This window comes from Xanthomonas sp. NCPPB 1754, from assembly GCF_041475725.2.
Taxonomy (GTDB): Bacteria; Pseudomonadota; Gammaproteobacteria; order Xanthomonadales; family Xanthomonadaceae; genus Xanthomonas; species Xanthomonas euvesicatoria.
This window is the reverse complement of sequence record NZ_CM192982.1, coordinates 4,196,013-4,307,006: the sequence shown is the minus strand read 5'-3', so window position 1 is coordinate 4,307,006 and position 110,994 is coordinate 4,196,013. Positions and strand designations below refer to the sequence as shown.

Sequence of the window (110,994 nt, the reverse complement as noted above, 5' to 3'; positions counted from 1 at the left end):
CAACAACCAGAACGCCAACCGGGGTATCGACGACCCGACGCCACCCAATGGCGTCAAGGCGCCGGGCAAGAACGAGGATTTGCTGCAGGACGGGCCTGCGCAGGACAGCGAAATCGATGACGACGACAGCATCGAGGACGAACTGGATGAGGACGAAGAGGACGAAGAGGACACCTGAGGTTGCTTCTGCGGGACGCACGCGATTGCGGCGACCCCCGACGGCGCACGACAGGCCCCGATGCTGTCGACGGCGCGAGGTGCCATGGCCGCCGCTGCAGTGGCGGCCGGTGCGCCTCTTTCAAGGCAGGCGCCAGCGACACGGCGGACCCGGCCTGCCGAGAATGCAAGGAGTGTGGATGTCCGTCATCGACCGCCGGCGTGCAGCGTCAACACAAGCCGGCTCGCCACACATTGCGTGCGGTCCTAAACTCCAGGGCCTTTCGATCGCGTTGATACCGCCATGGACACCCTGCCGCCGTTACCTTCCATCGCACTGGGCGAGTACCGTCATTTCAAAGGCGGCCGCTATGAGGTGCTCGGTGTGGTGCGCAGCAGCGAAACCCTGGAGCCGCTGGTGCTGTATCGGCCACTGGAGCGCGATATCGGGTTGTGGGTGCGCCCGTATGCGATGTTCGTCGAGCAGGTCGAGGTGGACGGTGTCGCCCGCGCTCGCTTCGAACGCGTGGAGTGAGCGCCGCACGCACTGCCGCGATGCGGCAACCGTACGCCTGGCCTTGAGCGCGCGATGACTGCCGCGACCACGCCCCTCACGACGCCCGACGGCCGTTACCTCATCGTGCGAGAGCGCCTGTGGCGCACCAGCAACCCGCACCTGAGCGAAGAGGTGCGTGCCGCGTTGGTCAGTGCACTCATGGAGGCGCGACGCGCGGTCAAGGCCGCCAAGCGCGACGACGATGCACAACGCCTGTTGGCCGCGCGCGGTGCGGTCGATGCAGCCAAGGGCGCCTTGGGTGAACGCGGCGCGGTGTGGTGGACCGATGGTGCCAAGGATTTCAACCGGCATCTGGTCAAGAACACCCCGTACGCTGCGTGGTTTGCGGCAAGCGGCCCCGCGCCCCGGCCTGCAAGCGTCGACACGCCTGCAGGTCTCGATTGACAACGACGCCTGTGTCGCTACGACGAATGCCCTGACCGCGGCGTCGCATTCCACCGGCATGGTCTCGTTCAACCGGGCAAAAACCCTTTGGCGCGCAGTGCTGGCTCGAAACGGCGTATGCCGACATCCACCAATTGATGCAGCACGAACGGGTCGTGCGCCACAACCCGATCCAATGCCGACGCATCGGTGTGGTGGGCTAGCACGATGCCGCCAAGACCATCGGCCGATGGGCCGGCCGCGAGGAACAGCCCAGTGTCGATGTGCTCCCGCAACCACTGCTTGTGGGCGTCCAGATGTGCGGCCAGTGCCGGCGGGGCGACGCGATAGGTGAGGGTGATGAGATGCAACATGGCTCAGGCCTCCACGCGCGCGCGCGCGACCCCGCGCCCGACACTGCGCACGACATCGGCAATGGAGGCCTGCGCACTGATCAATGCGGCCGCGGCCGGCTCCGGACCACGCGACTGATTTTCCGCGCGCACGAAGTGCACCTCGCGCACGCCCAGAAAGCCGAACGTTGCGGTCAGATACGCCTCCTGAAAATCCAGTGAGGCCATCGGCCCTTGCGTGTACATGCCCCCGCGCGAGGACGCCACGATCAGCTGCTTGCCGCCGGCCAGGCCTTCGGGTCCGTTAGCGGTATAACGAAACGTACGGCCGGGCTGGGCGATGCGATCGATCCAGGCCTTGAGTTGGGTCGGCACCGAAAAGTTGTACATCGGCGCGCCGATCACCACGATGTCGCTGGCGAGGAATTCGTCCACCAGTTGCTCGGACAATGCATGTTCGGCCACCAATGCCGCGTCGCTGGCTGGTTGCGGCAGCGGGCGGAAGCCGGCAGCAATCGCGCCGGAAAGGTGCGCGATGGGAACCGCGGCAAGGTCGCGATAGGTGGCGTGTAGATCGTCAATCGCTGCGTGCAGGTCCTGCACCACCTGGGCGGTGAGCTGGCGGGAGACCGACGTGTCGGTCAGGATGCTGGAATCGAGATGGAGCAAGCGCATGGTGGGCTCGTGTGCTGTGGTCGGTGGCGGCACTCTACGAAGCGCCCTCGGGCGCAGGTAGGCCGCTGGCGGATGACAAACTGTCCTGCCTGGCAGGACAATGACGGCCTCCTTGCGTGGGGTTGGATTCAGATGGAAGACCTCAACGACTTCGCGCTGCTGGTGGCAGTGGTCGACCACGGCAGCTTCTCGGCGGCCGGTCGCGCGTTGGGGTTTCCCCGCTCCAAGGTCAGTCGGCGGGTGGCAGATCTGGAGCAACGCCTGGGCGTGCGGCTGTTGCAGCGTTCAACCCGTGCGGTCAGCCTCACCGAGGTCGGTGCCGAGTTCTATACGCACTGCAAATCCATCACCCGCTCGGCGCAATGGGCGCTGGATGTGGCCGAGCGCGCCACGCAGCATCCCTCCGGCCGGATCCGCGTGAGCTGCCCGACCGGTGTGGCGCATCTGTTTCTGGCCGAGCTCTTGCCGCGGTTTTTGTTGGCGCATCCGGATGTGCAGGTCGATCTGGAGCTGACCAGTCGACGGGTGGAACTGATTGCCGAAGGCATCGACGTGGCGATACGGGTGCGTTCGAGCCTGGACGATTCCGGCTTGATCCTGCGCTCGTTCGGCGTCAGCCGGCAGGCGTTGGTGGCAAGCCCCGGGTTCGTGCACGCGCATGGGCCGTTCGCCTCTGCCGCGGCACTGCATGAGGTACTGGGAATGGGCCCGCGTGGCGTCAATGGCGAGCCGCCCCGGTGGCGGCTCACCAGCCCGCAAGGCACCAGCGAACTGGTGGACTACCGTTCGCGCCTGTTCACCGAGGATGTCGAGCTGCTGCACCACGCGGCGCTGGCCGGCATGGGCGTGGCGCAGTTGCCGCTGGCCCTGTGCAGGGGCAGCATCGCCCGCGGCGAACTGGTGGTGCTATTGGGCGACCACACGTTGCCGGTGCATCAACTACACGCCGTGTATCCCTCGCGTCGCGGACTGGCGCCGGGCGTGCGCGCCTTGATCGAGTTCCTGGTCGACGTCCTGCCTGCGGTGCTGGAGAGCGCCGAACACGAGGTATCAGGCTAAGCGCAGCGGACAAAACGACTGCGCAGCGCCAGGCGGGCGCGGCCGCTGCCGGGCATCGGCATATACCACGCGTACACGGCGGTTCTGAGCGCGCCGTCCGCACCCGCCGGACGACTGCTCGCTACGTTTTGTTAGCCGACCTGAGCGCATGCAAGGGCCGCCGCGACACGCCAGGTTCGTGTTGGTGCTCACCGCGATGACGTACCGATGGTACGCGCGGCACGTGCGATGAACTCGGCCACCTTGGCGGGCTGCGCAACCAGCGAAAGATGGCTGGATGCGATGGTGGTACTGGTGGCACCGATCTGCTTGGCGATGGCGCGCTGCACATCCGGACGCAACGCATTGTCGTTGTCGGTGATCAGGTACCACGTCGGTTTGCGATGCCACGCGGCCTGCGAAACCGCGTCGCCGAACGCGGCAGCGGTCATCGGCTGCTGGACGGCGGCAAGCTGCCGGACCTTGGCCAGCGGCACATCGGCGGCCATCACGTGCTGGTAGGTCGCCGCGTCGTCGAGCCAGACCAGGCCCTGCGCATCCGGCTGCAAACCTTCCATCGGCGCTTTCAGGCGTGCCAGCAGCGTGCCGACCGACTCGCCGGTATCGGGTACCAGGGCCGACAGATAGACGATGCCCTTGACGTTGTCGGCGTTGCCCGATTCGGTCACCACCGCGCCGCCCCAGGAGTGCCCGACCAGCAGCACGTCGCCAGGTTGTCGCTCCAGCACGCGGCGGGTCGCAGCGACGTCGTCGGCCAGCGAGGTGAGCGGATTCTGCACTGCAGTGACGTGATAGCCCTGGCGCTGTAACGCCTCGATCACGCCAGACCAGCTGGAGCCATCGGCAAATGCGCCATGCACCAGCACGATGGTAGGCAGGCTCTGCACTGGTGCGGCGGTTGTCGGGCTGGCAGCGAAGATCGACAGGGCGCTCAGCAAGGCGAGGCCGGCGTTGGCAGACAAGGGGGATGGCATGAGCGTGATCGCAAGAGGGGAGCGAGAGTGCGATCAAGCATATGTCGGCCGTTGGCCGTCAAAACAGCGCAGACCTCGCCAATAAATGTGGCAGCGCTGACACACCTGACACATGGCTGGCGCCCGCGGGACCGCAGTCCATTCCACCGGCACGCCGGCTCTGCGATGGAGATGTCGAGCCGCGCGCAGGCTGTCACGCAGGCGGCGCGGCGCCACGCAGCCAGTGCCCGCCGCGCCGTGACCCAACCCGGCACAGGCCGGGCTGGGCGACATGCCGTGGATGCAGCGCGACTCAACCCAGATCGCAATTGCTCGGCTGCGGCCAGGTGGTGGACGGCAGCATGGCTTTGACAGCCGCTGGTGCGCTGATGCCGATGGTGCTGGCGCCGTAGAGGTCTTCGAGTTCGTCGATGCTGACGATATAGCTGTCCAACGCACCCAGGTTGGCGCTATTGGGAATCAGCCAGCTGATGGCGCGCGAACCGCCGCCCGGGTTGGCGGTGATGATGGTCTTCCAGAAGAAATCCGGCGTGCGGATGCCGTGGCTGCTGAGGAAGTAATCGTTGCTGGTGTCGCTGTAGATCACGCCGCCGTAAACCTGCACGCTGGCGATATCGCGATAGCACTCGGCCACGTTCTCTGCCTGTACCCAGATGCCCTGATTGAAGCTGGCCACCTGCGGCACGATGTTGCTCATGAGGTTGGCGCGGCGGATGTAGGTCGCGTTGTAGTCCATGTGGTTGGAGGTCACCAGATGGCCGCGGTCATAGCCGGAACGCACGCTGGCATACGAGGCCGTGGAGGTCTGGCCGGCACAGCCGCTGGGCAATTCGGTATCCAGATTGAAGCTGGACGGGCGTGCAGCCGAGCCTGTGTCGGCCTGCAGCACGTATTCGTAGCGCAGTGCGGCGCGGTTGGTGCAGTCGTACGTCAGCGTATAGCCGCCCTTGTTGAGGGTCACCACCTGCGCCTGTGCGGCGGCGCTGAAGGTGGTGAGAAGCAGAACGACGAAAAAGGTCTTCAAGCGCATGGAAGTCAATCTCCTTGAAATCATCGGACGCACGAAGCCGCCGCCGCGATGCGTCAGCACATCGACGTTGGACAACGCGCCAGGGAAACAGAGGGCTCGCGGCATGGCGAGCGCTACAGCTATCGCATACGAATGTTGCTTGTTGGTGACTTGGACCCGAGCAGCGTGCGGTCGCCCAGATCTTGTTTCGGCGTGTAGCCAGACGCTTGGCATTCGGTCTGGAGGCGATGCCGTTGATGAGGCTGATGCTCTCGGCGATCTTCTTCGCTGATGTTTGGAGATCTGACAGGGGTGCGATGGGCACGTTGCGCGGCGTGGACACAGGCAACGCCACGCGCTGGCGAGCCAGGCGTGGCCGATCGAATGCGAGACGCGCGCCTGCGCGCGCTGGTTGAGTTACGCAGGCGCAGATCTGCTGCAGATGGGATGGCGCGATGACTACCGCGCAGGCAATGGGAGGTGTTATGCAGCCTTCGCCGGCAGCTTGACCACCACCTTGATCTCAAACTGGAAGCCGGCCAGCCAGGTCACGCCGACCGCGGTGACGGTGGGGTAGGGGGCCGGGCCCCAGTAGCTGACCCACTTGTCCCACATTGCCTCGAACACCACCTCGGGGTTGACCATGAACAAGGTGACGTCGACCACATCCTGCGAAGTGCAGCCGGCCGCGGCAAGGACGGCATCCAGGTTGACGAAGGCGCGGGCAATTTCCGCGTCCAGCTCGGGCTCGGGCGAGCCGTCCTCGCGGCTGCCGACCTGGCCGGCGACAAACAGCAGGTCATCGGCGCGTACCGCCGGCGAGTAATGGTGGCGCTCGTACAGGGCGTGGCGCCCCTGCGGGAAAACGACGTCGCGTGTGGCCATGTGGCTCTCCATCGAAGTGCATCAGAACGAAGGCACACGTTAGGCGGGTCTGCAGTTGCGATAAATCGGCAGCATCGACCAACACTGTTTGTAGAATCCAAACAATCTTGGCCGCGGGAGCAGTGGTGGATCGATTCGATGCAATGCAGGCGTTTGCGCGCGTGGTCGAGACCGGCAGTTTCACCAAGGCGGCCGAACACTTGGACATGAGCCGCGCCAGCGTGACCCAGCTGGTGCAGCAACTGGAAGCGCGCCTGCGGGTGAAGCTGCTCAATCGCACCACGCGCCGGGTGCAGGTCACTGCCGATGGCGCGGCCTATTACGAGCGCGTGCTGCGCCTGCTGGCAGACCTGGACGATGCCGAAACCAGCCTGTCGGTTGCAGCCAGCTTGCCACGCGGGCGCCTGCGCGTGGACGTGCCCAGCCCATTGGCGCGGCTGATCCTGATGCCGGCGTTGCCGGCATTCCATGCGCGTTATCCGGAGATCCAGCTGGACATGGGCGTGAGCGACCGCCGGGTGGATCTGATCGGCGAAAACGTCGATTGCGTGATACGCGGCGGCACCATCACCGACCAGTCGCTGATCGCGCGTCACGTGGGCGACCTGCAGGCCGGCGTGTACGCAGCGCCCGATTACCTGCAGCGGCTGGGCACCCCGACGCATCCAACCGAGCTGGAAAATACACGGCATCGTTGCGTCGGCTTCATGCGCTGGGGCAGCAGCACAACCGTGCCGTATGTGATGCAACGCGGCGACGAGGCGGTGCGCGTGCATGGCCGCCACGTGGTGGCCGCCGACGATGGCAATGCCTATCTGGCCGCCGGCCTGGCCGGCATGGGTGTGCTGTGGCTGCCGGTGTACATGGCCAACGCGCATGTCGCCAGCGGCGAACTGGTGCCGATCTTTCAGGACTGGCAGCTGGAAGCGATGCCGCTGTCGATCGCCTTCCCACCCAACCGCCATGTCAGCGCCAAGCTGCGTGTGTTCATCGATTGGGTGATTGCGCTGATGGCCGAGCATGCGCCAGTGATGGCGCCCGCACCGCGGTGAGCGCCACAGGGATGCGCGGCGCTATTGCCTCACTTCGCGCCGCACCGGATACCGCCAGCCGCTGATCGCTGCATAGGGCGAACGTGCATAGACCCACTGCAGGCGCGCATCGCCATCGGCGCGGAACGCCGCATCGTTGGCCAGTTTTTGCTCGAACGCGCTACGTAACGCGGCATCGCTGCGCAACACGCGTTCGCTGAATTCAACCAGCTCGGTGGCATACAGCCCGCTGTCGGGGCTGCCGGCATGGCGGAAACGTCCGCTGGCCAGCAGCGAATCGCTGCTGCGCGGTTCCAGCAAGGCGGCGGCCAACATGCGCATCGGTTGATCGGCCGGCACGCGGACGCTGCCGGCGGGAAAGACTTCTTCGACGTCGTGGGTGTGCGGAACCTGATCGCCGCCGGTCTTGCTGATGCGTATCTGCTGCACCGCGCGCCGGGCCGGCTGTTGCAGACGGTCGTAGCCGATGCCATGCGCATCGAGCAAGGCGAGCACATCGTCGTTGCCGGGCGGAATCCACCACGCCACCGGGTACTGCACCGCCTGCGTCTGCCGGTAGCCGATCACCGGCATCGTCCAGGTTTCGTCGCGGCCTTCCCAGCGCAATTCCGGCCGGCCGGACACCGGCGACAGGGCGCGGGTGTAGGTCACGCCCTTGAACGGAATATGGTCGATCGGCTGCGGCAGGCGTTCCCACGCCACCATCAATTCCTGCGGGCGCGCCGCGCGATCGGCACGCTTGGCGGCATCGATGGCGTGTGCATCGCGGCCGACCACGCGCAGGGCTTCTTCCAGCAGCACGTAATCGCCGAGCACGCGTTGCCGGTATGACTTCAGGCGGTGGTTTTCCACCAGCACGGTGGGGATGCCGGCGAAGTCGCCATAGCCGGTGGAATAACGCGGGCCTTCGGGCGAATAGCGCAAGCCCGAGCGCGGCGCGTCTTCGTCGATCAGGCTGGGGTAGATCGCAGGTTCATGACCCTGGCGGCGCAGTGCGGCGTCGACGGCTGGCGTGAAGCGCTGCTGCAGCCAACCGGCCGTGGCGCGCGAGCGCGCGTAGGTGCCCCAGCCGGCGAAGGTGAAGGTGATGTCGTACTGATGATCGAGCCCACCGCTGACATGCAGGTCGATATACAAGGCGGGGTCGAGCGTGTGCAGCAGCCTGACGATCGCGCGCGTCTCCGGCGCTTCTAGGTTGAGATAGTCGCGATTGAGGTTGATGCCGCGCGTGGTGGTATTCCAGCCCATCTGCTGCGGGCCGCGCAATGCGGCGCCGATGAGCGGGCCGCGTTGTTCGTGCCCATCGCTGTTGAGGATGGGCACGAATACGAAATCGACCTCGTCCAGCAGATCGTCCTTGCCGCGTTGTGCAATATCGCGCAGCAGCATCAGGCCGGCGTCCTTGCCATCGATCTCGCCGCCATGGATGCCGGCCTGTGCCAGCACGACCGGTTTGCCGGGCTTGCCCTTGCGCGCGCGTACCAGCAGCAGATCGCGTCCTTCGCCGGTCTTGCCGAACACCTCCAGCGACAGCAGCGGCGAAGCAGCAACCAGCCGTTGCAGCCACGCACGCGTTTGCGCGTAGCTGGGCGTGCTGACAAAGTCGCTACGCTCGGCCGGCGTCATCCACGGATCGTCCGGTGCCACGATCAATGCTTCGCTGGCACCGTGCCATGCGCGGACCGGCGGCAACGGGGCGCTGGTATCGATGGTCTGCGCGTTGAGCTGTGCGGCAGCGAACAATGCGATGGCCAGCCCGTTGGCGAGGCGTCGGGTGCTGCGCGCGGTGTTGCAGGCCTTGGCGTCAGCGGGAGCGTGGCGGTCGAAGTCATGGAAAGCATCGGGCGAATGACAGCTGCGCGTTTCGAAGGTCATTGGGGTGTGAGGGTCTCGAGTGGTGGGCGACGGTGTCTGCTTGTGCGAGTCAGCCGTGTCGGCGCAGGCGCCTGGCTGGACGTTCGCGCCGCAAGGCGCTGACCGCAGGCGCGATGCGCGGCGCGGCGGTTATTAGTGCCGGCCGGGCTCCTGCCCGCGACGGCGGGCGGATTGGCGGTGCAAGCAATGTGATAACGTATCATTTCCTGATACGTCTGTGTCCACGCCCTTCAATTCTTCAATGACCCACGCGATTTCAATCTCCAACCTGCACGTGGCCTACCGTGGCCGCGCGGTGCTGCAGGGGCTGAACCTCGGCGTCGCGCCCGGCAGCGTCTACGCCTTGCTGGGCGGCAATGGCGCCGGCAAGTCGTCCACGCTGTCCACGTTGCTGGGCTTCGTCAAACCCGTCTCCGGCAGCCTGCGCGTGGACGCCGTGGACCCGGTCGCCGACCCCGGCAAGGCGCGCGCGCGCTTGGCCTATCTGCCGGAAAACGTGGCGCTCTACGAGCATCTGAGCGCATTGGAAAATGCCGACTATCTGCTTGCCCTGGCCGGCCAGCGCCGCAGCCAGGCCGCCATTGGCGAGGCATTTGCGGCCGCTGGCCTGCAGCGCGATGCCTGGGCGCAACGGCTGGCAGGGTTCTCCAAGGGCATGCGGCAGAAGGTGGCCATTGCCGTGGCCACATTGCGCGAGGTGCCGGTGCTGCTGCTGGACGAGCCCACCTCCGGGCTGGATCCGCGCGCCATCGCCGACTTCAATCGCCTGGTCGGCAGCGTGCGCGAACGCGGCGCCGCGGTGCTGATGGTCACCCACGATCTGCTCGGTGCGGTGGATGTGGCCGACCGCAGCGGGTTTCTGGAAAACGGCCGGATTGCCGAAGAGATCGGTGCCGGCGACAGCGGCTTCGACGTGCGCACCCTGCATGCGCGTTTCGCGCGCCCGCAGGATCGCGCTGCGTGAGGCTGCACGTATGAGTCCGGTGTTGCTGGTCGCACGCGAAGAACTGCGCTATATGGCGCGCAACCGGTCCGCTGCCATCGGTGTGGTGCTGCTGATGTTGCTCACCCTGGTGGCGGCGTTGACCGCTGCGCACCACCAGCGCGAAGTGGCCGATTTCCGCACGCGGCAGCAACAGGCAGCGCAGCAGGCGTTCCAAGCGCAGCCGGACCGGCATCCGCACCGCGTGGTGCACTACGGCCATTTCATCTATCGCCCGTTGCCGGCACTGGCTGCATTCGATTCCGGCGTGGATGCGTTCACCGGCAACAGCATGTTTCTGGAAGGGCACCGCCAGAACACTGCCAATTTCGGCGATGTGCGTCAGAGCTCGTTGCTGGTGCGTTTCGGTCAGCTCACGCCCGCCTTCGTGCTGCAGGTGCTGGCGCCGCTGATGTTGGTCTTCCTGGGCTATGGCGCAGTGGCGCGCGAGCAGGAAACCGGCACCTTGCGCGCGCTGTTGTTGCAGGGCGCCACGCGCCGGCAGTTGCTTGGCGGCAAGTATCTGGCGCTGGCGGCGGTGGCCGGCGCCTGCCTGCTGCCGGCCTTGATCGGCCTGGCACCGATCGCGTTGTTGCCAGGGCAAGCGCCGCTGGTTGCGCTGCTGGTGCTGGCCTATGGCGCGTATCTGTTGGTGTGGTGTGCGCTGGTGCTGGCGGTGTCGATGCGGTGCCGGCGCGGCCGCGATGCGCTATTGGTGTCGCTGGCGGTATGGGTGTGGCTGGCCCTGCTGGTACCGCGCGTGGCGCCGGACGCGGCCAATGCCGCGTACCGCCTGCCGACGCGGTTGGAAACCGATGTGGCGATCCAGCGCGACCTGCGCACGCTCGGCGACAGCCACAATCCGGACGACCCGCACTTTGCGCAATTCAAGCAGCAGACGCTGGCCCATTACGGCGTGCAGCGCGTGGAAGACCTGCCGGTGAACTACAAGGGCTTGCTGGCACTGGAAGGCGAGCGGCTGAGCGCAAGCCTGTTCGAGCGGTATGCGGGCCGCGATGCATCCATCCAGCAGCAACAGAACCTGCTGGTGCGTGCGTTTTCCTTGCTCAGCCCGACGGTGGCGCTGCGCGAGGTGTCGATGACGCTGGCAGAAACCGACCTGCGCGCGCATCTGCGGTTCCTGGCCCAGGCAGAGCACTACCGCTACACGCTGGTGCAGCAGCTCAACCAACTGCAGGCAGACGCGGTCAGCATGGCCGACGACACCGCCCAGGATGCAGGCGCCGATCGGCGCAAGCGGATTTCGTCCGAGCACTGGCATGAGATTCCGGTGTTTGCGTTCCAGCCGGCGCCGGCGACCGAGGTGATCGGCACGGCAGGTGCGGCGTTCGGCCTGATCGGGGCCTGGCTGCTTGCTGCGCTGTGCATGCTGGCGGCAGCCGGGCGAGGTGTGGGAGTGGCGCGCTGATGGTGCTGTGGAAATACGAACTGCTGTTGCTGCTACGCGCACGTGCGGCGCTCGCCGGATTGCTGTTGCTTGCGCTGCTCACCGTGTGCAGCCTGCTGTCCGGGCAACATGTGATGGCGACGCAGCGCGACAACATCGCCAGGATTGCAGCGCTGCAGCGCGAAGACAGCGCGGCGGTAGAAGACTATGTGGCGCGTTCCAACGATGCCGGCAGCGCGGCCTATTACAGCTTCCACCCCACCTGGGACCTGCCATCGCCGCTGGCGTTTGCGGCGGTCGGCATGCGCGATGTCTCGCCGTATATCTTGCGCGTGCGCGCGCTGGGGCTGGAAGCGCAGATCCATGACGGGGACAGCTACAACCCCGAGCTCGCATTGGCTGGCCGCTTCGACTACGCGTTCGTGCTGGTGTTCCTGCTGCCGCTGTTCGTGATCGCGCTGCTGTTCGATCTGCGTTCGGGCGAGCGTGAAGCGGGGCGTGCACGCATGCTTGCCGCACTGCCCGGTGCGGGCGCTGCGCTGCTGGTACGGCGCGTGGTGGTGCGCGCAGCGGCGGTGTTTGTGTGCCTGAGCGTGCCGTTCGTCATGTTCGCTACGTTCAATGCGGTGCCGTGGTTGCAGCAACTGGCGGTGCTGGCACTGGGCGGTGCGTACCTGTTGTTCTGGGTGCTGCTGTCGGTGCTGGTCGGGCGCCTCCAGTGGCGGCCTGCCGCGCATGCCACGGCGTTGGCTACCTGCTGGGTTGTGCTGGCGTTGGTGGCGCCGGCGCTGGCGCACGTGGCAATCAATCAGGCAGTGCCGGTCAACCAGGGTACCGAGATTGCGCGGTTGCAGCGCGAGGCGGTCAACCACGCCTGGGACATTCCGCGCCAGGACACCATGCAGGCGTTCTACGCGCGCAATCGGCAATGGGCCGACTCGGCGCCGCTGACCACGGCGTTCCACTATAAGTGGTACTTCGCATTTCATGAAAATGGCGACCAGCAGGTGGCGCCGCAGGTGGCAGCGTATCGCCAGGGGCTGCAGCGTCGCCAAGCGTTGGCGCAACGCGTGGCCAGCGTGCTGCCCCCGGTTGCGCTGCAGGCGGCGCTGACGCGCCTGGCCGACACCGATCTGCAGGCACAGCTGGCCTATCAGGATCGCATTCGCGCTTATCACCGGGCGCTGCGCACGTTCTACTACGGCTATCTGTTCCGCGACCGGCCGTTCACGCGCGACGATTTCGGGCGAGCGCCACGCTTCGAAACAACGGCCGGCCCTGCTTCATAGCGGTATCTGCGTTTCACCTTTCCTTGCGTCTTTTACTTGCGCCCCGGATGCACTGCGCCGGGGCGCTTCAGGAGTTCTGCCCGATGCCCGTGTTCTCGCGCCACCGCACGCTGCACGCGCTGCCCCTGCTCAGCCTGCTGGCCTGCACCTGCGGCACTGCCTGCGCGCAGGCTGCGCAGTCGCAGGCGCGCGACCTGGATGTGGTGCAGGTGCGCAGCCAATACACGCCGTACCGCGCGCTGAGCATTACCGGTGCCACCAAGACCGATGCGCCGCTGCGTGATCTGCCGATCAGTGCACGGGTACTCGACCGGACCTTGCTCGAAGATGCAGGCGTCACCGATCTGGCTGGCGCACTGGAACTGGCCAGCGGCATCACCAAGGCCAACAACCTGGGCGGCCTATGGGATAGCTATTCGATGCGCGGCTTCACCGGCGATCCGAATTTCAGTTCGGATTACATGGTCAACGGCTTCAATGCCAGCCGCGGTTACAACGGTCTGCGCGATGCGGCCAATACACAGAGCATCGAGGTGATCAAGGGGCCGGCGTCGGCGTTGTACGGGCGCGGCGAGCCGGGCGGGGCCGTCAACATCGTCACCAAAAAGCCGCTGTTTCAGCCGCAGCACAGCGTGGATGTATCGGCAGGCCGCTTCGACAGCTATCGCGCGGCCATCGATAGCACCGGCCCGCTGAGCGAGAACGTGGCGTACCGTTTGAATGTGATGCACAAGGATCAACACAGCTTTCGCGATACCGTCGACAGCGACGGCACCTTGCTGGCGCCATCGCTGTTGTGGATGCCGACGCCCGATACGACAGTGTCGTATGAGCTGGAAGCGGTGCGGCTCCACACGCCCTTCGATCGTGGCGTGACGGCCATCGGTGGCGATGCCAACCGGCTGCCGGCCTCGCGCTTTCTGGGCGAGCCGCGCGATGGCGATATCGACCTGCATTCCACCGGGCACCAGCTGTTCGTGGTGCACGGCCTGGATCAGACCTGGTCGGTGCAGGGTGGGGCGACTTACCGCGACAGTGGCATGCGCGGATTTTCCACCGAGCCCTGGACGCTGCAGGCCGACCAGCGCAGCTTGCGCCGCGAACGCCGCTACCGCGACTACCAGGGCCGCGATATCGCAGCGCGTGCAGAAGTGCTTGGCAGTCTTCAGGCCGGCAGGGTCACGCACAATGTGTTGTTCGGCATCGATGGCAATCGCTTCGACGACAGCCGCTTTCAGCAGCGCGCCCGTTCCGCGGCCACGCCCTACAGCATCGATGTGCTGGCGCCGCGTTATGGCCTGGCACAGCCAGGACGGCTGTCCACCATCACCGATACCGACGAACGCCAGCAGGTGTGGGGTGTGTACGCGCAGGACCAGATCGACCTGGGCGCGCGCTGGAAGGCCTTGCTTGGCCTGCGCTACGACCACTATCGGCAAGGCCTGGACAACCACTTGCGCGGCACCACGCAGCGGTCATCCGACGGCGTGGCGAGCCCGCGTGCAGGCATGACCTTCCATGTCGACGATGCGCTGTCGCTGTACGCCAGTGCGGCGGCGGGTTTTCGCCCCAACAGCGGTGTGGGCGCCAACGGGCAAAGCTTTGCACCTGAGAAAAGCCGCTCGCTGGAGACCGGCTTGAAATACGTGCAGCCCGGCGATGGCCTGGAAGCCACCGTGGCCGCATTCCGCAGCGACAAGAAAAACGTGTTGAGCCTGGACCCGGCCGACACCAGTTTTTCGCTGCCGGTGGGCCAGATGCGCAGCCAGGGCGTGGAGCTGGATCTGCTGGGCAGGTTGAGCCCGCACCTGGCCGCGTCGGTGGGCCTGGCCTATACCGATTCGCAGGTGACGCGCAGCAGTGCTGCTGCCGCCAGTACGGGGCTGGCTGAAGGCCGGCGGTTTCCGAATGTGCCGCGTTTGAGCGGTAACGCGTTCCTGAACTACGAGCAGCCGCTGACCGGCAAACGAAGCGCGGCGCTGGGTGTGGGCGTCTTGCACACCGGCGAGCGGCTGGGCTCGGTGGATAGCAACACCGATTTCGTGTTGCCGGCTTATACCGTGTGGCGAGCGGTTGGCCATTACGATCTGAGCCAGAGGCTACGCCTGTATGCCAAGGTGGAAAACCTCACCGACCGCCGTTACGCGGCGTTTTCGTACAGCGAGCAATGGGTGTATCCCGGTGCGCCGCGGAGCTGGACGGTGGGTGCGCAGTTGCGGTTTTGAGCGATGCTCCACGACAGCCGAAGCGGCGATCGGCGCATGCGCCAGCGTGGTGGATGTCAGCGTTACCGACGGCCGCCACGTTCCAGTTGAATACGCTTCGCGCTCGGGCGTGACTGCAGTGAGTGACTGCAACGCGCCGGCGAGTGCTTGCTGGACATCGTTGTGCGCTTGCATGCAGCTGCCGCTGCCGCGTGAGCAAGTGCAGCGCGGTTCGCAGCCAGAGGCGTGCAGTGACCTCATGCTCACGGCGGGTGACCTGCCACACGCTGCATCTCCGAGATCGGAGCCTGCGTCAGTCGGCCCGACGTAGATCCGGACCGATCGAGGATCTAACTGCGTCGCTTCGACGGACTCTTGCTGCGTTTCTTGCCCGGCGTCGCCGGCGCAGCCTCCTCGTTGGCCAACGCGCCGCCGGTGTGCAGCTGCTCCAGCCACGACAACGCATCCACATAGCCGAGAAAGTGCTGCAGATAGCCCGGCGAGCGCTCGCGCATCAGCGTGATGCAGCGATGCACCAGCACGCTGGAATTGAGCGGGCCGGCATCCTTGGGCGCATCCTGCAGCGACTGCCGCACCTGGCTGGCGGTGCGCACGGTGGTCCAGGTGCGACGAAAGTCGTCCAGCGCCGGCAGCTCCGGAAACAGCATGGCATCTGCGCTGGCAGTCTTGCGGCTGTCCACTTCCATCAGCGCCGCATGCCCGGCCATCTGCGCGGTGAGCGCACCCAATGCGCTGGGCTGCGGCGACGCCGGCGTCGGGGAAGGCACTGCACGGTTCCCGGCACGGCGACGCGCTGTCTGCTGCAGCGCTGTCGCATAGCCATCGACCATCGCGCCAAGCTTGTGGTCCAGCACCTCACGCACCGCATCGGCCTGCGCATCGGCACGCGCTGCCAACGCTTCCATCAGATGGAAGCGCACCGGATCCAACCGATCGGCGCCCTGGCTGCGCCAGCGCTCCAGTTGCGCGCGTGCGGGCAGTGCCGGCTTGCTCATCGCGGTGCAGCGGTTGCTGCGGGCGGCGCCGATGCGCTTGCGCGCGACGACGGGCGCGCGATCGGCGCGATCTCCACGCGGCGGTTCTTCGCGCGGCGGGCTTCGTCGGCGTTGGAATCCACCGGTTGCTGCGAGCCGAATGCGGCGGCGAACACCGATGACGCCGGCACGCCTTCGGCGATCAAGGCACGGGTCACCGTGAGTGCGCGTTGTGCGGACAGTTCCCAGTTGTCGGCGTAGCGGCGATTGCCGCCCAGCACCGGGCGGTCGTCGGTAAATCCGCTGACCATCAGGATCTCGTCGCGCGCGCGCAGGTAGTGCGTCAATGGCGTGGCCAGCGACTTCAACACCTCGCGTCCTTCCGGCTGCAGTTCGTCGGAGTTGAACGCAAACAGCACATTGCCGCGAATGCCGATACGGCCATCGACCAGGGTCACGCGGCCGGCAGCCAACGGTGCGGCCAGTGCCTGTTCCAGCGTCTGCCGACGTTGCGCTTCGGCCTGGCGTTGTTTGACCTCCGCGTCCAGGCGGCTGGACAGTTGCAACTGCACGCCGATCACGCCGACCAGGATCAGCACGAACGCGCCCAGCAACACCGACATCAGGTCGCCGAATGCCGCCCAGATGGGCGTGCCCAGCTCGCCGTCGCTTTCGATCTCGTCGCTCATGCCGTTTCTGCTTGGCCGGGTTCGCCACGCCCGCGATCGAGCTGGCGCAGTTCTTCGATGATCTGCTTCTGCGAGAGCATGCTGAGGTCGACCACTTCGCGCGCCTGTGCCACGTAGTAAGCAAGTTGGTCGTCGCTGCGTGCCAGCGAGGCATCGAGTGCCGTGGCAACGTGCTGCAGGCGCTCATTGAGCTCGCTGGTGGCGCCGCTGAACAACTGCACCGCCATGCCGAACGCTTCGCCCAGGCTGGCCACTTCCACTGCGCTGCCGCTGACATGCGCGGCCACTGCGCCCAGCTTGCCGGTTTCGCTGCCGATCTGTTCGGTGAGCTGGCTGCCCACGCGCTGCAGCAGGTCGGCCGAGGTGGTCACCAAGGCATCCACCGCTTCGCGTTGTTCGGTGGAGGCGTGATTGACTGCGTTGAGCAAGGTGTCCAGGGTGGCAAGCAGCTTGCTGCGTTCTTCCAGCATGGCGGTGTCGCGCACCATGCTCTCGGACAGCGACTGGCGCAGCTCGGCCACGACATCGGCCGCGGCCTTGGGCGCTTCGGAGGCGATCTGCATCAGGCGCGACACTTCGCTGATCGTCGCGCTGGCCTGCGCCTGCGCCTGCGTGGACAGCTCGCTGGCGGTGCTGGCCAGGGTGTCGCAAATGGCCTGCTGTTGCCGGGCGACGCGTTCGCCGGTCTGTTCCCATTGTGCGGTCAGGGCCGTGCTCATCGCGCCGAAGCGCTCGCTCCACAGCGCCAGGCGCTGGGTGTCGCGCGCTTCCAGTGCCGCCTGCAGGTCGGTGTGCGATTGCTGCAAGGTGCCGACCAGGGCCGCCGCATGCGCCTCGAAACTGGCGGTGGCGGCGGCAAGTGCGCTGTGGTGCTGGCTGGACAATGTGGCGCTGGCGTTTTGCTGCTGAGCCAGTGCATCGCGCCACGCATTGGCAGCGTCGGTGCTGGATTGCTGCATGCGTTGCGAGACCGCATCCACCAACGCGGCGGAGCGTGTCTCGAAGGTGCTGGCAAATTGCGTGAGCGTGTTCTGCAACTCCTGGGTGAGCGTGTGATTGGCGCGCTGCTGCTCGGCCACCGCAGCCGTCCAGGTGACCGCTGCCGTGGCGGTGCTGGCTTCGAAGCCGCTGCTCAACCCGTCCAGCTGCTGCTGCACGGCCTGCTGCACGCCTTCGTGCAGGGCACTGGTCTGCTGCGTCAGTTGTTCGAGGGTGGTGTGCAACTGCGCGCTGTGCGTTTCGGTGGCACGTTGCTGTTCGGCAAGCACGGCCGCCCAGGTGGCGGCGCTGGCCGCGGTGCTGCTGGCAAAGCCATCGTTGAGTGCGCTCAATTGCTGCTGCACGGCCTGGGTGACGCTGTCCTGCACGGCAACGCTGCGCTGGTCGATTTGTTCCAGTGTGCCCTGCAACTGTTCGGCCAACGTGGCCTGGGTGCGTTCCTGCGCAGCCAATGCCACCTGCCAGTGCTCGGTCGCCGTGCGCGCGTTCTGCTCGATGGCTGCACTGACGCCGTGCAACTGCTGCTGCACGGCGCTGCTCACGCTGTCCTGCACGGCTACGCTGTGCGCGGCAATCTGTTCCAGCGCGGTCTGCAACTGCGCGTTGTGGGTCTGCTGCGCGCGTTCCTGCGCCGCCAATGCCGTGCTCCAGTGCTGCGCCGTGGTGCTGGCACTGGTCTGGAAGCCATGAGTAATGCCGTCCAGCTGTTGCTGCACGGCTTGCGTGACGTGTTCCTGCAATGCGGCGGTATCGCGTGCGATGCTGGCCATGGTGGCTTCCATCGCCGGCTGCAATGCCGCACCGACCGCCCGTGCGCTTTCGGCGACACCGGCTTGCAGCGCGTGCTCCATGGCCGTGGCCAGCCGCGCATACGCCGCTTCGCTTTTGGCCTGGAAATCGGCTTGCTGGGCGGCCAGGCGCTGCTCGGCAGCCATGCTGTGCTGTTGGATGCTGTGCACCAGCGTCTGCAGCTGGTCGATCAAGGCTGGCATCAAGGCGCTTTGCTGCTGCTGCAGCTTGAATGCTTCGCCACGTCGGTGCGCGTCCGAATGCGTGTGCAGTTCGGCAGCGATCTTCAGGTCCAGCCGTTGCACCACCTGCAGGCGCTCGCGCCGGCACAGCGCCGACAACAACCCCAGCATGGCCGATGTCGCCACACCGGCGATGGAGGTACCGAACGCGAACGCCAGGCCTTCCACCGGTGCTGCGAGCGAGCCGCGAATGGCCTGCAGGTCGGTGGCGCTCTGCAATGCAAAGCCGGTGCCCTTGAGCGTGGCCATCATGCCGAGCAAGGTGCCGAGCATGCCGAGCAACACCAGCAAGCCGACCAGATACGGCGTCAGCACCGGGGCCGGCAACGCCACGCGCTCGCCCTTGATACGCAGGCGCACCGCATTACGCAGGCCAGGATGAACAGTTTGTAGCCAATCGCCCAGGGCAGAAGGCGCCGTGGCCAGCCCATCGACTGCCGCTTCCAGCGTCGCCGTGGCCTGGCGGTAGCGATACAACTCCAGCGCGCCGGCCACATAGCAGGCACCGATCACCGCCGCGACACAGGCGCCGAGCGGGTTGGAGCCGAGATAACCGATGCCGACCCAGCAAACCGCCAGCAGGCCGACGAGAAACACACACACGTGTACGAGAGTTCTGAACATGACGTCCCAGTTAGCGGGTACGAAGCGCTGCAAGCAGGCCTTCGATCGGGTGAAAACGAACATCCAGTTCGGCGAGCAACACGCTCTGCATGTCCTTGCGGAAGACATCCAGCCAGCCATCGGGCACCGCGCGTGGCGCGGCACCGTCATCGGTCGGCCGGTGCTGCGCCTGTGCAGCATCGCGCAGGCGTTCGAAATGTGCGCCGAGCAGGCTCGGCACGGTGTTCAACAGGCTCTGCTCGCGCGGGCTCAGGGTGAGCTCCATCACCGCATCCACTTCGGCCAACCGCGCTATGTCGGTGGAGGCCAATGCGAGCAGGTCGCGCAGGCGCCCGCGCAGATCGCCGGTGGCGGTACGCATGGCGCGTTGCATGGCCAAGTAGTGCTGCCGGAATGGTGCGAAATCCGGCGCGGCGACGGGTGCGTCTGCGAGCGCGGCGTTGCGCGCCTCGGCACGCACGCGCACAACCAGCGCGTCCAACTCGGTCACGCTGCTGGCAGCAAGACCGGTGCGCACGCGTGCGCAAGCCTCCGCATCGAGCGGGCGCGGTTCGGGCAGGTCGTCGGTGTCGGGCAGCTTGCCGTCCAGCGCCTTGGACACGGCAACCGCGCGCGTCCAGTCGATCCACTGGCTCAGCCGGTCGGCCAGCGCGTGGTTGGACTGAGCGATGTGCGCGTCGCTGAGGCGAGCAAGCAGGCGAATGAACGCCGGGCCCGACAAGGGCGCCCGTGGAGCAACTTTCGCCATTCTTCCGGTCAAAAACCGGGCATTTTACACGGGAACGCATGCCGGTCGGCGCGTCAGGCGGCAGCAGCGAGCACGCTGCCGGAAGCTTGCGTGCTGGCATTCAGCCGGTCCGAGGCGGGCGGCAGGCCCGGGTATGGCGGACGGCCTGACCTGCGGCGCTGCCAGCCACCGGCGCACTCAGGAGGCAGCAAGCAGCCCCAACCAGACGCCCGACATGCAGTATCCGCCAGGCTTTCTAACCAATTCAGGTCCAGGCCTCCGGCCATCCGGCTGACTCGATTTTGTAAGGTGAACGGGTATAAGCTGCGGGCCGGGGAATACCCCATCGAGGTAACACAATGGACCGCTCCGACATGCAAGTGTCCGATCTGCTGGTCTTGGAGCTGCAAGGGTTCCACGATGCCTATGGCAATGGGCCCGACTTCTGGGACGCCTACCAGCGCATCATGGGCATCGCGGCGCAGGCCGGCGGCAACATGGTCGCCTTGGCCAACGAAATGGCCTCACTGGCACAAGGGCTTGGCGCGACCAAGCGCGCGCAACTGCTGTAACTGCCCATGTCCGTGCGGGCGGCGACGCCTGCGCGCGGTGCCTGATCTGTTGAGCACTGAGTCCGCGTGCGCTGACTGCCCAAGCAGCTTCTGCAGTGCGGCCCAGAGTTGCAGCTGCCCTGATCGCGTGGTTGAAGCTGATGGCCGACTACGTCGCATCGCGTCGGTAATGGCGGACGGATGCGCGTAGGCGCCCGCGAGGCATCCGTTGCTGTCTTACTCGGCCTCGGCTGCGACGGCCGGTGTGACTGCAGCGGCTGGCGCAGCCTCTGGCGTGCCGCGCTTTTTTTCGCGACGTAGCGGTGTATCGCCCAGTCGCTCGATTGCGCCGCCCGATTGCTGAAATGCCTGCAGATCGGCGGCCAACCGCTGTTCGGACAACCGCGGCTTGCCCGGCTGGTTACTGACGGTCATCGACTGGCGGCGGGAATGATGCATCGCAAATCCTCATGCGTTGTACAGCGTCAAGGGAATGCCCCGGCGGCGTTGATCGTCGTAGGTGGCACGTACGTCGCGGCAATACGGGCCGGACATGACGAAACGCCGGCAGATCGCCGGTCGCGTCTCGTAAATCGAGCAACACATGCGCGCAGCGTCGATGGCCACGCACCAGCCTTCCTCGTCGCGCGCCATCACATGCCAGCCTTGCGGCGTCACGCTGGTGAGATGGTGTGGGATACGGTCGGATGGATCGACCATGACGGTGAGCCGGCAGCAGACGGCGTCGCAGCGTTCGCAGAGATTGTCGATGGAAAGGGCCAGATGAAATGAGGGCGATACCGGATTCCGGCCGCCTATGCACCATACACCCTGGACGCGTGCGGATGTGAACCCAAGGCGCGTCGTCGCATGGCGGCTGTGCAGGTGCAACTGCGTGGGTGCCGGATGCCGCGTTCGGCGACACTGCTGGTCGCCACAGCGCTGCCTGACTTCATCTGCGCAAGCACAGGTCGCGCCCGGGCGCCGCGCGTGATCGAGAGGGACCATGGTTGCGCCGCATGGGAAGGAATGCGAGACCGCACCTAATGCACTGCATGGCCCGGCATGCACAGTGCAGCACATCCGTTGCCTTTGTCGTTGATGTGCGAAGACGCTTTTCACCTGTGCCAACGCAGCGCACCGTAGCGTAGTGGCTCGCATCACGTCGTAGGAAAACACATGAGCACATCCAACCAGATTTCCTCTGCAAACGACCACGCCGAACAGCGCGATCAAGTGCCGCATGACCAAACGCAGCACGACAAGAAAAAGCAGGATGCGCTGCAGGACGAAGCGGTGGAAGAGACCTTCCCGGCCAGCGACCCGGTGTCCCCGTTCGTGCCGGCCAAGCCGCTGGACTGAGCCTGTTGCCAGCACTCAACGGCTATACAACATGCAGACGGCGCGGTCGAAGATCGCGCCGTCTGCGTAGATCCCACTCACGCTTTTACGGCGTGAGCACCACCTTGCGGCAATCGTCCTGCTTCTTGTCGAAGAGTTCGTAGCCACGCGCCGCGTCAGCCAGCGGCATGCGATGCGAAATGATCGAGCTTGGCTTGAGCTGACCATTGCCGATGCATTCCAGCAGATGCGGCATATGCTTTTGCACATGCGTCTGGCCCATCTTGAAGGTCAGGCCCTTGTCGAACGCATCGCCAAACATGAAGGCATGGATGAAGCCGGCATACACGCCGGGCACGCTCACCACACCGCAGCGACGGGTGGCGGCGATGCACTGGCGGATCGCCACGCCGCTGCTGCCTTCCAGTTTCAGGTTGGTCAGTGCGGTTTCGATGGCGCTGCCTTCGGACTCGAAGCCGACCGCCTCGATGCTGGCATCGACGCCCCGGCCATCGGTCTGCGAGACGATCACATCGGCCGGGTCGTCGACCTCGTCGAAATTGATCGGAATCACGCCATAGGTCCTGGACGCAAAATCGAGCCGGTATGCGTGCCGGTCGACCATGAAAATGCGCTCTGCGCCCAGCATGCGGCAGCACGCCGCGGCCATCAGGCCGACCGGGCCGGCGCCGAAGATGGCAACGGTCGAGCCTTGTTTGACGCCTGCATCGACGACGGCTTGATACCCGGTCGGCAGGATGTCGGACAGGAACAGCACCTGCTCATCGTGCAAGGCATCGGGCACCACCAGCGGGCCGACATTGGCCTTGGGCACGCGCACGTATTCGGCCTGGCCGCCGGACAATCCGCCATACAAATGGCTGAAGCCGAACAGCGCGGCGGGCGGGCGCATGTCCTTGTGATTGAGCGCCGCGCCCTTGCCGGTATTGGTGGTTTCGCACGCGGAAAATTCCTGCAGCACGCAGTGGAAACACCGCCCGCAGGCGACCACGAACGGAATCACGACCCGGTCGCCCGGCTTGACCGCCGTGACATCCGGGCCCACCTCTTCCACGATGCCCATGAATTCGTGGCCGAGAATGTCGCCGGGGCGTAGGTCGGGAATCTTGCCGCGATACAGATGCAGGTCAGAGCCGCAAATGGCGGTGGCAGTGACGCGCAGGATCAGGTCGTCGCGTTCGACCAAGAGTGGATCGGGCACGGTTTCCACTCGCACATCGCGTGAACCGTGGTAGTTGAGGGCAAGCATGTCTGTCTCCTGTGGGCATTTAGACGCGGCGGCGCACTGCAGTGTTCGTGCAGCGGTGTTAAACCTGTCAGCACACTGCGTGGGCGCGGTGTGGACGCGCCCGATCGCCGACGCGGCGTTGATGCGCAGGTCACGTCTGGATAACCCCCGCGCTCGCAGGCTCATATGACGCGCTGGGACGCAGGCATGCCGCCTTCGCCGTCCCTGCGAACCCAACAATCAACGACCGCCAGACGCGATGAAAGATCGCGCTCAACAGGAGACAGCGATGGGACTTTTCAAGATGGTGACCGCCGGCGCGGTGGGCTATGTGGCGTACAAGGCCTGGCAGCGCCGGCAGGGGCACACGAGCGATCCGCAGGATCTACAGAGCAACGTAGCCACGGTGGTCGGTAGCACGCCGCCTCACGGCGACCCGTTGCGCGATAGCGTGGGCGATGCCCGCGACCGCAAGCAGGCGCTTGGCGCGCTGGCAGTGTTCAACGAGAACGAACGCACGCTTGCGCAACTGGCGGTGGTCAAGGGTGTGGAAGGCGAGGTGCTGGCCTTCGCACGCAAGATGGACGAAGCCCACAGCGCTGCGTTGACGGACCTCAGCCGATTTGCGCCGGATCGCAATGGCACGTTGGCCCAGGCCGCCACCGCGGGCGCCGAGGGCGTGCGCAAGCGCCTGCAGGACTTGCACGGGCAACAGTTCGAATCGCAGTATCTGCAAGCCAGTGTGGACAGCCACGAGCAGGCGTTGGCCCTGCTGGACACACAGCTCAGCAGCGAGCCGGGCTCCAGCGACCTGGGTAAAGAGTTGCAGCGCGCACGCGACACCATCGCCGAGCATCTGGAACACGCCAAGGCGCTGCGCGCCAAGCAGGGCCAGCCCCACTGACCACAGCTCGCCAGACAACGCGTCGATGCGGCAGCCGGCAAACCGTGCGAAGCGCCGGCGTCGCAGCCGGCTCACCAGCTGTCCTACATGGGAGATCGCCATGGGCGAACCACGGGATGCAAATCGTCAACCCATTGACATGCACAATGTAAGCATCAGCGAGGAATGGGAGTTGCAGTACTGGGCGCGCGAACTGGGGATGTCCGAAAACGACCTCAAACGCGCAGTGCAAGAGGTCGGCAACGTGACGACCAGGCTGCGCGACTATCGGCCACCGCATTGAGGCGTTGCGCAGGAAGTGGAACAGGCAGCCAGACGCTGCCTGTTTTTTTTGCGCGCCAGCGATCGCAAACGTGGTTGCTGCCAGGCCGGAAAGTACATCTCATGCCATGCTCGTCGCACTGGGCCAGCCGCTGGCTGCGCCTGCCTCGCCGCGCATGACGCAAGGCAAGCAGCGCTTCTGGGCGCAGCCGCCTCACGGTGCTTCCGGTGCCGTCTCGAATCCGGCAGCCTGGCGCTGCCACAAACTGTCGAACACGCCACCGCGGCCGCGCAGTTCCGCAGGGCTGCCATCTTCGACCACACGGCCGTCCTGCAGCACCACGATGCGATCGAAGCCAATCACCGTGGACAGGCGATGGGCGACCGCCAACACGGTGCGGTCGCGCATCAGGTGATCCAGTGCGGCCTGGATCTCCGCTTCCGATTCGGTGTCCAGTGCCGAGGTGGCCTCGTCCAGAATCAGGATCGGCGCATCCTTGAGGAAGGCGCGGGCAATCCCCAGCCGTTGCCGCTGTCCGCCCGATAACATCACCCCGCGCTCGCCCACCTGGGTGTCGTAGCCTTCGGGCAATTGCCGGATGAAGCCATCGCAGAATGCATGCCGCGCCGCGTCGTGCACCTCGGCATCGCTGGCATCGGGACGTCCGTAGCGGATGTTGTCGGCGATGCTGCGATTGAATAACGCAGTTTCCTGCGGCACCACCGCAATTTTTTCGCGCAGGCTGTCCTGGCTGACCCCGCGGATGTCCTGCCCGTCGATCAGCACGCGTCCGGATTCCACATCGTCCAGGCGCTGGATCAGGGCAATCAAGGTGGATTTGCCGGCACCGGAGGGCCCCACGATGCCCACTTTCTGGCCGGCCGGAATATGCAGGTTCAATCCTTCCAGCACCGCGGCGCGCTCGGGATAGGCAAAACGCACCTGTTCGAAACGCACATCGCCTTCGGCCGAGGCCAGCGGCACGTCCGCATCGACGATGGCGTGCGGTTGCAGAATGATCTGCAAGGTGTCGGCAATGGCGCCCAGTTGCTGGGTGGTGTCCACCAAGGTCAGCGCCAGATCGCGCGAGCCATGCAGGATGCGGAAGGTCAGCGCACTGACCAACACCACATCGCCTGCACTCACCGCTCCGGAGCGCCACATGCCGATGGCCCAGATCAGCATGCCGCCGGCCATCAGCGACAGGCAGATGTCGTGAATCACCCGCGCCTTTTCCACGTACATCCAGCTGCGCCGATGCGCCACGGCCTCGTGACCGATCTGTTCGGCCAGCCGCGCGCTTTCGCGATCGCGCGCGGCAAACGCCTTGATCGTCCACACGTTGGAAACCGCATCCACCAGCTCGCCACCCACCCGGGCGGCCTGCGCGGCAAAGCGCTGATGCTTGGCGCGGCCGCGAATGCCGAAGCTGGTGATGATGGCCGCCACGATCGCAATGAAGCCGACCAGCGTGGCGGCCATGCGCCAATCCACCGTCAACAGCAGCACGATGGCGCCGACGAAATCCACGATGGGCGGCACGATCTTCCACGCCAGTCCACCGAAGATCTGCCCGGCGGCGCTGCCGAGCGCGGTGATGCGGTTGCCCAGCGCACCGGCAAAATGCTCGGTGAAGTAGCGCATCGGGTGGCCGGTGAGATGGCGGAACAAATCCACGCGGATGTCCACCACGCTGGCCACCACGGTGCGGCAGCCCAGCCAGCCGCCCAGGCGCCACAGCAGGTTTTCCACCGCGATCAGGCTGATGAACAGGCCCAGCGGCAGCCACACGTTTGCCTGGCTGCGTTGATCGGTGGCCATCGCGTCCACCAGCATTTTCATGCCGTATTGCACCGACACCGCGCAGCCGGCCGCGCCCACGATCAGGAGCAGCAAGCCACTGAAATGCCACGGCCGTCGGCCCACGTAGTGCCAGAGAAAACGCGCCGGCGTGTCCGGCAGCAAGGTGGAGTGGGCGGACGTACTCACGGGGCGATATCGGCCAGCGCGAACTGCGGTGCGCGCAGACCGAAACGCGCGTGCTCGCGGCGCAGTTGGTCGGCTAGGCCTTGGTGCAGCGGTCGTTCGCCGTGCTCGTCCGCATAGCCGAGCACGCCGGTGGGGCAATGCCGGTCGTTGTCCCAACCGGGGTAGTCCAGCACCGGATACAGACAGACACCTTCCATCGCCACGCCGTGCTGCAGGGCCAGCGCAACCTCGCTGCCGACATGATCGAGCCAGGGGGCGCGTTGATCGGCTTCGGCACCGGTTTCGGAGACGATCATCGGGCGGCGATAGCGCTGCCAGAACTCCAGCATGATGGTCGAGAACGGGCGGTGGTCGGGCGAGTTGCGCAGGATCGGCACGCCGCCCAGATACCACTGATTGTCCGAGTAGTAGTTGAGGCCGATGATGTCCAGATACTCCGGCGCCCCGCCGAGTCCTGGCCACTGCTTGCCGCAGATCATGTCCCAGGCTTCGAACTGCGCCAGCCGCAGGCGTTCGGCTTCGCGGCGCGGGCCGGGCCGGTCGTTGGATGGCACCACATGGATCGCTGGGTCCACCTGCAGGAAGCGTGCGCGCGGATCCACCTGGCGTATTGCGTCGATCGCGGCGATGGTGGCGCGGACCAATTGATGTTTGAGCTCGAAACCACGCCCGCGCGCCATCGGATGCATGCGGGCGTGATCGCCGCCATTCCATGCCCAGAACGAGATCTCGTTCAGCGGCGCGTAGAACGGCACGGCGTCGGAGGCGTCCTTGATGCACTGTGCGGCGGCGGCAGCAAAGCGCGCGAAGCGGTCGACGAACTGCGGCGTCCAGATGTCCACATCGTCCGGCCAGCCGTAATGGCACACGTCCCAGATCACCTGCGTGCCCACGCTGTCGGCCGCGTGCAGCATCGGCAGGAAACTGGACCAGTCGTAATGCCCGGGGCGTGGTTCGATCAGATGCCAGCGCAGGCCATCGCGCGCGGTACGCAGGCCATGCGCCGCCAACGCCGCGTAGTCCTTGGCGGCCCAACGGTCATGCCCGGTGGCGGCAATCAGGTCGAGCCTGCGCCCGTCGCGGCGGCGGTGGGTCGAACACTCGAACCCCGCCATGAAAAAACTTTCGAACAGTGTGGGGGTATGCATCCAACATCCTGCTGCGCGCGCCGCTGGGTTGCAGCGCTGCGTCGATAACTGCCCTGCAGCCACGGTGCTGCAGGGCGGGGCGTGCGTTGTCAGACCGCCAGCTCGGCGCGCCGCGGCTCGGCGTCTTCGATGCGCTTGTACAAGGCCAACGCCTGGCCGACCACCTGATCCATGTTGTAGTACTTGTAGGTGCCCAGACGGCCAAGGAAGGTCACCTTGGGCGTCTCGGCGGCCAGGCGTTCGTAACGCCGATATAGCTCTGCGTTCTCCGCGCGTGGAATCGGATAATACGGGTCGCCCTCGGCAGAAGGATACTCGCGGGTGATGCTGGTGTTGGGATGTTGCTGGCCGGTGAGGTGCTTGTATTCGGTGATGCGCGTGTAGGCCACCGCTTCGTCCGGATAATTGACCGTGGCCACCGCCTGGAAGTGCTCCTGATCGAGCGTGCTGTGCTCGAACCTGAGCGAGCGGTACGGCAGCTTGCCGTAGCAATAGTCGAAGTATTCGTCCACCGGCCCGCTGTACACCAGCTGGTCGTACTCCAGCTCGTCGCAGATCTCGCGGTAGTCGGTATTGAGCATCACCTTGATGTTGGGGTGATCGAGCATGCGCTCGAACATGCGCGTATAGCCATGCAGCGGCATCTGCTGGAAGGTGTCGGTGAAGTAGCGGTCGTCGTCGTTGGTACGGGTGGGCACGCGCGAGGTCACCGACTTGTCCAGCTGCGACGGATCCAGCCCCCACTGCTTGCGCGTATAGCCGCGAAAGAAGGTTTCATAGAGCTCGCGGCCCACCTGATTGACCACCACATCTTCGCTGGTCCGGATATCGGCCACCGGCTCGGCGCGGCTGGCCAGGAACGCTGCGGCCTGTTCTTCGCTGCTGAGTTGCAGGCCGTACAGACGGTTCAACGTGGTCATGTTGATGGGGATCGGCACCTGCTGGTCGCCCACCTGCGCAAGCACGCGGTGCGAATACGGACGCCATTGGGTGAAATTGGACAGGTAATCCACGATGCGCTGCGCGTTGGTGTGGAAGATATGCGGACCATAACGATGGATCAGCACGCCGGCATCGTCATGGAAATCGTAGGCGTTGCCGCCGATATGCGGGCGACGGTCGACCACCAGCACACGCTTGCCGAGGCCGGCGGCCAGCCGTTCGGCCAACACGCTGCCGGCAAATCCTGCGCCGACGATGAGGTAATCGAAACCACGCCGTGCATTGCCGCGCGTGCGACGGGCGGCGAGCGGCGCGGCGGCCGGCGGGGTCATTGCGTCCAAGAAAGCGTCTCCTTCATCAGGTCGTAGGTGTGGTCCCAGGACATGTCGCCCAGCACGGCATCGGCGCGGTCGAGCAACTGCGCGCGATCTGCACTGTCCTGCAGTGCGGCTTCGCACGCGGCGACGAACGCGTCGGCGGTCGCGGCAATGCGCACCACGCCGGTGTCGCCATAGGTGCGCACCACATCGTGGATTGGCGTGGACACCACTGGGCAGCCGCCAGCGAGGTATTCGGGTGTCTTGGTCGGGCTGATGAAGCGGGTGGAGGCATTCATCGCAAACGGCATCAACGCCACCTCCCAGCCGGAGAGATAACCAGGCAGTTCGTCGTAGGTCTTGCCGCCCAGATAGTGGATGTTGGTGGCCTGCGGCAGCTCGGCGGGATCGATCTTGACCACCGGGCCAATCATCACCAATTGCCAGTGCGGCCGCTGCGTCGCGATCGCGCGTAGCAGCTCGACATCGAACCGCTCGTCGATGACACCATAGAAACCCAGCCGCGGGTGCGCGATGCCGGCCTGGTCGTCAGGCTCCTGCTGCGGCGTGCGCGCGGCGGCGAAGTGCGCCACGTCCACGCTACTGGGGAACGCGTGTGCATTGGCGTGCAACGCGCGCTTGGCCTCCCAAATGCTGTAGCCGCCGGTGAAGACCACATCGGCGCGCTGCAGCAGTGCGCGCTCGCGTTGGACCAGCTCCGGGGGCGCGCCACGAAAGGCCGACAGCTCGTCCATGCAGTCGTAGATGACCATGCGCGCACGCAGATGCGCACTGAAGCTCTGGCTCATCGGCGTGTAGTACCACAGCAGCAGGTCGCGTACGCCAAGCTCGGCCAGGTAGCCGTCCAGCAGGCGACGTTGCACCTGCACGGCCTCCTCGCCCCCGCACCCGACGGGCAGGCGCGGCACCAAGACGTGCACGCCGTGCTCTTGGCCACCCACCTCCAGCCAGGGTTCGGCTGCATCGCAGGCGATGGGCTCCTCCCAGAACAGCACATTGGCATCGCGTGCAAAGCGCGACATCAGGTGCTGCGGGCGCTGATAGACAAAACTCCAGCGCAGATGCGACAGACACAACAGCGTGGGCCGCGCGGGATCGAACTGCGGCGTGCTGTCGGATGGAACCGCGCGGCGGGTCTTGCCGATCGCGTATTGGAACTGGCCAGCCCAACTCATGGAATGCCCTCGTAGGAAAGAAACGGGTCGTTGCGCATTACGCGCCGGAGAAACCATCGGCGACCGCCAGCGTGCGTACCGGCTCGCTGCGACGGCGCGTGTCCGGACCGGGCGGTCGCCGGCGCGGTGATGTCGGCAGCTCGCGCGCACTGTCGCGTTCGGGCACGGCCGCCGCGGAGCCCGGGCGCGGAAGACGCGAACCGGCGTAGCCATCCGGGTGCATCGATTGCCAGCGCCAGGTATCGCGGCACATGCGGTCCAGGTCGTATTCCGCGGTCCAGCCCAGCAGCCGGTTGGCCAGCGCAGTGCTGGCGAAGTACACCGCCACATCGCCATCGCGACGTGGCGCAATGCTCAGCGGAATGCGCCTGCCACTGGCGCGCGCGAACGCGGCCGCCACCTCGCGCACGCTGTAGCCGCGCCCGGTGCCCAGATTGACCACCAGGCCCTTGCGTTCGCGCTGCAGGTAATCGATGGCATCCACATGCGCGCGCGCCAGATCCATCACATGCAGATAGTCGCGTACGCCGGTGCCGTCGTCGGTGGGGTAGTCGTCGCCAAAGACCTGCAATGCCGCGCGACGCCCCACTGCCACCTGCGCGATGTAGGGCATCAGGTTGTTCGGTACGCCTCGCGGATCTTCGCCCAGATACCCGCTGGGGTGCGCACCCACCGGGTTGAAGTAGCGCAGCAATGCCGCATTGAAATCCGGCCACGCGGCGCTGAGGTCGCCGATCATTTCTTCCATCATCAGCTTGGTGCGCCCGTAGGGGTTGATCGCCTTCAGCGGCGCGCTCTCGTCGATCGGGCTGCGGTTGGCGTCGCCATACACGGTGGCCGACGAACTGAACACCAGGTTGCACACCTTGGCAGTCCGCATCGCGCGTAGCAGCGCCAGCGTGCCGGTGACGTTGTTGTTGAAGTACAGCAGCGGCTCGCGCACCGATTCGCCAACGGCCTTGAGTGCGGCAAAATGCAGGACGGCGTCGATGCGCTCGCTGGTCAGTAGGTCGGCAAGCTCGGGCGCACGCACATCCATGCGATGAAACTCCGGGCGGAACCCCATCAGATGCTGCAGATGGTCGAGCACGCGCTCGCAGGAGTTGCTCAAATTATCGACAATGCACACGTCATGACCGCGCCGCGCCAGTTCCACGCAGGTGTGTGAGCCGATGTAGCCGGTGCCACCGGTGACCAGAATTCGCATTGTTGTCTGCCTTATGGGGGCGCTACTGCGCTGGCCTGCCAATGGCGCGGATGCATCACGCCGCATGCGTCGATGCATGTGGGCGATGTCGTTGCGCCAGCAGTGGGTTCGCACCTGCGCCACGCAGGCGTGGCGGGCAGCACTGTTTGGAGAGGGGTGGTGCATCACGTTCCAACGCCACCTACGGTAGGAGGCCGACCGTGAGAGCAACCGCAGGAACGGGTGGGTGCCACGCGAGCGCAACGTTGACCGGAAACTCACTTTGGCTGTGCGTTTTTTTTGCGCGCTGTGGCAATGCGCCCGAACGACCGCACGAACAAGCAGACGCGAGGAGGCATGCGCTGGTGAGCGCTGAGCATCCACCTAAAAGATTGAGCCAATAAAAAGCCCGCGTCGCTCGATCAGCGACGCGGGCGTGGCAACAATGCGACGGCGTTACAGCGTGACTGCGCCGCCAGAGATGGTCAGCAAGGTGCCCGATGTGTAACTGGCCGTGTCGGCCGCCAGCATCACGTAAGCCGATGCCAGCTCGACCGGCTGACCTGGGCGCCCCATGGGCGTCTGCCCGCCGAAGTTTTCCACCGACTCTTCATCCATGCCGGAGGGAATGAAGGGTGTCCAGATCGGGCCCGGCAGGACCGCATTGACGCGGATGTTCTTCTCCGCCAGCACGCCGGCCAGGCCGATGGTGAGGTTGGCCAGCGCACCCTTGGTCGCGGCGTAGGGCAGGATGTTGGGCGTGGGTTTCTTCGATTGCACCGAGGCGGTATTGATGATGGAGCCGCCATCGGTCATCAACGGTACCGACAGGCGTACCAGATTGAAGGCCGCATGCACGTTGGTGTCGAAGGTCTTGCGCCATTCGTCCAGGGTGATGTCTTCGAAGGTCTCGAAGTACTTCTGGTAACCGGCGTTGTTGACCAGGATATCCAGGCCGCCCAGCGTGCTGTTGACCTTGTCGATCAGGGCCGCTGCCTGGCCGGGGTCGCTGATGTCGCATCCCACCAGCAGCGCCTTGACGCCGGCCTTTTCGATCAGCGCGCCAATGCGCGCTGCATCTTCCTGCTCGTCGGGAAGGAAGGCGATGGCCACGTCTGCGCCTTCGCGTGCATAGGCGATGGCAACCGCAGCGCCGATGCCGCTGTCGCCACCGGTAATCAATGCGCGCTTGCCCTTCAACTGGCCGTGGCCAACGTAGCTGTCTTCGCCATGGTCCGGGCGCGGGTCCATCTTCTCGGTGCGTCCGGGAAAGCTCTGCTGCTGTGGCTTGAAGGGGGGGCGTGGATAGTTGGGTACGGGCATCGTGGTCTCCTGGCAGTGGAAGTCGTTGGTTGCACGCCAGTGTGGTCGCGCAAACGTAAACGTCCGGGCTAAACGATGTGCGCGTGGTGTGTTGCGGGTTGCGCCCTGTGCGTGGCAGTCACCCATCGCGCGGCATGCGGAACAGCGCGGTTGCACGCAAACTTCATGCGGTTTTGCCCAGGACGCTCGATACTGCGCGCATCGTCAGGAGGTCATCCATGTTCTTGCGTCGTAACGGGCTGTCGTTGTGTCTGCTTGCGTTGACCATCTTCTTCATCGGTTGCCAGATCTATGCCGGGTTGCATGCATACAACGACGAATTGCGCGAGCAGGGGCAGCCGACGCTGCTGCTGTCTGCGTATCTGCACAGCCCGCATTTCATGTCGGCACTGTTCGAAAACTGGGAGAGCGAGTTCCTGCAGATGGGCATGTACGTGTTGCTCACCGTGAAGTTGCGGCAGGTGGGCTCTGCCGAATCGCGCCCGCTCGATCCGGCTGAAGAAAGCGTTGAGATCAAGCCTGGCACCACGCCCTGGCCGGTGCGTGCCGGCGGGATATGGCGACGGCTGTACGACCATTCGCTGGCCATCGCGTTCGGAGCGCTGTTCCTGATGAGCTTTGCGCTGCATCTGGTCGGCAGTTGGCGACTGGAGGTGGTGGAACGTGCGCAGAAGGGCTTGCCGCCCATCACGGTCTTGGAGCATTTCACCAGCGCAGCGTTCTGGTTCGAATCGATGCAGAACTGGCAGAGCGAGTTCCTGGCGGTGTTCTCGCTGGTGGTGTTGACTATCTGGTTGCGGCAGAAGGATTCGCCGCAGTCCAAGCCGGTCGAGGCGCCGCATTCGCAGACCGGCGGGTAACGCGGCTTGAGCCCTTTGCGAGGCGGCGAAGGGTACGCAGCCGGAGCCTGTGCTGTCTGGTGCGGGGAGTGCATTGCCACACGCACTTCACGCCACCACCGGGCTTCGTTCACCACCTCGCAATGCCTGCGCGCCTAGCGTTGGGTCATGACGACCACGCAGGAGATGAGCATGGGCAGCGAATCGAAAAAGCCATGGGGCCCGGAAGACGATCAGAAAAAGCCGTTTACGCCACAGGAGCGTCGCAACGAGGATGTCGCATGGAAGGTGCACGACATGCCCGACGAAGATCCCGAGGTCAACAAGGCCGACCCCGAACACGACTACGAACGGCCGGACGGCTCGGAAAAACGCTGAAGCACACCGCCCGTATCGCCAAAGCGCCCGCAACGCGGGCGCTGTTGGGTTGTCTGAAGACATCTGCCGCAACGCCTCGCATGGTGCACACGCCTGCGTGCCGCACTCTCGCTCAGTGATGGTGGTGATAGCCCACATCGGCGGTGATCTTGCCGCGGAACACGCGGTACGACCACACCGTATAACCGAGCACCAGTGGCAGCAGTACCACCAGGCCCACCATCGGAAAGATTTGCGAAGAGGGTGGCGAGGCCGCCTGCCAGATCGTGTAGCTCGGTGGCACCAGATACGGCCACATGCCCAACACCAGGCCGATGAAGCCCAACACGAAGATCGCCAGCGTCAACAGGAAGGGCCATGCGTCGCTGCGCGAGCTGTCGCTGTTGCGCCAGAGCGCAAGCGCTACGGCTGCGGTCATCAGCGGAATCGGCGACAGCCACCAGAAATTGCCATGTTCGAACCAGCGCGCCATCACATGCGAGCTCAGGAACGGCAGCCACACGCTGACCAGCACGACGAAGGTGACCACCACGCCCACCAGCGGCTTGGTCAATTGCCGCGCCAAGGTATGGGTGCGCCCATCGGTCTTGAGGATCAGCCAGGTGCTGCCGAGCAGCGCATAGCCGAACACCAGCGCAGCACCGGTGAGGATGGTGAACGGGCTGAACCAGCCAAACACGCCGCCGGTGTAGCGCCCGTTGTCCAATGGCATGCCTTCCACCAGCGCGCCGAGGATGATGCCTTGCGCGAAGGCGGTCAGAATCGAGCCGGCGATGAACGATAACGTCCACAATCGACGCGAGCGCTGCGCCTTGAAACGGAATTCGAACGCCACCCCACGAAACACCAGCGCCATCACCATCAACAGCACCGGCAGATATAGGCCGGACAGGATCACCGCATACGCCGTGGGAAACGCAGCGAACAGGCCGGCGCCGCCAAGCACCAGCCAGGTTTCGTTGCCGTCCCAGATGGGCGCGGCGGTGTTCATCATCAGGTCCACTTCCTGTTCGTCGCGCGCGAAGGGCGCCAGCATGCCCAGCCCGAGCACGAAGCCGTCCAGCACCACGTACATCAGCACGCCGAAACCGATCACGCCAAACCACACCACCGGCAACCAGTAGTTCAGTTCCATGGCGTGTTCTCCTGTTCCAGTGATGTATCTGCCGCGGACAGCGGGCGTGCCGGCGTGTGTTCGCCGCCGGCCACATCCGGCCCGTCGCGGCTGGGTTGCGGCCCGGCACGGACCAGCTTGGTCAGATAAAAGATTCCGAAGCCGAATACGAACGCATAGCCCAGCAGATACACCAGCAGCGAGACCGCCACTGTCGCAGTCGATTGCGGGCCCACCGCATCGGCAGTACGCAACAGCCCGTACACCACCCACGGCTGGCGCCCGATCTCGGTGACGAACCAGCCAGCCACCAGCGCCATGAATCCAGCCGGCAGCATGAGGTTCCAGGCCAGGATCAGCGGCCTGGCATGCAGGCGTCCACGCCACCAGGCAATGGCCGAGATCCACGCCAGCAACAGCATCGCCATCCCCAGGCCCACCATGATGCGGAAGGCAAAGAACACCGGAGCCACCGGCGGGCGTTGATCGCGCGGCACCGACGTCAGCGGCGTAATGTCGCCGTCTGCACTGTGGGTCAGGATCAGGCTGCCCAGGCGCGGGATGGCCACCTCATAGTCGTTGCGCTCGGCCTGTGCGTTGGGCAGCGCAAACACCACCAACGGCACGCCGGCGCCATCGCTTTCGCTGTGCCAGTGCGCCTCCATCGCGGCGACCTTGAGCGGTTGATGCTCCAATGTGTTGAGCCCGTGCTGGTCGCCTACCAGGACCTGGATGGGCAACACGATGGCGGCAAATGCCACCGACAAGCGCAACATGCGGGCGCCGGCATCCACATGCAGCCCTTTGCGCAGGTAGTAAGCGCCGACGCCGCCAACCACAAAGCAGGTGGTGATGAACGAACCCAGCGCCATATGGACCAGGCGATACGGAAACGACGGGTTAAAGATGATCTGCAGCCAGCTGACCGGCTGCACGATGCCGTTGACCATCGCGTAGCCACGCGGGGTGTGCAGCCAGCTGTTGGACGACAAGATCCAGAACGTGGACACCAGCGTGCCGATCGCCACCATGCAGGTGGCGAAAAAGTGCAGGCGTTCGGAGACCCGGCCCCAGCCGAACAGCATTACCCCCAGGAAGCTGGCTTCCAGGAAGAAGGCAGTGAGCACTTCATAGCTCAGCAGCGGGCCGATCACGCTGCCGGCAATGCGGCTCAGCTCGGGCCAGTTGGCGCCGAACTGGAAGGCCATGACGATGCCGCTGACCACGCCCATGCCGAAAGACACCGCAAAGATCCGCAACCAGAAGAAGTACAGCCGCTTCCAGGCCTCGTCGTGCGTGCGCAGCCAACGCCATTCCAGAAACCCGAGCAGGTTCGCCAGGCCGATGGTGAAGGCCGGAAACAGCACATGGAACGAAATGACGAAGGCGAACTGGATACGGGACAGCAGCAGCGCTTCCACAGGTTTCTCCTATGCCTGGCGGTATGCGGCGGCGCCGACACCACGGCCGCGGCATGCGGCGCAGGCCGGGCAAGCGCAGCTGGCACCTGCAGCGTGCGCGAACAACGGGCACCTGGGCACGCATGCCGCCACCGCGTGCAGACGCGTGGTGCCAATGACAAGCCTGCGCCCATCACGCGCGAAAAAGAGTGAACTGACGCACCGTGCGATACCTTGCAGGCCCGAAGAGCCCCTTCCGAGCACGGCAGGCGTGCACCGCACTAATCAAGCGGGCCCAACCTGTAGCTGCATCACGCCTGGCGGAGGTGGCGCAGGCAACGCGGCGCCAGCCAATCGGCGAGCACGGCATTCATCGAGCCGGGAGTCAGGCACAGCGCATCGCGCACGGCCTTGACCGCTTCTGCATCGGTCAGGTCGGGGCGTGCGTTGTATGCCGCGCAGACCGCCCGGATCGTGCCTTCGGGAATGCCGTCGAAGGCGTGATAGCCAAGCTGGCCCCGGCGGTGCTCGCCACGCCAGTACTCCAATTCGGTTTGCACATCGGCCTGCACGGGCGCCGAGACTGCGTGCATGGGACACCTCGCTCGCTGGATCGAGCGAGTGTTCGCCGCACCGTGGAAGGAACGCGTGAGTGCGTTGTGCACGCCCTCTCCACGAGCGGTGCGTAGGCTGTGGGTAACCCAGTGGACCGATGCAGTTTCCTGACGGGTTCATGCGGCGCCATGGTGGCGTCGGCTTACGTCAGCCCCGGCTGATATCCTGGCTCCGATGCAGGCACGCAAGCGAGCTCAGCCAGCGCTCGATCAAGACCGCACCCGTCGGTGGACCGGCGGCTGCCGCGGCAAACCTTGCACTCCTTGGCGTTTCGGCATTCTCGAAGCGGCGACCGACCCAGAGCGTGACGCTTGGCACTGGCGCAATCGAGCGCTTCCATGCGTACTTCGCCCACAGCCGTCAGGGCGGGCTCGACTGGGGGAAGAGCGCCGCACCACAGAACGTGACAGCAGCAGGCAATTTCCGATGTGGTGTGTCAGCGCATTTCGCGCGGCCGTCACAATTCTCAACTGAACATGTATCAGTCATTGCGGACAGAAGCGCTCATGGACCGCCTTTCCTGCGCCATCATCGACGACGACGTGGAGTTTTGCGATCAGGTGGTTGAACTCGCCACCGATAGCGGCTTCCGTGCCAAGGGCATCCACACCCTTGGCGAAGCCAGCCGCTGGCTGGACAGCAACTTTCCCGACCTGTTGGTGGTGGATGTTGGCCTGCCGGACGGCAGCGGTTTCGACCTGATCGAGCGGCTCGACCCGGACCACACCCCGCAGATCGTCGTGGTCTCGGGCGATTACGCGCGCGAAACCCAGGGTCGGGCGCAGCAGTTCGGGGTCAGCGAATTCCTGACCAAGCCGTTCGCGCCCGAACGCCTGGAGCGGGTGCTCGGGGGACTGCGCGAAGCGCAGCAGGGCAACCTGGGCATCGTTGGCAACAGCGACAGCATCGTCATGCTGCGCAAGGACATCGTGCGCGTGGCGCCGACCGATCTGAATGTACTGGTGACCGGCGAAACCGGTACCGGCAAGGATCTGGTGGCGCGCGCCATCCACCGTGTGTCCGGTCGCCGCGGCCGTTTCGTGCCGGTCAACTGCGGTGCCATTCCGGAAGAGTTGCTGGCCAGCCAGTTGTTCGGCCACGAGCGCGGCAGCTTCACCGGCGCCGACCGTCGGCATGCCGGATTCCTGGAGCAGGCCGCAGGCGGCACGCTGTTCCTGGATGAAATCGGCGAGATGCCCACGCGGCTGCAGGTGTATCTGCTGCGGGTGATCGAATCGCGCAGCTTCATGCGCGTGGGCGGCAACGAGGAAATCGCACTGGATGCGCGCGTGGTGGCAGCCACCCACCAGCACGTGCAGCGCGAGCAGGCGGTGCTGCGTGAAGACCTGTTCTACCGTCTCAATGAATACCCGATCCAGGTGCCGCCGCTGCGCGAGCGCCGCGGCGATGCGCGCCTGCTTGGCTTACGCGTGATCGACGAGCTCAACGTCAAGTATGGCAAGCGCAAGTTGCCGACCAAGTCGTTGCTGCGCTACCTGGCATACCATGCCTGGCCAGGCAACGTGCGCGAACTGCGCTCGTTCATCCACTACCTGTATCTGCGCTCCGATGGCGATCTGTTGAGCGCCCCGGATGTGGAGCAGACCGTGCCGCAGGCCGACCAGGACGGCTTGCTGATTCCTGCCGGCTGGACCATGCGTCAGGCCGAAGACGCGATGATCGAATCGGCACTGGCGCGCACCCGCTTCAACAAGAAGGCCGCCGCACGCGAACTGGGCAGCAGCGTGCGCACCTTGCACAACCGGCTCAGCGACAAGGGTGCGGAGTGAGCGAGGCACCGCGTGGGCAGCGGCGTGAGCTGCTGCACCAGTTGCGCAACCGGCTCAACGTGATGGGTTTTGCGTTGTATGCGTTGCGCAACGAAACGTCTAAGCCGCTGGAGACGCTGCGCACGGCGCATCAGTCCGCCGTTGAACTGCTCAACCAGCTTGGCGAGCAGGAGCGCGCCTTGCAGCAGCCCGGCGTGGAACCGGGCGAGAGCGCCCAGCCCGCCTGCACCGATCAGTGATCGGCCAACTCGGTCTGGTGGCTGAGCAAGCTGGTGATCGTGCGCGGGTTGTAGGGCTTCATGCAGTACGACAGATGCGCAAAGCGCTGCGGCAGCGTATAGCGGTCGTAGCCGGAGCAGAAGGAAAACGGCACGCCGCGCTCCATCAATGCATCGGCGACCGGAAACACCGCCTGGCCGCGCACATTGACATCCAGCAAGGCACCATCGATGGCCTGACCTGACGCTACCAGCGAAAGCGCGTCAGGCACACTGCCGACCGGCCCCACCACGTTGATGCCAGCTTCCACCAACAAGTCGTTGAGCGATTCGGCCAGCAAGTAATCGTCCTCGACAACAAGAATGCGGCGGCCGGCAAGTGCAGTGTCGTGCATGACAGGCTCCAAAGCAGTGGCGTTTCGGACAACACGCGTGCGCATGGTGCTCGCACTGCAGGTTAACACCGCGCGCAAGCAGACGCTTCCAGGACCGGTCTCTGCAATGTGCGCACGCGATGACGCATGTGCTGCATGGTAGTCCGCCGCGCTTTACGCGATCATGGCCGATTGCGCTTGAATCCAGCATTGCAACGATAGTGCCGCCATGACCGACGACGAAACTTCCAACAACGACATCGCTACGGATGCGAACACGCAGCCGCCCTTGTTCGTGCTTGGCGTGGGCGCCGCCGGCATGGACGCCGATCGCCTGGCAGAATTGCTCGATGCGATTGCTGGCGCGTCGAATCTGGCCATCATGCTGCTGTTGCGCGACCGCCAATTATTGGATGAGGCACGCCTGCGCGAACTGCTTGGCAGTCAGGCCACCCTGCTGTCGGTACCCAGCGATGGCGACCGGCTGCAACCGGGGCGCTTCTATCTGCCGCCGGCCGATACGGTCGTCACGCTGGAGGAAGGGCGCATTCGCTTACGTGCGTTGCCCAACGGCGAGAGCGACCACGGCTTGATCGACAGCTTCTTCGTCTCGATGGCGCACGACCAGGATGGCAATGTGATCGGCCTGATCATGGGGCGCTTCGATGGCGACGGTACGCTGGGAACCGCGGCGATCAAGGAATGCGGGGGCCTGGCGCTGGCCGTGGACGATGCCGCACTGCATGGGCTGGACCTGCGCAGTGCCAGCAACCCGGCCGCCATCACCGACGACATCCTGCCCCTGCCACAGATCGCCGCGCGTATCGCCGCGCACATGCAACGCCATCACGGCTACGGTCATCCGGTGCCGACCGGCGTGCGCAATGGCAGCGAGAGCGACAAGCTCAGCCAGGTCGCCGCCATCCTGCGCAATACCACCGGCCACGATTTTCATGGCTACAAACGCGCGACCTTTCTGCGCCGCGTGCAACGGCGCATGCAGGTCGCGCAGGTGGAAACGCTGGAGCAGTATCTGGAGGTATTGCTCAATCGCTTCGACGAACCGGTGCAGCTGTTCAACGACCTGCTGATCGGCGTGACCAAGTTCTTTCGCGACCGCCGCGAGTTCGAATTCCTCGAGCAACAGGTGATTCCGCGGTTGTTCCAGGGCAAGCACACCGGCGACAGCCTGCGCATCTGGGTGCTGGGCTGCTCCACGGGCGAAGAGGCCTATTCGCTGGCGATGCTGCTGCGCGAACACGCCGAAACCCTGGACACCGCGCCACGCATCCAGATCTTCGCCAGCGATATCGACGGGCGCGCACTGGCCACTGCGCGGGTGGGGCGCTACGCCTCCAGCATCGTCGGGGAGGTTGCGCCCGAACGGCTGCGGCGCTGGTTCGTCAAGGAAGGCGACACCTATGTGGTAAGCAAGGAGCTACGCGAGCTGTGCGTGTTTTCGCAGCACAGCATCGTCAAGGACCCGCCGTTTTCACGGCTGGACCTGGTGTCGTGCCGCAATCTGCTGATCTATCTGGATGCCGAATTGCAGAATCGGGTGATCCCGATCTTTCATTTCGCCATCCGTCCGGGCGGCTACCTGTTCCTGGGCAATGCCGAAAACGTCTCGCGGCACGCGCAGTTGTTTACGCCGGTCGAGCGCAGCTTTCGGGTGTTTCAGCGCATCGATGCGCAGAGCAACGTGCATGCAACATTCCCGACCATGCAGCCGGCTGCGGCCGCCAGGGTGCCTGCACCACCGCAGCGGCAGCGCACGTCCAGCAATGCGTTGGTGCGCGCCGGCGAGCGCATCGCCGACCGTTATGCGCCGGCGTATGCGGTGCTGGACGAGCAGTTCGAGGTGCTGCATTTGTCGTCGCAGGCGGGGCGCTTCATCCGTCCTGGCGGCGGCACCCCCAGCCTCAACCTGCTCAACCTGATTCATCGCGATTTGCGCCTGGACTTGCGCAGCGCGCTCAGCCGCGCCGAACGCGACCGCTCACCGGTGCACGTCAAGGGCATCCAGGTGCACGAAGATGCGGCGACCTGGGCGGTGAACCTGTTCGTCGAGCCGACCGCCGACTCGGAGGTGCCGCGCGACTACGTGGTGCTGTTCCAGGAAGTGGAAGCGCGCGAACCGGTGGAGCTGCCCGCCCCACACCACAGCGTGCACGACGATGGTCATGTGCAAGTGCTGGAAAACGAGCTGCGCATCACCCGCGAGCGCCTGCAATCGATGATCGAAGAGCTGGAGAGCACCAACGAGGAGCTCAAGTCTTCCAACGAGGAATACCAGTCGCTCAACGAAGAACTGCAGAGCGCCAACGAGGAGCTGGAAACCTCCAAGGAAGAACTGCAATCGGTCAACGAGGAAGTGACCACCGTCAACGGTGAGCTGGCCCATCGCGTGCAGGAGCTGGCGCATGCCAACAGCGATCTGAAAAACCTGCTGGAAAGCACCCAGATCGCCACCGTCTTCCTCGACAACGAATTGCGCGTCACCAACTTCACCCCGGCCGTCACCGACATCCTGCCGCTGGTGGAAAGCGACATCCAGCGCCCGATCAGCCACATCAAGCTGCATGTGGATTACGACGAACTGCAGGATGATGCGCGGCGGGTGATCCGCACCCTGGCGGTGCTCGATCGCGAGGTCGAAAACCCCACCACGCATGCGCGCTACATGGTGCGCGTGCTGCCGTATCGCACCGTGGACAATTTCATCGGTGGTGCGGTGCTGACCTTCATGGACGTCACCCCGCTCACGCGCGCCGAGCGTGCGCTACGCAGCAGCGAGCAACGCCTGCGCACCTTGATGGAAGGCATCCCACAGCTGGTGTGGCGCTCGCTCGATGGCGGCCGCTGGACCTGGTCCAGCCCGCAGTGGTCCAGCTACACCGGCCAGGGCGATGCCGAAAGCCTGGACCTGGGCTGGTTGCAGGCGGTGCACCCGGACGATCGCCAGCCGACCATGAATGCCTGGCTGGGAAGTGCGTCCAGCGGCGGGCTGGATATCGAACACCGCCTGTTCAATGCGGCCGAACAAGGTTACCGCTGGTTTCATACGCGCAGCGCTCCGGTACGCGATGAACGCGGCCAGGTGCTGGAATGGCTGGGCACCTCCACCGAGTCGGACAACCTGCGCCGCCTGCAGGAAGAACAGCGCGTATTGGTGGCCGAGTTGCAGCACCGCACGCGCAATCTGATCACGGTGGTGCAGTCGGTGGCCAAGCAGACCGTACAGGCCAGCCAGAGCATGCCCGAGTTTGCGGCCAAGTTCGAAGACCGGCTGGCCGCGTTGTCACGCGTGCAGGGGCTGCTGTCGCAATCGGACAATATGCCCACCACCATCGGCGCCTTGCTGCGCATGGAACTGGATGCGCTGGGGGCCGAGCCGGATCAAAGACGCATCGTGGTGGAGGGACCGAACGTGGCGTTGCGCAAATCCGCCGTACAGACGCTGGCATTGGCGTTGCACGAATTGGCCACCAACGCGCTCAAGCATGGCGCGCTGGCGGTGGAGACCGGCACCTTGTCGATCCGTTGGGAGGTCGTCTCCGGCAGCGATACGCCTGCGCGCCTCAAGCTGTTGTGGATCGAAGAAGGCGCCAGCCAGCAGCTGCGCGGCGACCGTGATGAGGCCGGCGGCTTCGGGCGCCGGCTGATCGAAAATGCCTTGCCCTATAGCCATGGCGCGCAGACGCGCTACGAGCTCAGCGACACGCGCCTGGAATGCGAGATCCAGTTGCCGCTCAATCCGGTGAACGGGTGAGTTGGATCGCAAGACCTCGGGCCTGCGGGGACATGGCCGCTGAGGTGAGCAGCGTATGCACATGCATCGCCTGCCCACGCTGCAATCCGCAGGTCTGAGTGCCGGGCACGCGCCCTCGCGACGATGAAGACGTGCGCGACCATCGAAACCGCCAGTGAAAGAGCGCTGTGCTGCACGCAAGACGCCCGTGCAGTGCACATGTGCGGTTGACAGCAAACGCTGCTGCACGTGCATCTGCATCCAACGGCGTTGCCGCGCGCTGTACACGCGCAGCCAACGGCAAATACTGCGCGATGGTGCAGAACCTGCGACCGATTCGGCTTTCGTAGTGCATGTTGCGCAACTGAAGCCGCGTCAAACGCTTGCAGCACCGACTTTTGCGAACGTCAGAAAGTTGGCGCGCATTGTGCGTAACCACCTATGTCATCGAGATGCACATAGTGGAGTAGGCATGATTACGCGCATTCTTCAGTTGTCCGCCCGCATGGCGAGCAACGCATGGGTCGAAGTCGGGGTGGGCGCCGATGCCGACATCTTCGTCGCCGACCGTGGCGGCAAACGCGAGGAGCGCGCGACCTTCGGCCGCCGCGCACCGGGGCAGCAGCGTTCGATCCATTTGCAGGAGCCCGGCGGATTGGGCGGCGTGGATCTGGCCATCTGGGAAACCCAACGCTGCGCCATTGCGCTATGCGGTTTCGTCTGCACTGCATCGGCGGATGGCACCACCGCCGCGACCTGGTTGAGCCAGGATGGCAGCGCGGTGTATGCCGCCGGATTGCGCAACGTGATGGACATCGGCGGACGCCTGCAGGTGGGATTCTCGCTGCTCGTCGCCTCATCGGCGAGCATGCCCACCTACCGGCCGCTGTGTATCGACGCGGACCTGAGCAAGTGGCTGCACATGGGCGGCGCCGAAGCCATGCGCCATCTCACGCCCTGGCGGCTGGAACGCTGCGCCGCTGCGGCAGGCGTACGCCCGGAGTGGGCGAGCGAAGGGGCCACGGCACCGATTGCGCGAGCATAAGCGCGTGCGCCATGCAGCCAACAAAGAAGGGGCCCAGCGGGCCCCTTCATCGTTTCGGTAGTGTGGGTCGATCCTGATCGCTGCCTGCTAACGATCGCGCCGCGAACAGGTCAACCCACCGACGGCAGGCTCGCAATCGATCAGTTGTCTTCTGCTTCCTCGGCGTTGTCGTCCAGGGCGCGTTGCTGCGCGTCGATGTGTTGCTGCTTGCCGTAAGTGCCGCTCTGGCCGAAGTTGGGTTGCGTGCTGCCGTCACGTTCCGGGTGGCCGTCGGGTTCGCCTTCGCCCAAGGTGCCGCCGCGGCCATGACCGCGTTGATGCAACGCTTCCGGCGCGTCGTCACGCGGCGGCAGTGCATCGCGGGTCTGGACAGCCGATGGATCGTTGCGGCCCTGGCCATCCACCGATGCGTCGGTACCGTTCCCGCGATAGGCCGATTGGCGTTCGTCGTGTGTGTCGAGCGTGGATTTTTCGTTCATGGCAACTCCTGTGCAGTGCAATGAAAAAGCCCGGAGCGTACTGGCTCCGGGCTGGTGATGGGTGCAGCTGCACCCATCAGGTCTAACGCTGGATATCGCCGGTGGTGGAACCGGCGCCCGGGCCCGCACCCAGGTCAGCGCCGGTCACGCGGTCCAGCTCGGGATTGGAGAGCAGCCGCTCGGACATGGCATCCAGTGCCGCGGTTTGCGTGGCATCCAGCGCGACCGTGGCAGAGCCGTCGCCACCATCCACGGCGGCCTGCGCCTCGCGGTCGGCCACCACTTCCCACTGCTCGCCGGCATTCCACGGACCGATCATGTCGCCCTCGCCCTGGGAGGTGTTGTAGTACTTGTCGGTGAAGCGCGGATCGCCCGGCAGCTTACCCGGCGGGAAATTCGGCTCGATCGAGTACAAGGCCTTTTCGAACGACTTCTGATGCGCCACTTCGCGCGTCATCAGGAAACGCAGCGCATCCACGATCCCCGGATCGTCGGTGACGTTGATCAGGCGCTCATACACCAGCTTGGCACGCGCTTCGGCCGCGATATTGGAGCGCATGTCGGCCGTGGGGCAACCGATGCTGTCGACATACGCCGCCGTCCACGGCACGCCGCTGGAATTGACCAGGGCCGGGCCACCGCCATACAGAATCTGTTGGGTATGGCTGGTGCTGTTCTGGGTCATGTTGCGCATGTCCATGGCCTCTTCCATGCCCTCGGAGAGCACCGCCTTGGGCCCCTTGTTGAGCATGGCGATGATCGAGCCGATGATCTCCAGGTGGCTGATCTCTTCGGTGGCGATGTCGAACAGCAGGTCCTTGCGGCCCGGATCGTCTTCGCCCAGTGCCTGGGTGAAATAGCGCATTGCAGCGGCGAGTTCGCCCTGCGGTCCGCCGAACTGTTCCAACATCAGCGTGGCCAGATCCGGATTGGGCTGGGCGACGCGGACGGTGTACATCAAACGCTTGTTGTGCATGAACATGGGTGGTGCTCCATGGCTGACGCCCGGCAACTACGACCACTCAACGAGCGGGCAGAAACGTGGGGCTTTGGCTTCGGGGGGATGCCCGCAGGGATGCAAGCGACGCAGGACGGCGGCGACCGTCCTGCGCGGTGACTCAGGCGGCCTTGCTGGCCTTGGATGCCTTCTGGTTGCCGCCTTGTTCGGCGAGCAGGGTCAGCTTTTCGTCGGTGGCCTTTTCTTCTTCCAGCGTGGCCAGCAGCAGCGGCAATGCATCGGCATAACCGAGTTGCTTGGCCATGGCGGCAATGGTGCCGTACGAGGCGATTTCGTAATGCTCCACCTTCTGCGCGCCGCCGATCAGTGCAGCGTCGCGCACCGGGCCGGCCTCGATTTCGTCGATGACCTCGCGGCTTTCTTCGACCAGGCCTTCCATCGCAGCGCACTTGATGCGCTTGAGCTTGATGCCCAGTGTCTCCACGACTTGATCGATGCGTTCGATCTGGCCCTGGGTCTCTTCCAGGTGGGTTTCAAAGGCCTGCTTGAGTTTCGGCTCGGTGGCCGCACGCGCAAGACGCGGCAGCGACTTGGTCAGCTGCTTCTCGGCGCTGTAGATGTCCGACAGTTCGTGGATGAAAAGTTCTTCGACAGTCTTGATCGCCATGTGTGGCTCCTTGGGGTTGGTCAGAGGATGGGTTGCTGCGGTTCGCCATGTCGGTGGCGATGCCTTGATGAGCTCGCGTTGCACGCCTGCGAACAGGCGTGCCGATGCAGCACGTGCGACAACTCCGAAATCGTCGTGGTGCGTGTCACTCGCCTGCAGCGCAGGGCCGTGCGCACTTCACCTGACGTTCTTCGAAGTACACCGTGGTCATCGCGTCGATCTCCAGGCAGTACCGCGTGGTCGCTACGCTAGCCCTGCGAGTGTTAGCGGGATTGGTGGAAACGGTGATCCCGATGCGATGGCGACCTGTGCTGTGGTGCAGGCCGCGCTCGCTGCGCCTGCAATGAAGGGGTGCAATGACGCGCCTACTACGGCCATCACCTCTGCGCCGATGCGGCTAGGGTTGCGCATCGCTGCACTCCAGCATCGATCCACGTCGATGCGGTACAACGACGATCGAACCTTTTGCGAGACCGTGCGATGACGCCGCTGGACAAACCCTTACGTCGCGAACTGCAGATCGGTGATCAGGCATATACCTTGATCATCGATCCGCAAGGTTTGAAATTGGTCGAGAAAGGCAGGCGCAAAGGCGTGACCTTGCGCTGGGAAGAACTGGTCAGCGGCGACGCTGCGCTGGCCAGTGCATTGCAGGCTTCGCTTGAAGATCGTTAGCGTGGCGGTGCCGAGCAGCGTGTGAAGCGCGAATGGAACAACTGCGCGCACTGCCTGGCGGCTGCGGCTGGTGACCGTGCGGTCGCGCGTCCCCCGCGGTTCGCCTGCGCCGTCCATGCCGACCTGAGGCGTGCTTGATGGTTGTCGACGCTGCGCTTGGCGTGGCTCGACCTTCCAACGACCAACAAGTGCACTGCTGGTTCGGCACGACCACCTGCAATGCTGGCGTCCGGTAGAGGACTTTGCATGTCATTGCCAGCACCGATGCGCTCTGCAATGCACGCAGGCCACCACCGCGCTCGCGTCGCTCAGCGTGTGGCAAACAGCCGCGCCAGTTCGCGCACCGCCGCTTCCGTTGCGGCGCGGTCGGGCATGGCGTCTGCGTTATTGAAGTCGTGTGCGCCTTGCGCCTGCACCAACAACCCGTCGCGTCGCGGCACGACGTTGAGATTGTGGCCGCGCCAGACCAGGCCATAGGTGACTTCCGGCTGCGGGATCAGGCGTGCGGTCTGCCCGCGCACCGGAATCACGCTGTCGTCGCCCAGCAAGGCGCGCGCCCCGTAACCGGTGGCGTTGATCAGGATCTTCTCGCGCAGATCGCCGAATTGGCGCGGATGCTCGAACTCGCGCGTGTAGAGCTCGCCGCCTGCCTGCAGGAAGTCATCCATCAACAAGCGCGCATACGCGCTGAGGTTGAAGGTGAGCTGGCTGTAGCGGCGCACGAACGCCACCGGAAATGGATGATCACCGGGCGCCACCGGCTGCGAGCGCGGGCCCAGATCATCGAGCAGTTCGCGCTCCAGCGGCGGATAGTCCGGCTCATGCGCTTCGGCAGAGGCGACAGGTTGATCGAAGGGCACGTCCGAGAGCACGTAGCCATCGCGCCATTCAATCGGCTCGCCGGGCAGGCCCAGCAAGGTCTGGTAGCGGCGAAACGACGTGCGCGCCATTTCTTCCCAGCGCCTCTTGAAGTCGGCAGTGGCGTGGTCGCTGGTGCACACGCGCGAATCCGGCGACCACACGCCGGTGGCATAGAACGAGCGCACATCCGGCAGGCGCTCGCGCGCGTAGATGCGCACACGCAAGCCGGCGCGTTGCGCCACCAGGGCGGTGGTCAAGCCGATCGCGCCGCAGCCGATCACCGTCAGCACGCGCGCCTGCGGGTCGGCGGCACGCACCAACCGTAATGCCTGTTCGGCGGCACCCCACGAGAGCGACCACCCGCTGCCGCCATGTCCATAGTTGTGCACCACCGTCTTGCGGCCGATGCGCTCGGCTTCGATCCGCGGCCCCTGCGCGCGGAACGGACGCGTGCACCCGTTGATGGCGATGATGCGATCGACCGAGGCGCGCATCGGCGCCAATGGCGGGGCAGCCGCGAACGGCGCAGGCAGACCACCCGGCAGCGTGACCGGCTGGGTGGCGGGCGGGACGGCGAGCGCCTTGTTCGTTGCTGCCCAGCTCGCGGTGGAGGCGGCCGCCAGCGCAACACCGGCGCTGCGTAGAAAATGACGACGGTGCATGCAACTCCCTTACAAGGTGTGGTGGGTGATGGGGTCGCCATGATGCGGCTCGCCACGCCTGCGCGGAGGCATGCCGAGGCCATCTTCAGATGCTGTCTGCCGCGTGGCAGCAACCGAGCGCGGCATGCGCAGCGCAAGCGTGCATCCAGCATAGCGCGCGCATCTGCCGCGGCCATGGCCCGGCACCAGGGTTTCGCACCGCAATCCTGACGTTTGATGCCGCGCTGGCGGCCATTCGTCGCCCGGGGCTTTCGCAGTGGCGCGCGCCGGCTATGCTCGCTCCCGTCCCATCCCAACGAGCTGCCCACCCGTGTCTGCCAGTGTCTTCCTGATCGTGCGCATCGTGTTCGCCTGGGCCGCCGCGTTGGTGGTGGCAGGGATCATGTGGACGCAGTTGTTCGGCTCCATCGGCCCGATCTTCGCGCTGGCCTGCATGGTCTTGCTGACGCTGGCGTTGATGAGTTCGGTCACCCATGTGCGGCGCGTGCGCCTGATCGCCGATCGGCTGGACCACACCACCTTGTCCACCCGCCAGCGCCGCCAGATCGAAGTACCGCTGGATGTGCAGGCCAGCTTCGCGGTGATGGAAGAGGCGGTGCGTGCGCTACCGCGTGTGCAGGACATCGAATGCGCGCCGGGCAGCCTGCTGATTCGCGCCAAGGTGCGCCGCATCGACCCGTACGCAGGTCGCCAGCCCTCGCGCTGGAACCTGTTCGCGCGCTTTGCCATCACCCACAACCAGATCCTGGCGACGATCGCGCCAGGGCAGGGCACCAGCAGCGTCACCGTGTTGTGCGAGCCCGACGCTGGCGCCTGGGTGGATCTGTTCGCGGTGGACGAAGGCAGCAACTACGAAAACGCCGAGGCGATCAATCGCGCGGTGGTGCGCCGGGTCGGTGAGCAACGTCGTGACGAACAGGCCGCCGCCGAGCAATCGGTCATGGAAAAGGAACTGGCCGTGGCGCGCCTGAATCTGCTGCACGCCCAGGTCGAGCCCCACTTTCTTTACAACACGCTGGCCAGCGCGCAGGTGCTGGCGCGCACCGACCCGCCGCGCGCCGAGATCATGATCGGCCATCTGATCCAGTACCTGCGCAGCTCGCTGCCCAGCGCCGACGGTGCCATCGCCACCCTGGGCGAGGAACTCGAACGCACCCAGGCGTATCTGGAGATCCTGCGCATCCGCATGGGCACGCGGCTGGCCCTGCAGGTGGAAGTGCCCTACGAACTGCGTGCGCTGCCGCTACCGTCGATGATGTTGCAGACCTTGGTGGAAAACGCCATCAAGCACGGGCTGGAAGCCAAGCCCGGTGGCGGCACCGTGTGGATCCTGGCGCGTCGCCACGATGACCATGTCACGCTCACCGTGGCCGACGACGGCCAGGGCTTCAACACGCACAGCCACGGTACCGGCATCGGCTTGAAGAACCTGCGCGAGCGGCTGAAGCTGATTTATGCCGACAAGGCGAGCTTTGCCATCGTGTCCAACTTCCCCAGCGGGGTGGCGGCCACCTTGAGCCTGCCGCTGCCGACGCAGTTGGGTGCCGCGCCACCGCCGCCGCCGCCGTTGCCCGTTGCGGGCGCGCAGGCGGCACACGCCGCACAGGTGCGGGCATGAGCGCGCTGCGCGCCGTGGTGGCCGAAGACGAGGCCTTGCTGCGGCAGTCGTTGCTGACGCTGCTGGGCGAGGTGTGCCCGCAGTTGCAGATCGTGGGCGACTGCGAGGACGGTGCAAGCGCGCTGGAGACCATCGCCGCGCAGCAGCCGGAGGTGGTGTTTCTGGATATCCGCATGCCCGGCCTCACCGGCATCGAGGTGGCGCGTGCGATGCGCGAGGTCAGCCCGCGCAGCCAGGTGGTGTTCGTCACCGCCTACGACCAGTACGCCATCGATGCGTTCGAACACGGCGCAGTGGATTACCTGCTCAAGCCCATCGGCCGCGAGCGGCTGCAGGCCACCTGGCAGCGCGTGCAACAACGCGCTACTGCCGGCCAGCCGGATGGCGCGCTGCTGGAGGCTTTGCTGCAGCGTCTGTCCGCGCGCCCGGCCGCTGCCAGCCACACGCCGCCGCTCGCCTGGCTGACCGCCAGCAGCGGGCGCGAGACGCGCTTGATCGCGCTGGACGAGGTGGCGTATTTCCAGGCCGATCAGAAGTACACCACGGTGATGACTGCGGCCGGCGACGCGGTGTTGCGCACGCCATTGCGCGAACTGCTGGATGTGCTGGACCCGCAGGTGTTCAAACAGATCCACCGCTCGACCATCGTCAACATGAAGGCAGTTGCCTCGGTGGTGCGCGAGGACACCGGCAAGGGCCGGCTGGCGCTGCGCGGCCGCAGCGAAACGCTGACCGTCAGCCAGCCGTTCATGAGCCTGTTCCGCGGCATGTAAGTGCGACTGCAAGACATCGCGCGCAGTCCCGGATGGATGCGGACAGCGCGCGTGGAACCTACGTATGCGCGTGAGTGCCACAGCGTTCCGATGACCGACAACCGCTGCCTGACGCGCTGCAGCCTGCTTTGATTCCCCCGTTTGCATCGACTGAAAGGACTGTCTCCATGCGCCTGATCGCCTCCCTGGTGTATTGCCTGCTTGCCCTGGCCGGCTGCCATGAACGCAATGGCACCACCTCGATCACCCGTGCCACCCGCGATGGCCACGATGTGATCTTCAGCAAGACGCTGATCACCGCGAGCAGTACCAGCGTGCATTGCCTGGCCAGCGATACCGGCCATTGCTACTACCTGATCTTTGAGGAGCAGTGCGGCGCGCGCGGCAGCGGCGATGGCGCAAGCACACCGACGTGTGCCCGCAAGACCTTGGACAGCTTTGCGCTGGTGCCAGGGCAAGTGCGCGAAGTGCGCGGCGTTCCCGGCCAGGCGCACACCTGCGTGGAGACCACCGCACCGCAGGCCGATTGCCACGGCTGAGGAAGGCACACGCACGCACCGAGCTGTGGTGGGGCGTGCGTGCGTGTGCATAGGCCACGCGCAGAAGCCTTAGTGCCCATCGCGGGGTGCCTGCGGGTTCCGGGCACCGGCGGCGCCAGCCTGGCGGCTGTGCAGGCACTGCTGGTCGCTGCTGCAGATAACGAGCACTGGCGTGCGTGGATCGGCTGCGCACTGCCGGATCGGCAGGATGTCGGTAGCGACAATCCGGTCATGCCTGAATACGCACTGACGGCAAGCGGTCGCTTCTGCGATCATTACCGGCTTGTTGCCGGTTCACGGCGTCCTCACTGCCAGGCTCCTCATGTCCGAACACTCGCTACGCCGCGACGTTGGCCCTTTCGCCCTCATGCTCACCGGCCTGGGCTCGATCATTGGCTCTGGTTGGCTGTTCGGCGCCTGGCGCGCGGCCGGCCTGGCCGGCCCCGGCGCGATCTGGGCCTGGGTGCTGGGCGCGGCGATCATCACCACCATCGCGCTGTCGTATGCCGAGCTGGGCGCCATGTTCCCAGAGTCCGGCGGCATGGTGCGCTACAGCCACTATTCGCACGGCTCGCTGGTGGGTTTCATTGCCGGCTGGGCCAACTGGATCGCCATCGTCTCGGTGATCCCGGTCGAGGCCGAGGCCTCGGTGCAGTACATGGCGTCCTGGCCATGGGCCTGGGCGCAGGGCTTGTATGTGCAGGCGCCTGGTGGCGCAGGCGAGCTCTCGGTGCCCGGTCTGCTGATTTCCGCGGTGCTGGTGCTGGTGTATTTCTTTCTGAATTTCTGGAGCGTCAAGCTGTTCGCACGCTCCAATACGCTGATCACCGTGTTCAAGCTGGTGGTGCCTGCCGCCACTGGCGTGGCGCTGATCGCCAGCGGCTTCCACAGCGAGAACTTCAGCGTCGGCATCCACGGCGATTCGCATGTGCTCGACCTGGCTGCGGTGCTCACGGCGGTGGCCACCGCCGGCATCGTCTTCAGCTTCAACGGCTTCCAGAGCCCGGTGAATCTGGCCGGCGAAGCGCGTAACCCCGGCCGCAGCATTCCGTTCGCGGTGCTGGGTTCGATCGCGCTGGCCACGGTGGTGTACGTGATCCTGCAGGTGGCCTACATCGGCGCCGTGCCGCCGGATCTGCTGGCCAAGGCCGGCTGGCACGGTATCGATTTCCGCTCGCCGTTCGCCGAGCTGGCCATCATCGTCAACCTGCATTGGCTGGCGATGCTGCTCTACATCGATGCGTTCGTCAGCCCCAGCGGCACCGGCATCACCTATACCGCGACCACTGCACGCATGGTTTACGGCATGGAAAAGAACGGCACCATGCCTGCCGTGCTGGGCAAGCTGCACCCGGTCTGGGGCGTGCCGCGCATGGCGATGTTCTTCAACCTGGCCGTGTCGTTCGTGTTCCTGTTCTTCTTCCGCGGCTGGGGCACGCTGGCGGCCGTGATCTCGGTGGCCACCATCATTTCCTACCTCACCGGCCCGATCAGCGCGATGGCGCTACGCCGGCACGCGCCGGAACTGCACCGCCCGCTGCGCATCGCCGCACTGCCGGTGCTGGCCGGCGTGGCCTTCGTGATGGCCACCGAACTGCTGTATTGGGCACGCTGGCCGCTGACCGGCGAGATCATCCTGCTGATGGTCGTGGCGCTGCCGGTGTACTGCTATTACCAGGCCAAGCAAGGCTGGCCGGATCTGCGCCGCAACCTCAAGGGTGCGGCCTGGATGATCTGCTACCTGCCCACCATCGCACTGGTCTCGTGGGCCGGCAGCACCGATTTCGGTGGCCATGGCTACCTCAGCTACGGCACCGATCTGGTCTTGGTCGCAGTCGTGGGCGCGGTGTTCTACGTCTGGGGCGTGCGCAGCGGCTGGCGGACTCCCTCGGTGGAGAAGGCGGTTGCGCAGGCGTGAATGCTCACAGGCGCTAGCCGGCGCCGACTCCCGGCAACCGGCTGGCGGTCACCGCTGGGAATAAACAAGAACGGCCGGCGCAGTGCGCACCGGCCGTTCCTGTTTGCAGCCGAATCATTGCTGCAGGTAGCGTGTTTCTCGGTCAACACGTCGCTGCATCGCCACGCTGGGCCTGGTCAGGAATTGACCACCAGCCGTGGCGCGCCATCGAAGCGGTCGAGGTCGCGCAGCAGTTCGGTATAGCGGCGTAGCCGGCCCATTTCGCGCATGTTGACGATGTCTTCGTGGCGCAACTCGCGCTTGGACGTGACCTCCTGCTTGTAGCGCAGCACCTCCGGGTAGCGGCGCGTCATGTCCAGCGCGTCGGCAACGCATTCGACCGAGTCGGCGTCCGGCGTCACCCGCGCGCGGCTGTTGAAGGCGCGTAGCCAGCGTTCGAAACCGGCGCTGTGGTCGAACAGGTCGGCGATGTACCACATCACGAACAGGATCGACGCCCACGAGGTGAAGATGATCACCACCCGGCTGAAGGTCAGGTGGTAGTCGTTCTGCCACAGCTGGTGCGTGATCACGCCCAACAATATCAGCGAGATCGCCTGCCAGCCGATGATCGAGGCGATCACCCACTGCTTTTTGGCCACCTTGAGCAGCGAGAGCTCTTCGTCGAGCTGCGCGTCGGTCTTGTCGCGCCAGTGAGCCACCTGCTCGTCGAAGGGGAGCCGATGGAGTGCGTTGTCCTGCAATAGCAGGCCTAAACCCTGGAACAAAGCGATCATGACAAGCTCCTGACGGATGGCTGGTACGAACGACTTGCTGCACTGGCCGCGGCCGGTGCCCTGGAGCGTCCTCAACGTGCTGGCGAAGCAGTGCGTCGACGGACGGCCTTAGTTCTAGCACTTTCGCTGTGCATGGCAATGCCTCAAACGAATCGCTGGCCGCGCAATTTTGCGCGGACGCGCACAAATTGCTGAATTCAGGCGGATTTGCGGTCATGCCGCCGCCGCGTGCCTGCGCGGCGCCTTCGATCTTGCTGCACTGCACACTCGGCGCTGCGGCAATTGCCGGGTTCCAAGGACAGGCAAGCTGGCTTGCCGGACATGCTGGAAGGGTAGGACGTTCGGCGACGCCGGGCCCGTTGGTAGAAAGCTCAGCGGGCCTGATCGCCCGGATGGTCAGTACCCCACCCAGATGCCAGGTCGCGTTCTTCCGGCTTCGCGGTCACGATGCCCGTCAGCATCTGGTCGCCACCGCCGCGCTGACGTGCCGAACGGATGCCGGTCAGCGCTACGCTGACCTGGCGTTGCAGATGGGCTGCGTATCATTGCCGCATGTCAGCCGTCCTGCGCACTCTCACTGCCCCCGCCGCCAAACAGATCCACCGCTGGGTGCTCGACGCGTTTCCGCGTGGTCAGAGCACCATCGAATACGATCAGCCGCTGGGCGATCCCGGCATCTTCGGGCCCGACAGCATCACCTGGCGCATCCACTCCGAATTTCCGGGCATGCTGTCCGGCGGCCTGTGCGCATTGATGTTGCAGTTATTGCATCCGCGCGCGCTGGCCGGGGTCTACGACCATTCCAACTTCCGCACCGATTTGATCGGGCGGCTGCGGCGCACCACCAACTTCGTCGCCGGCACCACCTACGCGCCAGCCGCGGAAGCCGAACAGCTGATTGCGCGCGTGCGCAAGATCCACTCGCAGATTCGCGGCCACACTGCCGACGGTGTGCCTTACGAGGCCAACGACCCGCAGTTGCTCACCTGGGTGCATGTGACCGAGGCCTATGGGTCCTTGCAGGGATGCCGGCGTTATTGCCGCCAGGTGCCTGCTGCCATCGCCGACCGCTACTACGACGAAGCGCGACGCGTGGCCGAGGCGTTGGGCGCAGCCGATGTGCCGGCCAGCGAGGCGCAGGTGGATGCGTATTTCGCATCGGTCCTGGGAGAGTTACGCATGGACGCGCGCTCGCGCGAGGTGCTCGACATCCTTACCAGCATCCAGCTGCCGGTGCCCGCCGCGGGCCTGTCGCGCGGGGTATTTCTCGGCGCCGGCACGGCCTTGTTGCCCGGCTGGGCCAGCGACATGCTTGGCCGCACCACCACCCAACGCGCGCAGGCGCGCGCATCGGCACGGTTGCTGCGCAGCCTGTCGCCGCTGTTCCGCACGGCCTTGCGCGACGGACTTTCTGCGCGCGCATGCAGGCGCATGCAATTGCCGCCGGCGATGTTGCTGGAGTGGCCTGACAGCGTGTAACGGCGGTGGGCCGGGCGGAGCGGGTGTTCTGAGGTGCGCTGGTGGCGCGATAGGCAATCGCTGGTCGTGCCGTTTTTTCGACGGCAGCCACGACGTGGGTACTCACGCACTTCGCCATCCCCCGGCATGGCACTGCCGCGCGCCACGACAAACAATGCCGCAGACACCAGCTCCATTGGCGCTGCATCGACCTCGACCAGCACCTACCAGATCCTGACCCGCTGCTCCGGCGCCAGATACAGCTGCTGACCCTGTGTCACATCGAAGGCCGGGTACCAGGCATCCAGGTTACGCACGGTTTGCGCGCGGAAGCGGCCAGGTGCATGCACATCGGTGAGCAGCGCATTGCGCAGTGCCGCATCGCGATACTTGCCGCGCCAGGCCTGCGCAAAGCCCAGGAAAAAGCGCTGATCCGGGCTGAAACCGTCCAGGGTCCGGGGCTGCTTGCCCTGCAGCGACAGCTGGTAGGCGTCGTATGCAGTGGCCAGGCCTGCAACGTCGGCGATGTTTTCGCCCAGCGTCAGCTTGCCGTTGACCGACAAGTCGTCGAACGGTTGGTAGGCGCTGAACTGCGTGGCCAAGGCGTTGCCGGCGCTCTCGAATTTTTTCAGGTCTTGCGGTGTCCACCAGTTATGCAGCTCGCCGTGTTCGTCGAACAGCGCGCCCATGTTGTCGAAGCTGTGGCTGATCTCGTGGCCGATCACCGCGCCGATCGCGCCATAGTTCACCGCATCGTCGGCGGCGGGATCGAAGAACGGCGGTTGCAGGATCGCCGCCGGGAAGATCAGGCGGTTTTCCAGTGGTACGTTCAGCGCGTTGACCTCCTGCGGCAGCATGTACCACTCGCGATGATCGACCGCCTTGCCCAGCTTGGCCAGGTTGCGGCGGTATTCGAAGACCTCGGCGCGTTGCACGTTGCCAAGCGCATCATCGCGGCGCACGTCCAGCCCGCTGTAGTCGCGCCAGGTGTCCGGATAGCCGACCGCCACCGTCAGGCTGGCGATTTTCGCCTTGGCATGCTGTTTGGTTTCGGCGCTCATCCACTCCAGTGCGTCGATGCGTTTGCCGAACGCGGTGATGATGTTCTTCACCATCTCTTCGGCACGCGTCTTGGTCTGCGCGCTGACGTACTTCTGCACGTAGCGCTTGCCGACCGCTTCGCCCAATGCGGCGTTGGTCGCGTCGATGCCGCGTTTCCAGCGCTGGCGCTGCTGCGGGGTACCTTCCAGCGTGGTGCCGTAAAACGCGAAGCGCTCGTCGGCGAAGGCCTTGGACAGGTAGGGCGAGGCGCGATCCAGCGCGCGGAAGCTCAGGTAATCCTTCCAGGTCTGCAGCGGCTCGGACTGCACCAACGCCGACAACCCGCTCACCGCGCGCGGCTGCCATACGATGAAATCCTGTTGTGCGTTGAGGCCGGCTGCCTCGAAGAACACCGCCCAGTCCAGGCCGGGCGCATTGCGCGCGAAATCGGACTGCTTCCAGGCATTGGCGCCGGCCTGCACGTTGTTGGTCTGCTCGGGAGTCGCGTGCACGCGTGCCATGGCGATTTCAAGCGCCAGGATGCGCTCGGCCCTGGCGGGCGCATCGTCGATGCCGGCCAGCTCCAGCAAGGTGACGATGTGCGCGCGGTAGGCTTCGCGCAGCTGCGCCATACGCCCGCCGTCCAGGTAGAAACTGCGCTCGGGCATGCCCAGGCCGCCTTGCACCAGATAGGGCACGTAGCGGCCCGGATGATGCAGGTCCTGCGACACCCACAGGCCGAACAGCCGGTCGGTATGGAAATTGGTGGCGTTGAGCAGATCGACATCGGCACGCAGCTGGCCGCCCAAGGTGCGCGCCAGGGCCTGCTTGTCGTCGAGCTGGGCGATCGCTTCCAGTTCCGGTTGCACCGGGCGCACGCCCTTGGCCTCGATGCTGGCTTCGTCCATGTAGGCGGCGTAGTAGTCGCCGATCTGCTTGTCTTCACCGGTGACGCGGTCGTTGGCGGCAGCGCCTTCGATGATGTCGCGACTATGCCGCTCGGTCTCGATGGCGATGGAAACGAAACTGTTGAAGCTGGCGCGATCTTCCGGGATCTGCGTGCGCTTGACCCAGTTGCCGCTGGCGTAATCGAAGAAGTCGTCGCCCGGCGCCACGCTGCGATCCATACCGGCCGCATCGAAGCCGAAATCGCCGAGCTTGGGCTTGCTAGGGGGCGGCGCGGGGTGCGTGCTCGCGACCGGTGTCGCGCCATCGCGGTGGCATGCGGCGGTGGTCAACAGCGCGGCAGACATGGCGGCGATGAGGACGGGGCGATGCAAAGAAGCCATGCGGCGCAGCTCGTATAACCAAAACGGACAGCACAGTGTAGTGGCCTGCAGTGCCGGGTGCCGGTTCCAGCGTAGGCTCCGCTGCGGATCGTGGTGATGCGGACACGCTCGGTTCAGCGCCGGCGCTGATACCAGAAGCCGAGCGCGTCGCGGGTCTGCAGCATGCGCCGCCCGCGCCACAGAAACCGCAACAGCAGGCTCAGGTGCTCGCGCTTGGAAAAGCTGCGCAGCTTGCGGTCGGAGGTGTGCACGGTCTGGCGCAAGATCACAAAGCGTCCGCAGCGCGCCAGGGCGCGGCTCAGTGCCACGTCTTCACCGGCGTAGTAGCGCGTGTTGAAGCCCCCTGCACTGACGAAGGCCACCCGTGTACAAAACAGAAAGCACCCGGGCGCAATGCCGGAAACACGGAAAAACCAGCCAAACACCGCCTGCGCCATGCGCTCGGACCACACCCGCTTGCCCTGCAGATGCACCTGCGCCCCACCGCCTACCGCGCCGGCATCGAGCGCAGCCAGTGCTGCGCCAACGACGTGCGGGTTGATCAGTGTGTCGGCATCCAGAAACAACAGGCGCTCGCCTCGTGCGGCCTGTGCGCCGGCATTACGCGTGGCGGCGATGTGGCGCAACTGCACCTCCAGCACCTGCGCGCCATGGCTGCGTGCGATGGCTGCCGTGGCGTCTTCGCAGGCATCGGCCACCACGATCACTTCATAGTCCAGCTGCATGGCCTGCGCGCAGGCATGCAGGCACTGCAGCGTGTCGCCGATCAGGGCAGCCTCGTCATGGGCGGGAATCACGAAGGACAGCATGGGGCAATAGGCGTGTGAACTGCAGCCAGTGTGCAAGGGGCTGCGAAGCGGGAGTGTGAGCAGGGGCGGTCAGCATCCAGTACGCGCGATCGACGAGCGCTGCGAAACACACACGCATCTATCGATTGCGGTGTGACAGTTGGATGGCAGCAGTGGCGCGCGGCAAGCTCCACCGGCGCCAACGCAGTGCCGCAGCGCTGGCGGTGCGCTGCGAGGACCCGCGGCATACCGCAAGGCGATTGCGCTCACCGCCATGCGGGCGCGGCCGTGCCCAGAATCGGCATGTGCCACGTTCGTACACGCCGGTTCCAAGTGCGCCGTCCGCAGCCACCTGGCAGCCGCCGCTGCGTGTCAGCCAACCTAGGCCACGCAGCACGGCTCAGCGGTTGACCGCGCCCATCATTGCTTCCGGGTAGCGCGTGCCAGCCGCAGCCTGCGGCGGGAAGATGGCATCGATGCGGGCCAGTTCGTCCGGCATCAGGGCCACATCCAGCGCAGCGATGTTTTCTTCCAGATAGGCCAACCGCTTGGTGCCCGGGATCGGAACCAGGTCCTGGCCTTGCGCCAGCACCCAGGCCAGTGCCAGTTGCCCCGGTGTGATGCCCTTGTCGGCAGCAATGGTCTTGACCTGCTCCACCAGTTGCAAGTTGCGGGTGAAGTTTTCGCCTTGAAAACGCGGCGAATGGCGGCGGTAATCGTCGGCATCGAAATCGTCCGGCGACGAAAACGCGCCGGTCAAAAAACCGCGCCCGAGCGGCGAGTACGGCACGAACCCGATGCCGAGTTCGCGCACCGCGGCGAATACGCCGTTGTCTTCCGGCTCGCGCGACCACAGCGAATATTCGGTCTGCACTGCAGTGATGGGGTGCACCGCGTGCGCACGGCGAATGGTGGCTGCGGCCGCTTCCGATAAACCGAGAAAGCGCACCTTGCCCTGTTCGACCAGGCGCGCCATCGCGCCTACGGTGTCTTCGATCGGCACGTTGGGGTCGACGCGGTGTTGGTAGTACAGGTCGATATGCTCCACGCCCAGCCGACGCAGGCTGGCTTCGCACGCGGACTGCACATACGCCGGGCTGCCATCGATGCCGCGCACCGACGGGTCGTTGGGGTCGAGCTTGATGCCGAATTTGGTGGCCAGAAACACTTCATGCCGGCGCGAGGCAATCGCCTTGCCGACCAGCACTTCATTGGTGTGCGGGCCGTACATGTCGGCGGTGTCGAGCAAGCTGATGCCACGATCGAGCGCGCGGTGGATCACCGCGATCGAGGCGGCCTCGTCGCTGCGGTCGCCATAGAACGCGCTCATCCCCATGCAGCCAAGGCCCAGGGCCGAAACGGTGGGGCCGGAACGGCCAAGCGTGCGGGTTTGCATGGGGGGACTCCGTGCAGCAAAAGGTCGGGAGACAATGGCGTGAAAGGCGTTAGCGCGATGTGGCCCACGCGCTAACGCACGGCCCGCGCAGATCGGCAGGCCATGCTGCGATCTGCGCGGGCCGGCGCGGCGTGCAATCAGCCCTTGAGCTTGGCGGCCACTTCGGCCACGCGCTTGCCGAACAGCTTGGCCGTTTCCAGGTCGCCGCGACGCGGCGCTTCGTCCGGCGACGCGTCCGATGGCGAGATCGCCAGTGCACCGCCCCAGCCGCCAGTCCAGTTCACGTCCTGCGGCCCATGCGCCTTGGTGTTGGCCGGCGGCAGCCCGGTGCCGACCCAGATCTGGCCATGCTGTTGCGACAGCGTCCACAAGTACTGGATGGTGGTGGCCTTGTTGCCGTTGGCCGATGCTGAATTGGTGAAGCCGGCAGCGACCTTGTCCTTCCAGGCCTGCGCAAACCACGGCTTGGAGCTGGCATCGGCAAATTTCTTGAACTGCCACGCCGGGCCGCCCATGTAGGTGGGGCTGCCGTAGATGATGGCGTCGGCGGCACTGATGGCATCCCACGCGTCGTCGGGCAGGTTGCCGTCCTGATCGATGCGGTACAGCGTGGCCTCACCAACGCTGGCCGCGCCCGCGTGCACGGCTTCGGCCTGCTTGACGGTGTGGCCGTAGCCGCTGAAATACACGATGGCGATCTTGCTCATGGGCACTCCTGTTGAACGGGGAGCCGGATTGTGCGCACACCGGTCGCGACAGCAGAATGACCACGCACGGGACGAACTGTTGCCGCGGTCGTTTGCCGCCGCGGGTGAACCGGGATGCGTTTGTCGAAATGTCGCGTGCTTGCGCGCCCAGTTCCCCGATCCCGCATCCCGGCCGCATTGGCTCACGTGCCGGATCAGCGACCTGTTTCTTGGCGTCGCCGCTGGCTCAACCAGGTCCGGGCTCGGCCATGCATTCGATCAGGTAATCGATGAAGCTGCGCACCTTCGGTGCCAGGTGGCTGCGGCTGGTGTACACCGCAAAGATGCCGATTTCGTCCAGTGCGTAGTCCGGAAGGATGCGCACCAGCCGCCCTGCGGCGAGGTGCGGCTCGGCCAGGAAATCCGGCTGCATCACGATGCCTTGCCCGGCCAGCGCGGCAGCGTTCAGCACATGCCCGTTGTTGGCGCGCAGGCCGCCGCGCAGGCGCACGTCGATATCGCCCTCCGGGCCCTGAAAGCGCACCTCGTCGCCGCTGGGGGAGTAGTGGTAGAGCAGGCATTCGTGGCCGGCCAGATCGGATGGGTGCCGGGGTGTTCCGGCACGCGCCAGATAGGCCGGCGATGCACATGCCAGGATGCGGACCTTGCCCAACTGCCGGGCGATCAACATCGGCGCCGGCTGGCGGGTGATGCGGATGGCGACGTCGAAGCCTTCTTCGACCATGTCCACCAGGCGGTCGGACAGCGACAGGTCCAGTTCCACCTGCGGGTAGCGTGCACGAAAGCCCGGCAGCAATGCGCCCAGGCGCTCGATGCCATAGCTCACCGGCGCGTTCACCCGCAGCACGCCAGCCGGCTCCAGCGCTTGCGCGCCGATGGTGGCCTCCAGGTCGTCCAGATCGGCCAGCAGCTGCAGGCAGCGCTGGTAGTAGGCGCTGCCGGCACTGGTCAGGCTGACCCGGCGGGTGGTGCGGTTGAGCAGGCGGGTGCCGAGCCGCTGTTCAAGCGCGGCGATCTGGCGGGTGACGCTGGCAGTGGAGCGGTCCAATGCATCGGCGGCGGCGCTGAAGCCGCTGCGCTCGGCCACCGCGGCGAACACGCGCATCGCATCGAGGGTATCCATGGAGGTCCGATTGTTACCTTAAGTGAAATAATTTATCTGAAGTAACTGTATTTATCAGAATTCTGTAACGAATAGACTGGTGTGGTGCCTACTGGAGTCCGCCATGACGGCTGGCCTTGCATTTTCGCGCCCCCATCGGCACGCCTGTCTGCATCAGCGTGGGCATTTGCGGTGCCTGGCATGACCGCGTGATGGCGTGCGCTCCGGCCGGCTTGCGCCCGCTGCCTGGCGCTTGTGGGCTTGCCGCCGCCGACAGACACGCTTGTCACCGTGGCTGGCGCCCGAAACCCGGGCGGCGACCGGGGACCTGGCGTCATGGGCGGAGTCGGTGATCGCCCGGGCCTTGCCCGACCAGGCGCATTCGCCATGAGGCCGTCGCGCTGATGCTGTTTTCATCGATCAAGGAGCTGTCCATGACCCGCTTGCCTTCCCTGTACATCTCGCACGGCTCGCCGATGACTGCGCTGCAGCCGGGGCAGGTCGGCGAGCGCCTGGCCGACCTGCGGCACGCGTTGCCGCGGCCGCGTGCCATCGTGGTGGCGAGCGCGCACTGGCTGGGCCGTCGCCCGCTGGTCAGCGGTGCGCTGCGGCCGCCGACCATTCACGACTTTGGCGGCTTCCCGGCGCCGTTGTATGCGCTGGACTATCCGGCGCCCGGCGAGCCGGCATTGGCGCAGCAGATCGTGCGCCGGCTGGAGCAGGCCGGCCTGCATCCGCAGCTGGACCCGCAGCGCGGATTCGATCACGGCGTCTGGGTGCCGCTGCGCCTGCTGTATCCGGACGCCGACATCCCGGTGGTGTCGCTATCGATCCAGCCCGAGCTGGGACCGGCGCACCAGTTCGCGGTGGGGCGTGCGCTGGCGCCATTGCGCGATGACGGCGTGCTGGTGGTTGGCTCAGGCAGCATCACCCATAACCTGCACGACTTGCGCCACGGCTACAGCGCCGAGCGGCAAGCGCCGTACGTGCGGCCCTTCATCGAATGGACCGAACGCAAGCTGCTGGACAACGACATCCCCGCGCTGCTGGACTACCGCCGCCAGGCGCCGTATGCCGCACGCGCGCATCCCAGCGACGAGCACTGGCTGCCGCTGTACGTGGCGATGGGGGCGGCCGGCGATGACCGGCTTGGTGCGCAGCGCATCGACGCCGGCATCGATGCGGGTTTGATGGCCATGGATCTGTATCGCTTCGACGGCCCTGCAGCGGCGGCGGAGCCGATCGCGGCATAGCGCCGGGGTGCGGACGTGGGCGCATCGGCATGTTTGCGCCAAGTGCTGCAATGCCGATCGGGATGGTGCAATCGCACGGTCGGCAAGGGCGGGGACGCATGCAGTTGCGAGCGCCGGATCGCGCCAACCCGCAGCGCTCTGAAGCATTCACGATCGGGTGCATGCGAGTCTCATAGGCTGAGACGCCACCGCTGCATGCTGCCCGCGTGAAAATCCTCGACAAGCTCGCCGTCCTCGCCGACGCCGCCAAATACGATGCCTCCTGTGCTTCCAGTGGCGCCAACAAGCGCAACTCGCTGGGCACCGGCGGCATCGGCAGCACCGAGGGCATGGGCATCTGCCACTCGTACACGCCCGATGGCAGATGCGTGTCGCTGTTGAAGATCCTGCTGACCAATTTTTGCATCTTCGACTGCGCGTACTGCGTCAATCGCGTGTCCAGCAATGTGCGCCGTGCGCGCTTCACGCCGGAGGAAGTGGTCACGCTCACGCTGGATTTCTACAAGCGCAACTACATCGAAGGCTTGTTTCTCTCCAGCGGCATCATCCGCAACTCCGACTACACCATGGAGCAACTGGTGGAAGTGGCGCGGCAGCTGCGCGAGGTGCACCATTTCGCCGGTTACATCCATCTCAAGACCATCCCGGATGCGGCCCCGGAGTTGCTGGCAGCGGCCGGACGCTATGCCGATCGCTTGAGCATCAATGTGGAGTTGCCCACCGAACAGGGCCTGACGCTGCTGGCGCCGGAAAAAAGCGTGGGCGGCATTCGCTCGGCGATGGGCGAGTTGCGCTGGCGCATCGAAGAGAACCAGCTCGAACGCAAGGCCGAACGGTGCGCCGCGCCAAGCCGCCACGCTTTGCACCGGCCGGGCAGAGCACGCAGATGATCGTCGGCGCCGACAATGCCAACGACCGCAGCATTCTGGACACCAGCCACAACCTCTACGGCAATTACCGCATGCGCCGGGTGTATTACTCGGCCTTCAGCCCCATCCCGGACGCCTCGTCCAAGCTGCCGTTGCAGGCGCCGCCCCTGCAGCGCGAGCACCGGCTGTACCAGGCCGACTGGTTGCTGCGTTTCTACGAGTTCAGCGTGGAAGACATTGCGCCGGCGCAGTCCAGCGGCATGCTCGACCTGGACGTGGACCCCAAGCTGGCCTGGGCATTGCGCAATCCCGAGCGGTTTCCGGTGGATCTGAATGCGGCACCGCGCGAAATGCTGCTGCGCGTACCGGGCCTGGGCACGCGCAACGTGGAGCGTCTGTTGTTGTCGCGGCGGCATGCGCGCTTGCGGGTTGGGGATCTGGCACGGCTGCGCGTGCCAATGAAGAAGTTGCTGCCGTTTGTGAGTGTGCTGGATCATCATCCGCGTCAACGCTTGGATGATCCTGTGCGGTTGCGGGCGCAATTGGCACCTGCGCCTAGGCAGGCGGGGTTGTTTGATTAGTGCCTCGCATGGCCGGTGCCAGGCAGTGCATGTGCAGAGCAGGGCAAGTGCCCAGCACGGCAAGTGCAGAGCTTTCGCGCCTGCGGCCCGAGTGACGTTTGTCTTGGCAAAAGTCACCAAACCGCTGTCGCCTGGCGCGATCCGGTGCGATAAGGCCGCACCGGTCCCCTGCGCTCCTCGCCACGCGCGGCACGGCGCCCAAACTCGCTACGCTCAAACAAGGGCGCCGCTTCGGCCACGCGTGACTGCGGTGCTCGGCTCGCTTTAAGGCGACGGGGTGAAGCAAGATCCACGGCCACGGCCACGGCCACGGCCACGGCCACGGCCACGGCCATAGCAATAGCAATAGCAATAGCAATAGCAATAGCAATAGCAATAGCAGCGGCGATAGGGTCTTGGTGTTGATGGTGGCGTTAGTCTCTGGGGAGTGCGGTGTGAGCGATGTTCAGCGCTGAGGTGGAGCCGCCGTGGAGTTTTGAGGCGTGGCGCGCGTTGGCGCGGGCGGGCTGGTGCGCGCAGGTGGAGCCGGACGATGTGGCCTGGAATGGCGGGGCGCAGGGCGGCTTGCTGATGGGGCAGGACCTGTTGGCGTTGCCGGCTGTGGTGCCTCCACCACGGGTCTCTGCAGATTTCATGCAGCTGGCGGCCTCGGTGCTGTGTCACCGCGACCCGCAACGGCATGCCGTGTTGTATCGCTTGCTGTGGCGCGTTGCCTCTGGAGAAAAAGCCTTGCTGGAGCGCGCCACCGATGTGGATGTGCACCGGCTACGGCAGTGGCAAAAAGCGGTGCAGCGCGATACGCACAAGATGAAGGCCTTCGTGCGCTTTCGCCGCCTGCCCGGGGAAGAAGAAGACTTCGTGTCCTGGTTCGAGCCCGAGCAATGGATCGTGGATCGCGTGGCGCCGTTTTTTGCGCGTCGGTTTGCCGGCATGCGCGGGGCGATCCTGACCCCGTACCGCAGCGTGCGTTGGGATGGGCAGGCGTTGGCCTTTGGCGAAGGCGCGGTGCGCACCCAGGTCCCGGCCGACGATGCGCAGGAGACGCTCTGGCGCACGTACTACGCGCATATCTTCAACCCGGCGCGGCTCAACCCGACCATGATGCGGCAGGAAATGCCGCAGAAATATTGGAAGAACCTGCCCGAAGCCACGCTGTTGCCGGAGCTGATCCGTGAAGCCGGCGTGCGCGTGCGCGAGATGGCCGAGCGCGCGCCCGAGCCGGTACGGCGACGGGTGCCGGCGGCGCCTGCGCCACTGCCGGACGTGGCCACCCAAAGCCTGGCCCAGTTGCGCACTGCCGCACGCGATTGCCGGCGTTGCGAGCTGTGGCAACCGGCAACGCAAACGGTGTTCGGCGAAGGACCCGACGATGCGTCGGTGATGGTGATCGGCGAGCAGCCTGGCGATGAAGAGGACTTGAGCGGTCGTCCGTTTGTCGGGCCTGCCGGGCGCCTGTTCAACATGGCGTTGGGCGAGCTGGGTGTGGACCGCGAGAAGTTCTATGTCACCAATGCGGTCAAGCATTTCCGTTTCGAGCAGCGCGGCAAACGGCGGCTGCATCGCAATCCCGAGCGCACCCATGTACAGGCCTGTAGCGGGTGGTTGCAGGCCGAACGGGCGCAATTGCGTCCGGCGCAGATCGTCTGCCTGGGCGCGACTGCGGCGCAAGCGATATTGGGAAGCAGCTTCCGATTGATGCGCGAGCGCGGGCAATGGCACCGCCTGGACGACGGCACGCCGGTGTTGACCACGGTGCATCCGTCCTGGGTGTTGCGCCAGCCATCGACCGATGCGCGCGAAGAAGGGTATCGCGGATTTGTCGAAGATCTCCGTCGATTGCTGGATCCACCGCCGCCGTCCAGCGATCAGTCGAGATAGGGAAACCGCGCGTCGCACGGGCAAAAAAATACGCGTGCAAGGGCACGCGCACGGTGTCGGAGAATCAGGACACCAAGCGGAGCCACCGGCACGCCGGTCACTCCATCACCGCCGCTTGACGGTTTGATTGCGGTCGCTGGAGGCTGGCTCGCGCGACACACAGCATGTTGAACCACGCCTTGCCTTCGGTCGTGCGTTCGCAGATCGACTGCCATCCACCGTAGATCCGTATCGCACAGATGCTGATCGACAGTGCCAAGCAGAGCCTGGCGGGCAGCCGTCAGGCATTGCCCTTGGTTGCCCGGTGCCGAAATGGCCAAGGCATCGTGTGTGTGTCGATGCCGGGCAACGTCTGCGCCTGCCGGACGGTTGCCTCATCGACGGAAGCACTCCTTGAAACAGCGCCTTTGACGCCGTGACGCGCTGCATGAAAGCGCTGCGCCATCGGCGGAAAAACCACGTTCCGCCGATGGCAGCGTGCCTGCGTCAGCCGCGACGCGTCGCAGTGCGACGGCAGGCCATTACGGCATCAGCACCTTGTCCACCACGTGGATCACGCCATTGCTCTGCATGACGTCGGCAATGGTGACGTTGGCGGTATTGCCCTTGACGTCGGTGATGGTGACCTTTTTGCCATTGAGCTTTGCGGTCAGCGGTTCGCCCTGCACCGTGGTCAGCGTGGCGCTGCCGCCGCCGGCCTTGATCTTGGCGATCAGCGAAGCAGCATCCACCTTGCCCGGCACCACGTGATAGGTCAGCACCTTGGTCAGCGTCGCCTTGGATTCGGGCTTCAGCAAGGTGTCGACGGTGCCGGCCGGCAGTGCCGAGAAGGCCGCATTGGTCGGTGCGAACACGGTGAACGGCCCCGGGCCCTTCAGCGTGTCGACCAGGCCGGCGGCTTTGACGGCAGCGACCAGCGTGGTGTGGTCCTTGGAGTTGACCGCGTTGTCGACAATGTCCTTGGTCGCCAGCATCGGCGCGCCGCCAACGGTCGGATTGGACGCAGCATAGGCGGGAGCCATGGCGCTGCTCAGGGCGATGGCGGTGGCAACGGCAAGCGACTGGAATGAAGTCTTCATGAGTCATCGATCCTTTTGGGTTGGCGATCGCCTGGATGGCAACCGTAGCGTCAATACGCACCTGCGAAACGGCCGGATGCATCACGCTGCTTTGACATTCATCACCACGTTTGGCGTGGTGATGGTGGCGTCACAGGTGGCTGGTGCCCGCGTGGGCCACGACCGACAGCGATACGACAGCGGTCGCTGCACCCGCACGCGCTCGCGTGTCATCCGTGGCTACAGCGCGATGGTCCGTGGCGTTTCAAGAAAGCGGCAAGGCGATGCGCAACGCCCTTCGATGCCGTGGGCGCGACATGTCCTCGGCGCGATCGGATCGAGCGTTCATGTACTGCGGCCGACGCAGACGTGCGTGTGTCCAACATGCCGGCTGCGGTTGCGGAAACGCCTGTGCGTCATTGCATCGTTCGTCACCGATCGAGCCGCAGCCGCTCGCCATCGCGTCGCTGCACGATCGGTTTGCCGCAGGGCGCGCACTTGAAGCGCGTCACCGCGCCTGCCTCCATTCGCCAGCGTATCGGACGCCGGCCGATTGAACCGATCCGCAACAACCCTGCCGCATCGCCCAACCTGCCAAGGTGCGAGGCAATGCGGTGGTTTTCATCACCGGGTGCAACACGGTATGGTCCGGTAGGTGCGTTGTTGTGCGTCGCAATATGCGATGCCGCGCGTGCGGCCGTTTCTTCATTCCGGGTTCTTCATGCATTCGATCGATGTCGTCCTCGCCATGTTGCTGGCGGTCGCGGCCAGCGGTTACCTCATCCGCATCCTGCCGTTTTCGTTGCCGCTGCCGTTGGTCCAGATCGCGCTGGGCGCGGTGGTCTCCGGCGTCTTCGATGCCGGGCACGAGCTGGAACCGGAGCTGTTCTTCCTGTTGTTCCTGCCGCCACTGCTGTTTCTGGATGGCTGGCGCATTCCCAAACAAGGCCTGTTCCGCGACAAGGCGGCCATTCTGGAACTGGCGTTGGGGCTGGTCATCTTCACCGTGATTGGTGCCGGCTTCTTCATCCATTGGCTGATACCGGCGATGCCGCTGGCCGTGGCGTTTGCGCTGGCAGCGATCATTTCGCCAACCGACCCGGTGGCGGTGTCTTCGATCGCCTCCAAGGTGCCGATCCCCAAGCGCCTGATGCACATTCTGGAAGGCGAGTCGCTGCTCAACGACGCCTCGGGCCTGGTGTGTTTCCAGTTCGCGGTGGCAGCGGTGCTGACCGGCACCTTCTCGGTGGCGGCCGCTTCGCTGACCTTTCTGTGGGTGGCGCTGGCCGGCCTGGCCCTGGGCGTGGCGACGACCTTTGGGTTGAGCCGCATCCAGGCCTGGATCTGGCGGCATTTCGGCGAGGAGCCCGGTTCGGCGATCCTGGTCAACCTGCTTACCCCGTTTGCGGCGTATCTGCTGGCCGAAGCCTTCCATGCCTCCGGCATCCTGGCCGCAGTGGCCGCCGGCATCACCATGAGCTACGTGGAAATGGCCGGCAATGCGCCGGGCAATATGCGCCTGCAGCGTTCGGCGGTGTGGGACACGGTGCAGTTCACCTTCAACGGCATCATCTTCGTGCTGCTGGGCGAGCAGTTGCCGGGCATCCTGGACGGCGCGGTGCGCAGCGTGCAGGAGGCCGGGCACCTCAATCCCTGGTGGCTGGCGGTGTACGTGGCCACCATCAGTCTCAGCCTGATGGCGTTGCGTTTTGTGTGGGTGTTCCTGTCGTTGCGCTGGAATATCTTCAAGGCGCAGCGACGCGGCGAGGCGCACGTCAGTCCGCCTTGGCGCATCGTGGTGGCGGTGTCGCTGGCCGGCGTGCGCGGTGCCATCACCCTGGCCGGCGTGCTCACGCTGCCGTTGATGCTGGAGGACGGCTCGCCCTTCCCGGCCCGTCAGTTGGCGATCTTCCTGGCGGCCTCGGTCATTCTGGTGTCGTTGCTGGTGGCCAGCGTCGCATTGCCGCGGCTGTTGCGCGGGCTGGAGTTGCCCGAAGAAGAAGACGAGCAGCTCAAGGAAGACCTAGCCGTCAAGGCCGCTTCGCAGGCGGCGCTGGATGCAGTGGAAAAGCTGCGCCAGCGGCTGGTGGAAGACAGCAAGCATGCCGAGCGCTACAACGCGGCGGCCAACCAGGTGAGCCAGCGCTATCAGCGCAAGCTCGGCGCGGTGGACATGGCCGAGACCGATCCGGAAGAGGCGGTTGCCTACGAAAAGGCGCTGCGCCAGTTTCGCCATGCGGCCTTGGTGGCCGAGCGCAATGAGCTGTTCAAGCTTGCGCGACGACGCGAAATTTCCGACGACCTGTCGCGGCGGCTGGTGCGCAATCTGGATCTGATCGAGTCGCGCAAGCGCGCGTGAGCGCGCTGATGCGCGCGGGAATCGGGAATCGGGAGTGGGGAATCGCAAGAGCCAAGGCGGTTGCCGTGTTTGGGTAGGAGCGCACCTGGGCGCGATGGGGCGTTGGCGGGCAAGCCCCATCGCGCTCAGGCGCGCTCCTGCATAGAGATACGCCAACACCGAGATGCAGCGTGCGTGCGCAGCCCAGTTCGCTCACGCTCCTGCATGCGTGTCGGGAGACACCATCCCACTCGCACTGCTGCCATTTTCATGGCGCACGGCCTACCCTGTGGCGCTTATCCTCCCGTGCCAGACCCATGACTTCGATCGTCTCCATCCAGGGCTTGAGCAAGACCTACGCCGGCGGTTTCCAGGCGCTCAAACAGGTGGATCTTGAGATCCGGCGCGGCGAGATCTTCGCGCTGCTCGGCCCCAACGGCGCCGGCAAGACCACCTTGATCAGCATCATCTGCGGCTTGATCAACCCCAGCTCCGGCACTGTGCTGGCCGACGGGCACGACATCGTGCGCGACTACCGCGCCGCGCGTGCCAGCATCGGCCTGGTGCCGCAGGAACTGGCCACCGATGCGTTCGAAACGGTGTGGGCCACGGTGCGTTTCAGCCGCGGCCTGTTCGGCAAGCCGGCCAATCCGCAGTACCTGGAAACCATCCTGCGCGAGCTCTCGCTGTGGGAGAAACGCAACAACAAGATTTCCACGCTCTCCGGCGGCATGAAGCGGCGTGTGCTGATCGCCAAGGCGCTCGCCCACGAGCCGCGCATCCTGTTCCTGGACGAGCCCACGGCCGGTGTGGACGTGGAGCTGCGTCACGACATGTGGCAGATGGTGCGGCGGCTGCGCGAGCAGGGCACCACCATCATCCTGACCACCCACTACATCGAAGAGGCCGAAGACATGGCCGACCGCGTCGGTGTCATCAATCGCGGCGAGCTGGTGCTGGTAGAAGACAAGCACACGCTGATGCGCAAGCTGGGCAAGAAACAGCTCACGTTGAGCCTGCAGGCGCCGTTGCAGGCGCTGCCCGCCGCGCTGGCCGACCTGCCGCTGGAGTTGGCCGCCGACGGCAACGCCTTGATCTACACCTTCGATACCCAGGCCGAGCAGACCGGCATCGGTGCGCTGCTGCGCCGGCTCAACGAGCAGGGCATCGACTTCAAGGACCTGCATTCCAGCGAGAGTTCGCTGGAAGAGATCTTCGTCAACCTGGTGCATGGCGCACGTCAGCAGGAGGTGCGCGCATGAACCTGCATGCGATTGCGGCGATCTACCGCTTCGAAATGGCGCGCGCCTTCCGCACGCTGACCCAGTCGATCGCCTCGCCGGTGTTGTCGACCTCGCTGTACTTCGTGGTGTTCGGCGCGGCGATCGGTTCGCGCATGGGCGATATCGACGGCATCAGCTACGGCGCCTTCATCATTCCCGGCCTGGTGATGTTGTCGCTGCTCAACGAGAGCATCTCCAATGCTTCGTTCGGCATCTACATGCCGCGCTGGGCCGGCACCATCTACGAGGTGCTGTCCGCGCCGGTGGCGTGGTGGGAAATCGTGATCGGCTACGTGGGCGCGGCGGCGACCAAATCGGTGATGCTGGGGTTGTTGATCCTGCTGACCGCGCGGCTGTTCGTGCCGTACGAGATCGCGCACCCGGTGTGGATGCTGGGCTTTCTGGTGCTCACCGCGCTGACCTTCAGCCTGTTCGGTTTCATCATCGGCATCTGGGCCGATGGCTTCGAAAAACTGCAGGTGATTCCGCTGATGGTGGTGACGCCGCTGACCTTCCTTGGCGGCAGTTTCTATTCGATCAACATGCTGCCGCCGTTGTGGCAGAAGGTCACCCTGTTCAACCCGGTGGTGTATCTGATCAGCGGCTTCCGCTGGAGCTTCTATGGCAAGGCCGATGTGCATATCGCGGTGAGCACCGGCATGACGTTCCTGTTCCTGCTGGCGTGCCTGGGCGTGGTGGCGGCGATCTTCCGCAGCGGCTATCGGCTCAAGGCGTGAGTGGTGAAGGCAGTGGTGTTTGTCGCCGCAGTTTGGTGGATGCGGCCAGAGGTCCGGGTCGAACGGTGAGCGAGGCGAGGGCGCGGTGCCCTCGCCGCTCGCGGGACACGCCGCAAGTACGTCCATGTAAGCTCGGTGGCGACATCCATGCCGCCACACGGTCCCGCAAGCGACAAGGGCACCGCGCTAGAAAGTTGGTCGATTGCTTTGCTTGAACCCTGCGGACCGACACTCTCGACAGGTGCTTGCCCGCCTACCGTCGCCGGACCTTACGCGGCATGGATGCCGCGTAAGAGCTTGTTAAGGACGTACTTGCAGCGTGTCCGGCGATGGTGGGCAGGCAAGGAGCCTGTAGCAAACTCGCCGCTCAGCAGCTCTGCAATGGAACAGCGTGAAGTCGTTTGGTCAGCCGCTCTTACTCGGCAGCCGGTTTGGCGCCATCTTTGGTGTCCAGGTAATAGGCCACCACAGCGCCCTTGATCTTCATCGTCATCGGGTTGCCACGACGGTCGCGTGCCTTGCCGACCTGCACCTTGATCCAGCCTTCGCTGACCGAGTATTCCTCCACGTTGTCGCGTTCGATACCGTTGAAGCGCACGCCGACGCCGCGGTTGAGGGCATCGGCGTTGTGGAACGGGCTGCGTGCGTCGATGGCCAGGTGATCGGGAGGGGTATCGCTCATGGGAAAGGCGTCATGGCGGCCGGGATAGCCGTCTTCGGCCGCACAGGATACGGGCCTGCGCCGGGAAGACCAGCCCCGGCGACGCAACGACGTGCGCTCATCGGTTTGCTTGCGCGCCGTCAGGCCTCACACTTTATGCCCCTGCACTCCAGCAAACGAGACCGCAATGCCTGACAACAGTGCCGACTACGAAGACGACGAAGGCCTGCAGCCCGAGGGCGACGAAGACGATGTGGATGACCATCCCGCGCGGGTGTGGAACCTGCTGGTGCTGATCAACCCCGGCGACGAGGACACCGCGCTGGCCCAGTTCGACGCCTGGCGCGAAACGCAGGCCGGGACCGATGGCGACGACGGCGACGATGCCTGGTTGTGGGCGCTGAAGGACGTGATCGATTGGCGCTCGGGTTTCTATGTGGACTGGAAGGACGCCGATGCGTTCATCGCCGCCATCGACGAACTCAGTGCGCGCTGGAACCTGCGCATCGATTGGGGCGGCGACCTGGACGACGAAGACTTCGCCGGCAACCTGGAGGTCCCCGACTTGATGGCGGTGGCATTCGATCGCCTGCGCGAGCACGGCTACTCGCTGTGGAACTGGAACACCGGTGGCGACGCCTACGCCGGCTGGATTGCGCTCAGCCGCGACGACGACGCCATGCTGGCGCTGACCTCGTTGCTGGGGGTGGAAGTGCGGCTCGGGAATGAGGCGTTCTGAGGGTTGGGATTGGGGATTTGGCATTCGGGATTCGCAGGGGCGGTCCCGTGCTTGCTGTCGCGTGAGTCGATCTTTGCGCGCGCTGAATTGCGACAAACGTAAAGCCGCACTCATCAGGCTGTGCGGACGCCGAGCGAGTGCGGCTGTTGCTCGGAATCGGTGGACCACCGCGGCGTTCGCATCCGCCTGACGGCTGTTCACAACGTTTTGTTCGCCACGCTGATGCGCGCACTGGCTGGTCGGAAAGTTTGGGCAAGCGGCAGCAAGACAGATGCGCTGCTTGGTTGGGAGCACGCTTGCCGGCATGACGCGTGATGGAAATGGCCTTGCTCGTGCGTTCAAATCAGGCCTCCCGATGTGCTTATGCGCACGTGATCGCCGCAATCGCCCGGCACTTGCGAATCCCGAATCTCCACTCCCCAATCCCGGTTCTCAAGGCGCCTGGCCGCGCGCCTGCGCCCGCGCATTGGCGATCAAGCCCTTGAGCAGTGCGCGGTCGGTGTGGCGGGAGATGGGAATGGCGCCCAGGGCAATGGCCTCAAGGCGCAGCGGCGCGGGCACGGCGTAGTGCGCACCGCTGAGTTTGTTCTGGAAGGCGCGGCGGGGAATGCCCAGCCGCGCCGCCATGGCATGCAGCTCGTCCAGCGTATCGCCGAGCAGGTGCGCCCAGCGCTGGTCGCGCCACAGGTGCACCGCATCGTCGACGTAGACGGCCATCGGCCGGGTCAGGCCTTCTTGGACTTCTTCGGCTTCTTGCCGGCGCTGTCGCCGTCGGGCGCGTCCGCTGCAGCGTCGGAAGCCTGGTCGCTGGCATCTGCAGCACTGTCGGTGGCGCCGGCAGTGTCGTCTTCAGCCGCGTCGTCAGCACCGGCCTCGGTGCCGGCGTCCTGTGCTGCGTCTTCCGCCTCGCCGTCTTCATCCGCATCGGCGTTCTGGAACTCGGACACCAGCTTGGTCAGGTATTCCTCGGCGGTCTGGCCTTCGTCGGCGGCCAGGTCGTCGATCATCTGCTGCAGCTGGGTCGAATATTCCAGCGAAATGGTCTTGCCTTCGGCTTCCTGCAGGTTGGCCAGGTGCTTGAGCATGGCCAGCATCGGGACCGGGTTGTCGGCGCTGCCCATGGTCTGGCCGCCGATCGACAGCATCCACTCGCTGCCACCCTGCAGGCCGATCGCGGCGACCACGCGGCCATCGGCGTCCTGCAGCACGGCATGGTTGGTGACCTGGGGCGCCTGGCCCAGACGGACGAAGGGGCGCTTGGGCTGCTGCTTCTTGCGCTTGTCGCGCTTGGCCTTGGAATTACGGGACACGGTGTTCTCGACGCTGGGAATGGCCGGCCATTCTAGAGCGTGCGCCGCACGATGCGATGCGTAGCGGAGTTGGCCCGTGGATGCGAACCGGCCGCCGGGGGGCACCGTCTCCGCAGGCACCGACCTGAGAGCCGCCACCAGGACGCCCCAAGCCCGAACAACCGCAGGCCATGTTCCGGGGGGGGGGGGGGGCGACTTCCTGGCGGGTCCAGCAATTGCGGCCGGTGCCTCACACGCCTGGCTGCCCCGAACTACCGCTTCTCCACCGCCGCTTCGGCCGCTTTGGCGAGCGCCGTGGCAGAGGCCACCTGCGCGCTGGACGACATGCGCGGTCCTGCCGGACGCGCAGCAGCAGTTCCTGCCGATGCCAGGGCCGGAGCCGGGGTCGCAGCCGCGGCGGCGGCGACTGGCGGGGCCGCGGCCGGTTTTGCGCTTTCGGCAGGCGTCCCCACGGTGGCGGTGCCGGTGGCCGCGGCGCCGCTCAGATCCGGCACCTGGGTGTCGGCATCGTGCAGCGACTTGCCCAGTGCCACGCCCTGGTCTGCGCCGGCCAGCGCTGCGTTTTCGGCGTCCTGGGTCATCACCACGATACTGATGCGGCGGTTGATCGGGTTCTGCGGATCGGTCTTGTCGAACAGCACCGACGAGGACAGCCCCACCACACGCGTCACCTTGGCATCGGACATGCCCCCGGCCACCAGGGCGCGGCGCGCGGCATTGGCGCGGTCGGCGCTGAGTTCCCAGTTGGTGTAGCCGGCATCGCTGCTGTAGGCGGTGGTGTCGGTATGGCCGGTGATGCTGATGTGGTTGGGCACCTGGTTGATGAAGCTGGACAGCTCGCGCAGGATCGCCACCGTATACGGCTTGAGCTGGTCGCGGCCGATGTCGAACATCGGGCGGTTCTGCTTGTCCACGATCTGGATGCGCAGGCCATCGGGCGTGAGGTCCAGCAGCAGCTGGTCCTTGAACGGCTCCAGCGCCTGGCTCTTGTCGATGGCCTCCTTCAGGTCCTGCATCAGCGCTTCCAGGCGCCTCTTGTCCTTGGCGCGGCTGTCCACGTCGGTATCGGCCGCGTTGTCGCGCTTGCGGCCCATTTCGTCCTTCTGTCCCTTGGCCATGTCGGCGGTACCGCCGAGCTTGATCATCGAGGTGCTGGCGCCACCGGGTCCGTTCATGCCGGGCGAAGGCGCCGGCGATTTGCCGGACAGCGGGCTGGGGTTGCGGAAGTATTCGGAGATCGCCGCGCGCTGTTCCTTGGTGGTGGCGGCCATCAGCCACAGCACCAGGAAGAAGGCCATCATCGCGGTCACGAAGTCGGCAAACGCCACCTTCCAGGCGCCGCCATGATGGCCGCCACCCTGTACCTTCTTGACCCGTCGGATGATGACGGTGGATTTGGCCTCGGCCATGACCGCGGCCCTACTTGATTGTCTTCAGGTGCGTTTCGAAATCGCCGAAGCTCGGACGCACGTTGGAGGGCAGGGTCTTGCGCGCGAATTCCAGCGCGATCTTCGGGTTGTAGCCACGCAGGCAGGCCAGCAGCGCGGTCTTGACCGCTTCATAGATGCGCCCGTCCTGCTCGGCCCGCGCTTCCATCGCCGCCGACAACGGCGAGACGAAGCCGTAGGCCAGCAGGATGCCGAGGAAGGTGCCGACCAGCGCGGCGCCGACGTGGTGGCCGATCTCCTCGATCGGCCCGCCGATCGAGCCCATGGTGATCACGATGCCGAGCACCGCGGCCACGATGCCGAAGCCGGGCAGGCCGTCGGAGACCTTGCTCAGCGCATGCGACGGCGCCAGGGCTTCGTGGTGGTGTTTTTCCAGTTCCAGTTCGAGCAGCGGTTCCAGCTCGTGCGGCTCGATGTTGCTGCCGATCATCAGGCGCAGGCAGTCGGTGATGAAGTCCAGCAGGTGATGGTCGGCCACCACCTTGGGGTAGTTGCCGAAGATGGTGCTGTCCTGCGGCTTTTCGACGTGGTCTTCCAGCGCCATGAAGCCGTCGCGGCGCGCCTTGTTCAGCAGTTCGTAGATCAGGCTCAGGGTGTCCTTGTAGTCCTCGGACTTGTACTGCGGGCCCTTGAACACGCCCATGATGCCGCTGAGGGTTTCCTTGACGATCTTGCCCGGCGTGCTGACCAGGAACGCGCCCAACGCCGCGCCACCGATGATCATCAGCTCGTACGGCTGCCACAGCGCGCCCAGCTTTCCGTGCGACAGCACGTAGCCGCCGAGGACGCTGACGATGACGACGATGAAGCCAACGATGATGAGCATGGCGCAGCCGGAAGCAAACTGGGGTTGCTAGTGGTTTCGGCTTGCGCGGCCGATTCTTGAAGCGCATGGCGTGAAGACGCGCGCTGTAGCTGAATGTCTAACCGATTGTGGTGGCGGTCTCATGCACGCATCTGATCGCCTCGCCGCCTGCCAGCGACAGTGTCGCTTCGCCGGCGTGTTCCCAGAATTGGTTGCCCTGTGCATCGGCAAAGCGCGCCCCGGATGCTGCCTGGGCACTGAGCAGGATCAGCCTGCGGTCGTCGAGGGTCAGCTGCAGGGCATCGGTGGCCGCATCGAAACGTGTCGCGACCGTGCGCGGGCCGCAGCGCCAGGCCACCGTCTGCGCGGGAAGCGCGGGGTCGGCCGCCGCCGCCGCCGCTGGAGCGGGCGTCTTGGCCGGACGCGGCAGCGGGCCGGTCACGCTGGCGTCGGTGCCTGTGGCAAGCGGGCGGGCATCGGTTTGGACACCGGCTGGCTGGGCGTGTGCGGGCTTGCCCGCCTGCGCTGCCGGGGGCGGGCTACCTGCGCTGCAGCCGGCGAGTGCGGCCGCCAGCAGGCCGGTGAGCATCAGGGATGAGGACGTGTGCATCTGCGTACTCCTGCCTGGTTCGGATTGCCGCCGTGTTTGCGGCGGTTGGGACCCCAAGGGCGTGCATCTTGCGCGCCGGGCCGGGACGGCCTGCTACGACTAAGCATGCGACCGCTTTACCGCAGGGACCTAGCCTGCGTGTGGGCGGCCGTATGGAAATCAAGCCGTATCTGCGTCTCGCGCGCCGGCAACCGATCTGCACATCGTCATTGCCGGCTCGAGCCGCTTGTAGGCGGTGCCTGTCATGGCGCGCAAAGCGCAGGCAGGCGTTGTTTACTTCCTCCCGGGCACTGCAACGGCGGTGGCCCACAAACGCGGCGCCATCAGGCCGGTTGCGCCTCGGCGCCTTGGCGCTGCAGCGGGTTCGGCAGGGCCTGGCCGTTTTCGGTGAAGCCCAGCGAGACCGAGTTCAGGCAGTGGCGCTCGCCGGTGGGCGGCGGGCCGTCCGGGAACACATGGCCCAGGTGGCTGTCGCAGCGCGCGCAGACGATTTCGGTGCGGATCATGCCGTAGCTGGTGTCGCGGATCTCGCGCACATGGGCCGGGTCGTAGGGCGCAAAGAAGCTCGGCCAGCCGGTGCCGGACTCGAATTTGGCGCTGGAACGGAACAGCGGCAGCCCGCACAGCCGGCAGGTGTAGACACCGTCCAGCTTGTTGTCCAGAAACACCCCGCAGAATGGCGCCTCGGTGCCATGGTGCAGCAGCACGCGCTGTTCCTCGTCGCTGAGCCCGGCGATCAGGGCATCGCGTTGGGCGGGGGAGGGAGGGGTCAGATCGAACTGGCTCATGGGGCTCTCGCATGCGCTCGCCAGCGGGGTGCCGGCGCCTGCTTCCGTGATGTGGGCAGTGTCGGGGTGGTTCAACCGGTGAGACGCAGCCAGCGGCCCGCCACTGCGGCGGAGGGGCAGCCCTTCTTCGCACCGCAACCACCTTGCGAAAGCGTTCATCCCCTGGCCGGTCGCATGCATTGCCGCAGCGTCCTTGCGCCCCAATCACTGCATGACCCTCGAACACACAAGGTGCCTGTCATGGCGATCCACGCATCAAGCCGCCGCGTTCTGCTATGCGTTCTACTGGCGCTGACCGGCGCGGTGGCGGCGCAGTCGGCCACCACCACGCGCTCATCCACGACCTTGCAACCCATCACCACGCCGACGCCCGTCCCGCCCACGGTAACGCCGCCGCGCGCGCTGCAGCCGGCGCCTTCGGCCGCACCGGTGCCTTCGCAACTGGGGCAACGCCCGGTCGCGCCGAGCATCCCCACGCATGGGCCGGCACAAATGCCGGTCGCGCCTGCCGGCAGCCAGGTGGCGCCGACCAAGCCGATGGTCTACGACCGCAACGGCCGCCTGCTGCAGGGCATGCAGCCGGCCGGCGCCAACCGGGTGCTGGATACCAAGACCGGCCGCTACTACGACGCGGTGCCGGCGGGCGATGGCATGCGCGTGGTGCGCTGACAGCAGCAGCGCGATCTGATGCGCCAACCGCCAACCGCCAACCGCCAACCGCCAATCGCCAATCGCCAATCGCCAATCCCGAATCCCGAATCCCGAATCCCGAATCCCGAATCCCGAATTCCGAATTCCGAATTCCGAATTCCGAATTCCGAATCCCCGCCTCAATCGGCGATCGGCAACGCCAGCGTCTCCTTGACCTCTTCCATCACGATGTAGCTCTTGGATTCGCGCACATGCGGCATGGTCAGCAAGGTGCTGCCGAGCAACTTGCGGTAGGACGCCATCTCGCTGATGCGCGCCTTGAGCAGGTAGTCGAAGTCTCCAGAGACCAAGTGGCACTCCAGCACGTTGGGCAGCTTCAGCGCGGCGCGGCGGAATTCTTCGAAGATGTCGCCGGACTTGTAGGCCAGGCTGATCTCCACGAACACCAGCAGGCTGGCCTTGAGATAGTGCGGGTCCAGCCGCGCGTAATAGCCGGTGATGGCGCCGTCGCGCTCCAGCCGGCGCACGCGCTCGGTGCACGGCGTGGTCGACAGGCCGACCCGCTCGCCCAGTTCGGTGAACGAAATCCGCCCCTCCTGCTGCAGGATGCGCAGGATCTTGCGGTCGATCTTGTCCAGCTCGCGGGCGCGGGTGCTCATGGGGTTTGTCTGCGCAGGGTTTGGCAGGAAGTTTCACTGCAAAGCCGTGCCGATTCCAGAAATGGCACTGCCTGGCTCGCAATATACTGCGTCTAACTGTCCCCCTCGGCGTGTGGTTGTGGGGGAATGCCCTTTCCAGGAGAACGACATGCGTGTGCTCATTCTCGGCAGCGGCGTCATCGGCGTGACCAGTGCGTGGTACCTGGCGCAGGCCGGTTGCGAAGTGACCGTGGTCGACCGCCAGCCGGCAGCGGCGCTGGAGACCAGCTACGCCAACGCCGGCCAGCTGTCGTTCGGCTACACCTCGCCGTGGGCGGCGCCCGGCGTTCCCGGCAAGGCGGTGAAGTGGCTGTTCGAGCAGCACGCACCGCTGTCGATCCGCCCCACCCGCGACCTGCGCCAGCTGGCCTGGCTGAGCCAGATGCTGCGCAACTGCACCGCCGAACGCTATGCGGTGAACAAGGCGCGCATGGTGCGCATGTCCGACTACAGCCGCGATTGCCTCAACGCCCTGCGCGCCGAGACCGGCATCGAATTCGAAGGCCGCCAGCTTGGCACCACGCAGTTGTTCCGCACCCAGCAGCAGCTGGATGCGGCCGCGCAGGACATCGAGGTGCTGGCCCAGTACGGCGTACCGTACGAGCTGCTGAGCCCGGCGCAGATCGCGCAGTTCGAACCCGGCCTGGCCGGCGGCGGCGCGCAGATGGCCGGCGCGCTGCGCCTGCCCGAAGACCAGACCGGCGACTGCCGGCTGTTTACCCAGCGCCTGGCCGAACTGGCCGCGCAGGCGGGGGTCACGTTCCGCTACGGGCAACAGATCGAGCGGCTGGAGCACGGCGGCGGCCAGGTCAGCGGCGTGCAGATCGATGGCCGCATGGAAACGGCCGACCGCTACGTGCTGGCGCTGGGCAGCTATTCGGCCGATTTGCTGCTCTCGCTCGGCCTGCACCTGCCGGTGTACCCGCTCAAGGGCTATTCGCTCACCATCCCGATCGTCGATGCGCAGCGCGCGCCGACCTCCACCGTGCTGGACGAGAGCTACAAGATCGCGCTCACCCGTTTCGACGACCGCATCCGCGTCGGCGGCATGGCCGAGGTGGCTGGCTTCGATCTGTCGTTGAATCCGCGTCGTCGCGCCACCCTGGAAATGGTCGTCAACGACCTGTTCCCCGGCTGCGGCGATCTGGCCCAGGCCGAGTTCTGGACCGGCCTGCGCCCGGCCACCCCGGATGGCACCCCGGTGGTGGGCGCCACGCCCTATGCCAACCTGTTCCTCAACACCGGGCATGGCACGCTGGGCTGGACCATGGCCTGCGGTTCGGGGCGCTACCTGGCCGACCTCATGCAGGGCCGCACGCCGGAGATCGATACCGAAGGTCTGGACGTGTTCCGCTACCTGTCGCCGCGCAGCGCGCGCGCGCAGCGGGAGGCCGCGTAGTGCGTCCTGCGCAAGCGTCGATCGATCTGGAAGCGTTGCGCCACAACTACCGCCTGGCCAGGCGCCTGGGCGGCAGCAAGGCGCTGGCGGTGGTCAAGGCCGACGCGTACGGGCATGGTGCAGTGCGCTGCGCGCAGGCGCTGGAGCCGGAAGCCGATGGCTTTGCAGTGGCCTGCATCGAAGAGGCGCTGGAACTGCGCCAGGCCGGCATCCGTGCGCCGATCCTGTTGCTGGAGGGATTTTTCGAACACGACGAGTTGCGCCTGATCGCCGAGCACGATCTGTGGACGGTGGCGGCCACGCAGCAGCAGGTGCGCGCGCTGGCCGAGTTCCAGAGCCCGCGGCCGTTGCGGGTGTGGTTGAAGATGGACAGCGGCATGCATCGGCTGGGCCTGTCGCCGGAGGATTTCCGCGCCGCCTGGTTGCGCCTGCGCGGGCTACCGCAGATCGCCTCGCTGGTGCTGATGACCCACCTGGCACGTGCCGACGAGCTGGACTGCAGCCGCACCGACGAGCAGGCGGTGGCCTTTGCGCTCACCGCCGGCGGCATGCGCGCAGAAACCAGCCTGCGCAATTCGCCCGGCCTTCTTGGCTGGCCGGCGCTGCGCAACGATTGGTCGCGCCCCGGGCTGATGTTGTACGGCGCCAACCCGTTCCCGCAGCACACCGAGAACACCGCGCAGCTGCGTCCGGTGATGACGCTGCGCTCGCGCATCATTTCGGTGCGCGAGTTGCCGGCCGGCGAGCCGGTGGGCTACGGCGCCCGCTTCGTTGCCGAACGACCCACGCGCGTCGGCGTGGTGGCGATGGGCTATGCCGACGGCTATCCGCAGTTCGCGCCCAACGGCACCCCGGTGCTGGTGGACGGGCAGATCTGCCCGTTGATCGGTCGCGTCTCGATGGACATGCTCACCGTGGACCTCACCGACCACCCGCAGGCCGACATCGGCACGCCGGTGCAGCTGTGGGGCGACGCACCGCAGGTCAGCGCGCTGGCGGCGCAATGCAACGTCAGCGCCTACCAGCTGCTGTGCGGGCTCAAGCGGGTGCCGCGGAGCTATGTGGGTGAGGCGGCAGTAGGCAAACTTTCAGCGTAGGTGCATCCCTAGAGGGGCTTTCAGCGGCAACTCACAACCCGGCGGTACTGCGATCGCCATGGAACTGCTTGCGCACCCAATCGTCGATCATCGCCTTTTCGAAGCGCAGCGGATCGCTGTCGGTCAGGCGCGGTCCGCTCATCAGAAAAGCCGAATCCACCAGCTTGCGTTCGCCCTGGTCGATCACGCGGCCATCGGCGCCGGTAAGCGTGTAGGTGAAGCTCAGGCGCGGCGGGTAGATGTCCTTGACCACGCGCACGTCCTGCATGCGCGGCCCGTGCCAGGGCTCGTACTGGCCGGCGCGGCGGATGTCGGTAATGGTCACGCTCAGATGCTGGCCATCGGGCAACTGGCGCGCTGCGCTCTTCTGAAAGTGGGTGGCCAGCTGGGTCACCCAATCGCCGCGTTGCGCCTCCCAACGGTTGCCGCTGAAGCGCATCTCGGAGAACTGCGCAGGGTCGGTCCAGCGCACGTCTACCTTGCCGTCGCTGCCAAGCGCGCGCGGCGCATCGGGGTCGGTGACGTTGCGCACCCCGGCCTGCGCACCGGTCGCGGCAAGCACACCGGCCAGCAGCAGGCTGGCGCCGGAAAGATTGGAAAGTTTCATCGAAAGCCTCCAAGCGGAAGGTACGGTGTGTACCGGCTGTTTTCGCAGTGTGGGGGCGCCTCGGAACGCCCGCAACGCGCTGCACGCCTGGGTTCGTCACCACGTTGCCGCGCGGTTAATCCGCTTGCGGAACACCATGACGGCGGGTTCACTGCGCCTGCGCCCGCGCTTCACGGCACAGCCCGGAAGATCGCCAGCATGGACACCCACACTTTCCGCACAAAATCAGCGTCTTTGGCGCCGGCTCACATGCCGTCGGATGTGCGTTTGCAATTCATCGACTGGGCCAAGCAGCACGGGCACAACCCCGCCTCCGGCGCGGCCGCCTTCGTGGCACTGCAGAGCGAGGTCGACCTGGACCTGGCCACACGCGCGCTGCAGCTGGAGCCCGGTGCCGATTCGCGCGCGGCGCTTCGCGAGCATCTGGCTGCACTGGCGCGCCAGGTGGATGTGGCCGTGCAGTTCCCGCCGGTCTACACCTATACCGCGGCCAATGGCCTGGATTACCGCTACTCGCTGATGCTGGTCATTGCTGAAGATTGCGTGGAGTGGACCGGCCGGGTCTGGCACGACCTGGACTATCAGGGAATGCTCACCGGCCGTGGGCAGGGTCCGCGTGCTAACTACACCCAGCTGGCGCGCATGGCGCTGGAACATGAGCTTGATCAGGAGCGTCCCCGTTATGTCCAGGCATGAACTCGAACTGCAATTGCCGGTGGGCGCGTAGATTGCCGGTGGGGAAGACGGCTTCAGCCAGCGCTGCCGCGAGGAATGCGCGCAGATGGGGGTGGCGCGGGTCCGCCTGTTGCTGCTGGACTCCGATTACGCAAGGTCCACCGCCTGGCGCGAGGAAGCGCAACGCTGGATGGACGAACAGCTGCGTCGCGAGGGCGAATGGGTGTTCCGCGGCGTGATCGCCGGCATCGTGGTGCTGGCAACCTGCATCGGATTCGCCGCCACCACCTTGTGGTGAACACGGGGCTGGGCGAGGAAAGCGTGAACTTGCCCAGCCCCACGTGCACCCGCTGACGACATCAGGCATGGTTTCATCTGCCCGTCATCCGCTCCGGCAGCATCCGTGGTTTCCGATTTGAGCACTCCTTCTTCCAGCCCCACGCTGGCTGCCGCACTGCCGGCCGCCATCGCCGAGCCGTTTCTGGACCCGGCGATGTATCACGAGATTTTCCACAACATCGATGCCGGGTTTTGCGTCATCGACATGGTGTTCGACGGCGAGCAGGCGGTGGACTATGTGATCCGCACCACCAATGGTGCCTTCGAGCGCTACACCGGCCTGTCGCCCAACGCACTGAACGTCTCCATCCGCAACCTGCTCCCCGAGCACGAGCAGGAATGGTTCGACCGCTACGGCCACGTCGCGCGCACCGGCAACCGCATCCACTTCGAAATGCAGGCCAAGGCGCTCAAGCGCTGGTATTCGGTGGATGCGTTCCGGGTCGGGCAGCCAGAGCAGGCACGGGTGGCGATCCTGTTCATGGACATCACCGAGCGCAAACGCGTCGAGCGCGAGCTGGCCGAGAGCGAGGCGCGCTTCAGTGCGCTGGCCGACGGCTTGCCGATGCCGGTCTGGGTGCTGGACGCGCAGGGCGTGGTGCGCTTCGTCAACAGTGCGTATGGCGAATTTTTTGGCCTGGATATTTCCAGCGGTACGGTGTCGGCGTGGAGCGAACTGCTGCATCCGGACGACTTGCCGACGTTCCAGTTCGAGTTGGCCGCATCGCTGCAGGAACAGCGCGGCCTGCGCGCGCTGGTGCGTGCGCGCCGCCATGATGGGCAGTGGCGCTGGATCGAAATGACCGCAACCCCGCGCTATTCGGCCGACGGCCGCTTCATCGGGCTGGCCGGCAGCAGCCCGGACGTGACCGAGCAGCGCGAGATCGAACTGGCGCGCGAACAATTGCTGGAATCCGAGCGCAGCGCGCGCAACGAGGCCGAAAGCATGGCGCGGTTGAAGGACGAGTTCCTGGCCACGCTGTCGCACGAACTGCGTACCCCGCTGACCACCATCCTGGGCTGGAGCGAGTTGCTGCTGCAGCGGGTCGAAGAAGGCCAGCCGTACTACAAGGGGCTGTCGGTGATCGCCAGCAGCGCACGCGCGCAGAAGCGGCTGATTTCCGACATGCTCGATCTCAGCAGCATGTTGCTGGGCAAGGTGCAGCTGGAAGTCGAATCGCTAGATCTGGTCGAGCAGGTGCGCGAAGCCTTGAACACCCAGGAACTGGCTGCCGAAGGCAAGGACCAGGTCCTGGAGCTGCACGTGCCGCCCACGCCCTGCCTGGTGCTTGGCGATGCCACGCGCCTGCAGCAGGTGTTGTGGAACCTGCTGTCCAACGCAATCAAGTTCACCCCGGCACATGGTCGTATCGACGTCAAAATCGAGCGCGACGATGGGCATCTGGTGGTCTCGGTCTGCGATTCCGGCGACGGCATTGCAGCCGAATTCCTGCCGCACCTGTTCGGTCGTTTCCGCCAGGCCGACGGCACCACCACGCGCCAGCATGGCGGGCTGGGTCTGGGCCTGGCCATCGTGCAGCAGTTGGTGGAAATGCACGGCGGACAGGTCGGCGCCACCAGTGGCGGCCGTGGCAAGGGCGCGACCTTCACCGTGCGGCTGCCGGAACATATTCCCGACCAGGCCAAGCGCCCACGCCGCGAGCTGCGGCGGCGTCTGATGTCCGAACAGATCGTCGAAGCGCGCGCGCTCAATGGCTTGCGCCTGCTGGCGGTCGAAGACCAACCGGACATGCTCGATTATCTGCGGCGTCTGCTCGAAGAGCAGGGCGCCGAAGTGGTGGTTGCCGGCAGCGCCACCGATGCGCTGGCATTGATCGATCATCGTGGCCACGCGCGCTTCGATTTGATGCTGACCGATATCGGCATGCCGGGCATGGACGGTTACGGCTTGATCCGCACGGTGCGCGAAAACCTCGGGCTGGATGCCACCGCGTTGCCGGCCGTGGCAGTTACCGCCCTGGCCCGCGAAGACGACCGCAAGCGCGCGCTGGAGTCCGGGTTTCAGGAACATCTGGCCAAGCCCTACAGCGTGGCGCAATTGGTCACGGCCGTGCGTGCCGCGCGCCAGGCGGTGGAGTAACCGGCGCGCAGCGCACAGCTGCGCAGCGAGTCACCGCAAGGTGGTGAGGCGACGCGTTGAATATGCAGTAGCGTGTGTGGCTTGCGTACCTGGCGTCTTTCCATGAGGCGCCGATCTGCCCCAGAACAACCGATCGTCATGCGACGCACAGGTGGTTTCGTGGATGAGCCTTTCACCACCGTCGCAGCATGGCCGCGCGAGAAGACGGGTGCGTGCGCATGCCGCTGGGTGCCAACAAACGCCCTTGCCGATCACCGGTACACGACGTTTTCTGCCTCTTTCACGCATGCTGGCCTAGCGTGGTGCGCTCAGCTCACGGAGATCGCGCAATGCCCAAGTATGCCCCGCACGTGTATTCCGAACAGGTCCAGATCGCCACGCTCGAACATTGGGTGTCCCTGCTCGATGGTCAGGAGCGTGTGCGCATCGAACTCGACGACGGCAGCATGATCAGCGGCACGGTTGCCGTGCGCCCAAGCCTGCAGACCTATCTGGACGAACACGACAACGAGGGATTGAACGGTCAGCTGCGGCTGGACCAGCTGGATGCATCGCAAGAGCCGCAATGGATCTGGATGGACCGGATCGTGGCGGTGCACCCGTTGTTGCTGGGCGCCGATCCGCAAGTCATGCCGTGACGGTGGTGTGTTGACGGTGTGTTTACTTCTCGCCGACGCGTTGGCGGCATGATCGCTGGCTGACGCAACCGTCCAGGATTTGCCCGCAATGAATGCATCCCGATTGAAGTTCGCTCGCTGGCCGCTGTCGTTGATGGCGCTGGCCGCCCTCGCCGCGTGCGGCGACACGGCAACATTGGCGATCGAACAGGGAACCGGGCCGGACCCGCAATTGCCCGAGCCGGTGAAGCGTCTGATTCCCACCGTCAAGGTGGCGCCGGTCAAACGCTGGGCAGCCAATGCAAAGCCCATCGCGGCCGACGATCTGCAGGTTGCTGCGTTTGCGCGCGATCTGGATCACCCGCGCTGGATCTACGTGCTGCCCAATGGCGATGTGTTGGTGGCCGAAACGGCCGAGCCGCCCAAGCCCGAGGATGCCGAAGCAGGTGGTGGGCTGCGCAAGAAAGTGCAGGGCGCGATGATGAAAAAGGCCGGCGCGGCGGTGGCGAGCGCCAATCGCATCACCTTGCTGCGCGATGCCGACGGCGACGGCGTGGCAGAAGTGCGCACGCAGTTCGTCAGCGGGCTGTTTTCGCCGTTCGGCATGGCGCTGATCAGCGACCGCTTCTATGTCGCCAATGCCGATGCGCTGGTGAGTTTTCCGTACAAGCCCGGCGACACGCATCTCACCGCCAAGCCGACTTTCGTGGCCAATCTGCCCGGTGGCATCAACCATCATTGGACCAAGTCGCTGCTGGCCAGCCCGGACGGCAGCAAGCTCTATGTCGGCGTCGGTTCCAACAGCAACGTGGCCGAAAATGGCATGGAAGCCGAGCTTAATCGTGCGGCGATCCTGGAAATCGACCCGGCCACCGGCAGCAGCCGCGTCTTCGCCGGCGGCTTGCGCAACCCGGTGGGCACCGCATGGGAGCCGCAGAGCAAATCGCTGTGGGTGGTGGTCAACGAGCGCGACGAAATCGGCAGCGACCTGGTGCCGGACTACCTCACCTCGGTGCGCGACGGCGGTTTCTACGGCTGGCCGTACAGCTACTACGGCCAGCATGTCGACGAGCGGGTCAAACCGCAGAATGCCGAACTGGTGGCCAAGGCGATCAAGCCCGATTACGCGCTCGGCCCGCATACCGCATCGCTCGGCCTGAGCTTCGCCAGCGGTACCTTGTTGCCCGAGCGTTTCCGCCAGGGCGCCTTCATCGGCCAGCACGGCTCGTGGAATCGCGACCCGCCCAGCGGCTACAAGGTGTTGTTTGTCCCGTTCGCCGATGGCAAGCCCAACGGCCCGCCGATCACGGTGCTGGATGGATTCCTGGATGCCGAAGGCAATGCGCAGGGCCGCCCGGTGGGTGTGGCCTCGGACAGTCGTGGCGCACTGCTGGTGGCCGACGATGTGGGCAATGTGATCTGGCGGGTGACGCCGAAGGCGCGTTGAGCCGGGCACGTCGATCACTTGCGCACACCAGCGGGCACTACCAGTTGGTTGCGGGAGACGCACGGCCCCCAAAGGATCACCCTCCGTCTCTCACTAGGAGGGCGGCCCGAAGGTGGACGAAGGCGATGTGCGCAGCCTGGGTCTACACCGTGTAGAAAACGGTTTGTCGCAGCGCTGCTGACATGCGCCGCAGGCAGCAATTGGAAACACGCGGCTGGAAACACGCGGCAATTCGAGAGTGCACCCTCGGTTTTTTGCCGGAAAATGCGAAGGTCCGCGAGCTGACCGATGTGAGCGGTCGGACGAACTGCGTCCGATCGGCAAAATCAGGGCAAGAACCCGGTCCAGCCTCGCGCAGCGTGTCGGCTGTGAACTGTGCGCTGCAGTCGAGAGCGCCTGACGTATGCTTCATCGCATGCGGCAGGGAAGGGTTCCAGGCGCCCGCATCAACTACCTCGTTCCCTTAACGTGGCGCCTCCGGCGAGGCACTGAAGCGGCGGGCATAGCCACGCTCTTCGGTAATGCGGGTGATGTCCTCGTCTGCCATTTCCGGGGCGCCGTACACCGCGTAGGCCACCGTGCCGTCGCCGCGTTCGCCGATCTGGTGCAGACGGTAGCGGGGTCTGCCGGCGCCTGTGTTTTCGGGGTAGTGCATCGGTGGCGGGGTGTCGTCCAGATCCATTTCGCTGTTGTCGACAACTCCTCCTACGAACAAGGCTCGCATCGTGTCTCTCCGTGTGGGCTTGGACCCCAGCCTAGGCGGGCGAATGTTGCGCGCGCATCAATGGTCCGTATACACAATGGAAGGCGCGCGGCGGGCATCTGGCACACGTCCCTTACAATGACGGCCTGTTCCTGACCCGATGATCCGATGGCTGGCCCGCACGACGCCCCGCTTCAAGCCCTGTTCCTGCCTTTTGCCCAAGGCGCGCTGCCATGGTCGGAAGGACCGGTGTTGTTCCTGCGCGCGCGCGACGGTTTTCCGCTGCGCGAGCAGGCAAGCCCCCAAACGCTGACCTGCGAGCAGAGCTTCCGTCCGTTCGCCGAAGCGCTGGAGCGCAATGGGTGGACCGTGCGCGAAGAAAGCGAGATCGAGGCCGACAGTACGCGCTATGCCCTGGTGCTGGTGCTGCCTCCGCGGCAGCGCGAGGAGGCGCGCGCGCTGTTCGCACGTGCGGTGGCGCTGACTGCGCCCGGTGGCCGTGTGGTGGCCTGCCAGTCCAACAACGAAGGCGCACGCTCGGGGGAAGCCGATCTGCGCCAGCTCACCGGGCTGGCCGGCAGCCTGACCAAGTACCACTGCCGCACCTATTGGAGCGCGCCGCTGCCGGCCGACACCGATGCCGCGCTGCAGGCGCGCTGGGCCGCGCTGGATGCGCCACGCAAGATTCTGGACGGCCGCTTTGTCAGCCGTCCCGGCGTCTTCGCCTGGGATCGCATCGACCCGGCGTCCGCGCTGCTGGTCGAGCATCTGCCGACCACGCTGGCCGGCCATGGCGCCGACCTGGGCGCTGGTTTTGGTTATCTATCGGCCGAAGTGCTGGCGCGTTGTCCCAAGGTCACCGCGCTGGATCTGTACGAAGCCGAGGCGCGCGCATTGACGCTGGCGCGGCGCAACCTGCAGGACATCGCGCATCCGGCGCAGCTGCACTACCACTGGCGCGATGTCACCGCCGGGCTGGTGGCGCAATACGATTTCATCGTCAGCAACCCGCCGTTCCATACGCCGTCGCGTGCCGACCGCCCGGACATCGGACAGCGCTTCATTGCGGTGGCCGCACAGGCATTGCGCCCGGGCGGGCAATTGATACTGGTCGCCAACCGGCACCTGCCTTACGAACAGGTGCTCAACGACAGTTTCGGACAGGTCCGCGTGGCTGCCGAACGCGATGGGTTCAAGCTGATCGCGGCGATCCGCGGCCGCGGAGCGCGCCCATGAAGCTGGTCAAACACATCGCCAATCTCGGCTACGGCAGCCGCAAGCAGGTCACCCAGCTGTTCCGGCAGGGCGCGATCACCGATGCGCAAGGCGAGGTGCTGTATGCCGACGACCAGGTGGAGCACGACGCCATCCGCATCGATGGCGAACCGCTCGACCCGCCAGCGGGCTTGAGCCTGTTGCTGCATAAACCCAGCGGCTACACCTGCTCGACCAAGGACACCGGCCGGCTGATCTACGAATTGCTGCCGCCACGTTTCGGCCTGCGCGCGCCGGTGTTGGCGCCAGTGGGTCGGTTGGACCGCGAGACCAGCGGCATGCTGTTGATGACCGACGACGGCGCGCTGCTGCACCGGATCATTTCGCCCAAATCGGCCCTGGACAAGGTGTATGACATCACGCTGGCCGAGGACCTGCATGGCGAGGAGGCCGCGCTGTTCGCCAGCGGCAGCTTGCTGTTGGACGGCGAAACCAAGCCGCTGCTGCCGGCCGAGCTGGAGGTGCTTGGCCCACGCCAGGCGCGGCTGACCTTGCACGAAGGCCGCTATCACCAGGTGCGGCGCATGTTCGCTGCCGCCGGTAACCACGTGGTCGCGCTGCACCGCAGCCGCATCGGCGGCCTGTCGCTGGATGGATTGCCGTCGGGGCAATGGCGTGCGCTGGAGGCGAACGATCTTGAGGTGTTGTTCGGCCGCGGCGCTCCGGCATGACCCACAGTGCAGCGCTGCCGTTTCGCCCGCAGGCGGTGATCTTCGACATGGATGGCTTGATGCTCGATAGCGAGCGCGCCATCACGGCCTGCCTGGCGCAGGCCGCCGACGACCAGGATCTGCAGATCGAACCGGCCTTCTGGTTGCGCATGGTGGGCACCGGCGATGCGGCCTGCCGCCGGCTGCTCGGCGAACGGATCGGCGAGGCCGCGGCCGACACCATGCTGGCGCATGCGCAACGGCTGTATGCCGCTGCGGTCGAGCGCGGCATCCCGCATCGGCCCGGCATCATTGCGCTGTTGGACTATCTGGCAGCCCAGCGCATGCCGCGCGCGGTGGCCACTTCCACCCAGCGCCCGCTGGCGCTGCGCAAGCTGGAAGCGGCCGATCTGTTGTGGCGCTTCGATGCCGTGTGCACGGCCAGCGATGTGGTCCATCCGAAACCTGCGCCGGATATCTACCTGCTGGCTGCGCGCACCTTGGCGGTAGACCCTGCGCACTGCCTGGTGCTGGAAGACTCGCCCACCGGCGTGCGTGCAGCATTGGCGGCCGGCATGACACCGATCCAGATTCCGGACCTGCTCGAGCCCGACGCCACCGTGCGTGCGCTCGGCCACCGCATCCTGCCCTCGCTGGGTGATGCGCAACGCTTGCTGGAAGCACGCTTGTCGGGGTGACGGGTTCGGGTGGATACGTCGCGGGGCCAGTTCATGCGCCAACCCGGCTGTGATCACGCAGGCGCTGCCGACCGCCTCGCTGCGCTGTGCCCGCTCCGTGCCGCTGGCGGCCAACCCTCGGGGAAGCGCACTGTGGCGCGCCGATACCGCGTTGCGCGCCTTGCCCACGCGGCCAGCCTGGGCCGCAGCGCACGCCTTGTCTCGACGCGCCACAGGACGCTTCGCACTCACCTCAACGTACATCACACGCTCTACGCGTAGTGCATCTTGCGCGACATGCCACCGTCGACGATGAAATCCTGCCCGGTGACGAAACCGGACAGCTGCGGCGCAAGCAGATACACCGCCAGCTGCGCAATGTCTTCGGGTGTGCCCACGCGCCCGGCCGGGTGCTGTGCATGGTCGCGACGCGACAATTTCGGTGCCCGCCGGCGCTGCGGCGCGCGCCACGCATCGGTGCTGATCCACCCCGGGCTGATGCTGTTGACGCGCACATGCGGTCCTTCGCTCAGCGCCAGCGCGTGGGTAAAGGCCACCAGGCCGCCCTTGGCTGCGGCGTACGCTTCGCTGTGCGGCTCCGATTGCCAGGCGCGGGTGGAGGCGATGTTGACGATCGCCCCACCGGCTGGCGCCTGCCTGAGCGCGGGCAGCGCCTGCTTGCTGCACAGGAAGGCGCCGTGCAGGCTGGACAGCCGGCTGTTCCAGGTGTCCCAGTCCAGTTGCGGCAGTGCTGCGATATGCGGATCGGGCACGCCGGCATTGTTGACCAGCCCATCGATGCGCCCGAAGCGCTTGAGCGCTGTGGCGACCAGGCGCGTGGCCTGCGCCTGGCGCGCGGCATCGCAGCGGACGAAAGCGCTACGGCGCGGCAGTGCCCACTCCTGCAGGCAGGCCTTGCCGGCATCGGCATCCAGATCGCCAATCACCACGCTGCCGCCCGCGCCCAGCACCGCCTGGGCAATGCCGCGGCCGATACCTTGCGCCCCACCGGTGACCACCACCACGCGGTCCTGTAGCGGCGACGGGTTCCATGCGGAAACTGCGGGGATCAAGGCCATGGCATGCGGCACGTGGGTGAGGGTGGCGGCACTGTAGCGCGCGGGCTGTCGTCGTCGCAGCAACGTGGAGCGCGGATGAGGATTGGGGCGCACGTGCCACGCGTGCGCTCGATGTCATCCGCATTGAACCTGACGGATGCAGGCTGATCCGGGCAGCTGCCCGGGCCGCGTGCGTTCCGCAATGTCCCGGTGCCGCCGGTGCTGCTGCGCCTGCACTCAATCACACGATTGCCCGGTGCCACGCGTGTGCAGCGTGCCCGGCGGCATGCGGCGCTCGACCAGTTCGACGCCGAGCACGTGATCCGCATGCGGCTGAAGAACTTTCGCCCTGTTTTATGCCAACGACCTGCGGGCGCAGGTGGCGAAAATCGCACTCGCTGCAGTCCCGGACGGCAGGTGCAGCACTCAGTGCTTTGCACCGTTGAGCACGCGCTCCCAGCCATCGCTGCCCAGGCGTTGGAGCGTCTGGATATTGCGTTCCACAATCACATCCGGATCCGGGAACGCCGCCACCGCACGCTCCACGCTGTCTTCGCGCAACAGGTGCAAGGTTGGGAAGGGCGAGCGGTTGGTGAAGTTGGCCACATCGTCCAGCGCCGCGCCTGCGAACTGGTAATCCGGATGGAAGCTGGCCACCTGCAACACGCCTTGCAGGTCCAGCGCTTCCACTGCCGCATCGGCGTTGTCGAGAAAGTCGTTGTAGTCCAGGAAGTCGGTGAGAACGTCCGGATGCACGATCAGCGTGGTGTCGATCTGTTCGGCCGGCGTATCGCGCAGCAGCACCAGTTCCTCGGCCAGTTGTTCCAGCAAGGCTTCGGGCGTGCTGGCATCGCTGAGCACCAGCCGCACCTGTTCCTTGACGTACACCGCCTTGGCGAACGGGCACAGGTTCAATCCGATCACCGCACGTTCGATCCATTTGCGGGTGTCGGCGATCGGATCGGAGGTTGCGGGCGTGGTGGTCATCGTGGCGGCAGCGGGCTGGCGCGCCAGTGTATGCGATCGCCATGCAGCGGACCGCGCGCGTGGTTGGAGGCAGCAGCGGGCGCTAGCGGGGCACCATCGCGACGCTGCCAGCGAGGCGGCAGGTTTCTTCCACCGCGCGCGCAGACCAGCTTGCGCTCACGCATTTAGGCCGTGCGGCGCAGCACGGAGCTGCGCCTGCAAGAACGCGATGGACGCCTGCGCGACGGCGCCGGCCAGCGCGGTCTTGTGCGGCGACCCGATCGCATGCGCGCCGGTGTCGAAGGCCAGCGCCTGCCTGTGTGCCGGCGCAGTGCCCAGCGCTGCGAACATCTGCAGCATCGCCGGCACCGAGGCAACGCCGTCTTCGCGGCCGTCGGCAGCGCGGTAATAGCCTAGAAACACCGGGCAGCGCACCTGTGGCCACGGCGGGTCGGCGGCGATGAGCGCAAACAGGTCACGCAAGGCGCGAAATCCGTCCGGATGGATCGTTTCCGACCAGAACGCACGCGCGGCAGGCGTGCGCGTGCGCGGGTCGATCAACGGCGCCTGCGCGGCGCAGATCTGCTCGAGCAATGCCGGGTCGGCTGGCCGGATGCCGGGTGACCAGGCAACCACGCCGGCCACCGCGTCCGGGTACCGCGCGGCCAGCCACAAACCCAGTGTCGCGCCCATCGACGAGCCGACAATCGCAACCCGCTCGCCCATGCGTTGCGCCTGGGCCAGTGCCTCCAGCGCCGAGGCCTGCAACACCGCCGGTGTAAGCCCCTGCATTGCATCGGCGGCGGTGAGCCCGTGCCCGGGCCAGCGATGCACGTAACCGTTGGCGCCCAGCGCATCGGCCATCTGTTCGGGTAGCGCGCCTGCTTCGCCCGGGCTGGCGCTGAAGCCGTGCAGGTACAGCACCACCAGCGGCGTGCCGGCGTGTGCGGCATGCTGCCAGTAGGCGCGTGCGGCGTTGCCCGGCTTGAGCTCAGGGGCGTGCATGGCTGGCATGCCGGGCGAGCAGTGCCAGCAACTCGTGCGCATTGATCGGCTTGGGCAGATAGCCGGCCACGCCCGCCGCGCTGGCGTCGCGCATCGAATCGGTCCGCGTGTCGGCGGTCAGCACGATGATCGGCGGCAGCGCCGACATCGCATCGCGCGCCTCCCGCAGCGCATCCCAGCCGGACGTGCCCGGCATGTGCAGATCCAGGAACACCAGGTCCGGCGCTGCCTCGCGGATGCGCTGCACCGCGTCGGTGCCATCGACCTGGAAGCTCACCCGATGCCCGGCGCGGGTCATCAGATTGCCGATCACCAGACGATTGGTATCCATGTCTTCGAAGACCAGGCAATGCAGGGAAGGCACGTTTTCTGCGTGCTGGGCCAGCGCATCGCGCAGCGCGAGCGTATGGCTGCCGGCCGCGGCGCCGGGCAGTTCGAAAATCCAGCGGAAGATGCTGCCACCGGCGGGGTTGTCGCTCACGGTCAGGCTGCCGCCCATCGCATCGGAAACGGACAGCGCGATGTAAAGCCCCAGGCCTACGCCGCCTTCGACGCGGCTGAAGCCGGTACTGAGCTGAGTGAACGGAGTGAAGATGTAGGCCTTCTGATCGTCCGGTACGCCGATACCGGTGTCGGTGACGGTCACCGCGATGCTCCAGCGCTCCTGCACCTGGGTCGCGTCGATCAGTAGATCCACCGTGCCGCCGGCCGGGGTGAACTTGATCGCATTGATCACCAGGTTGCTGATCACCTGTTCGATGCGGCCTTCGTCGCCCATCACGTGCGGTGCCTGCGGGCTATCGACACGCACATCGAGCGTGACGCCCTTGCTGGACGCCGCGGTGGCGCAGACCGCTTTCACCGTGGTGACCACGTCCAGCAGGTTCAACGGCTTGCGATGCAGCTGCAGGCGTCCGCCATCGATGCTGGCCACATCCAGCACCTCGTTGACACGATGGCGCAGCGCGGTCGCATTGACGGTCACCGATTGCAGCAGCTCGCGTTGCTGTGCCGGCATTTGCTCGGTTTCGATCAATTGGGCGCAGTTGATCACCGCATTCAGCGGCGTGCGCAATTCGTGACTCATGGTGCTGATGAAACGGCTTTGCGCATCGCGCGAGGCCAGTGCCTGCAGTGCCACTTCCTGCATCGCAAGCACGATCCGCGCCACGAGCAACGGCAGCACGATGATCAGCGCCACGGCATAGACGAAATACGCCGGACGCGACAGCCAATAGCCTGACGGTGCGGTCAACAGCAGCAGCACGAAGGTGCTGAGCAACACCGGAAATATCGCGCGTTGCCCGTAACGCGCCACCGCCGCGATGGTGATGAACGGCAAAAATGCATTCAACGACATCAACAGGATGAAGGCCAGGTAGGTCTGGATGCCGATGAACAGCAGGTTCATCGCAAAGCCCATCGCATCGAGCCATTCGCTGGGCGCAATGACACGGCGGCGTACCAGCAGCATCCACACCACCGACAGCACCCACAGGCCGACCGCGGTGGGAAAGACATGGTGCGCGTCGGCCACCAGCACCGGTTGCGGCCCGTACAGCCAGCCCAGGCACCACGCGGTGACGATGCTCTGCACGATCACGCGGCCGACGCAGGCGCGATATTCCAGGAACGACTCGAACAGCCGCACCAGTCTGTCGTTGCGCAACTGCCTGGCGGCCAGGATCAGGCCGGGCGCTGCGCGGTTGGGAGTGCTACGCATGAGGGTCCGCATCGTCGGAGGGAAGGGTACGCCGGTACTGCTTGACCAGCAGGCCAGCCGCGTTCGCCACCGCAGTGAAACGCTGCGCAAGCGTTTCGCCCAGCGCGCCATGGCTTGCGGCATCGCGCAACTGGTCGCAGGCCTTCAGCAGTTGCTGCGAGCCGGTCAGCGAGATGGTGTTTTTCAACGAATGGATCTGCTGCAGCGCCTGCGCCTGCGGCGTGCCGGCATCGCCGAGCGTGCAGGTGGCGATGGCATGTTCGATCTCCACCAGGAAGGCATCGGCAAACGCCGCTGCCGCCACCGGATCCAGGCCGGCCATGGTGTGCAGCGTCGAGCCGGTCTCGATGCGTGGTTGCGCATGGGCGGCGGCGTGCCGGGCATGTTCGCCCGCTGCGTTGGCCGGCCCGTGCATGCGCAGGCGTTGCAACAGGCTGGCGAACAGGTCGCGCATGCTCGCAGGCTAGGCCAGTGCGGCGAGGTGACGGGCGCCACCGCGCCGCGTGCCGCGCGCAGGCCGCAGGCGCCACTCCGGCTCACCCGGCCGCACGGCGCGCACGCGCAGCGCCGTCCCGATCGTTGCGGTCACCCCGCCGCACTCAATCGCGGAAGTTGTCGAACTGCAGCGGCAGTTCGAAGTCGGCCTTTTTGAGCAGCGCGATCGCATCCTGCAGATCGTCGCGCTTCTTCCCGGTGACGCGCAGCTTGTCGCCATTGATCTGCGCTTCGACCTTGAGCTTGGCTTCCTTCAACTTGGCCACCAGCTGCTTGGCCTGCTTCTGCTCGATGCCTTGCTTGACGGTCACTTTCTGCCGCGCGCCGGCCAGGTTGGTTTCCACCTCGCCAAACTCCAGGCAGCGGATGTCGATGCCGCGCGCCAGCAACCGCGCGCGCAGGATGTCGGTCATCTGCTTGATCTGGAAATCGCTGGGCGCGGACTGGTTGATCACCTTGCCGTCTTCCAGCTCGAACTTGGCCTGGACTCCCTTGAAGTCGAAACGTGTGTCCAGCTCGCGGTTGGCCTGATCCACCGCATTGGTCAGTTCGTGCTTGTCTACTTCGGACACAACGTCGAAGGAAGGCATGCAAAGCTCCTGCAATTGAAAAACAGCCGCCATTCTAGGCCATCGTGCCGGCCCGGCCGTCATGTGGGCCTTGGCGGGCGTGCCAGTGCCGCGGCGATAATGCGTGCATGCCCACCACCCGCTCCCCGCTTCCCGCCATCGCCTGGATGGTGGCCGCCGTGGCCTGTTTCTCGCTGATGGACGCGGGAATGAAGCTGCTGTCGGCGCATTACCCGCCGCTGCAGGTCACCTTGTTGCGCGGCGCCGCCTCGTTGCCGTTCGTGCTGGTGTGGGTGTTCGCCACTGCCGGGCCGCGCGCGATCGTGCCGGTGCGCTGGGGCCTGCACCTGCTGCGCGGGGTGCTGGGCATGGTGATGATCGGCTGCTTCGTCTTCGGCATCAAACGCATGCCGTTGTCCACCGCCTACACGCTGTATTTCGTGGCGCCGCTGCTGGTGGCCGCGCTGTCGGTGCCGCTGCTGGGCGAGCACGTCGGCCCGCGCCGCTGGACCGCGATCGGCATTGGCCTGGTCGGGGTGATCGTAGTGCTGCGCCCGGGCGTGGACGGGCTGATCTCGCTGCCCGGGCTGATGGTGCTGCTGGCCGCCATCGCCTATGCCGTCGCGGCGATCACCGTGAGCCTGCTGACCCGCACCGACACCCCGCAGGCCATGGTGGTGTGGTTTTTGCTGTTCATGGCCATCGGCGCCGGGTTGCTGGCCATCCCCGGCTGGGTGCCCCTTCAGGCCGGGCATGCCGGGCTGATTGCCGGCATGGGCCTGGCCGGTGCGCTGGGCCAGGTTGCGCTGACCCAGGCCTTCATGCGCGGCGAGGCCTCGATGATCGCCCCGCTGGAATACACCGGTCTGGTCTGGGTGATCGGCTGGGATTGGCTGCTGTGGCAGACCCTGCCCGACAGCTGGACCTGGACCGGCGCCGGCATCATCGTCGCCAGCGGGCTGTATTTGTTGCGCCGGGAGCGGATACGCCAGGCGGACAGGCCGTTGCCGCTTGAGAGGCCGTGAGGACGGGATTTGGGATTCGGGATTCGGGATTCGGGATTCGCAACAGCCGAAGCGCCGTGGCCTTTGCGAATCCCTGGCGGCCGTGATTCGGGATTCGCGATTCGGGATTGGCAACAGCGGGGCCGCCGTGGCCTTTGCCAATCCCCAATCCCCAATCCCCAATCCCCAATCCCCAATCCCCAATCCCCAATCCCCAATCCCGATGGTAGGCTTCACGACCCCCCAATCGGCCACGCGCGGTGATCCAGTTTCAGCGCCTGCACAAGTCCTATTCCGTCGACGGTCGCCAGATCGTGGCGCTGCATCCGCTCGATCTGCGGATCGGCCCGGGTGAGGTGTTCGGCATCATCGGCCATTCCGGCGCCGGCAAATCCACGCTGATCCGGCTGATCAACCGGCTGGAAGAGCCCAGCGGCGGTCGTCTGCTGATCGGCGACGAGGACGTGACCGCGCTGGACGGCCAGGGCCTGCGCGCCTTGCGCCGCCGCATCGGCATGATTTTCCAGCACTTCAACCTGCTGTCCTCGCGCACCGTGGCCGGCAATGTCGCCTTCCCGCTGGAACTGGCCGGCACGCCGCGTGCCGAGATCGATGCGCGCGTGGCCGAGCTGCTGGCCCGGGTCGGGCTGCAGGAGCACGCCAACAAGTATCCGGCGCAACTATCGGGCGGGCAGAAGCAGCGCGTGGGCATTGCGCGCGCGCTGGCCACGCGCCCGCAGATCCTGCTGTGCGACGAGGCCACCAGCGCGCTGGACCCGCAGACCACCGCCTCGGTGCTGCAGCTGCTGGCGCAGATCAATCGCGAGCTCGGCCTGACCATCGTGCTGATCACCCACGAGATGGATGTGATCCGCCGTGTCTGCGACCGCGTCGCGGTGCTGGACGCCGGCAAGCTGGTGGAAACCGGCCCGGTGACCGAGGTGTTCCTGCATCCCAAACACGCCACCACCCGGCGCTTCGTCTCCGAAGCCGAACATGTGGACGAAGCCGAGCTGCATCGCGATTTCGCCGCAGTCGGCGGACGCATCGTGCGGCTGACCTTCCTGGGCAACGGTACCTACGAACCGGTCTTGGGCCGCATCGCCCGCGAAACCGGGGTGGACTACAACATCCTGTCCGGGCGGGTGGATCGCATCAAGGACACGCCCTACGGCCAGCTCATCGTCGCCCTGACCGGCGGCGACCAGAACGCTGCACGCGCCGGTTTCGTCGCCGCCGGCGTGCAGGTGGAGGATCTGCGCGTATGACCCCGATCGTTGCTGCAGCCGGTGGTTTCTTCCGTAATCTCGATGCCGCCAAGTGGGGCGACATCGGCCAGGCCACCCTCGATACCTTGCTGATGCTGGCCGGTGCGTTGCCGCTGACATTGCTGATCGGCCTGCCGCTGGGCGTTGCGCTGTTCCTGTGCGGCGCGCCGCAGTTGCGCCGGCGCCCGGTGCTTTACGGCGCGCTCGCGGCGCTGATCAACCTGCTGCGCTCGGTGCCCTTCATCATTTTGATGATCGCGATGATCCCGCTCACGCTGATGCTGATGGGCACTTCGCTGGGCGTGCGCGGCGCGATCCTGCCGCTGGTGGTCGGCGCCGCGCCGTTTTACGCACGCCTGGTGGAAACCGCGCTGCGCGAAGTCGACCGCGGGATCATCGAAGCCAGCCAGGCAATGGGCGCCACTACCCGGCAACTGGTGCTGCGGGTGCTGTTGCCCGAAGCGCGCCCCGGCCTGATCGCCGGCGCCACAGTGACCACCATCGCGCTGATCGGCTTCACCGCGATGGGCGGTGCGATCGGTTCCGGCGGCCTGGGCGATGTGGCCTATCGCGAGGGCTACCTGCGCTCGCACTCGGACGTGGCACTGATCACCGTCATCGCCTTGCTGGTACTGGTGCAGGTGCTGCAGATGCTGGGCGACCGCCTGGTGGCTCATTACAGCCGGCGCTGAGCCGGTGCGCGGCTGTTGGGGCGCACGTGACCCAACAGCTGCATCGCCGCCCCGTTCGCACCGCGCGGTGCATCGCTGCCACACGCCGCGTCTGGTAGGTTGAGCGCCTGCGGCAGGTCCGCATTCCTCCTCCCACGGATCCCTACATGAGCACATTCGCGTTTCGTTCCCTCCTGGCGGCAGCCACGCTGGCATTGGCGTCCTGTGGTGGCGGTGGCGGCAGCGGCGGCGACACCCTGACCGTGGCCGCCACGGCCGTGCCGCATGCCGAAATCCTGGAAGTGGTCGAACCGCTGCTGGCCAAGCAGGGCGTCAAGCTCGATGTACGGGTGTTCAATGACTACGTGCAGCCCAACGACCAGGTCGTGCAGAAGCAGATCGACGTCAACTACTTCCAGACCGAGCCCTATCTGGATGCGTACAACCGCGACCGCAAGAGCCAGCTGGTCACCGTCGTCGGCGTGCATATCGAGCCCTTCGGTGCCTATTCGCGCCGCTTCAAGGCGCTGGCCGAGCTACCCACCGGCGCCGATGTGGTGATCCCTAACGACCCGAGCAACAACAGCCGCGCGCTGATCCTGCTCGACAAGGCCGGGGTGATCAAACTCAAGGACCCGAGCAACGCCCTGTCCAGCCAGCGCGACATCGTCGAAAACCCCAAGCAACTCAAATTTCGCGAACTCGATTCGGCCATGCTGCCGCGCTTCCTGGACCAGGTCGATCTGGCGCTGATCAACACCAATTACGCGCTCGACGCCGGGCTTAATCCCACCCGCGATGCGCTGGCAATCGAAAGCAAGGACTCGCCGTACGTCAACTTCCTGGTGGCGCGCGCCGACAATAAGGACGATGCGCGCGTGCAGAAACTGGCCAAAGCGCTGACCAGCCCGGAAGTGAAAGCCTTTATCGAGCAGAAGTACAAGGGCGCGGTGCTGCCGGCGTTTTGAGTGCGGTCAGCGGCGCTTTTACACCCAGGCGTCTTCACCACGACTTGTAGTAATAGATGCCATCGGCCGTCATGACCAGGTTGATGGCATTCTCCTCGCCGTTGCGATCGCTCATGCTGGGGTGCAGCTTGGCGCCTACGATATTGAAGTCGTGCCCGAGCGCCAGCAGGTCTCTCTCGATTTCGAAGCTGCCCAGCTCGTCTTGGTTGGAGATCATGCCGCCTACCAGGAATATGTCGGGCTTACGCACGCCTTCTTCGCGCATATCGTCGCGGATTTCGGAAAGTGCATCTTGTGCATCCTGTATCCCCGAATAATGCAGCAGGCCAAGGATGTCGTGGCCGCGAGGATTCTTTCCTTTTGCACAAATGCAAACGCATGAAGACAAACCGTGCGTGCCGATCGAATCAAATCCATCTTGCGCAAGATTGATGACGACACATGCGTCCATATCCACATCCATTGTCCGGCTGGCTTGGATATCGCGTGCAGACCGGACGGCGCGGATGTGGGACGTGCAAAAGAGTGCGGCGTATTGTCGTTCCAGATCGTGAAATGGCTGGATCTGCTCTCGGGTAAAGCCGTCCGGGATGGCAAATGCGTCGCTGCCGCAGGGGCGCGCACGGCTGCCGGCCCGTGCGCCATCGCCATCGCCCGCGGTGTCGGCAACACGCTTTCTGGGTCGTTGGCGCGGCAACCCCTGGCAGTCGGGGTGGGGCGCAGGCCATTGCGCAATCCCGTCGGCTGGATCGGCCGACGGCGGCGGCTCCGCGGTGTAAGCGGTGCTGGTGGATGTGTCGGGTCTGATGGAAGCCGGCTTCATGGAGTCAGGACCACCCGCGATACACGTCTGGATCCTCGCATCGCCCCTGCATGAGGGCACGCCCGCTGCCGAACCGATGGGACTGGAAAACGAAGTGTTCTGCTTGGACGAAAACGGATGCGCGAGGCCTGCTTCTTCGAACATCGCGTCTTGATCGCCTGGAAGCGCGCCGGTACCGGGATCAACAGCCCAACGATCCAGTTGCAGCTCGCCAGGCGGGTGTCCCGTTCTTGCCAAAGGGCGCCCAGATCGCAGCTCTGCGGCAACATTGCCGACGATGTCTCCGTGGTCGCTGCCGATCTTCGGCAGGACGCGCTCGATCCTTCCCAATGCGTATCACGTTGGCGCGTTCGCCCCGAGCCGAGCGCGTTCGCCGTGCTGCAGATGGGCGCAATTGGCACCGAACACGCGCTGCTGCACGTATACGTAGTAGCGTCATCGGCCATCTTTCTACGGCAGTCTCCCGATGCCTTTGCTGCTTGCCATTCCGCTGGCTGTGATCATTGCCCTGGCAGTGTTCGTGGTGGTGTTCCCGTTGTCGCTGCTGCAGCGCTTCCGCATGGGTACTGCACGTCGTCAGGCGCGTGGATGGCTGCTGATGATCAACCTGGTGTCGGCGGGCATCTCCAGCGTGCTGTTTGTGATCTTCAGCTTGATCGCGGCGGCGTTCTGGCCCGGCGCGATCAGCCACGCCGCATTCGGCTGGGCCTGCGGGTTGGCGCTGGGTGCGTTGGCGTTGCGCCTGACCCGTTTCGAACGCACCACGCAAGGCCTGTTTTACCGGCCCAACCTATGGCTGGTGCTGGGCTTGACCGCGTTGGTCGTGGTCCGGGTGATCGCCGGGATGGTGCAGGGCTGGCGTAGCGCCTGGCAGGGGGTGGCCTGGCCAACCGACGGATGGCTCAGTCATGCCAGCCTGCTCGGCGCTGCCGGCGTCTTGCTCGGTTATGCGCTCGCCTATGCCACCTTGCTGTGGTGGCGCTGGCGCAGCGCACGTTTGCGCGGCAGCGTTTATTGGCGGTGAGGGCGTTTGAAAGCGCGCGCCAGGCGATTGTGTTCGACGCATGCACGGGGGTGTCGACGCATGCAGGTGCACGGAGTTGCAGACGCATTGGAAGCGATGAAGCAGAGTCGGAGGCAAATAGTCACGCCACTATTCGCATTCGTACCGGAGAGCTGACACGGCACCTCAGGCCTCGGTCGTAACGGCCCGCACCCCACATCTCACGCCACACACAAAAAAAACGGGCCTTTCGGCCCGTTTTTTCTTCAACCAACGCCCTGGTGGGCAGCGGTCTGCTTAGAAGCGCGCACCGATGCCGAAGCCAACGGTCCACGGATCCAGTTCCAGCTCGCTGCCGGTACCCTGGCCACCCACGCGCAGTTCCGGACGCGAACGCATGTAGCGGGCGTCGGCACGTGCGAACCAGGTGGAATTGATGTTCATGTCCACACCAACAGTGCCGATGACGCCCTTGGCGGTGCTCAGGCCCACGTGGTCGCCGGTGGTCGACGCCGCGTCGATCTTCTCGTTGCTGAAGTTCGACTCGTAGTAGCCCACGCCCACGAACGGACGGAACACGTTGTCCGCTTCGCCGAAGTGATACTGACCGCTGATGGCGATCGGCTGCTGCTCGACGGTACCGACCTTGCCCACGCCATCGGCGTTGACGCGGTGGTTGAACTTGTCGGCGGCGCCCCACAGTTCAACGGCCCAGTTGTCGTTGATGTAGTAGCTGGCGCTCAGCGTCGGTGCCGGGCCGCCATCGACGTCCAGGCCCGGCGCCGGGTTGTTCTTGGGGTTCAGCAGCGCCACGCCACCGACCACGGCCCAATGCTTGCCAGAAGCGGTATCGCTGCTGGTGGACATCGTGCTGGAAGAAGTCGAGGAGGTGTCGCCGGTATAGGTGGTGTCCTGCGCGAACGCGGACGGTGCAATCGCAAGTGCAGATACAGCAGCCAGGCTCAGGATGGAAATGGAACGCATGAGGGTCTCCTCGTCTTGTTGTTGGGCCCGTGGAGTGGGCCGCGCCAAAACTATTCCTAAAAATCTGAATCCACGCCCACCTGCGGCCCGCTAAAATTTCGTTTGTTCAGGAATTCCCCCAAGAAGGCCGTCGTTACGTCATGCAGTCTGAAAAAGACATTCACGCAGATGCGATTGCCGTGACGAAAAAACACCTCAGCCAAGGCTTGCCAGCGCACGTTCGCAGCGATTGCAGGGTGTTGCTGCTTGGTTCGATGCCCGGTGTCGCGTCACTGGAAGCCGCGCGTTACTACGCGCATCCACGCAATCGTTTCTGGCCGCTGATGCATGCCCTATTGGGCATTGATGCGGCCGCAAGCTATGCATTGCGCTTGCAAGCATTGCTCGACCATCGCGTGGGCCTGTGGGACGTCATCGGCCAATGCGAGCGGCGCGGCAGTCTGGATACGTCGATTGTGGCGGCGAGCATCGTGGTCAATCCGCTGCCCGCGTTGCTGGCCACGCTGCCGCAGCTGCGCATGGTGGCCTGCAATGGCGCTGCGGCAGCACAGGCCTGGCGCCGGCATGTACAGCCGCGGCTATCGGCGCAGCTTTGCGCGCTGCCAGTCGTCGCGTTGCCATCCACCAGCCCGGCCAATGCGGCCTGGTCGCTGCCGCGGCTGGCCGCGGCCTGGCAGCCGCTGTGCGATGCGCTGCGCTAGCCGGGGTGAGACGCCGCGAGGTCGATATGGAATGCCAGCGTCGCAGTGACCGCGCCGCCGTCGCGGTGCCCCCGCATTGATCGTTGACGCACGCTGCCCGCCTGCGTCGACACCTGCGCTGCGCGCGTGGCCGCCATTGGCCAGAAGTCATGCCAGCCTCCGGCACAGGTCTGCGTGCCAGAGGCGCAGGCATGCTGCAGCCTGTCCGCAACGGAGTGGCGAGATGGCGATCAAACACGCAATCACGATGGCAGCAGCTGCGCTGTTCGGGCTGTTGAGCGGCGCAGGGGTGGCCGCTGCCAAGGACCAGGACCTGCACTGCGAGGTCAGCAGCGATTACGACCTCACGCTCAACGCCCGCAGCCTGATCCTGATCCGCGAATCCGGCACGCCGCAGCGGCTGGTGATGCGCCAGGGCGCCCTGTTCGTCGACGACCGCTGGGTGGCATTGAGCGAAGACGATCGCGCCCGCCTGGTCCAGTTCGAGCGCCAGACCCGCGAGGTGGTGCCGCTGGCGCAGGCAGTCGGGCGCGAAGGGGCCGATATCGCAGTCACTGCATTGGGCGAGGTGGCCGCCGGCTTCAGTCGCAGCCCCGACGCCACGCGCGCGCAGTTGGCAAACGTGCGCGAGAAGATCGATGTGCGCTTGAAGCAGAGCTTCAGCAAGAGCCAGCTGACCCCGATCGATATCGACGACGACATCGGCGCGCTGGTGGCCGAGCTGCTGCCGCAGCTGATCGGCGATGTGGTGGCCGGCGCGGTGCAGTCCGCGATCACCGGGAATGACGTGCAGCTGCGTTCGCTCGATGGCATGGAGGCGCGCATCGAGCGCCTGGTCGAGCCGCAGGCGCGTGCATTGCGGCCACGCGCGCACCAGTTGTGCCAGCGCCTGGAAGCGCTCGATGCGCTGGACAATGCGCTAGCGTATCGTTTGCCGTCGGGCGAGCCACTGCAACTGTTGCGGGTCGATCGGCGCGCGGCGAAATGATCGGCGTACGCACGCATGCGGACGCTGCATCTCGCCGGGCGCGCGATTTTTTGCACGGCAATGGTTGGCGCTGCGGCCCGCAGCCGGCCACAATAGGGGTTTCCCCATTCTGTTGCCGGAGTTCCCCGTATGGCCGAAATCAAGGAAGCACTTGTCCCCGATATCGGTGACTACAGCGACGTCCCGGTAATCGAGGTGCTGGTGTCCGTCGGCGATACGGTCAGCAAGGACCAGAGCCTGGTCACGCTGGAATCTGACAAGGCCACCATGGAAGTGCCTTCGTCGGTGGCGGGCGTGGTCAAGGAACTCAAGGTCAAGGTCGGCGATTCGCTCTCGCAGGGCGCGCTGGTGGCGTTGATCGAAGTGGCCGATGCCGGCGCCGAGACCGCCAAGCCCGCCGCCGCCGCGCCCGCCGCACCGGCCAAGGCGGCGCCCGCCGCCGCCCCGGCACCGGCCGCCAAGGGCGAATCTGCTGCGCCTGCGGCCTCCTCGGAAGGCGGCCTGATCGAAGCGCGCGTGCCCGATATCGGCGACTACACCGACATCCCGGTGATCGAGGTGCTGGTGGCCGTGGGCGATACCGTCGCCAAGGACCAGAGCCTGGTCACGCTGGAATCGGACAAGGCCACGATGGAAGTCCCGTCCTCGGCCGCCGGCGTGGTCAAGGAACTCAAGGTCAAGGTCGGCGACACGCTCTCGCAGGGCAATGTGGTGGCGATCATCGCGGCCAGCGATGGCGGCACCGGTGCGGCGCAGTCGCCGGCCAAGCCCACCACCGACACCGCCGAAACCGCGGGCAAGGTCGAGCCGGTTGCCGTCCCGGCCGAGCCGGACAAGCTGGCCCAGCGCGAAATCGCGCAGGTGCAGGGCGCGCGTTCCGGCGCCGGCACGCAGGCAGCGCAAGGCGGCCAGCCGTCCGCGGGCAACCCGAGCAGCCCGCCGGTGACCTTCGATGCCGACAGCGTGCTGCCGTCCAAGGTGCCGTACGCCAGCCCGGTGGTGCGCGTGTTCGCACGCGAACTGGGTGTGGACCTGAACCAGCTCAAGGGCAGCGAAAAGGGCGGCCGCATCACCCGTGAAGACGTGCAGCGGTATGTGAAGGCTGCACTCAGCGGTGGCGCACCGGCCGCAGCCGGCGCTGCGCCTGCCGGTGGCGGCAACGGCCTGAACCTGCTGGCCTGGCCGAAGGTGGACTTCAGCAAGTTCGGCGAGACCGAAACCCAGCCGCTGTCGCGCATCAAGAAGATTTCCGGTGCCAACCTGGCACGCAACTGGGCAATGATTCCGCACGTCACCCAGTTCGAGTCGGCCGACATCACCGACCTGGAAGCCCTGCGCGTGGCCCTCAACAAGGAAAACGAGAAGGCCGGCATCAAGCTGACCATGCTCGCCTTCCTGATCAAGGCCAGCGCCGCGGCGCTGAAGAAGTTCCCCGAGTTCAACGCCTCGCTGGATGCGGCCGGCGAAAACCTCACCCTGAAGAAGTACTTCCACATCGGGTTTGCGGCCGATACGCCCAACGGCCTGGTGGTGCCGGTGATTCGCGATGTCGACAAGAAGGGCGTGCTGCAGATCGCGCAGGAAAGCGGCGAGCTGGCCAAGAAGGCGCGCGACGGCAAGCTGGGCCCGGCCGACATGAGCGGCGGCTGCTTCTCGATCAGCTCGCTCGGCGGTATCGGCGGCACCGCGTTCACCCCGATCATCAATGCGCCGGAAGTGGCGATCCTGGGCGTATCCAAGTCGGCGATGCAGCCGGTGTGGAACGGTAAGGAGTTCGCGCCGAAGCTGATGCTGCCGTTGTCGCTGAGCTATGACCACCGCGTCATCGACGGCGCCCTGGCAGCCCGTTTCACCACCTACCTCAGCCAGGTGCTGGCCGACATGCGTCGCGTCCTGCTGTGAGGGCCGCGCTGCTGACCATCGCCGCGCTCGGCGTGCTGCCGTGGGCAAACGCGGCCGCACGCGAATGCGAGAGCACGCTCGGCCGCGGCTGGCCGCCGGCCGTGGGCAACTACGGCACTGCCGTGACCACGCTGCTGGATGGCGGCACCAAGCCGGCCTTGTCGTTGCTGACGCTGCCCACACGTGGGGTAGAGAGCGCGGTGTCGCTGGTGCCGGGCAAGGAAGGCGCCGACTGGACCCTGCGGCATAGCCGCGCCGACGAGCGCGTCTACAGCTGGGTCAGCCAGACCGACCGCGGCAGCGTGCAGTTCCGCACCGAGCAGACCCCGGAAACGGTCGAGGTCCCGATCCCGGCGCCGTTGGCCAAGCGCCTGGTCAGCAACTGGACCAACACGCTGACCCAGCTCGCACCGAACGGACGCACCGCGCCGGTGAGCGAGGGCGAAGTGCTCTCGTTCCAGGTCGATGGCGTGCGCTACAGCGGCGCGCGCCCCAGCTGCGGTGCCGGCGAGTTGCTGCTGAAACAGGCCGCGCTGCTGATCGAAGCCAGCGAAGGCAAGGAAAAGAAGCGCGACAAGCGCTGGACCCAAATCGAATCGTCGCTGGATGAACTCCAGCAGACGCTTGCCGGCACGGCCGGTTGAGCTACAGGAGAAGCAAATGGCGGTCATTGAAATCAAGGTTCCCGACATCGGCGATTACAGCGATGTCCCCGTCATCGAAGTGCTGGTCGCCGTTGGCGACAGCGTGGCCAAGGACCAGGGCCTGGTGACGCTGGAATCGGACAAGGCCACGCTGGAAGTGCCGTCCTCGGCGGCCGGTGTGGTCAAGGAACTCAAGGTCAAGGTCGGCGACACCCTGTCCGAAGGCGCGCTCGTGCTGCTGCTCGAAACCGAAGGCGAGGCTGCCGCGCCGGCCAAGGCCGAACCCAAGGCTGCCCCGGCCGCTGCAGCGCCTGCCGCCGCACCGGGCAGCAAGCCGCCGGTGACGCCGTCGCACCGTGCCCCGGCCGAGCCGGCCGCGCCCAAGCCGGCGCTGGCCAGCGGCAAGCCGGCCGACATCGAATGCAAGATGGTGGTGCTCGGCGCCGGCCCCGGCGGCTACACCGCTGCGTTCCGCGCGGCCGATCTGGGCCTGGAGACGGTGCTGATCGAGCGCTACGCCAGCCTGGGCGGTGTCTGCCTCAACGTCGGCTGCATCCCGTCCAAGGCGCTGCTGCATGCCGCCGCGGTGATCGATGAAGTGGCCCATGCCGGCGACTTCGGCGTGGACTTCGGCCAGCCCAAGATCGCCCTGGACAAGCTGCGCGAGTACAAGGAAAAAGTGGTCGGCAAGCTCACCGGCGGCCTGGCCAGCATGGCCAAGCAACGCAAGGTGCGCACCGTCACCGGCGTGGCCAGCTTCGTCTCGCCCAATGAGCTGGAAATCGTCGGCGACGACGGCAAGACCCAGCTGCTGCGCTTTGAGCACTGCATCATCGCCGCCGGCTCGCAGGCGGTGAAGCTGCCCAACTTCCCATGGGACGACAAGCGCGTGATGGACTCCACCGACGCGCTGGAGCTGCACGACATTCCCAAGACCCTGCTGGTGGTCGGCGGCGGCATCATCGGCCTGGAAATGGCCACGGTGTACAGCGCGCTCGGCAGCAAGGTCACCGTGGTGGAGTTCATGGACCAGCTGATGCCGGGCGCCGACAAGGACCTGGTCAAGCCGCTGGCCGATCGCCTGAAAAAGCAGGGCGTCGAGGTCTATCTCAAGACCAAGGCCACCGACGTCAAGGCCGACAAGGCCGGCATCACCGTGTCCTTCGAAGCGGCTGTGGAAGACGAAAAGCCCGGCCTGCAGGCCACCACTTACGACCGCGTGCTGGTCGCCGTGGGCCGTAGCCCGAACGGCAAGAAGATCGGTGCGGAAAAGGCCGGCGTCACCGTCACCGAGCGCGGCTTCATTCCGGTCGATCGGCAGATGCGCACCAACGTGCCGCACATCTTCGCCATCGGCGACATCGTCGGTAACCCGATGCTGGCGCACAAGGCCACCCACGAGGGCAAGCTGGCTGCCGAAGTGGCTGCCGGCGAGAAGAAGGAATGGGTGGCGCGGGTGATCCCGTCGGTGGCCTACACCAACCCGGAAATCGCCTGGGTCGGCGTCACCGAGACCGAAGCCAAGGCCAAGGGGCTGAAGGTGGGCGTGGCCAAGTTCCCGTGGGCCGCCAGCGGCCGCGCGATCGGCATCGGCCGTACCGAAGGTTTCACCAAGTTGATCTTCGATGAACAGACGCATCGCGTGATCGGTGGCGCCATCGTCGGCGTGCATGCCGGCGACCTGCTGGCTGAAATTGGCCTGGCGATCGAAATGGGTGCCGAGGCCGAAGACATCGGCCACACCATCCACGCGCACCCGACCCTGAGCGAGTCGGTCGGCATGGCCGCCGAGGTCTACGACGGCACCATCACCGATCTGTACATCCCCAAGAAGAAGTGACGCCGCTCCGCACGACCGTGCCGCCACGTGTGGCACGGTCGCCGCGGCGGTGACGCCACGCACGGAGGTCGCCGTGGGGCAGGGCAATCTGTGTCCCGAACTGCAGGCGCTGCTGCAGCGCGAATTGGCCGGCGGCAACCGTATCGCCGAGCCGCCGCGGAGGACCGACTGGCCCCATCCGGGCTCGGTGTTCGTCTCGCTGAAGCGCGACTTGCGCAGCGACGTGGCGTCGCTGCCGGCGACGGTGCAGCATGCGATCTGCACCGATCCGCACTACGGGTGGCACGACGAGTGCTACTGCATCACGCACCAGCATCTGTTGGTAGCGGGTGCGACCAAGCCGCCCTGAGCCTGTGTCCGCCGCTGCCCTGTGGCCGGCGCCGCGTCGGTTACGTGCCACGCATCCGTCAAACGACAGAACCCCGCATCGCTGCGGGGTTCTGCATGAAGCTGCTTTTCGGGTCCCGGGTCCCGGGGCCCGAGAGGATCAGAACGCGAACGTCACGCCTGCCACCGGGCCCTTGAACTCCTGCTTCAGGCCGACCAGGCCGTCGCTGCCCTCGCGGTCCACGTCCAGCTTGAACCAGTCGTAGCCGGCGAAAATGCCGAAGTTCTTGGTGAAGCGGTATTCGGCAATCGCGTTGGCGCGGCTCAGGTCGCCATCGTAGTCGCCGAAGTCGCCCCAACTGGTGTTGAGGTACTGGCCCTGCACATTGAACAGCCAGTGTTCGCTGGGACGCGCGGTGAAGCGGATACCGACGACCGGCGCAACGCCGTCTTCGCTTTCGTCCAAGACGTCGCCACTGAACAGCGTGCCCAGATCGGCGTAGGCATTGGCCTCGACCTTGGCGTACTCGGCACCAATCTGCAGGCCCAGGCTGAATTCCGGAGAATCGATCACCGAGTAGTCGTACACGAAAGTGGCGACCTGGTACTTCAGCTCGCCCTTGATGAAGCTGCCGGACGGCACGGTCACGCCGCCGGCGCTCAGATCCTGGCTCAGGGTCTCGCGGCGATCCTTGTCGTACTTGAAGTAGTCGAAGATCAGGCGCTGGCGGGTGCTGATGCGGAACACGCCATCCACGCGCGGCTCCCATTCCTTGCCGCCCAACTTGAAATCTTCGTTGACCGAGACATTGTTGCCGGCCAGCAGGGTGTTGCCGCGCAGGGTGTTGTCGTTGTCGACATTCATCGCGCCAAGGCGGAGCTGGAAGCGATCATCGGTGTCTTCGGCGTGTGCGGGCGCGACATAGGCGACGGCCAGGACGCACGGGATCGCCAGTGCGAGGAGGTGTTTCATGGGGGCTCCGAATTCTTGGAATGGTCAGGCGGTTCGGCCTGTGCAGCGCATAGTCGATAAGCGCGCGTCTTTCAAAAGTGAAGGGGCCGTCCAGTGGGCGTGAAGGCGGCCGTAGCAATCGGACAAAACGGTCCGCTTTGCTAATTCTTTGGTGGAGTCACGGAACACGTGCAGCGGCGCTGCCAAGGGTCGTTCGGAGGCAACGCAAACCAGGAAATCGATT

At 65.7% G+C, this 110,994-nt stretch carries 106 protein-coding genes, 2 other RNA genes and 2 pseudogenes (1 of these 110 cut by a window edge); 57 read left to right on the top strand and 53 right to left on the bottom strand.

Going from position 1 to position 110,994, the window contains the following annotated elements; translation table 11 throughout:
• The 3 genes from ACCQ15_RS18535 to ACCQ15_RS18525 all read left to right on the top strand — a co-directional run.
• Window positions 1-178: the 3' portion of a hypothetical protein gene (locus ACCQ15_RS18535; RefSeq protein WP_057680873.1), read on the top strand. It extends 5 nt beyond the left edge of the window; the window shows 178 of its 183 coding nt (coding positions 6-183); its start codon lies beyond the left edge, outside the window; the stop codon is at window positions 176-178.
• A 282-nt stretch (window positions 179-460) separates the two neighbouring features.
• Entirely contained in the window at window positions 461-691 is a 231-nt protein-coding gene (locus tag ACCQ15_RS18530) for a DUF1653 domain-containing protein (RefSeq protein ID WP_008577645.1), read from the top strand.
• Between the two features lie 54 nt (window positions 692-745).
• Window positions 746-1,117 carry a hypothetical protein gene (locus ACCQ15_RS18525; protein WP_372380894.1) on the top strand — a complete coding sequence of 124 codons (372 nt, stop codon included), beginning with the start codon at window positions 746-748 and terminating at the stop codon, window positions 1,115-1,117.
• Between the two features lie 68 nt (window positions 1,118-1,185).
• Here the strand turns inward: ACCQ15_RS18525 and ACCQ15_RS18520 are convergent, their stop codons facing one another.
• Together ACCQ15_RS18520 and ACCQ15_RS18515 are read right to left on the bottom strand one after the other, a co-directional pair.
• The gene (locus tag ACCQ15_RS18520) at window positions 1,186-1,470 is read right to left on the bottom strand and encodes a YciI family protein (protein WP_136733280.1); all 285 of its coding nucleotides are present in this window, start codon (window positions 1,468-1,470) and stop codon (window positions 1,186-1,188) included.
• 3 nt (window positions 1,471-1,473) lie between these two features.
• Window positions 1,474-2,124, bottom strand: coding sequence for an FMN-dependent NADH-azoreductase (locus ACCQ15_RS18515; protein WP_280302291.1), 651 nt, complete (start codon window positions 2,122-2,124; stop codon window positions 1,474-1,476).
• A gap of 132 nt (window positions 2,125-2,256) precedes the next feature.
• Here ACCQ15_RS18515 and ACCQ15_RS18510 point away from each other — a divergent pair, with 132 nt between their 5' ends.
• Window positions 2,257-3,183 carry a LysR family transcriptional regulator gene (locus tag ACCQ15_RS18510; protein WP_014091183.1) on the top strand — a complete coding sequence of 309 codons (927 nt, stop codon included), beginning with the start codon at window positions 2,257-2,259 and terminating at the stop codon, window positions 3,181-3,183.
• Between the two features lie 60 nt (window positions 3,184-3,243).
• Window positions 3,244-3,320: non-coding RNA, sX9 sRNA (locus tag ACCQ15_RS18505), on the top strand.
• Between the two features lie 51 nt (window positions 3,321-3,371).
• Here ACCQ15_RS18505 and ACCQ15_RS18500 read toward each other — a convergent pair.
• The 3 genes from ACCQ15_RS18500 to ACCQ15_RS18490 form a co-directional block, all read right to left on the bottom strand.
• Window positions 3,372-4,157, bottom strand: coding sequence for an alpha/beta fold hydrolase (locus tag ACCQ15_RS18500; protein WP_372380892.1), 786 nt, complete (start codon window positions 4,155-4,157; stop codon window positions 3,372-3,374).
• Between the two features lie 292 nt (window positions 4,158-4,449).
• On the bottom strand, window positions 4,450-5,187 hold the full coding sequence (locus tag ACCQ15_RS18495; RefSeq protein ID WP_372380891.1) for a DNA/RNA non-specific endonuclease: 738 nt from the start codon (window positions 5,185-5,187) through the stop codon (window positions 4,450-4,452).
• A gap of 462 nt (window positions 5,188-5,649) precedes the next feature.
• Window positions 5,650-6,051 (bottom strand): Rid family hydrolase, encoded by a 402-nt coding sequence (locus ACCQ15_RS18490; protein ID WP_011348740.1) that lies wholly within the window; start codon window positions 6,049-6,051, stop codon window positions 5,650-5,652.
• A 107-nt stretch (window positions 6,052-6,158) separates the two neighbouring features.
• On the opposite strand from ACCQ15_RS18490, the gene ACCQ15_RS18485 reads away from it, so the two are divergent.
• Entirely contained in the window at window positions 6,159-7,103 is a 945-nt protein-coding gene (locus tag ACCQ15_RS18485; protein ID WP_031425028.1) for a LysR family transcriptional regulator, read from the top strand.
• Between the two features lie 21 nt (window positions 7,104-7,124).
• Here the strand turns inward: ACCQ15_RS18485 and ACCQ15_RS18480 are convergent, their stop codons facing one another.
• On the bottom strand, window positions 7,125-8,978 hold the full coding sequence (locus ACCQ15_RS18480; RefSeq protein ID WP_136733278.1) for a M14 family metallopeptidase: 1,854 nt from the start codon (window positions 8,976-8,978) through the stop codon (window positions 7,125-7,127).
• 241 nt (window positions 8,979-9,219) lie between these two features.
• Between ACCQ15_RS18480 and ACCQ15_RS18475 the strand changes: the two genes are divergently transcribed.
• The 4 genes from ACCQ15_RS18475 (at window position 9,220) to ACCQ15_RS18460 (ending at window position 14,882) form a co-directional block, all read left to right on the top strand.
• Window positions 9,220-9,942, top strand: coding sequence for an ABC transporter ATP-binding protein (locus ACCQ15_RS18475; RefSeq protein WP_372380890.1), 723 nt, complete (start codon window positions 9,220-9,222; stop codon window positions 9,940-9,942).
• 10 nt (window positions 9,943-9,952) lie between these two features.
• Window positions 9,953-11,389, top strand: a complete 1,437-nt coding sequence (locus ACCQ15_RS18470) for an ABC transporter permease (protein ID WP_029820401.1) — start codon at window positions 9,953-9,955, stop codon at window positions 11,387-11,389.
• Window positions 11,389-12,657, top strand: coding sequence for a DUF3526 domain-containing protein (locus ACCQ15_RS18465; RefSeq protein ID WP_029820400.1), 1,269 nt, complete (start codon window positions 11,389-11,391; stop codon window positions 12,655-12,657). Before ACCQ15_RS18470 ends, ACCQ15_RS18465 begins: the two co-directional genes overlap by 1 nt.
• 83 nt (window positions 12,658-12,740) lie before the next feature.
• The gene (locus ACCQ15_RS18460; RefSeq protein ID WP_372380889.1) at window positions 12,741-14,882 is read left to right on the top strand and encodes a TonB-dependent siderophore receptor; all 2,142 of its coding nucleotides are present in this window, start codon (window positions 12,741-12,743) and stop codon (window positions 14,880-14,882) included.
• Window positions 14,883-15,211: 329 nt separating this feature from the next.
• Here the strand turns inward: ACCQ15_RS18460 and ACCQ15_RS18455 are convergent, their stop codons facing one another.
• The 4 genes from ACCQ15_RS18455 to ACCQ15_RS18440 are packed head-to-tail and all read right to left on the bottom strand — an operon-like array spanning window position 15,212 to window position 19,959.
• On the bottom strand, window positions 15,212-15,877 hold the full coding sequence (locus ACCQ15_RS18455; protein WP_031425018.1) for a DUF2894 domain-containing protein: 666 nt from the start codon (window positions 15,875-15,877) through the stop codon (window positions 15,212-15,214).
• Window positions 15,874-16,545 (bottom strand): OmpA family protein, encoded by a 672-nt coding sequence (locus ACCQ15_RS18450; RefSeq protein WP_031425016.1) that lies wholly within the window; start codon window positions 16,543-16,545, stop codon window positions 15,874-15,876. The genes ACCQ15_RS18455 and ACCQ15_RS18450 overlap by 4 nt, the downstream gene beginning before the upstream one ends.
• Window positions 16,542-19,199, bottom strand: coding sequence for a DUF802 domain-containing protein (locus ACCQ15_RS18445; RefSeq protein WP_372380888.1), 2,658 nt, complete (start codon window positions 19,197-19,199; stop codon window positions 16,542-16,544). Before ACCQ15_RS18445 ends, ACCQ15_RS18450 begins: the two co-directional genes overlap by 4 nt.
• A 10-nt stretch (window positions 19,200-19,209) precedes the next feature.
• Entirely contained in the window at window positions 19,210-19,959 is a 750-nt protein-coding gene (locus ACCQ15_RS18440) for a DUF3348 domain-containing protein (protein WP_372380887.1), read from the bottom strand.
• 326 nt (window positions 19,960-20,285) lie between these two features.
• On the opposite strand from ACCQ15_RS18440, the gene ACCQ15_RS18435 reads away from it, so the two are divergent.
• Window positions 20,286-20,498 (top strand): hypothetical protein, encoded by a 213-nt coding sequence (locus ACCQ15_RS18435; RefSeq protein WP_008577678.1) that lies wholly within the window; start codon window positions 20,286-20,288, stop codon window positions 20,496-20,498.
• A gap of 216 nt (window positions 20,499-20,714) precedes the next feature.
• On the opposite strand, the gene ACCQ15_RS18430 is transcribed toward ACCQ15_RS18435, so the two are convergent.
• Both ACCQ15_RS18430 and ACCQ15_RS18425 read right to left on the bottom strand, forming a co-directional pair.
• On the bottom strand, window positions 20,715-20,912 hold the full coding sequence (locus tag ACCQ15_RS18430; RefSeq protein WP_029820395.1) for a hypothetical protein: 198 nt from the start codon (window positions 20,910-20,912) through the stop codon (window positions 20,715-20,717).
• Window positions 20,913-20,945: 33 nt separating this feature from the next.
• A complete protein-coding gene (locus ACCQ15_RS18425; RefSeq protein WP_029820393.1) occupies window positions 20,946-21,368 on the bottom strand; it encodes a YkgJ family cysteine cluster protein in 423 nt (140 codons plus the stop codon).
• Between the two features lie 288 nt (window positions 21,369-21,656).
• Here ACCQ15_RS18425 and ACCQ15_RS18420 point away from each other — a divergent pair, with 288 nt between their 5' ends.
• Complete coding sequence (locus tag ACCQ15_RS18420; protein ID WP_029820392.1) at window positions 21,657-21,839, top strand: hypothetical protein; 183 nt, start codon at window positions 21,657-21,659, stop codon at window positions 21,837-21,839.
• Between the two features lie 85 nt (window positions 21,840-21,924).
• Here ACCQ15_RS18420 and ACCQ15_RS18415 read toward each other — a convergent pair whose 3' ends face one another.
• Window positions 21,925-23,088 carry a zinc-dependent alcohol dehydrogenase gene (locus tag ACCQ15_RS18415; RefSeq protein ID WP_127167226.1) on the bottom strand — a complete coding sequence of 388 codons (1,164 nt, stop codon included), beginning with the start codon at window positions 23,086-23,088 and terminating at the stop codon, window positions 21,925-21,927.
• A gap of 268 nt (window positions 23,089-23,356) precedes the next feature.
• On the opposite strand from ACCQ15_RS18415, the gene ACCQ15_RS18410 reads away from it, so the two are divergent.
• Together ACCQ15_RS18410 and ACCQ15_RS18405 are read left to right on the top strand one after the other, a co-directional pair.
• Window positions 23,357-23,971 carry a DUF4142 domain-containing protein gene (locus tag ACCQ15_RS18410; RefSeq protein WP_014091169.1) on the top strand — a complete coding sequence of 205 codons (615 nt, stop codon included), beginning with the start codon at window positions 23,357-23,359 and terminating at the stop codon, window positions 23,969-23,971.
• A 100-nt stretch (window positions 23,972-24,071) separates the two neighbouring features.
• Entirely contained in the window at window positions 24,072-24,254 is a 183-nt protein-coding gene (locus tag ACCQ15_RS18405; RefSeq protein ID WP_014091168.1) for a DUF3606 domain-containing protein, read from the top strand.
• A gap of 192 nt (window positions 24,255-24,446) precedes the next feature.
• On the opposite strand, the gene ACCQ15_RS18400 is transcribed toward ACCQ15_RS18405, so the two are convergent.
• The 6 genes from ACCQ15_RS18400 to ACCQ15_RS18375 form a co-directional block, all read right to left on the bottom strand.
• Window positions 24,447-26,222 (bottom strand): ABC transporter ATP-binding protein, encoded by a 1,776-nt coding sequence (locus tag ACCQ15_RS18400; protein WP_033479363.1) that lies wholly within the window; start codon window positions 26,220-26,222, stop codon window positions 24,447-24,449.
• Entirely contained in the window at window positions 26,219-27,370 is a 1,152-nt protein-coding gene (locus ACCQ15_RS18395; protein ID WP_008577693.1) for a glycoside hydrolase family 1 protein, read from the bottom strand. Before ACCQ15_RS18395 ends, ACCQ15_RS18400 begins: the two co-directional genes overlap by 4 nt.
• Before the next feature lie 89 nt (window positions 27,371-27,459).
• Window positions 27,460-28,644, bottom strand: a complete 1,185-nt coding sequence (gene glf, locus ACCQ15_RS18390) for a UDP-galactopyranose mutase (RefSeq protein WP_372381581.1) — start codon at window positions 28,642-28,644, stop codon at window positions 27,460-27,462.
• Window positions 28,641-29,825, bottom strand: coding sequence for a glycosyltransferase family 1 protein (locus ACCQ15_RS18385; protein WP_031425010.1), 1,185 nt, complete (start codon window positions 29,823-29,825; stop codon window positions 28,641-28,643). The genes glf and ACCQ15_RS18385 overlap by 4 nt, the downstream gene beginning before the upstream one ends.
• Before the next feature lie 37 nt (window positions 29,826-29,862).
• A complete protein-coding gene (gene galE, locus ACCQ15_RS18380; protein WP_014091165.1) occupies window positions 29,863-31,032 on the bottom strand; it encodes a UDP-glucose 4-epimerase GalE in 1,170 nt (389 codons plus the stop codon).
• Between the two features lie 435 nt (window positions 31,033-31,467).
• Window positions 31,468-32,334, bottom strand: a complete 867-nt coding sequence (locus ACCQ15_RS18375) for an SDR family oxidoreductase (RefSeq protein WP_008577702.1) — start codon at window positions 32,332-32,334, stop codon at window positions 31,468-31,470.
• 218 nt (window positions 32,335-32,552) lie between these two features.
• On the opposite strand from ACCQ15_RS18375, the gene ACCQ15_RS18370 reads away from it, so the two are divergent.
• Window positions 32,553-33,194 (top strand): DUF6766 family protein, encoded by a 642-nt coding sequence (locus tag ACCQ15_RS18370; RefSeq protein ID WP_008577704.1) that lies wholly within the window; start codon window positions 32,553-32,555, stop codon window positions 33,192-33,194.
• Window positions 33,195-33,341: 147 nt separating this feature from the next.
• On the top strand, window positions 33,342-33,551 hold the full coding sequence (locus ACCQ15_RS18365) for a hypothetical protein (RefSeq protein WP_031425008.1): 210 nt from the start codon (window positions 33,342-33,344) through the stop codon (window positions 33,549-33,551).
• A 112-nt stretch (window positions 33,552-33,663) separates the two neighbouring features.
• Here the strand turns inward: ACCQ15_RS18365 and cydB are convergent, their stop codons facing one another.
• The 3 genes from cydB to ACCQ15_RS18350 form a co-directional block, all read right to left on the bottom strand.
• Window positions 33,664-34,686: a cytochrome d ubiquinol oxidase subunit II gene (gene cydB, locus ACCQ15_RS18360; protein ID WP_008577708.1), complete on the bottom strand. Its 1,023-nt coding sequence runs from the start codon at window positions 34,684-34,686 to the stop codon at window positions 33,664-33,666.
• Complete coding sequence (locus ACCQ15_RS18355; protein ID WP_057680885.1) at window positions 34,677-36,086, bottom strand: cytochrome ubiquinol oxidase subunit I; 1,410 nt, start codon at window positions 36,084-36,086, stop codon at window positions 34,677-34,679. Before ACCQ15_RS18355 ends, cydB begins: the two co-directional genes overlap by 10 nt.
• 290 nt (window positions 36,087-36,376) lie before the next feature.
• Window positions 36,377-36,658: a hypothetical protein gene (locus tag ACCQ15_RS18350; RefSeq protein ID WP_008577712.1), complete on the bottom strand. Its 282-nt coding sequence runs from the start codon at window positions 36,656-36,658 to the stop codon at window positions 36,377-36,379.
• A gap of 528 nt (window positions 36,659-37,186) precedes the next feature.
• Between ACCQ15_RS18350 and ACCQ15_RS18345 the strand changes: the two genes are divergently transcribed.
• Both ACCQ15_RS18345 and ACCQ15_RS18340 read left to right on the top strand, forming a co-directional pair.
• The gene (locus ACCQ15_RS18345) at window positions 37,187-38,470 is read left to right on the top strand and encodes a sigma-54-dependent transcriptional regulator (RefSeq protein ID WP_372380886.1); all 1,284 of its coding nucleotides are present in this window, start codon (window positions 37,187-37,189) and stop codon (window positions 38,468-38,470) included.
• Complete coding sequence (locus tag ACCQ15_RS18340; RefSeq protein ID WP_008577714.1) at window positions 38,467-38,709, top strand: hypothetical protein; 243 nt, start codon at window positions 38,467-38,469, stop codon at window positions 38,707-38,709. The genes ACCQ15_RS18345 and ACCQ15_RS18340 overlap by 4 nt, the downstream gene beginning before the upstream one ends.
• Here the strand turns inward: ACCQ15_RS18340 and ACCQ15_RS18335 are convergent.
• Window positions 38,703-39,083: a response regulator gene (locus ACCQ15_RS18335; RefSeq protein WP_008577717.1), complete on the bottom strand. Its 381-nt coding sequence runs from the start codon at window positions 39,081-39,083 to the stop codon at window positions 38,703-38,705. The genes ACCQ15_RS18340 and ACCQ15_RS18335 overlap by 7 nt on opposite strands.
• Window positions 39,084-39,291: 208 nt before the next feature.
• Between ACCQ15_RS18335 and ACCQ15_RS18330 the strand changes: the two genes are divergently transcribed.
• From ACCQ15_RS18330 to ACCQ15_RS18320, 3 genes and pseudogenes are all read left to right on the top strand, one after another.
• Window positions 39,292-42,834, top strand: coding sequence for a CheR family methyltransferase (locus ACCQ15_RS18330; protein ID WP_372380885.1), 3,543 nt, complete (start codon window positions 39,292-39,294; stop codon window positions 42,832-42,834).
• 232 nt (window positions 42,835-43,066) lie between these two features.
• Window positions 43,067-43,252, top strand: a pseudogene (locus tag ACCQ15_RS18325) (hypothetical protein); the annotation flags it as partial.
• A gap of 33 nt (window positions 43,253-43,285) precedes the next feature.
• Window positions 43,286-43,858 (top strand): hypothetical protein, encoded by a 573-nt coding sequence (locus ACCQ15_RS18320; protein ID WP_031425323.1) that lies wholly within the window; start codon window positions 43,286-43,288, stop codon window positions 43,856-43,858.
• A 140-nt stretch (window positions 43,859-43,998) separates the two neighbouring features.
• On the opposite strand, the gene ACCQ15_RS18315 is transcribed toward ACCQ15_RS18320, so the two are convergent.
• From ACCQ15_RS18315 to ACCQ15_RS18305, 3 genes are all read right to left on the bottom strand, one after another.
• Window positions 43,999-44,337, bottom strand: coding sequence for a hypothetical protein (locus ACCQ15_RS18315; protein WP_008577721.1), 339 nt, complete (start codon window positions 44,335-44,337; stop codon window positions 43,999-44,001).
• A gap of 82 nt (window positions 44,338-44,419) precedes the next feature.
• Entirely contained in the window at window positions 44,420-45,319 is a 900-nt protein-coding gene (locus ACCQ15_RS18310) for a manganese catalase family protein (protein WP_008577723.1), read from the bottom strand.
• Between the two features lie 136 nt (window positions 45,320-45,455).
• On the bottom strand, window positions 45,456-45,962 hold the full coding sequence (locus tag ACCQ15_RS18305) for a YciE/YciF ferroxidase family protein (RefSeq protein ID WP_008577724.1): 507 nt from the start codon (window positions 45,960-45,962) through the stop codon (window positions 45,456-45,458).
• A gap of 480 nt (window positions 45,963-46,442) precedes the next feature.
• Here ACCQ15_RS18305 and ACCQ15_RS18300 point away from each other — a divergent pair, with 480 nt between their 5' ends.
• Window positions 46,443-46,637, top strand: a complete 195-nt coding sequence (locus ACCQ15_RS18300) for a hypothetical protein (RefSeq protein WP_008577726.1) — start codon at window positions 46,443-46,445, stop codon at window positions 46,635-46,637.
• A gap of 308 nt (window positions 46,638-46,945) precedes the next feature.
• On the opposite strand, the gene ACCQ15_RS18295 is transcribed toward ACCQ15_RS18300, so the two are convergent.
• Window positions 46,946-48,160 (bottom strand): FAD-dependent oxidoreductase, encoded by a 1,215-nt coding sequence (locus ACCQ15_RS18295; protein WP_372380884.1) that lies wholly within the window; start codon window positions 48,158-48,160, stop codon window positions 46,946-46,948.
• Window positions 48,161-48,470: 310 nt separating this feature from the next.
• On the opposite strand from ACCQ15_RS18295, the gene ACCQ15_RS18290 reads away from it, so the two are divergent.
• The 4 genes from ACCQ15_RS18290 to ACCQ15_RS18275 all read left to right on the top strand — a co-directional run bounded on the left by ACCQ15_RS18290 (window position 48,471) and on the right by ACCQ15_RS18275 (window position 53,008).
• Window positions 48,471-49,778, top strand: a complete 1,308-nt coding sequence (locus tag ACCQ15_RS18290) for a sensor histidine kinase (protein ID WP_029820374.1) — start codon at window positions 48,471-48,473, stop codon at window positions 49,776-49,778.
• Window positions 49,775-50,551, top strand: a complete 777-nt coding sequence (locus tag ACCQ15_RS18285) for a LytR/AlgR family response regulator transcription factor (protein WP_372380883.1) — start codon at window positions 49,775-49,777, stop codon at window positions 50,549-50,551. The genes ACCQ15_RS18290 and ACCQ15_RS18285 overlap by 4 nt, the downstream gene beginning before the upstream one ends.
• Window positions 50,552-50,718: 167 nt before the next feature.
• Window positions 50,719-51,090, top strand: a complete 372-nt coding sequence (locus ACCQ15_RS18280; protein ID WP_218502265.1) for a hypothetical protein — start codon at window positions 50,719-50,721, stop codon at window positions 51,088-51,090.
• A 322-nt stretch (window positions 51,091-51,412) separates the two neighbouring features.
• A complete protein-coding gene (locus ACCQ15_RS18275; RefSeq protein ID WP_218497250.1) occupies window positions 51,413-53,008 on the top strand; it encodes an APC family permease in 1,596 nt (531 codons plus the stop codon).
• A 176-nt stretch (window positions 53,009-53,184) separates the two neighbouring features.
• Here the strand turns inward: ACCQ15_RS18275 and ACCQ15_RS18270 are convergent, their stop codons facing one another.
• On the bottom strand, window positions 53,185-53,859 hold the full coding sequence (locus ACCQ15_RS18270) for a hypothetical protein (protein WP_008573315.1): 675 nt from the start codon (window positions 53,857-53,859) through the stop codon (window positions 53,185-53,187).
• Window positions 53,860-54,279: 420 nt separating this feature from the next.
• Here ACCQ15_RS18270 and ACCQ15_RS18265 point away from each other — a divergent pair, with 420 nt between their 5' ends.
• A complete protein-coding gene (locus ACCQ15_RS18265) occupies window positions 54,280-55,263 on the top strand; it encodes an oxygenase MpaB family protein (RefSeq protein WP_372380882.1) in 984 nt (327 codons plus the stop codon).
• Between the two features lie 203 nt (window positions 55,264-55,466).
• On the opposite strand, the gene ACCQ15_RS18260 is transcribed toward ACCQ15_RS18265, so the two are convergent.
• Window positions 55,467-57,536: a M13 family metallopeptidase gene (locus ACCQ15_RS18260; RefSeq protein WP_372381580.1), complete on the bottom strand. Its 2,070-nt coding sequence runs from the start codon at window positions 57,534-57,536 to the stop codon at window positions 55,467-55,469.
• Between the two features lie 149 nt (window positions 57,537-57,685).
• Window positions 57,686-58,381: a glycosyltransferase gene (locus ACCQ15_RS18255; RefSeq protein WP_008573318.1), complete on the bottom strand. Its 696-nt coding sequence runs from the start codon at window positions 58,379-58,381 to the stop codon at window positions 57,686-57,688.
• Window positions 58,382-58,663: 282 nt separating this feature from the next.
• On the opposite strand from ACCQ15_RS18255, the gene ACCQ15_RS18250 reads away from it, so the two are divergent.
• A non-coding RNA gene (locus ACCQ15_RS18250) (sX9 sRNA) lies at window positions 58,664-58,738 on the top strand.
• A gap of 22 nt (window positions 58,739-58,760) precedes the next feature.
• Here the strand turns inward: ACCQ15_RS18250 and ACCQ15_RS18245 are convergent.
• The 3 genes from ACCQ15_RS18245 to ACCQ15_RS18235 all read right to left on the bottom strand — a co-directional run bounded on the left by ACCQ15_RS18245 (window position 58,761) and on the right by ACCQ15_RS18235 (window position 61,586).
• Entirely contained in the window at window positions 58,761-59,756 is a 996-nt protein-coding gene (locus tag ACCQ15_RS18245) for an aldo/keto reductase (protein WP_014091147.1), read from the bottom strand.
• Between the two features lie 137 nt (window positions 59,757-59,893).
• The gene (locus ACCQ15_RS18240) at window positions 59,894-60,463 is read right to left on the bottom strand and encodes a flavodoxin family protein (RefSeq protein ID WP_372380881.1); all 570 of its coding nucleotides are present in this window, start codon (window positions 60,461-60,463) and stop codon (window positions 59,894-59,896) included.
• A gap of 226 nt (window positions 60,464-60,689) precedes the next feature.
• Window positions 60,690-61,586, bottom strand: coding sequence for a LysR family transcriptional regulator (locus ACCQ15_RS18235; protein ID WP_011348698.1), 897 nt, complete (start codon window positions 61,584-61,586; stop codon window positions 60,690-60,692).
• Between the two features lie 413 nt (window positions 61,587-61,999).
• Here ACCQ15_RS18235 and ACCQ15_RS18230 point away from each other — a divergent pair, with 413 nt between their 5' ends.
• From ACCQ15_RS18230 to ACCQ15_RS18220, 3 genes and pseudogenes are all read left to right on the top strand, one after another.
• On the top strand, window positions 62,000-62,818 hold the full coding sequence (locus ACCQ15_RS18230) for a DODA-type extradiol aromatic ring-opening family dioxygenase (RefSeq protein WP_496561801.1): 819 nt from the start codon (window positions 62,000-62,002) through the stop codon (window positions 62,816-62,818).
• 206 nt (window positions 62,819-63,024) lie between these two features.
• A pseudogene (locus ACCQ15_RS18225) lies at window positions 63,025-64,268 on the top strand (putative DNA modification/repair radical SAM protein).
• Between the two features lie 441 nt (window positions 64,269-64,709).
• Window positions 64,710-66,146, top strand: a complete 1,437-nt coding sequence (locus tag ACCQ15_RS18220) for a UdgX family uracil-DNA binding protein (protein ID WP_372380879.1) — start codon at window positions 64,710-64,712, stop codon at window positions 66,144-66,146.
• A gap of 521 nt (window positions 66,147-66,667) precedes the next feature.
• On the opposite strand, the gene ACCQ15_RS18215 is transcribed toward ACCQ15_RS18220, so the two are convergent.
• A complete protein-coding gene (locus ACCQ15_RS18215; RefSeq protein ID WP_008573326.1) occupies window positions 66,668-67,225 on the bottom strand; it encodes a fasciclin domain-containing protein in 558 nt (185 codons plus the stop codon).
• A gap of 661 nt (window positions 67,226-67,886) precedes the next feature.
• Here ACCQ15_RS18215 and ACCQ15_RS18210 point away from each other — a divergent pair.
• The 3 genes from ACCQ15_RS18210 (at window position 67,887) to ACCQ15_RS18200 (ending at window position 71,562) form a co-directional block, all read left to right on the top strand.
• Window positions 67,887-69,563, top strand: coding sequence for a Na+/H+ antiporter (locus ACCQ15_RS18210; RefSeq protein WP_008573327.1), 1,677 nt, complete (start codon window positions 67,887-67,889; stop codon window positions 69,561-69,563).
• Window positions 69,564-69,859: 296 nt separating this feature from the next.
• The gene (locus ACCQ15_RS18205) at window positions 69,860-70,804 is read left to right on the top strand and encodes an ABC transporter ATP-binding protein (RefSeq protein ID WP_008573328.1); all 945 of its coding nucleotides are present in this window, start codon (window positions 69,860-69,862) and stop codon (window positions 70,802-70,804) included.
• Window positions 70,801-71,562 (top strand): ABC transporter permease, encoded by a 762-nt coding sequence (locus tag ACCQ15_RS18200; RefSeq protein ID WP_008573329.1) that lies wholly within the window; start codon window positions 70,801-70,803, stop codon window positions 71,560-71,562. Before ACCQ15_RS18205 ends, ACCQ15_RS18200 begins: the two co-directional genes overlap by 4 nt.
• Window positions 71,563-71,977: 415 nt before the next feature.
• Here the strand turns inward: ACCQ15_RS18200 and ACCQ15_RS18195 are convergent, their stop codons facing one another.
• The gene (locus ACCQ15_RS18195) at window positions 71,978-72,244 is read right to left on the bottom strand and encodes a DUF3297 family protein (protein ID WP_008573330.1); all 267 of its coding nucleotides are present in this window, start codon (window positions 72,242-72,244) and stop codon (window positions 71,978-71,980) included.
• 166 nt (window positions 72,245-72,410) lie between these two features.
• On the opposite strand from ACCQ15_RS18195, the gene ACCQ15_RS18190 reads away from it, so the two are divergent.
• The gene (locus ACCQ15_RS18190; RefSeq protein ID WP_008573331.1) at window positions 72,411-72,962 is read left to right on the top strand and encodes a DUF6630 family protein; all 552 of its coding nucleotides are present in this window, start codon (window positions 72,411-72,413) and stop codon (window positions 72,960-72,962) included.
• Between the two features lie 432 nt (window positions 72,963-73,394).
• Here the strand turns inward: ACCQ15_RS18190 and ACCQ15_RS18185 are convergent, their stop codons facing one another.
• From ACCQ15_RS18185 to msrB, 6 genes are all read right to left on the bottom strand, one after another.
• Window positions 73,395-73,679, bottom strand: coding sequence for a DUF4031 domain-containing protein (locus ACCQ15_RS18185; RefSeq protein WP_372380878.1), 285 nt, complete (start codon window positions 73,677-73,679; stop codon window positions 73,395-73,397).
• A gap of 8 nt (window positions 73,680-73,687) precedes the next feature.
• Window positions 73,688-74,272 (bottom strand): hypothetical protein, encoded by a 585-nt coding sequence (locus tag ACCQ15_RS18180; RefSeq protein ID WP_218499142.1) that lies wholly within the window; start codon window positions 74,270-74,272, stop codon window positions 73,688-73,690.
• A gap of 251 nt (window positions 74,273-74,523) precedes the next feature.
• A complete protein-coding gene (gene motB / locus ACCQ15_RS18175; RefSeq protein ID WP_005911263.1) occupies window positions 74,524-75,681 on the bottom strand; it encodes a flagellar motor protein MotB in 1,158 nt (385 codons plus the stop codon).
• A 10-nt stretch (window positions 75,682-75,691) separates the two neighbouring features.
• Complete coding sequence (gene motA, locus ACCQ15_RS18170; RefSeq protein WP_008573335.1) at window positions 75,692-76,546, bottom strand: flagellar motor stator protein MotA; 855 nt, start codon at window positions 76,544-76,546, stop codon at window positions 75,692-75,694.
• A 97-nt stretch (window positions 76,547-76,643) separates the two neighbouring features.
• Window positions 76,644-77,135, bottom strand: coding sequence for an MliC family protein (locus ACCQ15_RS18165; RefSeq protein WP_011348689.1), 492 nt, complete (start codon window positions 77,133-77,135; stop codon window positions 76,644-76,646).
• Window positions 77,136-77,458: 323 nt separating this feature from the next.
• On the bottom strand, window positions 77,459-77,923 hold the full coding sequence (gene msrB, locus ACCQ15_RS18160; protein ID WP_011348688.1) for a peptide-methionine (R)-S-oxide reductase MsrB: 465 nt from the start codon (window positions 77,921-77,923) through the stop codon (window positions 77,459-77,461).
• 240 nt (window positions 77,924-78,163) lie between these two features.
• Here msrB and ACCQ15_RS18155 point away from each other — a divergent pair, with 240 nt between their 5' ends.
• Complete coding sequence (locus ACCQ15_RS18155) at window positions 78,164-78,592, top strand: hypothetical protein (protein ID WP_057680898.1); 429 nt, start codon at window positions 78,164-78,166, stop codon at window positions 78,590-78,592.
• 161 nt (window positions 78,593-78,753) lie between these two features.
• On the opposite strand, the gene ACCQ15_RS18150 is transcribed toward ACCQ15_RS18155, so the two are convergent.
• Entirely contained in the window at window positions 78,754-79,233 is a 480-nt protein-coding gene (locus ACCQ15_RS18150; protein ID WP_007963043.1) for an Lrp/AsnC ligand binding domain-containing protein, read from the bottom strand.
• 148 nt (window positions 79,234-79,381) lie between these two features.
• On the opposite strand from ACCQ15_RS18150, the gene ACCQ15_RS18145 reads away from it, so the two are divergent.
• Complete coding sequence (locus ACCQ15_RS18145; RefSeq protein ID WP_136733219.1) at window positions 79,382-80,671, top strand: D-amino acid dehydrogenase; 1,290 nt, start codon at window positions 79,382-79,384, stop codon at window positions 80,669-80,671.
• Window positions 80,671-81,768, top strand: a complete 1,098-nt coding sequence (alr, locus tag ACCQ15_RS18140; protein ID WP_218489805.1) for an alanine racemase — start codon at window positions 80,671-80,673, stop codon at window positions 81,766-81,768. The genes ACCQ15_RS18145 and alr overlap by 1 nt, the downstream gene beginning before the upstream one ends.
• A gap of 31 nt (window positions 81,769-81,799) precedes the next feature.
• On the opposite strand, the gene ACCQ15_RS18135 is transcribed toward alr, so the two are convergent.
• A complete protein-coding gene (locus ACCQ15_RS18135) occupies window positions 81,800-82,375 on the bottom strand; it encodes a DUF3016 domain-containing protein (RefSeq protein WP_136733221.1) in 576 nt (191 codons plus the stop codon).
• 249 nt (window positions 82,376-82,624) lie between these two features.
• Between ACCQ15_RS18135 and ACCQ15_RS18130 the strand changes: the two genes are divergently transcribed.
• The 5 genes from ACCQ15_RS18130 (at window position 82,625) to ACCQ15_RS18110 (ending at window position 87,554) form a co-directional block, all read left to right on the top strand.
• On the top strand, window positions 82,625-83,071 hold the full coding sequence (locus ACCQ15_RS18130; protein ID WP_008578031.1) for a hypothetical protein: 447 nt from the start codon (window positions 82,625-82,627) through the stop codon (window positions 83,069-83,071).
• A gap of 31 nt (window positions 83,072-83,102) precedes the next feature.
• The gene (locus ACCQ15_RS18125; RefSeq protein WP_372381579.1) at window positions 83,103-83,348 is read left to right on the top strand and encodes a hypothetical protein; all 246 of its coding nucleotides are present in this window, start codon (window positions 83,103-83,105) and stop codon (window positions 83,346-83,348) included.
• 105 nt (window positions 83,349-83,453) lie between these two features.
• Entirely contained in the window at window positions 83,454-85,490 is a 2,037-nt protein-coding gene (locus ACCQ15_RS18120) for a PAS domain-containing hybrid sensor histidine kinase/response regulator (protein WP_005911255.1), read from the top strand.
• 329 nt (window positions 85,491-85,819) lie between these two features.
• Complete coding sequence (locus ACCQ15_RS18115; protein WP_071117580.1) at window positions 85,820-86,128, top strand: DUF3247 family protein; 309 nt, start codon at window positions 85,820-85,822, stop codon at window positions 86,126-86,128.
• An 88-nt stretch (window positions 86,129-86,216) separates the two neighbouring features.
• Window positions 86,217-87,554, top strand: a complete 1,338-nt coding sequence (locus ACCQ15_RS18110; protein ID WP_065628583.1) for a PQQ-dependent sugar dehydrogenase — start codon at window positions 86,217-86,219, stop codon at window positions 87,552-87,554.
• 463 nt (window positions 87,555-88,017) lie between these two features.
• Here ACCQ15_RS18110 and ACCQ15_RS18105 read toward each other — a convergent pair whose 3' ends face one another.
• Window positions 88,018-88,278, bottom strand: coding sequence for a hypothetical protein (locus ACCQ15_RS18105; protein ID WP_074053337.1), 261 nt, complete (start codon window positions 88,276-88,278; stop codon window positions 88,018-88,020).
• 147 nt (window positions 88,279-88,425) lie between these two features.
• Between ACCQ15_RS18105 and ACCQ15_RS18100 the strand changes: the two genes are divergently transcribed.
• From ACCQ15_RS18100 to ACCQ15_RS18090, 3 genes are read left to right on the top strand one after another with little or no spacing between them, the layout of a single operon-like run.
• The gene (locus tag ACCQ15_RS18100) at window positions 88,426-89,493 is read left to right on the top strand and encodes a class I SAM-dependent methyltransferase (RefSeq protein WP_136733222.1); all 1,068 of its coding nucleotides are present in this window, start codon (window positions 88,426-88,428) and stop codon (window positions 89,491-89,493) included.
• Complete coding sequence (locus ACCQ15_RS18095; RefSeq protein WP_372380877.1) at window positions 89,490-90,203, top strand: pseudouridine synthase; 714 nt, start codon at window positions 89,490-89,492, stop codon at window positions 90,201-90,203. Before ACCQ15_RS18100 ends, ACCQ15_RS18095 begins: the two co-directional genes overlap by 4 nt.
• Window positions 90,200-90,880 (top strand): HAD family hydrolase, encoded by a 681-nt coding sequence (locus ACCQ15_RS18090; protein ID WP_218196927.1) that lies wholly within the window; start codon window positions 90,200-90,202, stop codon window positions 90,878-90,880. Before ACCQ15_RS18095 ends, ACCQ15_RS18090 begins: the two co-directional genes overlap by 4 nt.
• A gap of 251 nt (window positions 90,881-91,131) precedes the next feature.
• Here ACCQ15_RS18090 and ACCQ15_RS18085 read toward each other — a convergent pair whose 3' ends face one another.
• From ACCQ15_RS18085 to ACCQ15_RS18060, 6 genes are all read right to left on the bottom strand, one after another.
• The gene (locus ACCQ15_RS18085) at window positions 91,132-91,938 is read right to left on the bottom strand and encodes an SDR family oxidoreductase (protein ID WP_011348677.1); all 807 of its coding nucleotides are present in this window, start codon (window positions 91,936-91,938) and stop codon (window positions 91,132-91,134) included.
• 405 nt (window positions 91,939-92,343) lie between these two features.
• Window positions 92,344-92,904 carry a DUF1415 domain-containing protein gene (locus ACCQ15_RS18080; protein WP_372380876.1) on the bottom strand — a complete coding sequence of 187 codons (561 nt, stop codon included), beginning with the start codon at window positions 92,902-92,904 and terminating at the stop codon, window positions 92,344-92,346.
• A 156-nt stretch (window positions 92,905-93,060) separates the two neighbouring features.
• Entirely contained in the window at window positions 93,061-93,888 is an 828-nt protein-coding gene (locus ACCQ15_RS18075) for an alpha/beta hydrolase (RefSeq protein ID WP_372380875.1), read from the bottom strand.
• The gene (locus tag ACCQ15_RS18070) at window positions 93,875-95,611 is read right to left on the bottom strand and encodes an ATP-binding response regulator (protein ID WP_372380874.1); all 1,737 of its coding nucleotides are present in this window, start codon (window positions 95,609-95,611) and stop codon (window positions 93,875-93,877) included. The genes ACCQ15_RS18075 and ACCQ15_RS18070 overlap by 14 nt, the downstream gene beginning before the upstream one ends.
• Window positions 95,604-96,065 carry a hypothetical protein gene (locus ACCQ15_RS18065; protein ID WP_122272295.1) on the bottom strand — a complete coding sequence of 154 codons (462 nt, stop codon included), beginning with the start codon at window positions 96,063-96,065 and terminating at the stop codon, window positions 95,604-95,606. The genes ACCQ15_RS18070 and ACCQ15_RS18065 overlap by 8 nt, the downstream gene beginning before the upstream one ends.
• A gap of 145 nt (window positions 96,066-96,210) precedes the next feature.
• Window positions 96,211-96,696, bottom strand: coding sequence for a YajQ family cyclic di-GMP-binding protein (locus tag ACCQ15_RS18060; RefSeq protein WP_008578012.1), 486 nt, complete (start codon window positions 96,694-96,696; stop codon window positions 96,211-96,213).
• A gap of 107 nt (window positions 96,697-96,803) precedes the next feature.
• On the opposite strand from ACCQ15_RS18060, the gene ACCQ15_RS18055 reads away from it, so the two are divergent.
• From ACCQ15_RS18055 to ACCQ15_RS18040, 4 genes are all read left to right on the top strand, one after another.
• The gene (locus ACCQ15_RS18055) at window positions 96,804-97,700 is read left to right on the top strand and encodes a DMT family transporter (RefSeq protein ID WP_014091132.1); all 897 of its coding nucleotides are present in this window, start codon (window positions 96,804-96,806) and stop codon (window positions 97,698-97,700) included.
• 239 nt (window positions 97,701-97,939) lie between these two features.
• Window positions 97,940-98,947: a methionine ABC transporter ATP-binding protein gene (locus tag ACCQ15_RS18050; RefSeq protein WP_008578010.1), complete on the top strand. Its 1,008-nt coding sequence runs from the start codon at window positions 97,940-97,942 to the stop codon at window positions 98,945-98,947.
• Window positions 98,944-99,639: a methionine ABC transporter permease gene (locus ACCQ15_RS18045; RefSeq protein ID WP_003489185.1), complete on the top strand. Its 696-nt coding sequence runs from the start codon at window positions 98,944-98,946 to the stop codon at window positions 99,637-99,639. Before ACCQ15_RS18050 ends, ACCQ15_RS18045 begins: the two co-directional genes overlap by 4 nt.
• 146 nt (window positions 99,640-99,785) lie before the next feature.
• Window positions 99,786-100,586, top strand: a complete 801-nt coding sequence (locus tag ACCQ15_RS18040) for a MetQ/NlpA family ABC transporter substrate-binding protein (RefSeq protein WP_372380873.1) — start codon at window positions 99,786-99,788, stop codon at window positions 100,584-100,586.
• Between the two features lie 34 nt (window positions 100,587-100,620).
• Here ACCQ15_RS18040 and xopAK read toward each other — a convergent pair whose 3' ends face one another.
• A complete protein-coding gene (gene xopAK / locus ACCQ15_RS18035; RefSeq protein WP_272912148.1) occupies window positions 100,621-101,409 on the bottom strand; it encodes a XopAK family type III secretion system effector in 789 nt (262 codons plus the stop codon).
• Between the two features lie 466 nt (window positions 101,410-101,875).
• Here xopAK and ACCQ15_RS18030 point away from each other — a divergent pair, with 466 nt between their 5' ends.
• Window positions 101,876-102,433: a CcdC protein domain-containing protein gene (locus ACCQ15_RS18030; protein ID WP_031424979.1), complete on the top strand. Its 558-nt coding sequence runs from the start codon at window positions 101,876-101,878 to the stop codon at window positions 102,431-102,433.
• A 276-nt stretch (window positions 102,434-102,709) separates the two neighbouring features.
• Here the strand turns inward: ACCQ15_RS18030 and ACCQ15_RS18025 are convergent, their stop codons facing one another.
• Window positions 102,710-103,396, bottom strand: coding sequence for an OmpW/AlkL family protein (locus ACCQ15_RS18025; protein ID WP_372353566.1), 687 nt, complete (start codon window positions 103,394-103,396; stop codon window positions 102,710-102,712).
• A 140-nt stretch (window positions 103,397-103,536) separates the two neighbouring features.
• Here ACCQ15_RS18025 and ACCQ15_RS18020 point away from each other — a divergent pair, with 140 nt between their 5' ends.
• From ACCQ15_RS18020 to ACCQ15_RS17995, 6 genes are all read left to right on the top strand, one after another.
• A complete protein-coding gene (locus ACCQ15_RS18020; protein ID WP_011348664.1) occupies window positions 103,537-104,097 on the top strand; it encodes a DNA-deoxyinosine glycosylase in 561 nt (186 codons plus the stop codon).
• 223 nt (window positions 104,098-104,320) lie between these two features.
• A complete protein-coding gene (locus tag ACCQ15_RS18015) occupies window positions 104,321-105,085 on the top strand; it encodes a DUF2884 family protein (protein WP_372380872.1) in 765 nt (254 codons plus the stop codon).
• A gap of 129 nt (window positions 105,086-105,214) precedes the next feature.
• The gene (locus ACCQ15_RS18010; RefSeq protein WP_372380871.1) at window positions 105,215-106,987 is read left to right on the top strand and encodes a dihydrolipoyllysine-residue acetyltransferase; all 1,773 of its coding nucleotides are present in this window, start codon (window positions 105,215-105,217) and stop codon (window positions 106,985-106,987) included.
• The gene (locus ACCQ15_RS18005) at window positions 106,984-107,631 is read left to right on the top strand and encodes a hypothetical protein (RefSeq protein WP_008572889.1); all 648 of its coding nucleotides are present in this window, start codon (window positions 106,984-106,986) and stop codon (window positions 107,629-107,631) included. Before ACCQ15_RS18010 ends, ACCQ15_RS18005 begins: the two co-directional genes overlap by 4 nt.
• A 16-nt stretch (window positions 107,632-107,647) precedes the next feature.
• On the top strand, window positions 107,648-109,471 hold the full coding sequence (lpdA, locus tag ACCQ15_RS18000; RefSeq protein WP_372380870.1) for a dihydrolipoyl dehydrogenase: 1,824 nt from the start codon (window positions 107,648-107,650) through the stop codon (window positions 109,469-109,471).
• Between the two features lie 49 nt (window positions 109,472-109,520).
• Window positions 109,521-109,820, top strand: coding sequence for a hypothetical protein (locus tag ACCQ15_RS17995; RefSeq protein ID WP_127166901.1), 300 nt, complete (start codon window positions 109,521-109,523; stop codon window positions 109,818-109,820).
• 138 nt (window positions 109,821-109,958) lie between these two features.
• Here the strand turns inward: ACCQ15_RS17995 and ACCQ15_RS17990 are convergent, their stop codons facing one another.
• Complete coding sequence (locus tag ACCQ15_RS17990; RefSeq protein WP_008571043.1) at window positions 109,959-110,771, bottom strand: hypothetical protein; 813 nt, start codon at window positions 110,769-110,771, stop codon at window positions 109,959-109,961.
• Window positions 110,772-110,994 lie beyond the last annotated feature (223 nt).

Bases quoted from the DNA above. Each gene is read 5' to 3' on its own strand.
- ACCQ15_RS18190 (WP_008573331.1), top strand. From the start codon at position 72,411: ATGCCTGACAACAGTGCCGACTACGAAGACGACGAAGGCCTGCAGCCC.
- ACCQ15_RS18010 (WP_372380871.1), top strand. From the start codon at position 105,215: ATGGCCGAAATCAAGGAAGCACTTGTCCCCGATATCGGTGACTACAGC.
- ACCQ15_RS18310 (WP_008577723.1), bottom strand. From the start codon at position 45,319: ATGTTCATGCACAACAAGCGTTTGATGTACACCGTCCGCGTCGCCCAG.
- ACCQ15_RS18195 (WP_008573330.1), bottom strand. From the start codon at position 72,244: ATGAGCGATACCCCTCCCGATCACCTGGCCATCGACGCACGCAGCCCG.
- ACCQ15_RS18110 (WP_065628583.1), top strand. From the start codon at position 86,217: ATGAATGCATCCCGATTGAAGTTCGCTCGCTGGCCGCTGTCGTTGATG.
- ACCQ15_RS18045 (WP_003489185.1), top strand. From the start codon at position 98,944: ATGACCCCGATCGTTGCTGCAGCCGGTGGTTTCTTCCGTAATCTCGAT.
- ACCQ15_RS18525 (WP_372380894.1), top strand. From the start codon at position 746: ATGACTGCCGCGACCACGCCCCTCACGACGCCCGACGGCCGTTACCTC.
- ACCQ15_RS18480 (WP_136733278.1), bottom strand. From the start codon at position 8,978: ATGACCTTCGAAACGCGCAGCTGTCATTCGCCCGATGCTTTCCATGAC.
- ACCQ15_RS18430 (WP_029820395.1), bottom strand. From the start codon at position 20,912: ATGACCGTCAGTAACCAGCCGGGCAAGCCGCGGTTGTCCGAACAGCGG.
- ACCQ15_RS18150 (WP_007963043.1), bottom strand. From the start codon at position 79,233: ATGAGCACCCGCGCCCGCGAGCTGGACAAGATCGACCGCAAGATCCTG.
- ACCQ15_RS18465 (WP_029820400.1), top strand. From the start codon at position 11,389: ATGGTGCTGTGGAAATACGAACTGCTGTTGCTGCTACGCGCACGTGCG.
- ACCQ15_RS18335 (WP_008577717.1), bottom strand. From the start codon at position 39,083: ATGCACGACACTGCACTTGCCGGCCGCCGCATTCTTGTTGTCGAGGAC.
- ACCQ15_RS18245 (WP_014091147.1), bottom strand. From the start codon at position 59,756: ATGCAAACCCGCACGCTTGGCCGTTCCGGCCCCACCGTTTCGGCCCTG.
- ACCQ15_RS18155 (WP_057680898.1), top strand. From the start codon at position 78,164: ATGGCGATCCACGCATCAAGCCGCCGCGTTCTGCTATGCGTTCTACTG.
- ACCQ15_RS18235 (WP_011348698.1), bottom strand. From the start codon at position 61,586: ATGGATACCCTCGATGCGATGCGCGTGTTCGCCGCGGTGGCCGAGCGC.
- ACCQ15_RS18090 (WP_218196927.1), top strand. From the start codon at position 90,200: ATGACCCACAGTGCAGCGCTGCCGTTTCGCCCGCAGGCGGTGATCTTC.
- ACCQ15_RS18320 (WP_031425323.1), top strand. From the start codon at position 43,286: ATGATTACGCGCATTCTTCAGTTGTCCGCCCGCATGGCGAGCAACGCA.
- ACCQ15_RS18420 (WP_029820392.1), top strand. From the start codon at position 21,657: ATGAGCACATCCAACCAGATTTCCTCTGCAAACGACCACGCCGAACAG.
- ACCQ15_RS18510 (WP_014091183.1), top strand. From the start codon at position 2,257: ATGGAAGACCTCAACGACTTCGCGCTGCTGGTGGCAGTGGTCGACCAC.
- ACCQ15_RS18210 (WP_008573327.1), top strand. From the start codon at position 67,887: ATGCCGCGCGTGCGGCCGTTTCTTCATTCCGGGTTCTTCATGCATTCG.
- ACCQ15_RS18255 (WP_008573318.1), bottom strand. From the start codon at position 58,381: ATGCTGTCCTTCGTGATTCCCGCCCATGACGAGGCTGCCCTGATCGGC.
- ACCQ15_RS18365 (WP_031425008.1), top strand. From the start codon at position 33,342: ATGACGACCACGCAGGAGATGAGCATGGGCAGCGAATCGAAAAAGCCA.
- ACCQ15_RS18395 (WP_008577693.1), bottom strand. From the start codon at position 27,370: ATGCATACCCCCACACTGTTCGAAAGTTTTTTCATGGCGGGGTTCGAG.
- ACCQ15_RS18515 (WP_280302291.1), bottom strand. From the start codon at position 2,124: ATGCGCTTGCTCCATCTCGATTCCAGCATCCTGACCGACACGTCGGTC.
- ACCQ15_RS18230 (WP_496561801.1), top strand. From the start codon at position 62,000: ATGACCCGCTTGCCTTCCCTGTACATCTCGCACGGCTCGCCGATGACT.
- ACCQ15_RS18500 (WP_372380892.1), bottom strand. From the start codon at position 4,157: ATGCCATCCCCCTTGTCTGCCAACGCCGGCCTCGCCTTGCTGAGCGCC.
- ACCQ15_RS18130 (WP_008578031.1), top strand. From the start codon at position 82,625: ATGCCGTCGGATGTGCGTTTGCAATTCATCGACTGGGCCAAGCAGCAC.
- ACCQ15_RS18350 (WP_008577712.1), bottom strand. From the start codon at position 36,658: ATGCACGCAGTCTCGGCGCCCGTGCAGGCCGATGTGCAAACCGAATTG.
- ACCQ15_RS18470 (WP_029820401.1), top strand. From the start codon at position 9,953: ATGAGTCCGGTGTTGCTGGTCGCACGCGAAGAACTGCGCTATATGGCG.
- ACCQ15_RS18085 (WP_011348677.1), bottom strand. From the start codon at position 91,938: ATGGCCTTGATCCCCGCAGTTTCCGCATGGAACCCGTCGCCGCTACAG.
- ACCQ15_RS18295 (WP_372380884.1), bottom strand. From the start codon at position 48,160: ATGCACCGTCGTCATTTTCTACGCAGCGCCGGTGTTGCGCTGGCGGCC.
- motB (WP_005911263.1), bottom strand. From the start codon at position 75,681: ATGGCCGAGGCCAAATCCACCGTCATCATCCGACGGGTCAAGAAGGTA.
- ACCQ15_RS18305 (WP_008577724.1), bottom strand. From the start codon at position 45,962: ATGGCGATCAAGACTGTCGAAGAACTTTTCATCCACGAACTGTCGGAC.
- ACCQ15_RS18345 (WP_372380886.1), top strand. From the start codon at position 37,187: ATGGACCGCCTTTCCTGCGCCATCATCGACGACGACGTGGAGTTTTGC.
- ACCQ15_RS18490 (WP_011348740.1), bottom strand. From the start codon at position 6,051: ATGGCCACACGCGACGTCGTTTTCCCGCAGGGGCGCCACGCCCTGTAC.
- ACCQ15_RS18460 (WP_372380889.1), top strand. From the start codon at position 12,741: ATGCCCGTGTTCTCGCGCCACCGCACGCTGCACGCGCTGCCCCTGCTC.
- ACCQ15_RS18300 (WP_008577726.1), top strand. From the start codon at position 46,443: ATGACGCCGCTGGACAAACCCTTACGTCGCGAACTGCAGATCGGTGAT.
- ACCQ15_RS18275 (WP_218497250.1), top strand. From the start codon at position 51,413: ATGTCCGAACACTCGCTACGCCGCGACGTTGGCCCTTTCGCCCTCATG.
- ACCQ15_RS18185 (WP_372380878.1), bottom strand. From the start codon at position 73,679: ATGGCCGTCTACGTCGACGATGCGGTGCACCTGTGGCGCGACCAGCGC.
- ACCQ15_RS18115 (WP_071117580.1), top strand. From the start codon at position 85,820: ATGCCCAAGTATGCCCCGCACGTGTATTCCGAACAGGTCCAGATCGCC.
- ACCQ15_RS18370 (WP_008577704.1), top strand. From the start codon at position 32,553: ATGTTCTTGCGTCGTAACGGGCTGTCGTTGTGTCTGCTTGCGTTGACC.
- galE (WP_014091165.1), bottom strand. From the start codon at position 31,032: ATGCGAATTCTGGTCACCGGTGGCACCGGCTACATCGGCTCACACACC.
- ACCQ15_RS18445 (WP_372380888.1), bottom strand. From the start codon at position 19,199: ATGTTCAGAACTCTCGTACACGTGTGTGTGTTTCTCGTCGGCCTGCTG.
- ACCQ15_RS18080 (WP_372380876.1), bottom strand. From the start codon at position 92,904: ATGACCACCACGCCCGCAACCTCCGATCCGATCGCCGACACCCGCAAA.
- ACCQ15_RS18315 (WP_008577721.1), bottom strand. From the start codon at position 44,337: ATGAACGAAAAATCCACGCTCGACACACACGACGAACGCCAATCGGCC.
- ACCQ15_RS18215 (WP_008573326.1), bottom strand. From the start codon at position 67,225: ATGAAGACTTCATTCCAGTCGCTTGCCGTTGCCACCGCCATCGCCCTG.
- ACCQ15_RS18105 (WP_074053337.1), bottom strand. From the start codon at position 88,278: ATGCGAGCCTTGTTCGTAGGAGGAGTTGTCGACAACAGCGAAATGGAT.
- ACCQ15_RS18260 (WP_372381580.1), bottom strand. From the start codon at position 57,536: ATGTCTGCCGCGCTGTTGACCACCGCCGCATGCCACCGCGATGGCGCG.
- ACCQ15_RS18455 (WP_031425018.1), bottom strand. From the start codon at position 15,877: ATGAGCAAGCCGGCACTGCCCGCACGCGCGCAACTGGAGCGCTGGCGC.
- ACCQ15_RS18240 (WP_372380881.1), bottom strand. From the start codon at position 60,463: ATGAGCAAGATCGCCATCGTGTATTTCAGCGGCTACGGCCACACCGTC.
- ACCQ15_RS18040 (WP_372380873.1), top strand. From the start codon at position 99,786: ATGAGCACATTCGCGTTTCGTTCCCTCCTGGCGGCAGCCACGCTGGCA.
- ACCQ15_RS18415 (WP_127167226.1), bottom strand. From the start codon at position 23,088: ATGCTTGCCCTCAACTACCACGGTTCACGCGATGTGCGAGTGGAAACC.
- ACCQ15_RS18025 (WP_372353566.1), bottom strand. From the start codon at position 103,396: ATGCGTTCCATTTCCATCCTGAGCCTGGCTGCTGTATCTGCACTTGCG.
- ACCQ15_RS18015 (WP_372380872.1), top strand. From the start codon at position 104,321: ATGGCGATCAAACACGCAATCACGATGGCAGCAGCTGCGCTGTTCGGG.
- ACCQ15_RS18385 (WP_031425010.1), bottom strand. From the start codon at position 29,825: ATGAGTTGGGCTGGCCAGTTCCAATACGCGATCGGCAAGACCCGCCGC.
- cydB (WP_008577708.1), bottom strand. From the start codon at position 34,686: ATGGAACTGAACTACTGGTTGCCGGTGGTGTGGTTTGGCGTGATCGGT.
- ACCQ15_RS18530 (WP_008577645.1), top strand. From the start codon at position 461: ATGGACACCCTGCCGCCGTTACCTTCCATCGCACTGGGCGAGTACCGT.
- ACCQ15_RS18220 (WP_372380879.1), top strand. From the start codon at position 64,710: ATGTTCAGCGCTGAGGTGGAGCCGCCGTGGAGTTTTGAGGCGTGGCGC.
- ACCQ15_RS18205 (WP_008573328.1), top strand. From the start codon at position 69,860: ATGACTTCGATCGTCTCCATCCAGGGCTTGAGCAAGACCTACGCCGGC.
- ACCQ15_RS18330 (WP_372380885.1), top strand. From the start codon at position 39,292: ATGACCGACGACGAAACTTCCAACAACGACATCGCTACGGATGCGAAC.
- ACCQ15_RS18475 (WP_372380890.1), top strand. From the start codon at position 9,220: ATGACCCACGCGATTTCAATCTCCAACCTGCACGTGGCCTACCGTGGC.
- msrB (WP_011348688.1), bottom strand. From the start codon at position 77,923: ATGAGCCAGTTCGATCTGACCCCTCCCTCCCCCGCCCAACGCGATGCC.
- ACCQ15_RS18055 (WP_014091132.1), top strand. From the start codon at position 96,804: ATGCCCACCACCCGCTCCCCGCTTCCCGCCATCGCCTGGATGGTGGCC.
- ACCQ15_RS18070 (WP_372380874.1), bottom strand. From the start codon at position 95,611: ATGCGTAGCACTCCCAACCGCGCAGCGCCCGGCCTGATCCTGGCCGCC.
- ACCQ15_RS18145 (WP_136733219.1), top strand. From the start codon at position 79,382: ATGCGTGTGCTCATTCTCGGCAGCGGCGTCATCGGCGTGACCAGTGCG.
- ACCQ15_RS18030 (WP_031424979.1), top strand. From the start codon at position 101,876: ATGCCTTTGCTGCTTGCCATTCCGCTGGCTGTGATCATTGCCCTGGCA.
- ACCQ15_RS18265 (WP_372380882.1), top strand. From the start codon at position 54,280: ATGCCGGTCAGCGCTACGCTGACCTGGCGTTGCAGATGGGCTGCGTAT.
- ACCQ15_RS18280 (WP_218502265.1), top strand. From the start codon at position 50,719: ATGCGCCTGATCGCCTCCCTGGTGTATTGCCTGCTTGCCCTGGCCGGC.
- ACCQ15_RS18200 (WP_008573329.1), top strand. From the start codon at position 70,801: ATGAACCTGCATGCGATTGCGGCGATCTACCGCTTCGAAATGGCGCGC.
- ACCQ15_RS18435 (WP_008577678.1), top strand. From the start codon at position 20,286: ATGGACCGCTCCGACATGCAAGTGTCCGATCTGCTGGTCTTGGAGCTG.
- lpdA (WP_372380870.1), top strand. From the start codon at position 107,648: ATGGCGGTCATTGAAATCAAGGTTCCCGACATCGGCGATTACAGCGAT.
- xopAK (WP_272912148.1), bottom strand. From the start codon at position 101,409: ATGAAGCCGGCTTCCATCAGACCCGACACATCCACCAGCACCGCTTAC.
- ACCQ15_RS18375 (WP_008577702.1), bottom strand. From the start codon at position 32,334: ATGCCCGTACCCAACTATCCACGCCCCCCCTTCAAGCCACAGCAGCAG.
- ACCQ15_RS18135 (WP_136733221.1), bottom strand. From the start codon at position 82,375: ATGAAACTTTCCAATCTTTCCGGCGCCAGCCTGCTGCTGGCCGGTGTG.
- ACCQ15_RS18060 (WP_008578012.1), bottom strand. From the start codon at position 96,696: ATGCCTTCCTTCGACGTTGTGTCCGAAGTAGACAAGCACGAACTGACC.
- ACCQ15_RS18020 (WP_011348664.1), top strand. From the start codon at position 103,537: ATGCAGTCTGAAAAAGACATTCACGCAGATGCGATTGCCGTGACGAAA.
- ACCQ15_RS18495 (WP_372380891.1), bottom strand. From the start codon at position 5,187: ATGCGCTTGAAGACCTTTTTCGTCGTTCTGCTTCTCACCACCTTCAGC.
- ACCQ15_RS18520 (WP_136733280.1), bottom strand. From the start codon at position 1,470: ATGTTGCATCTCATCACCCTCACCTATCGCGTCGCCCCGCCGGCACTG.
- motA (WP_008573335.1), bottom strand. From the start codon at position 76,546: ATGCTCATCATCGTTGGCTTCATCGTCGTCATCGTCAGCGTCCTCGGC.
- ACCQ15_RS18095 (WP_372380877.1), top strand. From the start codon at position 89,490: ATGAAGCTGGTCAAACACATCGCCAATCTCGGCTACGGCAGCCGCAAG.
- ACCQ15_RS18405 (WP_014091168.1), top strand. From the start codon at position 24,072: ATGGGCGAACCACGGGATGCAAATCGTCAACCCATTGACATGCACAAT.
- ACCQ15_RS18075 (WP_372380875.1), bottom strand. From the start codon at position 93,888: ATGCACGCCCCTGAGCTCAAGCCGGGCAACGCCGCACGCGCCTACTGG.
- ACCQ15_RS18285 (WP_372380883.1), top strand. From the start codon at position 49,775: ATGAGCGCGCTGCGCGCCGTGGTGGCCGAAGACGAGGCCTTGCTGCGG.
- ACCQ15_RS18410 (WP_014091169.1), top strand. From the start codon at position 23,357: ATGGGACTTTTCAAGATGGTGACCGCCGGCGCGGTGGGCTATGTGGCG.
- ACCQ15_RS18165 (WP_011348689.1), bottom strand. From the start codon at position 77,135: ATGCACACGTCCTCATCCCTGATGCTCACCGGCCTGCTGGCGGCCGCA.
- glf (WP_372381581.1), bottom strand. From the start codon at position 28,644: ATGACCCCGCCGGCCGCCGCGCCGCTCGCCGCCCGTCGCACGCGCGGC.
- ACCQ15_RS17990 (WP_008571043.1), bottom strand. From the start codon at position 110,771: ATGAAACACCTCCTCGCACTGGCGATCCCGTGCGTCCTGGCCGTCGCC.
- ACCQ15_RS18100 (WP_136733222.1), top strand. From the start codon at position 88,426: ATGGCTGGCCCGCACGACGCCCCGCTTCAAGCCCTGTTCCTGCCTTTT.
- ACCQ15_RS18450 (WP_031425016.1), bottom strand. From the start codon at position 16,545: ATGAGCGACGAGATCGAAAGCGACGGCGAGCTGGGCACGCCCATCTGG.
- ACCQ15_RS18065 (WP_122272295.1), bottom strand. From the start codon at position 96,065: ATGCGCGACCTGTTCGCCAGCCTGTTGCAACGCCTGCGCATGCACGGG.